The following is a 115,343-nucleotide window of genomic DNA, read 5'->3' on the forward strand; positions in this document are numbered from 1 at the left end:
AAATGAACGAGGCAGAGGAATGGGTCGCTAGGTTTGCGAATGCACTAATCCAATCATTTCGGCGAACAAACCGTCCCAAAGGTAATGGCATTTTCATTACAAGGCTCAGCGGGAAAACATACTTCGACAGCTTCACCAGCGGCGAAGTATGTTTTCTATCAAATCCTAACGGCTTGCCGTTGGCACAAAGGGATTCTTCAAGGGTTATCACAATTTGTGATAACCTGCCATCAATGTGACTATTTAACTCATCCGAATATTTGCACCACTTAGGAATATGATTGCTGATAACACCTAAAGTCGTCTGGGGATAGAAAAGAAAAAGCTGAAAACTATTGTTTTTTTAGACCTGTTAGCGGTAGAGGAACCGCCTGTTCCTAAACGAAAAAGGATCGGGTTCAAACCGGATGACATCCATTCTCGGATTTGATTTATTTCTTAGCAAACGAAGTGAGCACTCAATATTTGGGTAGTAGATAAGAAGATGAATGCACTCAACTACAGCTTTTTCAGAAGTTCATTTTTTTCTCTTTCGCTTGCCAACAATCGTTCATAAAGCTCTACAATCTTTTCAATAGTATTAAATGTTGGTTGGTAATTTAGGGAACTGGCTATTAATGTTGAGTTATCACTACTGTAAGTTTCACTTAATAAGATGTATAAGTGCTGGGTATCGATTTTAATTCTCTCTAATCTACAGAGCAATTGCCAGTTGTTGTGAACGATGATATATGCAGAAACAGTTTTAACCAGAAACAACGGCAGGGTTCAAAAATTGAGGATCATCCCAATGTTGCTCAGTTCATAAAAATCATCAAGAACAATGTATCTGCAGTTGCTGAGCAGTCCAAAAAAATCCAAGAAGCTGTTGAGGAGTCAGATGACAAAGAGGAGCTTGTAGGTAAAGAAAAATTTGTTCACCGTGGAAATGATGTCGATCGTATAAATGAATTTCCCTTTACGCAATTTTATGAAGAATTGTTAACCCAAGTTATTCAGGACGCGGATTCGCAGGATGTAAATGATACAATTCTGGAACATTTGAGTGAAGCGCTTGTGCCGGAAGCCTTTTCTCTTAGTCTTAAGGGTGGACTATATAAGTACCTGCCGAAAGGAAGTAAGAAGTATAATTTGATTTATATGAATCAGATTCCAAAAATCATTGATTTTTTTTTGAAGCAGCCTTAATTTTAGATCCTGACTATGTTCTTATGCACGGGAGGATTGGAACTCTAATGATGATCTTAGGCATGCATTCCGAGGAGGAAGTTAAGCAAAAAACAATCTTGTAAGCTGCTTTTGTTAGGATGAATAAAGTTATATAAACTTATGGTCGATTAGGTTATGATATTAGATCAAAATTGTAGGGTTTACTGGAAGCAACTGAAATTTAATTTTTTTTAAAAAAATTACTATGTATACGTTATGTTTCGATGTTGTATCATTTATAACAAAATTATAAATTGTATGTCCAGTAATATTTGCAAGCTTAAATTTACATTCACGCAATTTATTTGATTAACTTTTAAAAACTGAAAAATGCATTTTAATTATTGTTAACAGCACATATTTGAAAAAATCAAATAACTAAGTTTGCGAACAAACCTTATTTCTTATTTTAATGAATTGCAAAAGAACAGTTTAATTGTATATTTGGTTGTTTAAATCTATATTAACTTTATCTCATTCTTATGAAACAAAAAAAAATGGAACGGCTCCATTTTACAAAAGGCCTGATTTTAAGCACATCAAAGGTATTTCTTTTATTACTTATTTGCATTGTAATATCTCGGTGCGCCAAAGATAGATTGATCAATAATGTTAAGGGGCTCAAAACCCTTTCGGCAAGTTCCCCCGATTTAGCCAATCGGCTTCTAGCTATAAAAAACTCTTATGTTGCACAGGGGCTCCATCAAAAAATACAGCCTAACCTAAGTGAAAAGCTCACATGGACACCAGATTGGAAAAATCCAAGGATTCAGGTTGTGAACGATACTGTTTCATATGTTTTTTTTCGCTTGATTGCACAGGTAAAGCAAGGTGGGAAATCGTTTGTTGCCACGGAAATTGGAGCAGCGTCTTATTTAATGGTTAAGAATGAAAAAGAATTTTATAAAGCTTTTTATTTTCGCCCAACAGCTGGCGAAAATGATACACCTTCAAGAGAAATACTAAATATGCAGAATTTTAGTGGTAATTTATTAGTTACAAACCTAAAAGATGGAAAAAATTTCTTACTTGAGTATTCAAACGGTGAGTTGAGTGTGGGCTATCAAAAGAAAAAAATGCTATCTGCTAACAAGCTAGCTCTAAATGGACCGCCCACTATCTCTTACTGGGAAAGCCAGTGTAGATATGAAATGCGAGAGTGCACTTATGTATCCAGTGGAACGGTTTCTTGCGGAGGCACTTTTGGATTTGAGGTTGTTTATAGTGAATATTGTAATTTTCCTTCCCCAATATGCGGAGTGGCGTTTTGGCTTAGCGATTATGCTGATAGAGAAGTATGTGTAGATGTTTGGTTCCCTGATCCGCCAACAAACCCTGGAGATGGCGGAAGTGGTAATAACGGAAGCACCGGAACGACCGCCGAACAATTCAATCAACGGATCAATTTAAGTAGCCTAAGTCCATGTGCTTCTTCAATAATGTATTCCCTTATGTATCAAACTGAGGGTTCTGTAGTCGCAATGATTCAAAAATTTTCGGGAGAAGTACCGGGATACACTTGGAATTTGAGCACAGGTACTTTAGCCGCGAATACAAATGCCACAACATCAAAAATTACTGGCGGTGCATCTACGAAGGTAGATGTTGACAAATATACAACGGGGCGAGACCTCGCCCTAGCAAGAACCCTACTTCATGAGGCTGTGCATGCCTACCTCGTTTCTTATTTTTCAAATAATCCAATTTTAGCGCAACTATCCTATCCGGACATGGTATTGGAGTGGCAAAAAGTTAAAAAACCTGATTTGAATGCTATACAGCATATTGAGATGACAATTGAATTTAAAAATGATATTGCTGCAGGTCTTAGGGAGTACGGAGATCTCCACAACATTACTTTCTCTACTGCAACGGAAAAGGATCAGTTTTACAGCGATATGGCTTGGGGTGGTCTTGAGGCAACCCCCGCGTATCAACAACTTAACTCTACTGATAAGAACAGAATTCAAGATACCTTAAATGCAGAACAGTATGGGAAAGATAGAAAAGGTGATCCAAAATCTGGAAAAGGAAACCCATCCGGATGTTAAATATAAAAGATATGAAAAAGCAAATATTCAGTTTAGTGATTGTTTTAACAGCTTTGGTTGGCTGTGTGCTTAATCGTAATGGCAGTTTTGAAAAAACCATTTACAAAACTAAAAGCGATAAGATAATTGTTACAGGTACCGTATACGATACACACAAAAACAATAGAACATTACCAGGCGTAGCGATAAAATCTGCAGATACAAACCTTTTAACGACAACAAATCGTGACGGTAAATTTCGCGTTGATCTTAGCGAGGGAAAGCATATTATTCGCGCTAGCTATATTGGGTATTTAATGACCTCAACACGATCAATAGAACTTGTAAAAGGGGATTCATTAGTAATAGATTTTGTATTGAAAGAGTCACGTATGGAAACAATCAATTAACAATTATTAAAAAAAATTAATTGAGCATACAAAATGTCCAGTCACGCATATAGAACTCCAATCGATGATTGTGTAGTTGTTATGGAGAACCTATAAGCGTAATATCATAAAGAGAAGTTATCATGATATCGGATGGGTTATTTATTGTCAATATGAAAGTATATTCATATATTAGCAACAGCAATTGCAGCTAAAACGTATCGAAAAAAATGGCGAGTGATTAGGTGAGTCAAAATCGAAAACCGCATACAATACTAATTAAACCCTGATTTTAGCACTAGGTGCAAATCCCAGCGGGATCACAGAAAGCCTCACAGAAATGTGGGGCTTTTTTGTGTTTTGGAGCTTTTGACAGATATCGGGCAGATGCACTATTTCAAAGTGTTTCGATCAATAACAATAGAAATATAAGCTCAAGATTGCGATAGAATCGCTATTCTCAACCGTCCTCGTTACAACCGAGGACGGTTGGTGTAAGATTAAGCTGCTTAACTACCTTAATGGCTTAATGGTGGCTAATTTTATCCTTAAGCAATTAAGTACATTAAGAAATGTTGAATCGCAGTTCTCAGCAATTCTCGTTACAAGCGAGAACGGTATTTACCTTTAGGTTTGTGGTCACATTCATCAGCTAGTTCCGCCTCGTAAAGACGTTTTAGTATTTCCTCATCCTTACCTCCGTATCGAAGCCCTGAGATACATGAAACCTGCATTGCACTTATTGCCCTATTGAGTTCATTGGGAGTTTGTGGCTGTTTTTTAAAATAGCAATGTCCGTATTCGATTTTCGAATGTTCAATCAGATCTGGCGCTTCGGCTTCAGGTGCTCCACAAGTAATACATACCTGGTTCTCTACATAAAAATCTCCCTGGACGTTTTCCGGGTATCTGCCTGGTAGTTCCTTATCGAAAAATTTTCCAAATATTTTCATTATGCTATTATTGATTGTGGAGGAGTAACCACTTATTTAGCGTTTTACCAGCCAAATTTTCTTTCCTGCGCATTAAGTAATTTATCCACTTTCCTCCACTTAGGATCGAAGTCAATTTTATAAGTGAAAGATACGAATCTGTCTTCTGATTGCGCAGACATTGTTAAAAATTGCGCTACAGGTGCATCCTTTTCAGCATAAAATAACATATCTATTCCTTTATCTGCTGCGAGCCTGGAAACTAAATGGCAAATGCACATTTTCTTTAGCCCATCTAAAAAGAAATCCTCAATTGCTCCCATATCCAAATCAGGATTATCTTCAGCAATTTTATCAGTAAGGTCGATACTTATCCTAATGTGATAAGGACAAAATTCTTTGAACTCATATTTGCTAAAAGCTTTATCAACCCAGCCTGTCCCTGGCTTACCGTTTGGCATGGTCAACTTTAGCAACGTAAATGAATGTGGTGGATATACCTTCTCTGAATAGCTCACTTTCTCCCAATCAATGGATGAGGACTTCTTTGCCAATATTTTTTTAAAAAACTCCACGCTATTGGGAATAAAAATCTAGTTTGTAGAAGATAGAGACATCGGAAGTTTATTTGCAGGAGCTTTGCCGTAGTGGCCAGTGTACCATTCAATGAGTTTATCCGATTTAAACTGACTATTCCCATTCACTCCCCTAATAAACCGTTTAGCGGATTTGGTTCCATCTTCGCCTTTCATGGCCTGGCAAATAACATAATCTACTATAATTTTGTCATCTGGTTTTGGGCCTTTGTAAGCTAATATCGCACCATCTTTTCCAATAATGAATGGTGCAGGATCGCCAAGTTTCAAAATCTCTCTGAATTCAGCCGATGAAGCATTGTTAACTAACCTATTGGTATTTAATGTCGTATCAGAGCCTACAAAAAGCGTAGCAAAAACTACATCCGGATATTTAGCAAAACGTTCCTTCAATAACAGGTATGATTTTTCTTGCTGCTCAGACAGTTTCTTATTTCCCCAAACATATAGATAAACCGTTTTTTGCGGGTACAAATTGCCAAATGTTTCACTCTTTCCATTCTGATTTACAATTTGGATATCAGAAATATGGGTACTGGTGTAATCATTGTAATCTTTAACCAAGAGTTTGGCAAAACCCTTAACCATCATGGTGCAAGAACTGGTAAAAACGCAAAGCGCGAGGATAAGCAGGTAAGTAGATTTTTTCATAGTTTAAAATTTCTTTGGTGCTGTAAGTATAATAGGTTATAATGTATTTAGGGTAGACGACAAGGATTGTTCGGAGGTTGCATCGCCATTTATATTTTTGTTATTAGTAATAAGGAACAAATCCATGAAGTTGCTTAACGATCTTAATGGTGATAGCAAGCGCTTATGATTCAGCCCGTCCGTGGCGCAAGCTAAGCGGGTTGCCAGTTAAAATTGTTCCGGTACTGCAGCGGACTAATATTCATTTTTGAACGAAACGTTTTATGAAAGTTAGAAACATCTTTAAAGCCGCTATCGTAACAGATTTGAGAAATTGATTTGTCGGTGTTTATTAACTCGCGCAGCGCATAATCGACCCTGTAATCATTAACAACCCCAATAAAAGTTTTACGGGTGATCCGTTTGAAATACTTGCAAAAAGCATGTGTAGACATGTTGGCAATATTTGCAGCAGCCTCCAGTGAAACCTCGTGTTGGAAATTGTCAACAATATAAGCGAGTACCTGGTGGATACGCTCCATACCAGAAAATGACAAGAATGCAAACTCATTTTGTTTTTGCAGCATAGAGTACCGGGTAGCTGTAGCAAGCAGTTGCAACAGATCAAGCAGTATGATGAGTTTTTTAAAACTGTTGTTTTCCTGTAAAAGCGCATTCATCATTTGCCGGGCAGCTGTGGTATCACCGGTAAATTGTAAGCCACTACTACTGTCCTTTAGTAGCTTTGTTATCTTGTTCATCTCCGGTATGTTGAAGAAATAATCACCCAGAAAGTCTTCACGGAACTGCACAACTATAGAAACCGATTCCTCGGCCGCATCTTCCGACGTTTTCCAGTAATGTGGGAGGTTGGCACCAAGCATAACCAGATCGCCTGCAAAATAATCCTGCATATGTGTGCCAACATATCGTTTGCCCGAACCCTTTACAATAAGGGTTAGCTCAAACTCAGGATGATAGTGATAAGGGGCAGAGAAATATTTTTCGATAAACTTGCTCGCCGCAAAGGAAATGTTTCCGGAGGTTTTAACTGCTTCAAATGCTGGCTTCATTTATTGATAATATTAACTCTTTAAGTTATCATATATAATTGAAATGACAAAATAATCCATAAATCAGCCAATATTTCCGTTTTTTGCAAGTTGCAGATGCTGTTAGTTTGTGTTAAAAAAACAGCTATATGAATAAACTCATTTTACCTTCGTTAAACGAACCAATCTCTTTAAACGAGGCACAGATCAATGCATTCAGGAAAAACGGGCACACGCTTACAAAGGGAATTTTGAACGCCGGAGAAGTTGCCGTTTACAGAGAGGCGATTAATGAAGCTGCCTATAAATACAATACAGAAACTAGGAAGCTCGAGGAACGTGATACTTATGGTAAGGCATTTTTACAGATCATGAACCTGTGGGAATCGGATCAAGCGGTTAAGAAATTTACACTGGCAAAACGTTTTGCAAAAATTGCAGCTGATCTTCTAGGGGTAGACAATGTTCGCCTTTATCACGATCAGGCCCTGTATAAAGAATCTGGAGGAGGATTTACCCCCTGGCACCAGGATCAATATTACTGGCCACTGAGTACTACCAATACAATAACCATGTGGATGCCCTTAGTTGATATCGGCGAAAACATGGGCATGCTTACTTTTGCATCAGGATCACATAAAGCAGGTTCGGTTAAAGATATTGCTATTTCAGATGAGTCGGAAGTGGAACTTAATGAACATATCAACAGAAAGGGATATTCTGTAACCAGAGCTGATACAATGAATGCCGGTGATGCCACATGGCACTACGGATGGACCTTGCATACTGCTCCTGGCAATGAATCTAACGTTACAAGAGAGGTAATGACGATCATTTATTTTGCCAATGGCGCTACAGTAACTGCGCCCATCAATGAGCATCAGGAAAACGACAGGAACCGCTGGTTACAGGGCTTACAACCAGGTACAAAGGCAGCAAGCGATCTTAATCCATTGCTGTTGTAGGTCGCAGGTCTTCCAGGTAAATTATGCGTTTTAACCATGAAGGAATGATGGTGGCTTATTTTTATCATTAAGTATATTAAGAAAGAGCTGTTTTATAGTCAGATATGATGCGCTAATTATCTGCTGAAATAAAGTGGCTTATTCATCATTAAGTAATTAAGCACATTAAGAAGGATTGTCTCTCATGGTCAGGATGTCATTAACACTTAAATATGATGTGTTAATGATTGATATAGATTAGATCACTCCTCCCTCAACCCTATCAAGTATTGCTGCCTGAAGTACATTTACATCAATATCTTTTAACGCTTTAAACTTAATGCAATAGCCCGTAACGCTTGCCTTACCAATTGTTGCACCATAGGTTTGGGCTAAGTATAGCTTATCTTTAATCCCCATAATGTACACTGAAATACCGGTGGTATTGGCGCTGAGACCGATCTGATAAAAATCCTTGCTGCTGCCATCAGCATAAGTGATGGTGTATTGTCCGTACCCGATGTTTGGATTGGAAACAATTTTACCTTCACTGTTTTTACCATCAAGGAACCAAAGTCGTGCAGTTGGCATGAGTGCTGTAATGATATCATGCAGCGTCTGCATATCGCTGCGTTTGGCTTCTGGTTGGTTGGTAATGTAAGCTTCTATTTGGGCGGATATGTTCATTTATATGCTGAATAATGCTGTTAAGCGTGATGCCAACACTCAAATATACTATATTTTAAGGTCGAATCGAAGCCTCTTCTGGCGCAAGTCTTAGTGCTGCCAGGATCTGGAAATGGCCTGACTTGTGCCTTTTAGAAAATTAATAAAATGACCATATTTTTTTGTATCTTAGGTTAAGAGAATAATTTCAGTTTAATCGATCTGATTAAAATTTTAAAGACCACTACCCCACCTTAATTCCACATTCACCCCACGTTTAGGCCACCTTTTAGCCAGGTTTAGTTGGTACCTGATTCGCCCCATGCTGGGGATTGCTTCTACTCTGCAATGAGAAATAACCAGTACTATTGGCTATAGCTGCTGGCTTTGGTTGGTAAGGCGTTGAATAACTGAGTTAAGAAAAACTAAATAACAGGTACAGTAATGTTAAACTTGGGCCGGCTTTGGGGTAATTAACTGTTAAAGGATGGTGAACTATTCCTGCTGGTTCTAAATCTGTGACTTTCGTGCATCTGCGGCAAAATAAAGCGAATTACCTACCCCTTTTCCCCTACAGCTACCAGCATTTCGCATGGCCCCTCAAAACCATTTGCTGTTTCAAACTCCCCAAGTGCTGTTTCAATTTCGTTCCATACAGCAACCTTCTCTGATTCTGATAAACCGCTCATCATTTGATGTAATGCTCCGAACGATTCTTTTTCGAACTGGAGACATTGTTTAGCCGATTCACAAATTAAAGGGGCATTAACCAGGGTTGATTTTACATTTTTAAAACCAGCAGTTGCAAAAGCATTTTCGATAACTCCTTTCTGGCTTAAACTAAAAGGACCGGGCTGGCCTGGTACTGGAGGTGGCAGTTTCGCATGTTTGCGGATGATAGCTACCGGAGTTGAGAAAAAAGTATTCTTTTCGGGTACAGAGTAAACAATCGCGGCTATTTTTCCGCCGGGTTTAAGTACCCGTAACATTTCTGTCAGGGCCTTTTGTTGATCAGGAAAATAAATCAGTCCAACCCGCGAAATCACAACATCAAATGTTTCGTCCTCAAGCGTGAGGTTTTCGCCATCCATTACAGCTGTTTCAATGTTGTGCATTCCGGCTTGTGCAGCCATCTGTTTGGCATATTCGAGAATATTGGCTGAAATATCGGTAGCCAGCACGCGACCGCCTGGACCAACCATTTTGGCGGCAGTTATGGATTGCTCTCCGGCTCCGGCAGCTATATCAAGCAGGCTTTGTCCGGTAGTTACGCTGGCCATATCGAGCATTTTTTGAGTAGTTTTGCCCAGCCACTGGTGCAACAAAGGACTCCATCGGTACCAGGCTTCCGCTGCTTGCTGCCATTGCTGATGGGTAGTTTGTTTGTATTTCAGCGGATCGAATTGTGGAGGTGTTGAATCCATAGCCTTAAATATTGGTGCCATTTAAATTTAAGCATAGAGATTGGTTTAAATTGTAAAATGGGTTTACAATTTAATCTACTACTCCGGCCGTCACCCTGATCCGATCTTATTCCTGGGAAATGAATAATGAAGGTGTGCGGCCATAGGCGGAAAAAGGCCTGTAATATGGAACAATAACGAAAGCATTAAGATTAGCTTCGCTGAGCACTTCGCAATAACGATAAGCGAATGAAATAACGTAGCTCCTTCTAAAATGCTCAGGACGACAATTTTTAAGCGCAGCACTTCTGCACCCTGATATCCGGCATAGGAGATTTTCGCCGGAAAAAGCACGAAAAACTTTGCACGATCTTACATGTTCATACTGAACAAGGCAGGATCAAGCGCGTGATTTAGGATGAGTGCAAGCAAGCGCATAGAGACTGCCGTTATTAAGGTTTTCGTAGGTTTTTACAAGAATTGCGTAGCAATCTTTTATACCGATAAAAACAACATTATCACATAAAAAACAGATCCAAGCCTTGATTTTTGGTTACCTTTTTATCAAGAAAAAGGTAAGAGCCCCCGCGGCGGCAAGCGGAAGAAAGGTTGTGGATTTGGAATAATAGCGAAAGCATTAAGATTTCCGCATGCGCAGGGATGACGGATCTAGGCAATAGAGATAAGCGAATGAAGGTCCTTCGATTCCGCTAAGGATTGAAAATCTTATAAACAAAAAAGCAGGCAGCTCCTTTTACGGAGTGCCTGCGTTATAAAACGATGCTTTTCACATCAAAATGTAGGGTGCTATTTATCTTTAATCTCTGCCAATAAAGCAGCAAGCGCCTTTACTTTATCTGGATAAGTTGCAGCCAGATTATTTTTCTCTTCCTTATCTTTATTCAAATCATAAAGTTGTGGCGCATCCAGATTTCCGGTTTCAATACCTACAGCCTTAGCAAAAGCAGGTCCTTTTTGAGGTGTAATGTATTTCCAGTTGTCTTTAATGATGGAAAGCGCTCCACCCTGCTCAATATAAACTGAACGACCGGTTTTATTTTTCCCTAAAAAAGCAGCCAATTGGTTTTCGCTGTCCGTTGCTGTTCCGGCGGGTATTTTGGCCTGCAATAAGGCCGCAAAAGATTGAATAAAATCGATTTGCGAAACCAGCGCATCAGACACTGCAGGTTTAATACCTGCAGGCCAGTTGATGATAAATGGAACGCGCGTGCCTCCTTCTAAGGCGCTGTATTTACCACCCCTAAGCGTTCCTGCCGGAGTATGTCCGTTGCGGCGTGTAACGGCCTCATCCTGGTAACCATCATCAAGCACCGGACCATTATCACTGGTAAATACAATCATGGTATTTTGGGCAATACCCTGCTGCTCCAGTTCCTTCATAATTTCTCCTACTGTCCAGTCTAGTTGCAAAATGGCATCACCTCTGGCTCCTAAGCCACTTTTATCCTTAAACATGGTAGCGGGCATACGCGGTACATGCGGTTCAGTTAAAGCGAAATATAGGAAAAAAGGCGACTGCTTTTTCGACGCAATAAATTGTTTTGCCTGCGTAAGGAAGGTAAAAGAAAGCTCTTCATCTACCCAACGGGCCATTTTTCCACCCGTCATAAAACCAATGCGGCCAATGCCGTTTACAATGGTATTATCGTGCCCTTGCCCTGGTGTACTCTTCATCTTTAACAGCTCAGGGTTTTCTTTTCCTGTAGGCTCATTTCCGATTTTCTGCTTGTAATCTACAGCAATGGGATCATTCTTATCCAATGCCACAACCTGATGATCCTGAAGAAAAACAGTAGGAACCCGATCGGCAGTAGCCGGGAAAATAAACGAATAACCAAAACCAACTTCGTTAGGTCCGGGTTTAATTTCTCCGTTCCAGTTCTTTTCTACCTGCTCGCCTAAGCCTAGGTGCCATTTACCCACAATTGCAGTTTGATAACCAGCTTCTTTAAAAACTTTTGGTAAGGTCTTCCTGTCCGTTGGAATAATCAATGCAGCATCGCCGGGAAGAATACCTGTTCCTTTTTTCCGCCATGGATATTCGCCAGTCATTAAGGCGTAACGCGCAGGTGTACAGGTAGCTGAAGTAGAGTGTCCGTTGGTAAAACGGATACCTTTGGCAGCAAGTTTATCCAGATTTGGGGTGTGCAATTTAGTTGCACCGTAGCAGCTCAGGTCGCCATAGCCCAAATCATCGGCACAGATTAAAATTACATTTGGTTTTTTCTGGGCAAAGCTCTGCAGACCAAAAAAAGACATTAAAATCAGTAATGGAATTTTCATTTATTTAAGTTTAATAGGAACTATGTTTTCATCAGCTGTAAAACAGCGCAAAATGGCACTGTAAACAGGCCAATATTAAGCATTACTTTAGAAATAAATTACAGTTAATTTTTGGTTACCATTGCGCAAACGTTTGATCATCTGAAATTTAACTTAGCATTATCAATCAACTTTTTAGCCTATCGTCTTTCTATAGATACCATTATGGGCTAAACTGTCAGGTCGTTATATGTACGATTTTACCTTTGCAGAAAATTTAAGGAATCTGTTTTTAAAGATGGGCCAGAATGGCTCGTCTTTATCGTTAAATGCTTAAGACTATGCAGGGTAAATCAGCATTGTTAAACCCAAATACGCTTGCTACTCTCTTTAATATATAGACTTGCAGCTAACAGTAGGGCCATTTTACGATTACAATCAAACGGTTGCGCAATCTTTTTTCTTTTATCTGGCTGTAAATCTTTATACATTCGGTTGACGTTGTAGAAAGACTTATCACTTATCATCGATTGACTTTCAATGATTTATATGAAGTAAAAAACTACGTTATAACCAAATTTAAATAACCGTGCATTAATACCCCGATTTGTGCTGTCTGAAGGTTATTTAACCCCAACAACTAAACCAATTAAGCCTGTAGCTAATATATAGTTCCGGGATATTTATAACCTAACCTACAAAAAACCTAAACATGAAAAGTAAACTTTTACTCTTTACTGCCCTGGCCATAACGTGCCTCGCTGCCTGTAAAAAAGCAGCTGTATTGCCCGAAGAAGTAGCAACAAATCCACCTCCTAAAAGCGGAGCAGTGGTCGAATCGGCTACACAAACCAATATTTTTAATGTTACCGAAAAGATCAGTGCTTCAATTGAAAAAGACCGCTTAAAAAACGGTTACCAGTTAACAGATTTTACAGCAACCGGTTTGTACATGGCCCCGAATGCAACCCTTGATATTACTGTAGAACAAACAGCGGGCACCCGTTTACCTAAATTATTGATTGGTACCTACTCCAGATATGGCACCTGGAATACCCAGCCAACCGTTGTACAGTTAACCGCCGGAACCAACACCATTACCAATGCAGCGGGTGGTTTGTTGTGGATCAGGTATACCAATGCCACTACCGGATCAACCGCTAAACTAACTTTTAACAGTGGCTACCAGTATGCACCTTACTTTAAACTGGGGGTAAGTACAAATTCCGACTGGATTAATCAATTGCAAACCTACACCACACCTGATGTAGTATTGGAAGGTAGCAATTGCTTTATTGTTGTTTCGCGTGCAAAAGCAATACAGTACCAAACAGAAGATCAGGCGGCGATATTGAATAAAATTACCCAGGTAATTGCTCTCGAAGATGATTTGAATGGTTTAGATAATTCATTGCCGGCACATGCAAAAAATGTACATACCTATTTGCTTACCCAGCACGAAGATCCGGCTTATTATTTCTTCGCTTACGATTACCGTACGGCTTACACCACTTCTGATGTAAATGCCATTTTAACCTTAAGTAGCGTAGGTACCAACGGCTGGGGCATGTGGCATGAGTTAGGCCACCAGCACCAGATGATGTGGCGTTGGGGTACTTTGGGCGAAGTTACCGTTAACCTTTACAGTTTATATGTACAGCGTACCCTTACCCCTTCTATTAACAGGCTCGTAAATGATGGTACCTGGCCAAAAGTTTTCACCTATTTAGGCAAAGCCGATGGCACCAAAGATTACAACGGATCAACAAGTTATGCCAATCCTTTAACCGACGTTTGGATCAGGTTAGCCATGTTCCAGCAATTAACCCTTGCTTATGGCGATAATTTCTACAGAACACTGGCCAAAAACATGCGTGTAGAGAATCCGACATTGGCCAACGATGATGCAAAACTTCGTTACTTCATGCTTAAAGCCTGCAACATATCGGGTAAAGACCTGAGCTATTTCTTCCAGAAATGGGGTTTGAATTTATCAACTGCGGCAGCTACCACGCAAATTTATGCAGATATGGCCGCATTAGGCCTACCTGCACCAACTACCGATCCTTCTACCCTGCAGGATAATGTTGCACCACTAACCGAGTTGAGCAAAACAGGCTGGACCATCAATTCTTTCAGTTCAGAAGAAACCAGTGGCGAAGGTGCTACTAACGGCCGGGCTGCTACTTTAATTGATGGCAGTTACAGCACTTACTGGCACTCAAGATGGACAAGCACTGCTACCAGCTATCCACACCAGATTGTAATTGATTTGGGTTCTTCTAAAACAGCAAAAGGATTAAGTTTAGTTCAGCGAAGCGGATTAAGCAGGGCAATTAAAGATTTTCAGGTGTTAACCAGTACCGATAACGTAACTTTTACTGCGGTAAACAATTACGTGGCACAAAATGCCGGCGGAGCACAATATTTTGCCTTTGGAAGTACCAAAACCTTAAGATATCTTAAAGTAATTGCCAATAATGCACACGATGGTTTGCAATTTGCATCCTTAGCAGAGCTGGGGCTTTATAATTAAAAAAAACGGGCCGGTTTCGGCACGCTCTTCTGTCTCAAATAATCAATAAAAAAGCGGCATCTATCCAGATAGCCGCTTTTCATCATTAACTAATTATTTATTTTCTTAAATACTGGCTTTAACTTCGCCGCAGGTAAGCATGTTTTTAGGGTAATAAGGATTTTGAATGGCCTTATCATCGCTAATCCAGCTGGTACCTGTCATAGGGCAAACTTGCTTATAAAGGCTCATTTTTTCTGGTTTGAACCGCTCAATTACCGACCACATTTTAACCGATAGCTTATCCATATCGCTCCGTTGCTTATTGATTGACTGGGTTGATGCAATAGCCTTTGCCAGGCTGATCATTTCCTGACGGGTGGTGGTAGCTTCGTTCATTTTTTCGAGCGATAGCTTTTTAAACTTGAACTGGTTTAAACCTGTTATCAGTTCGTTTGCAAACTTTATCGCGCTGAGCGAATCTGATTTAACCAGGCTATTTTTAATCCCCAGGTAGCTGGCGATAACGCTTTCTTTCAAGGCTTCGCGTTTCTGTGCCAGTTCTGGCGTACCCACTTCTTGCAAAGAAGTATGTACCTGTGCTTTTGCACCATTGCCAAACCATAAGGTGGCACCGAGCAAAACAATAAGGTAAGGTTTCATATTAGGCATTTGAATTTGATTTTTTAGTTATTTTTTCAATTTCCAGCAACATGTCTTTCAGGTGCAGCTGGTTTATTCCGCTGGTTTGCGGAACAAGCAGTTTAATGGTTTCCTTAATGTCGTTTAAATGCGTTATGGCTTCTAAACGCACATCACTGCGCTGGGCAGTAGTCATGGCCTTACCATCAGCAATATCTTTCGGGTTAATAAGCATATTTAACTTTTCGAGGTAAGAACGTTGCAGGCTCCGGCGAAAAACATCGCTGGCTTCTACTCCACTGAATTTAATCCAGGTGGTGTTTTTCAAATCGTTTAGATATTCTTTTACCGGATACGGATCGGCAGAGTTTAGTGCTTTCTGGCTGATGTTATAAATTAATCCCTGGCTCAAAAACATGTTTAGCATTTGGTTTTGCTGTTCCACAATATCGTCCATACTTTTGGTGGCAATCCTGCTGGTAATCGATGCCGGGTATAGCCAGAGTGGCGCATCAAAAAGCTGACGACCTACATAATCAACTACTCCTTTTACACGCTTTTTAGGTACTTCGGTATACACAACACCTGCCTCATCTGTACTTCTTTTGGTTACATAACTGTTGCCAATATTTTTCATTACATGGTACAGGTAACGGCTAAACTGGCGCACCACGGCTTTGTGCATATCGCTTAAATTGCCGTAAAGATCGCCCGGTTCGTAAGTCCATTTTACCAGGTTGGGCACTACCCTTTTCAGGTTTTTAATGCCGTAATCACTGGCAGCAATAGCATCGTCGCCAAGATCTTCGGTCTGGCTGCGTGGATCTTCTTCTTTACCTTCGCCACCAAACCAAAGTTTTGGGTTGGCTGTAAGCGAATCGAGAATCATTTTTTTGGTAATCTTCTCTTCGACATATTCATCTTTTGCCTGATCGTAATAGCGGTAACCCCAGTTAATGGCCCATTTATCGTAAGCCCCAATACGTGGATAAATACCTGCCGGTGCAATGTGATCTTCAGGCTGGGCCACGTAGTTAAAACGGGCATAATCCATAATCGAAACGGTATGGCCGTTGGCTTCTACCCATTTCTTATCCCTTAATTTTTCTACAGGCGTTTGGCTGCTTGCGCCCATATTGTGCTTTAAACCAATGGTATGGCCTATTTCGTGTGAAGAAACAAATCTGATCAACTGCCCCATCAACTCATCGTCGAAATTCATTTTCCGTGCCCTTTCATCCAATGCACCCGCCTGGATCATATACCAGCTTTGTACCAGTTTCATCACGTTGTGGTACCAGCCTACATGACTTTCGATAATTTCGCCACTACGCGGATCGCTAATTCTGGGGCCATAAGCATTTGGTGTTTCGGATGCGTAATACCTGATTACAGAGAAACGGGCATCTTCCAGGCTCATGGTAGTATCGGCCTCCGGCCATTCTTTACCTACGATGGCATTTTTAAAACCCGCTTTTTCAAAAGCCTTTTGCCAGTCGTTTATCCCTGCAATTAAGTATGGACGCCATTTTTTTGGTGTTGCCGGATCGATGTAATACACAATTTGTTTTTTAGGCTCAACCAGCTGACCGCGTTTATACTTCGCTAAATCAGCATCTTTAGGCTCAAGGCGATAACGCTCAATAAAGTACTTGGCATCTGCATGTTGTCTATCTTCATCAAACAGGATGTATTTATTGTTAAAATAACCTACCCTTTCATCAGCAAAACGTTTGCGCATCGGCACTTTAGGTAACAGTACAAAAGAAGTATTCAACCGTACAGTTACGGCTCCGGTTAAGGCACCCGAAGGAATATTGCCTGCAGAGGTGCTGTAGGTTTTGGTGGTCTTAATTTCGATATTGATAGGATAAGTACTGATCTTTTCAATAAATGAACGGTCATCAGCTACGCTACCCAATTTCTTATCTGATTTTTCTGTCGTACCGATTGAAACGATCGGGTTATCCTTTTTAAAGAAATCAGTAACCTCAATTACGGCATTACCTGTTTTAGGGTTTTTAGCTTTAATTTCGAAAGCAGCAACAATCGGGTTTTCCTGCGATTGCATTACCGCCTTATAAATAGATTCTTCGCTGCTTTTTACATCCTGACGGTACAATACAGATCTGAGCAACAGGTTGTTGTTATTGCCTTTTTCAAAGTAAATGGTTTGCTCGTTGGTTTGCTCACCACCGAAACTCCCCATACCCTGCGGGGTGGTTACATAACGTGTTACCACTAAAATATAACGGTTAAGCATACTGTCGGGCACTTCGAAATACCATTTCTGTTCTACGCGTTTTACATCGAACAATCCGTTTTGGCTTAGGGCACTTTCGGGGATCAGCTTGCTGTAATCGGCCGGGGCTTTCTTTGTTGTACTGTCAGTTTTTACTTGTACTTTTTGTCCGTAGGCAGCTACTGAAAGCATGCAGGCTATCGGAAAAATAATCTGTTTAATCTTCATCTTAAAACGGGAGCTTTTCGTCGGTATTTAGGGTTAAATTGGGGTTTTTCTTAAGTACGTTAAGCGGAAAAGGAATGATGTACAACCTCGAAGTGGGTAACAAAGTATAAGTTTGTTGTGGTACGGTCTTGTTCACAATCGGAAACTTGCGTACCACTGTTTTTGCATATTCAGCCTCTGTATTTAAGCGTTTTAAATCCATAAAGCGGTTGAAGCCCAAAAACAATTCTTTTCTGCGTTCATTGATGATAATATCCATCGTTTCTTTTCGGGTTGCAGGTACCGGAAGGATAATATTGCCCGAAAGGATGCGTTTTTCGCGGAGTTTATTTACCACCGCCATGGCACCGGTTAAATCACCTTCCCTGGCCAGACACTCGGCCTGCATTAAATATACCTCAGTAGTTTTTAAACCCACTGTTGGGTAAAAGAATCTGGTGTAAAAAATGCTGTAATAGGCTGAGTTTGATCCAATATCCAGGAAGCTTGCGCTTGTGGTATTAAAAAACATATTAAATCGGGCATCATTAGTACCAAACAACTCTCTCAATTCCGGGCTGATGATCCAGGTATAACCAAAGTTTGTTTCATTGTACCCTTGTATATACATATAACTCAGCACCTCAGGATTGTTTGGTGCGATGATTGGTGTAACTGACGGACCACCTTGTTTTGTAGTATAATTAACCAGATCAAAAATCTGATTATTGTAAGCAAGTGACTTTTCGCAAGCTTGTTTTGCCTGTGCAATTTCCTTTTTAAATAAATGTACTTTGGCTTTCAAGGCCCATGCAAAGGCTAGCGATGGATGATAAGGATCTGCCGGCTGTGCCTGAAGGTATGGAAGCGCGTCGTCTATATCTTTCTGGATAAAATTATATACTTCAGCTACTGATGATTTAACCGGTTGTGCCTCTAAGTCATATTTATCCATGATACAAATTCCGCCATCGGTTGCTGCAGTGGCAGCGTTATAGGCTTTGGCGTAAACGTTTACCAGCAGAAAGTGATCAAATGCCCTTAAAACTTTGGCTTCGGCTTTGGCCAGTGTTTTTACATTGTCATCGCCCTTGCTTCCATCCACTAAAGAGATAATGGTGTTCCAGCGATTAATGTAAACGTATGAGCGATCGTAAAAATTAGATGAGGTAATCATCGAAACACGATCGATATTCTCGTTAAAGCTAAAATGTACCGTATTAATATTGGGTGTAACACCAATAAAATTCGATTCCTTCATCCACATATCATCTACCAGATACTGAAAATTGCTGATGAGATAAGCACGGTTAGGATAAGATACCAACTCGTAGTAATCTTGAGCATTTTCTACCAGTAATGAACCTGTTGGAGTAAGATCTGTATATTTTTTGCATCCGCCCATTAAAATAACGATCAGGAACGCGATAATAGTTATATTCTTTTTCATCTTGTTAAAAGGTTAGATTTAAGCCAAACACAAATGATTTAGGATTTTCGAGTGTTCTGGTGCCTGTAAGTCCCGAGAAAGATTCCGGATCGATATCATCTCCGGCAGCGCTGGCATACCATAAATTATTTACTTGTGCAGTAAATCTGGCTGATGGAAGTTTGAATTTTCCAATCATGCCTTTAGGTAAATTATAGGATAAAGAAATATTTCTTAGTTTGATATAATCACCTTTAACCACATTTACATCTGCAGCTTGCCACATGGTATTAATGGTACTGGCACTGTTGATTAAATTTTCAGGGTAATCAACCAATAAACGAGGAACATTAGGTGTATTTCCATTTTTGAAACGCTGGGTAATGTTCTCATCGGTTACATCGTAAGCACTGATATTCATTACATCTTTTCTGATTACGTTACCACCAGAAAAGACCAGTAAGGCGCCCAGTTCGAAGTTTTTATAAGAAATACGTTGTGAAAATGAACCCGTGTAAGTTGGGGTTATAGTACCCATATTTACTAAACTCCCAAAGTTGTTCAAACTTTTTATACTGGAAACAATGGGGGTTCCACTCGAATCAAAATCAATACTGGCCTTGCCATTCTCATCTAAAAAGTATGGATAACCATTTACCATACCGCCATATCGATAAGCATATAAAGTGTTATAAGCAGTACCCTCAATGTAATACAATGCTGGTGAAGCAACATAGTTGCCAGCTTGTGAGATCGCACTGTTCACCTTGCCGATCTTGTTTTTGTTAAAACCAAGTATAAAGGTCGAACTTAAAGTCAGGTCACCTGTCCTCAACCAATCGCCTCCTAGTGTGAATTCGATACCACGATTAATTAATGTACCGTTATTAATGGCTCTCGATGCCGCACCTACGGTAGGATCTAACTCCGTATTAACAATTAAATCAGTACTCTTTTTATAGTAAAAATCAATACTTCCCCTTAAACGGTTAGATAAAAATGCATAATCTACACCACCGTTATAGGTTTGGGTTTTTTCCCAACGTAATTTAGGGTTGGGTAATGAAACTATATCAATGTATTGTAACGATGGAAAAAGGTTATCACTTCTTCTTCTGGCGGTTAAGTATTTAGAACTTTCCGAATTCTGATTACCATTAACACCGTAAGTGGCTCTCAGCTTTAAAAGGTTAATCCACTTCTGTTCCTGAATAAAATCTTCGTTGCTGGCGTTCCAGCTTGCACCAACCGACCACAGCGGACGGTTTTTATATTCGGGATCTACTCCAAAAAAATCTGCCTGATCTACTCTTACACTACCTGTAATGTTATATTTATTTAAATACGTATAACCGGCATTGGCATAAGTTGATAGGTTTCTGTGTTTGATTTCCTGTTGTGTTCTACCTAAAACAGATAAGGTTCTGTTGCCACCAAAAATATAACTTGGTAATCCGGTTTGACTAACTGCTTGTGTGTTAATCAAAGTAGAGGTAAGTGTAATCGGATCGTAACCATATCTCAGGTCTTCAATACCACGTGGTAAAAATGTTTGGCGCATCTCAAAACCTGCAATAGCTGAAATAGCGTGTTTTCCCTTATCAAAAGAGCGGTCGAAACTCAATTGGTTCCTGAAAGTGTAACTGTTGCTTCCCTTTTCCATTTGTCCATATCTTCCGCCTGTTGGAAGTCCGAAAGTATAAACATTTGTTGCTGGTGTGTAGCCCACTAGCGAATTATACGCCGAACGCATCTTGAACGAATTTACATCATAATACTGGTCTGACTTAGTGGATGTATTTTCGAACTGCAACTGACTTGAAAGGCTAAGACCTTCCATTAATTTGGCCTGTACATTGGCAAAGCCCCTCAATGCAATATTGGTCGCATTAATTTGTCCTTCGTTTAATGATTCGAGTATATTAAAACGGTACGAACGGTATTGCGTATTATTTTTAAGCGCAGCCACAACCGAACCGTTTACTGCAGATCCGGCAATACCATCAGGTAAATTCACATAATCGGCATATACCAGGCTGCCATCGGGGTTAACGATAGAAGCATAACGGGGCTGAATTCCAGTGTAAGCATCATAAGATCCATCAGTTGAAACCGACTTGGTATAAGCACCGTTAAAACCTAGTGTGGTGGTTAACCATTTATTTACGTTATAGGTATTTTTAAAATAAATATTCAGCTTTTGATCATTGTTGTTGATTACCCTTTGAGCAGAGTTATCAAAATTTACCGAAGCATAGGTATTTGATTTTGAGCTGGCAGAACTAAATGAAAGATTATAACGCTGGCGAAAAGTATTTTGCCATACATTATCACGGTACTGCGCGTAGTAATCGGCATTTCTCCAGTTTGCCAATTGCTGGTTAACCTGATCTTCAGTAAGCTTACCCGCATCTCTGTCGCGGTACAATTGGTAAAGCGGGCTATAATATTTAACTGAACCATTAGCCACCGTGCCGTAAGCATTAAACATCGATTCGGTTGTGGTATAACGGGCGCGTTCTTTATTGTACACGTCTGTTTCCAAATCTAAAATATCGGAAGTGGAAGCGTAATGCATCGAATTAAACCTGGGCTTGGTATCGATAAAGAAATCGGTATTCAGTGAAATTTGAACAGGGCCGTTTCCTTTTTTTGTGGTTAATACAATAACACCATTGGCCGATCTTGAACCGTAAATGGAAGAAGCAGCAGCATCTTTTAAAACCGTTACCGATTCGATATCATAAGGATTAATATCTTCAAGGGCAGTTTCAGAAGGTAGTCCATCAATAACAATTAAAGGATCTGTTCTAACACCAGTTGTGTTGATGGAAAATGTTCCCCTTCCACGTATAACCTGCTTATCGGCACCTATTCCAAATGGATTTTTATCATAAGCTAAACCGGCCACACGGCCTTCTAAAGCCTCCAGAATATTGGAATTGATCTGCTCGTTCAGCTTTTTTTTATCTACAACAGCAAATGCTCCGGCGTTTCTTTCGAGTGGAAGGGATTGAAAACCATTTACCACAACCTCAGCCAGTAAGGAGGCATTGGCATTTAAACGAACGGTTACCACTTTTAACGCAGCAGTACGATCGATGCGCTGTGTTTTAGATAGATAACCGATGTAATCAATATCAAGTGTATTGTATTCGTTGGTTAAGTTCATGCTGAAATGACCGTTACCATCGCTGGTGGTATATTTATTGGTTCCTTTTAACCTTATTGATGCACCTGGTAGCGGCGAACCTAAACTATCGGTTACCATGCCGTGCAGGATATATTCGTCTTCGGTAAATGCCGTTGAGGGTTTTAAAACAATCGTATTGTTATTAATTTCATAATCGAAAGGCTGATCTTTGAAAACCGTTTCGAGTACCGTTTTTAAAGAGCTGGTACTAATTTTAGCCGTAACAGGTTTGGCTTTTTTAAGGTATTCGGCATCAAAAATAAATTGATAATTACTCTTTTTCGCAATTTCTGTAATTACACCATTTATGGGTGCATTATTGAACGTAAAAGTATAAGTTGCAGTTTGTGCCTGCGTGGTTTTAAGGCCCAGTGTAAGCAAAAACAGCATTACAAAAGCCATAACCCTATTAAGTTGAAGGGATGATTTCAATTTAAAATTCTTTAAAGTTTGTTAGTGGTTGTTGATAAGGCGGTAGAAATGTTTTTGCGTAAAGCTTACTTCATTACAGTTACCCTCCTTCCTTCTACTTTAAACTTAAGGCCACTGGTGGTCGATAACATATCCAATACAGTAGCCAGGTTTTCCTGCATATCTATACGGGCATAAATGCGTTTTTCGGGGATTGAGGTATAATCTATATCCAGCTGGTACCAGCGGCTCAGGCGTTTCATAATTACACCCAGTTCTTCGTTTTCGAAAGCGAAGAATCCTTGCTGCCAGGCGGCCATATTGGAAACATCAACAGCCGATTTACTTAACTGGTTGTTTTGGATTAACGCAGCTTCGCCCGGATGTAAAATCAGACTGGCATTGGTTGTAACATCTAAACAGTTTACCTTACCTTCTAATAAAGCAGTGCTTATAAAGTCATCATCCGGATAGGCAGATAGATTAAACTTCGTTCCCAGAACGGTAATTCTTTCCCTTCCCGATGAAACTATAAAAGGATGTCCGGCATCTTTGCTTACTTCAAAATAAGCCTCTCCGCTTAAAGAAACCCTTCTTTCGGCCTGGTTAAACCCAACAGGGAATGTTAAACTCGATCCTGAGTTTAAAACCACCTGGGTGCCGTCAGAGAGCGTAACTTTGTATTTTCCACCCAAAGGAGTAGTAATGGTTTGTAAATAACTGTTGGTATCTGCAACAGCGCTTACGCGTGTATACACAATGCGGTCGCCCGATGATTTGGTGATCTGAACGCCGTAAGCCGTTGTAATGGATTTGTTGGCTAAGGTATCGAGGTTAATTTCCTGGCCATTACTCATTTTAAGTGTAGCCAAACTTCTGCCCGGCAAAACATCGGCCTGTTTCCACAAATAAGTATAAGCCAGGTAGCCGATTGAGAGTACGACTAAAATACTGGCCGCAATTTTAAGCAGCGATTGTGATGTAGGTTGTAACCTTACTGTTTGTGGTTTTTCATCAACGGCATCAATATTCGCAGAAATCAGCTGATGGATATTGTTTAAATGCTTTTGCAGGTTTGTATTGGCCTCGTATTGCTCTTCTGTTTCCAAAAACGCTGCTTCAATAAGTGTGTGTAAATCAGCACGATCGGCCACGTTAAAATAATCCAGCAGCTGATTAAGTTCAGCTTCGGTAATTTCGTTGCTTAAAAAACGGGAATATAAGTTTTCTATTTGCGGAGTTATTTTCATCTTGCTTTGTTAGGTATACGCAGCAAAAGCAAAAACACACTACTCCTGAAATAAAATAAATAAATTATTTATTTAAATGCAGTGCAATTGCGAAAATCATGAACTCTTTCGAATGGAAAAATACATAATCCCTCATGCTTTTGGTAGCTTTTACCAGTTGGTTGCTTACCGTTGAGGGACTGATGTTTAATATAGATGCGGCTTCTTCGTAACTCTTCCCCTCTATGCGGCATAGCATAAAAATCTGTTTTCTTTTTTCCGGTAACCGGTCCAAAGCCAGATTTAAAACTGCCCGCCGCTCTTTATCCAGCAAATATTCTTCGGTTTCGTTGTAAAGTTCCGAATAATGATCAATCAGGTATTGTCGCATTTTGGCATCTTTAGCCAATAAACGGTAATGATCGTAAATGCAGTTTTGGGCAATTTTATAAATCCAGGCCTTAATGGGCTGGTGCTCGTCAATGAGGTCGCGTTTTAGCCAAACTTTTAAAAATACATCCTGCAAAAGTTCATCGGCTACTTCCTGTACTTTTACCATTTTTAAAATGCGTAGGTAAAGGTTACTGCTATAATGGTGGTAAACTTCGTCAAAAGCTGCTCTGTTTCCAGATTTTAATAAGGAAATAGTATCAAGGCCAACCTCCATGCTTTTGTTCATTAAGTATTTTACCTGTTTGGTACACAAAAGTAAGTATAAAATTGCAAAAGCTTTTATTTTACAGCTTTATAGCTATATTTTAACATTTAAAATGGCGTATTAAAACAAAACAGTCAGGCTTTTTAAAACCTGACTGTTAAAATTCAATTAATGCTAAGCAAAAGCAAAATTGTTATTTAGTTTCGATTAGTACATTTCCGCCGTTTTTAAACAGATCGTGAGCAATAAAATAGCCCTCATTCGTTTTACCGTTTACCTTAATCTGGCTAATGCCTCTTCCCTTTCCGGGCTTGGTAATGGTTAAGGTTTTGCCGGTACTGGTTTTCCATTTCACTTCATCAAACAAGGGTGCAGTTACAATATATTTGGGGTCGGTAGCCGAAAATGGATATATACCTAGCGCGCTGAAGACATACCAGGCCGACATTTCGCCGGCATCGTCCATACCCGACAGTGCTAAACCATCGCTACCTATGCCATATAATTCGTTTAAAATTTTATCGATTATCTTCTGCGATTTTTCGGGCTTACCAATAAAAGTATAGGCAAATGGAGCCTCATGGTCGGGCTGGTTACCCTGACAGTATTGGCCAATCATGGTTTCTACATTGCGGGCAATGTATTTCGGGTTCCAGGGCAGGGTAAATAACGAGTCCAGTTTCGATTCAAAACCTGCTGCGCCGCCATAAAGTTCAATCAGCCCCGGCATATCGTGCGGTGCATAAAAAGAAACCTGCCAGGCATTGGCTTCGCGGTACATGTATTCGTAGTAAGGATATTGCGGGTTGAAGGGTTTAATCCAGTCGCCGTTTTCTAATCTGCCACGCATAAAACGAGTTGATGGATCGAACATGTTTTTATAGTTTTTCGATCTGGCCATTAAAATGCGGTAATTGGCAGTATCGCCCAGTTTTTGCGCAATCTGTGCAAGCGAATAATCATCGTAAGCGTACTCCAGCGTTTTAGATACGCCGGCTTTGGCTTTGGTTTCTACATGCGGGTTCTTCACGTCCGGATCAGAAATGTAGCCCTTTTCGATATACTCTTTAATAAACGGTCTTGCACCACCGGCTACATTGGCATTGCGTAATAAAATCTGGTAGGTAGCCTGGATATCGAAATCATCAATTCCCCTTAAATAGGCCCCTGCAATGGACGAAGCACCGTGGTCGCCATGAAAAAAGGTAGGGATAAAACCTGTTTTTTCGCCTACATCCTTCATCGATTTAATTACATCTAAAGTTACTTTTGGTGTAATTAAGCCCAGCAGCACATCTTTATTGCGGTAAGTATCCCAAAGCGAAGGCTCGGTATAATACCTGAAATCGCTTTTTACAACCTGGCGTTTGGCATCTTTATATTCGCCATTTATATCGCTGCGTAAGGCCGGCCATAAAAACGAGCGGTACAAACTAGAGTACAACATTTGCTTTTGTTTGCCAGTGCCTCCCTTTACTTCGATGTTCGATAACAAGTTCTCCCAGGTACTGGTGGCTTCGTCACGGATTTGCGCAAAGGTTTTCTGGCCAATTTCCTGTTTCAGGTTTTCTTTGGCATTGGCAACGCTCACAAACGATAAGCCTATTTTTAAAGTCACCGGCCCCTTGCTTCCATCGGCTAAATGTACAATGGCATAACCCGATCGTTTGCCTGCATCGGTAATATCCAGTTTATCAATCTTTCCGTTTACTTCAGCATAAAAATAAACGTTCTCACCTCCCTGAAAGCCTTGTATGGCCGATTCTCCGTCTTGCGCTATATTCCAGGTAGAAACGCCGCTATTGGCTTTGCCCATGCTAAAAAGGATTTGCCTGTTGCTGTTGTTTTTATAATCATATTCGTGGAAACCGCACCTTAAAGTCGAAGTAAGCCTGACATTTACCTGATAATCATCCAGATAAACCTGATAAAAACCAAGCGCAGCGCTTTCGTTTTTATGCGAGAATTTAGAGCCGAATTTACCGGAAGGATTCGATAGCGGTAAAACAGGGATATTACAAAGGTTCCAGTGCCCTTTATTGGTATGTGCAAATCCGTAAATGGTATCGTCTTCGTACTCATAGCCTGCTCCCGAACCAAATTCGGTTATCGGGCTCAGTTGCACCATAGCATTTGGCAATGAACTGCCTGGAAAAGTTAAACCCGCCCACGATCGCCAGCCCTGTGGCAACTCATAGCCCAGTATTTTAGGATCTGTTAAAGGTGCTGTGCCAATAAAGGTGTTTACATATTTGGTTAACCGGGCTTTGGTTTGTGCCTTTACCTGTACCTGATAAAAGCTCAGGGCACTTAGAAATAAGATAAAGTGTAATGATTTGGTTAGGGATTTCATTTTACATAAAACGTTTTAGTGTGTGCTATCAAATATAGAAAATCTATCAGGTCCGTCAACAAAATATCACAATAGTTACCAATTGATTTTAAATAGTTAGCTATAATCTTATGCTTAAATAATTGAATAATATGCCAAATATCTGGATGCTTTAATCTGAGTGTTTCAGTTCTTGCCATGCTATTTTATATATCTTTGGTTACACACTAATCAAATAACCCTTATGCTTTTAAATTATAGGCAACGTTTCATTTGCATGCTATTTTCGTGCTTGCTATTTCAATTTACAAACCGGGTAATGGCCCAAAGTAAAGAAAATCCTGCTTTCACCATGTGGCATAATAAACCCGCAAAAAAATGGATGACTGAAGCCTATCCCATTGGCAATGGACGTATTGGCGGGATGATTTTTGGAGGTGTTGATCAGGAGCACATTCAGTTTAACGATAACACCTTATGGACCGGAGATGAAAACGACCGGGGCATGTATCAGGCCTTTGGCGATTTGTTTATCGATTTCAACAATAAAGATCAGCAATTTACCGCATACAGCCGTAAACTGGATATCACAAGGGCGCTTCATACCATTAACTATACGCAAAATAGCATACAGTTTAAACGCGAGTATTTTTGCAGTTTTCCGGATAAAGTGATGGTATTGCGCTTTACGGCTAACCAGAAAAAGACTTATTCGGCTGCTATAGGTTTAAAAGACGCACATCAAGGCACTATAACAGCAAATGGAAATATTATTCAGCTAACAGGTAAACTGCCAAACGGCATGACTTATCAGGCTACTGCTTTGGTTAAAGTTGAAAATGGAAAGCTGAGTACTGTAAAAGATGGCGACAACGAAAAACTTAAAATAGAAAATGCAGATGCGGTAACCATTGTTTTTACGGCTGCAACCAATTACATCAACAAGCGCGAACAAAACTGGAAAGGCGAAGAACCTGCACCTAAAATAGAACGCATTTTAAATGCCGTTAAAGCAAAAAGTTACGATAACCTGCTGAAATCCCATATCAGCGATTATATCCAGCTGTATAACCGCCTGAGTTTAACCCTTGGTACCAGTGATGCGGCAAATGAAAATCTGCCAACATACCAAAGGTTAATTAACTATAAAAAGGTAGCCGACCCTGCACTCGAGGCTTTGATTTTTCAATATGGCAGGTATTTATTGATTAGTTCTTCCAGAGCAGGTGGCTTACCGGCCAATCTTCAAGGGTTATGGAACGAAAGCAATACCCCACCCTGGGGAAGCGATTACCACTCTAACATCAATATTCAAATGAATTATTGGCTGGCAGAACCGACAAACCTTTCCGAATGTCAGGTACCTTATCTCGATTACATCAATAGCATGCGCGAGGTGAGTAAAATGCATACCCGAAAGCAATATCCAAATACGCGTGGATGGACAGTAAAAACAGAGAACAATATTTTTGGGGGCATGAGTTTCTTGTGGAATACACCGGGCAGTGCCTGGTATGCGCAAGCCCTTTGGGAGCATTACGCTTTTACGCAGGATAAAGCTTACCTGAAAAACTTCGCCTACCCGATTATTAAAGAAATTGCTGAATTCTGGGACGACCATCTAAAAAGACGTTCTGATGGTACTTTGGTAGCTCCTATGGGTTGGTCGCCAGAGCATGGCCCTACCGAAGATGGCGTAACGCACGATCACCAGATTATTTACGATCTCTTTACCAATTACATCGAATCGGCTGATATTTTAGGCATTGATGCCGATTATAAAAAACACATTGCCGATTTGAAAGCACATTTACTAAAACCAAAAATCGGTAAATGGGGACAATTACAGGAATGGGAAACCGATCGCGATGATCCGAAAGATCAGCACAGGCATATTTCACACCTCTTTGGTCTGCACCCGGGCAGAGAAATCAGCACCATTAAAACACCCGAACTGGCGCAGGCTGCAAAAGTAACCTTAATTGCCCGTGGCGATGAATCGACAGGTTGGTCGATGGCCTGGAAAATGAACTTCTGGGCCAGGTTGCAGGATGGAAACCATGCTTATAAAATTTTACAGAACTTTATTACTCCTGTGGGTGGTTCTGGTACCGATTACAATAAAGGTGGTGGCATTTACTCGAATCTGTTTTGTGCACATCCACCCTTCCAGATTGATGGAAACTTTGGCTATACTGCAGGTATTTCTGAAATGTTATTGCAAAGCCAGGCAGGCGAATTACAGTTTCTGCCCGCTTTACCCGATAAGTGGACAAGTGGCAACATTAAAGGCTTAAAGGCCCGCGGAAATTTCGAAATTACCAATCTGCAATGGAAAGATGGTAAAGTGGTGGCTTTAGCCATCAAATCACTATCAGGAGAAAAATGCATTGTAAGGAGTCCTAATCAGCTTAAGGCTACTGCAAAAGGCATAACTGAAGAAAAAACGGGCAAAGATTTCAGGTATAGTTTTAATACCCAGGCTGGAAAAGTGTATCAATTTAATTAAATATATTACTGTGTGATTGAATGGCTTTTGGTTATTTGTCATTCAATCACCCGGTAATTCAATCATTCATTAACGCTATCATTTCCGTAATTCCTTCCTTCAATAATTCTTTCATTCAACTTCTCTCATTTATCGATTCAAACATTTATTTCTTCCCTGCGTTTTACCTTAAAGCAATTACAAGATGAGCACGACCAATAAATTACTAACCGAGCACAATGCAAAAGTTGTGGTACAGGATTTTTTAAATGCACTGAACACCGAAGATTTTAATCTGGCCAGACAGCAATTACATGATGATTTGTATTTTAAAGGCGTGATGGGCGAAAGGAATGGTGCAGATATCTATATCGCCGATATGGAGAAGATGAAATTCAAATACGATATTAAAAAAATATTTACTGATGGCGAAGAGGTTTGCCTTTGGTACGATATTAATATGGGCGGTAAAACCATCTTTTGTGCTGGCTGGTACCAGCTCGATGATGAAAAAATTAAATCTATTCAGGTCATATTCGACCCTCGACCGATTTTATAATCAACAAACCTGCTTAAGTTTTCTTACATTAATTTCGCCTTCAGCAAGCTGAAAACGGAACATTAAAAACTCATCTGTTTCGGTAATTTCAATGTGCTCAATTGTACCAGACTGATTGTTTTCGGTTGCAATTACATCACCGGTTTTTAGCTCTAACAGCGTTGAAGTGGGCAGTTTATCGTTAACGATGGTCATTATTATTGGCAAAGTTTAAGGTGAAACAGGTTTTATCGGCATTCGACGATACTTTAAGGGTACCGTTGTGTGCATGTGCAATTTCTGACGCGATATACAAGCCTAAGCCAAGTCCTTTTTGGTTGGGTTCTACCTCGCCCCGCGAGAAAGGTTGAAACAAGCGCTCCATAGCTGCTGCAGGTATTTGCTTTCCGGCATTGGTTACACACAGATTAAATTCATTGCTGTTACTGCTGGCGGTTACTTCTACAGCCGAATCAACAGGAGAGTAATTCAGTGCATTAGCCAGTAAATTAGAAAAAAGCTGTGCCAGGCGTTTGCCATCTGCATGAATCGGATGCGCCAGATCGAAAACCATATTTATGCGTCGCTCCGGCCAAATGGCTTGCAATTCTTCCACTACCTCGGTTAATAAACGTTCGTGGTCTTCGTCTCTAGTGCGGTTTACCGAAATACCTGAACCCAAACGGCCGCTGGCAAAATCAAGGATATTATCAATCAAGCCATTCATCCTGAAAGAAGCATCGGTAATAATTTTGGTTAAGCGGCTACCTCTTTCGTCTAAGTTTAAACGTGATAAAAGTTGGGCACTGCTGGATATCGCATTTAAAGGATTTTTTAAGTCATGACCGAGAATAGCAATGAACTGATCGCGTACGATAGCGATTTCCTGTTCCTTTTTAAGCTCTTTTTCCACTTCGGCTACCTGTTCAAGGGCATCTAAATGAGAAGCAATTAATTCACCAAATATGGTAAACATGCCAATAATGGTCGGATTTTTAAGCTTTGCAGGTTTCGGATCGATGGCACAAAGGGTTCCGAAAAAATTGCCGTTTTTTAAGGTAATGGGAACAGAGATATAACTTTGGAAACCATACATTAACGGAGTGTGGTGCCCTGCATATTCTGGGTCTTCATCAACATGATCGATAACGACTGCATTTTTGTGCTGTCTGATTTCGTTGCAAATTGTGGTTTCCAGTTTAAGTTCGCCGCCAACCTTTAAGCCAAAGTTTATTTCATCGTGCACAGCACAGGCGATCCATTTATCGGTAGTTACACGGGCTACGGCAGCAAAACCCATTCCGGTAGTGCGGCACACGATTTCTAAAATATTGGCTACAGAAGAAATATTATTTACTGCATCAATATCAGCTTGAATGTTTGTTTCGGGGTTTTGCAAGGCCGGATTTAATAATTTTCCAGCAATTTAACTATATTTCTTTTCTCAAAAAACAGGGCCTGCACAACTTAGCCTTTATTTTACACAGATTAGGTACTAAAAAATTAAAAAGCGTATAAATACGGTGTGTATTATTGCTAATTGTGAAGTTTGATGTGAATGTTATTTTCGATAAAAGCAAAAACCGCATTTATATGTTGGGCTATTTTTAAAATAAACCTCAGAAACATATAAATGCGGCAGCGTAATATTAAGCTTTTAATAAAGCTGGTTTTTCGTGGTAAGTTTTCCAAAGCAACTCGCCAAACAAGGTGTTCGACCATGCAAACCATGCTCTGGTAAAGTTAGCTGGATTATCTTTATGGAACGACTCGTGCATGAAGCCTTTGCCTGCATGTGTTTTACGTAAACTTTCGATGCACGCTTTAATTTCGGCATCATCTTTTGAAGTTAAGGCACGCATGGTGATACTCATTGGCCAAATCATATCCTGACCGGCGTGCGGTCCACCGATACCTTCGGCTGCTGTGCCTTTAAAGAAATAAGGATTATCTTTTGATAAAGCAAATTTCCTCGTATTCTGATAAATCGGATCTTCGATTTTCATTGCACCCAGATAAGGTAAACCCAATAAACTAGGCACGTTCGAGTCATCCATCAGGTACGAACTACCAAAACCATCTACCTCAAATGCATAAATTTTACCGTATTTCGGGTGGTTTACAATGGCATGTTTTTGAAGTGCAGCATTTACCTCATCGGCCAGGTTTAATAAGCTACTTTCTAATGTTTTATCGCTGTTTAAGGCTTTAATCATTTCTGCTGCCTGTTTTAAGCTCGATACCGCAAAGAAGTTTGAAGGTACCAGGAAAGGAAAAATAGTCGCATCATCACTCGGACGGAAAGCCGAACAAATTAAGCCCACCGGGTTAACCGGAAAACCATAACCTGCCATTGGCAACGAATCTGTCGGCTGCGTGGTTTCCCTTTGGAAATGATAAGGACCTTTTCCTTCTTTACGTTGTTGCTCTTTGAAGGTTTTTAAAGTGGCTTCAATTCCTTTTTTCCAATCGGCATCGAATGGTGTTTTATCGCCTGTTTTTTTCCAGTAGTGGTAAGCCAAACGAATCGGGTAACATAAGGAGTCGATTTCCCATTTACGCTCGTGCACACCTGGTTGCATAGCGGTTTTATCTGTTTTCCATTCCCCTACTTTGGTTGCATCGCCATAAAAAGCATTGGCATAAGGGTCTTTCAAAATACATTTGGTTTGGTGGATAATTACACCGGCAATTAGCTTTTTTAGGGGCTCATCCTCATTTACAAATTGCAGGTAAGGCCACACCTGTGCCGAACTATCACGCAACCACATCGCATCAATATCGCCGGTGATTACATAAGTATCGGGCCTGCCACCATTTTCGCTGTGATAAACCGTAGTATCTAAAGTGTTTGGAAAACAATTTTCGAACAACCAGGCTAACTCAGGGTTTTTAACATTGGCCTGAAAGGTTTTGATGGCGTTATCTACCGCCTTACTTTGAAAATGTCTTTTTGCCGCGGCTACACGTACAACCGGAAATTCGGGAGCTAAATTAGCTGCAAAAGAGAATTTGGAAGCCACTACGCCTGCTCCTAACAAACCTGTGTTTTGTATAAATGTTCTTCTTTTCATTATGATGTGTTATGGTCTTTTTTTAGTTTTGTCTAAACGAGGTTCAGCTATCGTTGATGCATGATCTGTTTTAATGATAGGGATTATTCGGTTAGCGTTTAACAAATATTATTATAATTTTTCGAAGATCAAAATTGAAATTGCCAATTCAGCTACTCCTAAATCGATTTTCCAGTTGAGCATGAATTACGCGGACAATACCGGCAACAGCAAGTTTAGAAAGGCATAATAACCATTTGAATTTGTATCTTTATTAACCAAACTTACCGCTATGGATGCAGCACAAAGCACACTTTCAAAACGTATCTTATCGATTGATATATTGCGTGGATTGGTGATGATCATTATGGCTTTAGACCATACCCGCGATTTTTTTCATATCGGAGCCATGACAGGCGATCCTCTAAATCCTGATACCACTACAGGAATGTTGTTTTTTACCCGCTGGATCACGCATTTTTGTGCACCGACTTTTGTTTTCCTTTCCGGGTTATCAGCCTATTTATCCGCCCAAAGCAGAACAGCTGCACAGGCCAGTGCATTCTTATTTAAGCGTGGCTTATGGCTTATATTGATCGAAATCGTAATCATCACCTTTGGCTTAACCTTTAATCCTGGCTACAATTTTATTATCCTGCAGGTAATTTGGGCTATTGGTACCAGCATGATCTTTTTGGCTATTTTCAGCCGTATTTCTTATAAAACGGTGCTCATAATCGGACTGGTGCTGGTTTTTGGGCATAATCTTTTTAACTTATTCCCGGCACCAAAAGACCCGGCTGCTGGAATGATTTTAAAAGTATTTTTTACTGCATCGGGTACGGTTGCACCGCTGTCTGCCAATCATTTCGTAGGTGTGTTTTATGCAATCCTTCCGTGGACCGGGGTTATGTTCGTGGGCTATGGTGTTGGTGCCTGGTATAGGAAGGGGTACGAAGCAGAACGCCGTCAGCGCAATTTATTGATGGTAGGCTTTTTAACGGTGTTTGTATTCGTAGCTTTGAGATTAATCAATGTATATGGCGATCCGGTTCCGCGTAAAGAATATGATGACCTGTTTAAGAACCTGCTCACTTTTTTCAACGTAAACAAATATCCGCCATCGCTGCAATATATCTCCATGACCTTAGGCCCGGCGATGCTCTTTTTGGCCGTTACCGAAAACGTAAGCAATTGGTTTACCAGAATAACTTCGGTATATGGTGCTGTTCCGTTTTTTTACTATGTGCTGCACTTTTACCTGCTACACACGCTATTGATAATCGTATTTTTTGCAACCGGCCATAGCACTAAAGAAATTGTTCAGATTCCATTTATGTTCAGGCCGGCAGCATTTGGCTTTAGCTTGCCAGTGGTTTATGTAATATGGCTTAGTGTGGTGGCATCGCTCTATTTACCTTGCAGGTGGTTTAAACAGTACAAAGAAACACACCGGCAATGGTGGTTAAGGTACGTTTAGCCTTTTTTCCATTTTATGCTGCAACCCACCGCCTTGGTTGTGGTAACAGCGGGCTTTTTACCTGTGGCTAAATTATTGATTGCATTTTTCACATAATCTTCTTTTGTGGCGTTTTCGCCTTCAGGATCATTATCTATTGCACCAATGTATTCAACTATATTTCCTTTGTCGCTTTTATTTACCAGGAAAACATGCGGCGTTCTGCTTGCACCGAATTGTTTGGTAACTACGTGGTCTGGATCGAGCAGATAAGGGTAAGTGAAATTCTTTCCTTTGGCCAGGGCCTGCATTTTATCGAAACTTTCGGCTGGAACGGCACCCGCATCATTTGGGTTAATGGCAATAACCGGATATCCTTTGGCAGCATAACTGGCATTTAGCTCAGCAACACGATCCTGGTAAGCCTGGGCTACCGGACAGGTATTGCAGGTAAATACCACAATAAAACCTTTGGCATCCTTGTAGTCGGCCATAGATACGGTTTTATTATCTACATTCTTTAAAGCGAAATCTTTAACCACATCGCCAACTTTATACCCTTCGCTTTGTGCACAGGCACCTAACGAAATTAACATCAAGCCAATTAGAAATAAATGTTTCATAACCTCTTATTTTAAGTTTAACAAAGTATTTTTGAGTTGTTTCTCCGTAAATTCCTGTTCGTAGAAGCGTCTGGTTTTTTGTTTCACAAATAATGTTGCGGGTATAGCGCCTGTCCATTTGGGGTCTACCCTTTCGATATATTTTTGCTGGTCGGTTTCGTTTAACAGAAACACTTCAGCTTTGAGCTGGTTCTTTACTACAAAAGGTATTACCTCTTTTTGCAGTTTCGATTTAAAATCTACACTGATCAACAGTACCTTTACGGGCTTTTTTAAATTGGCTACACGCAGTTTTTCAAAGTTTGGTAATTCGGCCACACATGGGCCACACCAGGTTGCCCAAAAATTAACCACATAGGTGGTGTCCTTGCCGGCGGCAATGCGTTTATCCAGTTCATCGAGCGTTAACAGTCTTACCTGTGCGCTTAACGAATAACTAATTAAAGATAAGCAGATTAAAAGAAATATACGCATAAGATGAATAACGAAATTTAGGTGGGTTTGTTTTAACGATAATCGTCATCTCGACTATAGCGCAGCGAAACGGAGAGATCTAATGTAGATTTCTCCGTTTCGCTCCCGATGAAAATCGGTGAGCTTCAGTCGAAATGACGGAAGAGATCTAGTTAACCGAACCTGATTTAACAAATACGCGCTGATACGCCGGCAATGTTAAATCATCAACAATAACCCCTCTGGTAGTACTGGCATGGACAAAAAAGCCATTATTGAGGTACACACCAACATGGTCTACATCGTTGCCGCCAAAAGAAAAGAATACCAGATCGCCTTCTTTTAAATTATCTATAGGTTTTTTCCTTACCACATTGGCCTGATCGCGTGAGATACGTGGCAAGGTTACGCCATAAATCTCTTTCTCTAACAAATAGGCAAATCCCGAGCAATCTATCCCACCTTTATCTAAACCACCAAAACGGTAACGAACGCCCGTCCAGTCGGTAATGAAACGGTAAAGCGGTTTGCTTTTTAAATTACTCATGGCATCGGCTGCTTTCGCTCCTTTAGTATCGGTTTTAACGGTGTATTTACGCGTACCGCACGATGACAGGAATAGCACTAAAGCAACCAAATAGAAAGCGTAAGGTTTAAAGCTAGTATGCATAGGTATAAATTTAGTAAGAAGGGCTTATGGTTAATATTCTTTATCCATAAGCCCTTAATCTGCTTAATTTTTAATTAAACGCTGTATTTCATCCAGTTTCAGTAAAGCTTCAACCGGGGTTAAGGCATTCACATCTAAATTGTTCAGCGTATCTCTGATTTTCACTAAAATCGGATCGTCAATCGCAAACATCTGCAATTGGTAGGCCTGATTTTGTACTTTTTTAATGCTGTCTTTTATACTTTGGCCTTCTGTACGATCTATTTCGAGTTTTTTCAGAATTTCATTGGCCCTGCCAATCAATTTTGGCGGCATACCAGCCATTTTGGCCACATGAATACCAAAGCTGTGCTCACTTCCACCGGGAACAAGCTTCCGTAAGAAGATCACCTTATGGGTCATTTCTTTAACTGAAACATTAAAGTTTTTAATGCGGGGCATGGTATTGGCCAGCTCGTTTAGCTCGTGGTAATGTGTGGCAAAAAGGGTTTTTGGTCGCGAGGTTGGGTGTTGGTGTAAAAACTCGGCAATGGCCCAGGCAATCGAAATACCATCATAAGTGCTGGTTCCACGACCAATTTCATCCAATAAAATTAAGCTATTGTCTGAAATATTATTCAGGATACTGGCCGTTTCATTCATTTCGACCATGAATGTACTTTCGCCCGAGGAGATGTTATCAGAAGCACCTACACGGGTAAAAATCTTATCCACAATGCCCACTTCAGCATCTTTGGCCGGCACAAAGGATCCCATTTGGGCCATCAATACAATCAAAGCAGTTTGACGCAAAATAGCCGACTTACCCGCCATGTTGGGACCAGTAATCATGATAATCTGCTGGCTTTCTGTATCCAGGTACACATCGTTGGTAATGTATTCCTGCCCTACCGGAAGTTGCTTTTCAATTACCGGGTGGCGACCACCTTTAATATCGAGTACCTTATCTGTCGTAACTTTTGGCTTATTGTAATGATTTTTGGCAGCCAGTTGTGCAAAACACAGCAAGCAATCCAACTGGGCAATTAAGAATGAATCGAGTTGGATAGGTTTAATGTAACCTGCTGTTTCATACATCAGTTCGTTGTACAAACGCACTTCGATAGCCTGAATTTTCTCTTCAGCACCTAAAATCTGGTCTTCGTACTCTTTAAGTTCAGGCGTAATGTACCTTTCGGCATTAACAAGGGTCTGCTTACGGATCCAACCTTCGGGTACTTTATCTTTGTGGGTATGGGTTACTTCTAAATAATAACCAAATACATTATTGAAAGCAATTTTTAATGAAGGGATACCCGTGGCTTCGGCTTCGCGTTTCTGTATCTGAACAAGGTAATCCTTGCCACCAAATGCAATTTTACGCAGGCGGTCTAAATCTTCATCAATGCCATCGGCAATAACATTTCCTTTTACCAATAATGCTGGTGGATCGGCTTGTAATTCTCTTTCAATCCGGTCGCGAATGGCCAGACAAGGGTTTAACTGATCGGCAATTTTGATTAAAAACGGATTTTTAGAATCGGCAGCCAGTTTTTTAACTGATTCGATATGATACATGGCGCGTTTGAGCGCTACCAGTTCGCGTGGACCAACACGTTGTAAACCCACTTTAGAAATCAGGCGTTCTAAATCGCCGATTTGTTTAATGTGCGATAAAAATTCTTCCTGTAAAGTCTCGTTAGACACAAAGTATTCTACCATACCCAGGCGTTCCTGAATGGGTTTCAGCTCCTTTAACGGCATGATAATCCATTTTTGCAGCAAGCGCGCACCCATTGGCGTGCAGGTATGATCCAGAATATCGAATAAGGTTACTGCATTGTCGTTAGGAGAGTTAACCAGTTCAAGGTTACGGATGGTAAAGCGATCCAGCCACATGAAGCGGTCTTCTTCAATGCGGCTTATCGAGGTAATGTGCTGCAGGTTACGGTGTTCGGTTTCGCCCAAATAGTGCAAAATAACACCGGCAGCCACTATTCCGCTTTGCAAACGGTCTACACCAAAACCTTTTAAGGAGGTTACCTCGAAATGTTTCATCAGCGTTTCGTTTCCGTAATCGCTGGTAAAAGGCCATTCATCTAAACCGAAAGTATAAAAGCGGTCGCCAAAATTTTCTGTAAAGGCCTGCCGTTTCGATTTCTGGAAAATAACCTCTGTAGGTTTAAAACCTTGTAAAAGTTTATCGATATAATCACTATTGCCTTGCGCAATTAAAAATTCGCCGGTCGAAATATCTAAAAATGAAACACCCAGTTGTGTTTTATCGAAGAAAACGCAGGCCAGGAAATTATTCGATTTCTGGTTTACGATATTATCGCCATAAGCCACACCGGGCGTAACCAATTCTGTTACACCACGTTTAACAATGGTTTTGGTTGTTTTGGGGTCTTCCAGCTGATCGCAAATGGCTACACGCTGGCCCGCACGAACCAGTTTAGATAAATAGTTATCGAGAGAGTGATGCGGAAAACCGGCAAGCTCGAGAGCACCACCATTTGGGCCTGTTCCTCTGCGGGTTAATACAATACCTAATATTTGTGCTGTTTTTACGGCGTCTTCGCCAAAGGTTTCGTAAAAATCGCCTACCCTAAATAATAACAATGCGCCCGGATACTTCGCCTTAATAGCGTTGTATTGCTGCATTAACGGGGTTTCTTTATTCGTGTCTTTAGCCAAAACTGAAATTAATTTGCAAAAGCCATAAAGATAGCACGAATATGCATTGTACGGCTGTTTTGTTGAAAAGTTGAAAGATTGTTAGTGAAATCAGTTTCCAATCTACAGTTGGCAGTTTTAAGCTAGCGAACATGAACCGTTAATCAGTTCAACCAATTAACCGATTAACCAATTTAAACATTTTAAATTAACGAGCATGAACAGTTAACCGGTTTAAACAATTAACTCATATTTGAAAATGAAGGGTTCGTCACCTTTCGGAAAGTTTAGTCCTGCTATCCGCTTTACTTCTCCCGATGAAAAATCGGGATCGTGCCCGCTCCTATCAGGTTTAAGAACAATGGCCGGTCAGACTCCACTTTATAAGATTAACTTATTTGCACAGTTTTATAATTTAAACAATTAATCACAGTTAAGTGTTAATCTTAAAATCAAAATATTTAGAACATGACGATACAACTGAATGCCGACAAGAACTTAACCATACACCAGGAATACGAAGAAAAAATTAAAGGCCTGCTAAATGAAGGACTGAGCAGATACACTGATCTGATAACACGTTTGGAAGTTCATTTATCAGATGAAAATGGTAGTAAAGACGGTTTAGCCGATAAAAGATGTTTATTAGAAGCCCGGATTACAGGAAAAGATCCTGTTGCGGTAACCAACCTGGGTAATACTTACGATTTAGCGCTTAACGGTGCTTTAACGAAATTAAAAAATACACTTGAAAAAGTGTCCGGTAAGTTGAAGGTTCATTAATTAAATCACTTCAAAAGAGATGCTGAAACAAGTTCAGCAAGACGATAAGGAATGATATAAAGGGATTCGTCATTGCGAAGCCGGGTTGTGTGAGCTGAAGCAATCTTATAAAGCAGTAACTACTTGGATTGCTTCAGCCAATAAAAAAATGGCCACGCAAAGGTTTTTTATATTCGACTCTTTTTAAACTTTAACTCTTTCGAGTTCTTCGATATAGCTTAAAAAAAGTCGCATTGCTTTTGTTCTATCTTCAGTTACCTCAAATTGTAATTTGTGGTACAGGTAATCCTCCAGGTCAAAATTGCTTACAGGTGGCAATTCTGCTAAAACTTCTTTACGATGATCTAAGCCAAACTTTAAAGCGGCATTAAACTCATCTTTAAATTGCTGCGAAATTTCTTTATTGGCTACCCATGCAGCATACATAAAAGGCAAACCGGTAAACTTCTTCCATTCTTCGCCCATATCGTAAACGAAAGCAAAATCCTGTGTTTTCCCGAAAGTACGGTCGCCGATTAAAACAAAAGCATCTGTTTCTGCATTTTGATCAGTTGTAAATTCTACCTCCTGCTCCCAGTGAAATTTTAATAAAACTTTAGCCAGGTTGTTCGAGGTGCGGGAATGCGCATCCAATCGTAGCGTTTTAATTTCACTAACCGGTACATTGCTGAAAATAAATACCGAATTTACTGCGCCATCGCTTCCAATACAATAATCGGCAACGATATTAGCATTTGGGACTAATGGAATAGCAGCTACAGGCATCAAACCAATATCTGCCTGACCGTTAATTACTTTAGCAGCGCAATCTGAAGGAATATCTAAACTTAAATCTATCTTATCGATAATAGGCGAATGGGCTAAGCCGTATATAAATGCTTTGGTATTGGTGTAGGCAACAGCCGATATTTTGATCTTATTCAAGGTGTTATGTTATTTTATGTCATTCTGACGATAGGAAGAATCTCCAACCTACTGTCTACATAATTAAGTTCTGTGGAAAGTTCCTGCTATCAACTAACAGGTGCTTCGTTTCTTAGCATGACAGCATAAATTTATTATCCAATCACTAAACCGTCTAGATGAACGGCACTATTAAATTCAAGAACGGTAAATTTTCCATCCTCGAAGCCCATTTTGTATAACACAGTATTCTGGTGTGGAAATTCGGTCATTTCGCTTAATGGTTTTCCCAGTAACAGGCATAAGAAAACCCTCATGGCCCTTCCGTGCATGCAAAGTAATACTTTTTGCTCTTGTGGCCGGGTCATTAAAACTTCCATAGGTTGTTTTAAGCGTTCGTATACATCCTGCACACTTTCACCGCCTTCAAAATGGGCACTGTAATTACCCTCCTGCCAGCATTGCAACATCGACCGAAAAGCTTCACGTGCCTCTTCTGTATTGGGTTTTCCTTCCCAAACTCCCCAGGCCAGCTCGTCTAAGCCCGATAAACGTTCCCATGGCAGGTCCGAATCAATAAATTTCTGTACGGTTTGCCAGGTACGCTTTAAATCGGAAGTGTAGATTTTATCGAAGCCCACATCCTTATAGGTTTGATAAAAAGCCTCTGCCTGCGCCCTGCCTAAATCATTTAAATCAGCATTTATACCCCTGCCTTGTACTATGCCCTGTCTGTTCAATTCTGTTTCGCCGTGGCGGATGATATAAATTTGCTTCATATTTTTTATTTAATGAATGAGTGATTGAGTTTTGAATGAGAGAATTATGGTGTACTCAATAACGTTCAATCAATCTCTCATTCAGTCATTCAATCCTTAATTTACCACTGGTAATTTATAATAAGCAGGTTTCTTTTCCTCTTCGAAAACAACATGCTCAAAATCGGTTACTACATTATATAAGGTGTCGCGCTCGATGGCTTTTCTGCCTACTTGCTTAATCAGGTTTACGAGTTCTTTGGTGCTCATTGCCGGATTCTGTTCTTCGGCACCCGCCATCGAATAGATTTTGGTAGTATCATCCAATGTACCGTCAATATCATCTACACCATAGTTCAACGACAATTGTGCTGTTTCGCGACTAATCATTGCCCAATAGGCTTTAATGTGATCGAAATTATCCATATAGATTCGGGCGATGGCATAATTCCTTAAATCTTCTATTACCGAAACTTCGGGCACATTACTCATCTGGTTATGCTGGTTGCGGAATTTTAGCGGAATAAAGGTTTGGAAACCACCGGTTTTATCCTGTAGCTCGCGAAGTTTCTCCATATGATCTACGCGGTGCCAGAATTGTTCGATATGACCATAAAGCATGGTGGCATTGCTACGCATACCCAGTTTATGCCATTCTTCGTGTATAGCCAGCCATTGTTCGCCCGTACATTTATCTTTGGCAATCTGATCGCGCACCTCAGGGTGGAAAATTTCTGCACCTCCGCCCGGAATAGATTCTAAACCGGCCTCTTTCATCAGGCGCATTCCGGTTGCGTAATCAATTTTAGCTTTCTTAAAAATATAGTGGTATTCTACCGGCGTTAAAGCTTTAACATGCAAATCAGGACGGTGTTGCTTAATAGCTGTAAACAGCGATGAATAGAAAGCCACATCATACTGTGGTAAAACACCGCCAACAATATGCACTTCGGTTACCGGCTCATCGTCGTATTTTTTTACAATATCGAGCATTTGATCCATGGTTAAGGCCCAACCTTCTTCTTTTTGCTTCAAGAGGCGCGAGTACGAGCAGAATTTGCAATCGTAAACACAAAGATTGGTTGGTTCTAAATGGAAATTGCGGTTAAAATAAGTTTTGTCGCCGTGTTTTTGCTCTCTTACAAAGTTGGCCAAAACGCCCAGATAGCCTAATTCTGCGTGCTCATAGAGGTAAACGCCTTCGTCAAAACTAATCCGCTCTCCATGAAGAACTTTGTGTGCAATGTTTTGTAGTTCAGTTGATAAGTTGGTATCAGCTAGTATTTTTTCAACCTGATCAGTTGTATTCATTCCTGAAATATTTTGAACAAAAATACAATAATGAGGCGATTTGAAAATCATTTTCTTGTAACAAACCGGTATTTATTATTTCGCAATACATTATTTGAATGTTAGCAGGATTAATTTTTGAATGAGTAAATATGCATCCTGCCTTAAACATTCAATCATTCAAAATTTAATTATTTAAGTAAGTCTTATATTCTTCAGGCAAGCTTCCGCGCTAATCAGTGCGTCCGTGGCTCAAATAGATTGCAAACAAAAAAAGCACCTCTTTTCAGAAGTGCTTTCGGGTATGTTTTTCAATGTTAAATATTATCGTGCAGCTGGTACAAATGTTAAAATGATGTTTGCAGTTCTGCCACCAAATTCAATTGGCGATTTTAATACCATTTGTGTGCTCGAAAGTTCGGTTAATACTAAACGGTAACCTTCACTTACGTTTTTAGCTTTATCACCTTCGTAGATTTTTTTAAACTGGAAAGTCTGGTCTTTTGGTGCTGCCGACCAGAAAATAGTTTGCATTACCGATCCGCAGGCACTTGATGACGGTAAAGTATACGATCCGTTACCGCTGTTGGTTAATTTCCAGGTACTGCCCTGAAAGCATTTATACGATTTCTCACCGAATAAACCTTGCACAGCGCCATCAGGTAAACCTTCTAAAGCTACGTTGCTTACTACCCAGTCGCGCACTACTGTACCTCTGCTACCGGTAACTCCTGCGGTTACCCTTTTGGCAGTATTGCAGCTTTGTAACATTACTAAAGTAGAACATGCGATTGCGATAGCTATAAATAATCTTTTCATTTTAGTTTAATTTAAATTTCGTCAAAGTTGTTACATAAATCTTGCCAAAACAATTACGAAGTTTAAATTAGCTGCAAAATATTAAATTGCAATCTGATATTATTTCGATCAACCCCTATTATCATGAAACCCGAAACCCTTGCTATTCACGCATCTAATCTCGTTAACAGTGCTACAGGCGATGTTACCCCTCCCATTAATCTGTCTACAACTTTTTTTCGCGATGAGCATGGCGGGTATCCGGGCGGCCACATGTACAGCCGGGTAAGCAATCCAAACCGGTCTGCTTTAGAAAACACTTTAGCCAAATTAGAATACGGTGAAGATGCAGCTGCCTTCTCATCGGGAAATACTTCGGGAATGGCCTTGTTCCAGGCGTTAAAGGTCGGTAGTCATATTATTGCACCAGATGATATGTACTGGGGCTTTAAAAAACAACTGCTTACCATTTTCGCCGATATACTTGAATTTGATTTCGTCGACCAAACAGATCTGGAGCTGGTTAAAGCTTCTGTTAAGCCCAACACTAAACTCATTTGGTCGGAAACACCTTCCAATCCCTTATTAAAAGTTACGGATATCAGTGCAATAGCTAAAATTGCAAAGGCAGCCGATATCACTTTTGCCTGCGATAGTACTTTCGCCTCTCCTATTTTACAAAACCCGATTTTGCTGGGGGCTGATATTGTGATGCACAGCAGTACCAAATACCTGGGTGGCCACAGCGATGTGTTAGGTGGCGTTTTGATTACAGCGAAAAAAGATGAACTATGGGATAAAATTAAGAATGTGCAGCAAACCGGTGGTGCCGTTCCATCGCCTTTTGATTGCTACCTGTTAACGCGCAGCATTAAAACCCTCGCATACCGTATGAAAGGTCACTGCGAGAATGGTGAAAAAGTAGCCGATTATTTAAATCAGCACCCACAGGTAGAAGCTGTTTTTTATCCGGGATTAGAAACGCATCCGCAACATGAAATTGCTAAAAGCCAAATGAAAGATTTTGGTGGTATGATGTCTTTCCTGGTAAAAGGTGGTGTAGAGGCAGCAAGTAAAGTGGTTAATAAAGTGCAGTTATTTGCGCAGGCTACCAGCTTAGGCGGGGTGGAAAGTTTGATTGAACACCGCTACTCGATTGAGGGACCGGATAGTAAAACACCTAAAAACCTATTGCGCATTTCGGTTGGACTGGAGCACGCAGATGATATTATTGCCGATTTAGAACAGGCTTTGAGTTAACTTATTTTTTAATCCTATAAGGTTTTAAAAACCTTATAGGATTATCTATAGGACTTAAAAATTATTTCGGGTTACAAACCGTAGTTAATTTAAGCGAATAATTGGCTTCTAAAGGCTCATTGGTTTGCGCCAAACGTTGCGAACCGGTATTGGCCGGACAAGCAATATCGCCTGCTGCATCATAAACCAATTTATTGCCATTGGCCAATAACTCTTTAGGTACATAAACCTGCACTTTGGTAATGGAATAGCCCGAAGGAAAATAACGCACATAATAACCATCAGGATGTTTGGTCCAGATTCCGCTCGGCACATCGCTTCTTGGAGGTGCCATACCTGCAATAATTGCATATTTTTCCATATCAGCATAGGTATAATTGCCTGATGCCACCAACTGTCTGATGTTATTTTCGGCTTCAAACACAGCTTTTAAGCCCGATGGCAACTGATCTTTAGCTTTTTCCATTACATCAAAAGGCAAAACCCCCAAAGCACCGCCTTCTAACTGGGTAAGTTGTTTAGGCGTAAGTAATTTAATGGCTGTAAGTTTAACCTGTCCGCTGTAATCAGCAAATTTAGTACGGGCAATAATGGTCCACAATAAAACCTGAATATCATGCTGTTCTACTTCAGGGTGTTTTTCGGCACTCTTTAATATCGATACTACAATTTCTTCTTTGGGTCCTAACACCGGAGCAAACATGTAACCATCGCCTTTTGATGGGGCAAAGGTTCCGGCTTTGAGGCAATAGCTTTTATTGGTCATTTCATAAAAACCCTCGCAAAGCACATAACCGCCTTCCGGATTTTTAGGCAATAAATATAAAGGCTGAAATTTCTCATTCGATTTAAAATCGGGCATCATCTCGCCTTCGCGGTTTACATCTTCGAAACTGGTGGTAATGGCAGCAGGTTGTTTCAGAAATTTATCAACGCCTAAGGCTTTAGCGCCTTGTGCCGTACCCACTTTTAACAGTTTATCTTTTAAACCGCCAAACTGGGCATTAACGTTGTTTAAGCAGGCAACAGTAAATAATATTGCCAAACCAAAGAATTTTACATTTTTCATGATGATTAGATTTAGATAGGTAACACAAACTTAAAGTTTTAACCATTAACTTTATATTAAAATATTTGTGGAGCCTTAATTATTTAAAATTAGCACCCTCATTTACAGTAACTTGTTTTAAAATCAAAATTTTATTTTGTGGATTAAAATTAAATTCAGACATTTGGAATATTATTTGGCAGCAAGCTAAGTAAAAGTCAATCTTCAGAGGTTGATTTATAAAGAAGTGGCGAGAGACTGGCTCGATGACCCACTGGCAACCCTCAGAAAGAGAAGGTGCCAATTCCTGACCGGTTAACATGGTGTTATCTGGTGATATAAATTTTAACTGATGAAAACATTAAATCTTCAATCGCTAAGCGAACCCAGTTCAAACCTTAAAAATGTAGGAAATCTTTCTATGTCTTTTATGTGTTGCAATATGCAGGCGATTACTTGTATGTGCTGTTGCATACAGTAATTTAAAAATCTTCCCTTTTTGTGTTTTTCAAACTGGAAGGTCCCGCTAAAACGGGATACGCCCACACAGGTTTAACCTTTAGGTTAGTCTGATCCCTACAGATTATTCAACATTTAAAAATTTAAGCATTAAAGATTATGTCAACTTCATATAAATTCGAAACTTTACAAATACACGCAGGTCAGGAAATCGATCCAACTACAGGCTCAAGGGCTGTTCCTATTTATCAAACCACTTCTTACGGTTTTAAAAATGCTGAGCATGGGGCTAATTTATTTGCCTTGAAAGAGTTTGGTAATATTTATACCAGGATCATGAACCCAACCAGCGATGTTTTCGAAAAACGCATTGCAGCTTTAGAAGGTGGCGTAGCAGCATTGGCAGTAGCATCTGGTCAGGCGGCACAATTTATTGCCTTAAATAATATCCTCGAAGCTGGCGACAGTATTGTTTCTTCTTCTCACGTTTACGGTGGTACTTATAATCAGTTTAAAGTAGCATTTAAGCGTTTGGGTATTCATGTCGATTTTGCTAACCCGGATGTGCCTGAAGAATTTGAAGCTAAAATTACCGATAAAACAAAAGCTATTTATTTAGAAACCATTGGTAACCCGGCTTTTAGTGTGCCCGATTTTGAGAAAATAGCCGCTATTGCCAAAAAATATGATCTTCCGTTAATTGTTGATAATACTTTCGGTGCTGCAGGTTACCTGTTTAAGCCATTAGAACATGGTGCAAACGTAGTGGTACAATCGGCTACGAAATGGATTGGCGGACATGGAACCAGTATTGGCGGTGTAATTGTAGATGGTGGAAATTATAACTGGGGAAATGGTAAGTTTCCACAGTTTAGCGAACCATCAGAAGGTTACCATGGCCTGGTTTTCAGCGATGTTTTCGGTGTTGATGGTCCTTTTGGTAATATTCAGTTCATTATCCGTGCACGTGTAGAAGGTTTGAGGGATTTAGGTCCGGCTATTGCACCATTCAACTCTTTCCTGTTATTGCAAGGGCTCGAAACTTTATCGCTTCGCGTACAACGCCATGTAGATAATGCTTTAGAACTGGCTACCTGGTTAGAAAACCATCCGGCAGTTAAAGAAGTGGCTTATCCAGGTTTGGCCAGCAGTAAATACAATAGTCTGGCAAAGAAATATTTAAGCAATGGCTTTGGAGCAGTTTTATCATTCGAGTTAAACGGCAGCAAAGAAAGTGCGACCCAACTGATCGATAATTTAAAGCTGATTTCGCACCTGGCCAATGTGGGAGATGCCAAAACGCTGATTATCCAGCCATCGGCTACCACACACCAGCAATTAAGCGATAGCGAACAACTGGCCGCAGGTGTTAAACCGAACTCGCTTCGCGTATCGGTTGGTATCGAGCATATCGACGACATTAAGGCCGATTTTGAGCAAGCTTTTGCAGCCATTGGCTTATCAGTAAGTGCAGCCAGTTTACAAGCCTAATCCTTTTTTATTACCATCAGCATTATTTTAGCATGAGCACAGCATCAACATATCAATACAACAAACAATTTAAGCTCGAAAGCGGAAAAAAAATCCGTAATCTGCAAATCGCTTATCAAACATATGGCAAGTTAAACGCAAAGAAAGATAACGTGATATGGGTTTGCCACGCGCTTACTGCCAATGCAGATGTTTTTGAATGGTGGGAAGGCCTATTTGGACAAAACGCTTTATTCAATCCTAACGATCATTATATTGTTTGTGCAAATGTATTGGGCTCTAACTATGGCACAACCAATCCTTTAAGTACCAATCCGGTTAACGGCCTGCCCTATTACCTGTCGTTTCCGCAGTTTACTATCCGCGATTTTGTTTCAGCACACCAGCTTTTAGCAGCGCATTTGCAAATCGATACCATTAAATTATTGATTGGTGGTTCGTTAGGTGGACAACAGGCGGTTGAATGGAGCATTATTGAGCCGAATAAAATTGAGAATCTGATTTTAGTGGCTACGAATGCGGTACACTCACCCTGGGGAATTGCCTTTAACGAAAGTCAGCGACTGGCAATTACTACCGACCGTACTTTTTATGCCAATAAACCTGATGGAGGACTTAAAGGTTTGAAAGCAGCAAGAAGTATTGCGCTTTTAAGCTATCGCACCTACAATGCTTATGGCAGTACGCAAGTAGAAAGTGTAAACGATAAAACCGATAATTTCAGGGCTTCATCTTATCAGAATTATCAGGGCGAGAAATTAACCAAGCGCTTCAATGCCTACAGCTATTATTATTTAACTAAAGCAATGGATAGCCACAATGTTGGGCGCAACCGCAAGAGTATTGCCGATGCTTTAAAATTGGTTAAAGCCAATACACTGGTAATTGGTATCGAAAACGATTTCCTTTTCCCGATTTCGGAACAGAAATACCTTGCCGATCATATTACTGGTGCCGAATTTGCTGCCATCCATTCAGAATACGGTCATGACGGCTTCTTAATCGAAACCAATGCTTTGACCAATATTATCGGAACATTTATTAAAGAGAGTCGCGATAAAAAAATAATCAAGTTGCAGCATACTGCATAGAAAGCGTATTAGCAGAAAGACAAAAGACTGAAGCAGAGAGTGTAAAGCAGAAAGACAGAAGACTTAAGCGTAAAGCTAAATAATAAAGACAAAAACAAATATAAGAACAATAGGATCGGCTAAAATCCGGTTATCTGTATAATCACAAAATAAAAATGAGTAAGAATTTAAAAATCGGTTTATTTGGTTTCGGAGTTGTAGGACAAGGTTTACTGGACATTATCCAGAGCCAGAACCTGAATCTTGAAATCATTAAAATCGCGATAAAAGATCCAAAGAAGAAACGTACGCTCAATAAAGATTTATTTACTACCGATCGTAACGAAATACTGAATAATACCGAAATCAATACAATTGTTGAATTGATTAACGATGCTGATGCTGCATACGAAATTGTAACTACCGCCTTAAAAAATGGTAAGAATGTAGTTTCGGCCAATAAAAAAATGATTGCTACACACTTAAAAGAGCTGGTAGATTTACAGGCAGAGCATGGTACTTCCCTGTTGTACGAAGGTGCAGTATGTGGTAGTATTCCAATTATCCGTAACCTGGAAGAGTATTATGACAACGAATTGTTCCATGCCTTGAGCGGAATTTTTAACGGTTCTTCTAACTACATTCTGTCTAAAATATTTAACGAAAACCAGAGCTACGATTCGGCATTGAAAGAAGCTCAGGATTTAGGTTTTGCCGAAACTGATCCTATTCTGGATGTGGGAGGTTACGATCCGAAATATAAACTGGCGATTGCTACAGCACATGCTTACGGCATATTTGTAGATCCTGATACCATTCTGAATATTGGTATCCAAAACCTTTCGCAATACGATATTAAATACGCACGCGAGAAAAACTTTAAAATCAAACTGGTGCCAACAGCCCGCAAGGTAAATACCAAGGATGTGGTAACTTATGTTTTGCCAAAACTGGTAGCCAAAGATGATTTCTTGTATAATGTAGAAAACGAATATAATGCTGTAGCGGTACAAGCTGCTTTTGCCGATAAACAGTTTTTCTATGGTAAAGGTGCAGGCGGTCACCCGACTGGTGCAGCTGTACTATCGGATATTGCGGCTTTGCGTTACGATTACCGTTATGAGTATAAAAAATACCACTCAGAAAACGGTGTAAAACATACTGAAGAAATTTTACTGGAAGTGTATTTGCGCTATGCAGATGAAGATTTGATTACTTTATTGGAATTCGATAACATCAGCGAGCGTTATGCTGCCGATAGCTATAAATATGTGGTTGGAACACTTAAGCTGGAAAGTTTAATCAAAAACCGCGAATTGCTTTTAGATCCGGCTGTTTTTGTAGCCTACACCGGCAGACAGATTTACAAGCAAGAGCTGCTAAGCGAAAATGTTTTTGCCGAAGAACTGGCAGCCCTTTAAACTCAGAAACTGTTTAAATTTCTGTGAAATTCAAACGGGCGGTGGAGACACCGCCCGTTAGCAACGCTAGAGGTTGGTGTCCACGCCGACCTGATAGACCTGCAAATTGTTTATTCATTTTTAAACAGCCTAGTAATTTTTAAGGTTAATTTTTTTATTTGTTTTGTTGTTAAGCATAAAGGCCGGAGCGATTCCGGCCTTTTGTGTTTTATTTAACTTTTACATATTTTTCTACAATCACCCGATCTACCCCTTCTCCTTCTACCTTTTCTACCCCTTGCTGAATTAAGGTATCCTGCTTAATGCTCAGCTTAAAATTAAAGGTATTGCCTTCCCAGTTCTTATTTTTATAATATTCCAGATGTTCAGTATAGTTATCGTTATCCAGTTTAAAACTTCCGCCGCCGGCATCAAAACCGGCTGTATCTTTAGGGTTGGTACTATGCTTTAAAAATGCAAAATGCGTATCGTTAAACATTTTAATCATTTTTAGTTTGCCCGTATAATCGGTTACCTCGCTTTTACCATTTTGCGTGGTAGTAGCCGAAACCAGCTGCCACGTACCCTGAATGTTTAGCGATTCTTTCTTTTTTTCAGCCGGTCCATTGCACGCTGCCAGCGAGAGCAACGCCAAGCCAATTAAATAATTTAATTTCATATTAAGCAATATATTTGGTTAGTGTTTTTGTTATCCGCGCCCAGCCATTTGCATCAGTTTATGTGCTAAATCTTTACCTAAATAGCTATCAATAATGCGGTGTACCAGATAGAGTATTGGAGTCATTAAAATGGCTACAACAAACTTGTAAGTATAACCCACCAAACCTATGGCAAAAACCATTTTCCAGGTGTAATGGTATTGTGGATTAAGGTAAAAGGCAATAAAAATTACAACAAAACTATCTACAAACTGAGAAACGAGTGTTGAACCCGTAGCCCTCAACCACAGTGCACGTTCGCCGGTTATCTTTTTAATGCGGTGAAAAATCAGTACATCAACCATTTGACCTATAATAAAGGCTGTAATTGAGCCGACAATAATCCACATCCCCTGCCCAAAAATACCTGCAAAGGCGTTGTTCATGTTGAGGTCTTCACCGTTAATTTTTTGGTGAACCCAGAAATCGGCTGCACTTAAATGCATAGATCCCCAAACTACAATAAAGGCAAAGGCGATTAAAATGGAGGTAAGAATGGATAGAAACCTTACCTGTTTCACACCGAAATACTCGTTGATGATATCTGTCATAATGAAGATAATGGGCCAGGTTAATACCCCTGCCGACATCACGAACGACAAATGTGGTACACCTAATAAATTGATGTCGAACTTTTTCATGCCCAGGGTTTCTTCAACACTGAATAATTTAACACCAATAAATTCTGATAATATGGCATTGGCCACAAAAAAACTACCCAGAACAAGTAGTAAACGGCTTTCTTTCGTTTTAAAAGTCATAGGCAATAAATCTAAATATAATCTGTCACATTACAACGCAGATAATGCTTTTTAACAGGAACCTTACGTTCAATTACACGGTAATTTTTCCATGCTGACCGCTAAATACAATTTTTACAATCGCTCGACCCATAAATTTAGGTTAGCAAATTAAATCTCCCAATCTTTGCGCCTCCGAAAAACTAACAGATCATGGCTAAGAAACAACACTTCTATTTAATACTTATTTTAGGTTCACTTGCTGCCCTTGGCCCCTTTTCAATTGATATGTATCTGCCAGGTTTCGTAGATATTGCCAAAGATTTAAAGAGTACAGAATCTGTTGTAGCCCTATCTTTATCGAGCTTTTTTATTGGAATTTCTGCTGGTCAGCTTTTGTACGGGCCTTTACTCGATAAATATGGCCGTAAAAAGCCGCTGTATTTTGGTTTGGGTCTTTATATCGTTTCTTCGTTTTTATGCTTAGCCGTAACTGATGTAAACCAGCTTATTGTTTTGCGTTTTGTACAAGCCATAGGAAGCTGTGCCACTGCTGTAGCTTCGGTTGCCATGGTGCGCGATTTGTTTTCAGTAGAAGAAAGTCCGAAGGTATTTGCTTCATTAATGCTGGTGATTGCAGTTTCCCCTATGCTGGCCCCTACTGCCGGTGGTTATTTAATTTCGGCGCTAGGTTGGAAATACGTATTCGTATTTTTAGGTTTTATGGCGGTTCTAATGCTTTTAGCCTCTATTTTCAAGCTGCCTGAAAGCTATAAACCCGATCCAAAATATTCGTTGAAGCCGAAACCTATATTAACCAACTTTTATACTGTATTGCGTGAACCTCAGTTTTATACTTATGCGCTAATCAGTTCTATTACCTTTTCTGGCTTGTTTGCCTATGTTTCGTCATCGCCAACCGTGTTTATGAAAATTTACGAAGTAAGCAAAACAGGTTATGGCTGGATATTCGCTCTCTTATCGGTTTCCTTTATTGGTTCGAGCCAGGTGAATAGTTTAATCTTAAAATGGTTCAGCAGCAAAAAGATTGTGACCTGGGCACTGGTGGCACAGTGTGTATTTAGTTTAATGTTCTTAATTTTTGCTTTAAATAACTGGCTCAATTTATACAGCACCATTGGTTTTATCGCTTTGTTTCTGGCCTGCCTAGGACTCATTAACCCCAACGCAGCGGCATTATCGCTTGCCCCGTTTTCAAAAAATGCCGGTAGTGCTTCGGCTTTAATGGGCGCATTACAAATGGGTTTGGGTGCACTGGCCTCGGTTATGGTAAGTTTATTTAGTGAACATTCGGTTGTACCTATGCCTTTGGTAATGACAGCAGCAGCGTTTATCGCGTTATTTTGTTTGTTGATTGGTCGCAGGTTTATTGTTAGCGAAGTAGAAGCAAGCGCTGACGCAGCTGTGGTGGCGCATTAAGTTTTTATCTTACCATAAGGAGACTAAGCGCACGAAGTTTTTAAGCTCATTTTATTTCCCGCTGATTTCGCAGAAAAGACACGCAGATTTTAGTAATTAAATCAATATGATCTGCGGGAAAATATTGGTGCAGCATCTTATTTTATCTTACCACAAAGACGCTAAGCGCACAAAGTTTTTAAATGCTTTTTATTTCCCGCTGATTTCGCAGATTAGGAACCACAAGAGCTATTTACAAGCTGTTCGATATGAACGTTCGGCACCCTGATCCGATAACTATCGGATTTATTTCAGGGTCTTTATAGCAGGAAAGATGCTGAAATAAATTCAGCAGGACGATGAGCTTAGATTTAACATCTATAACACAGGCTTTCAAAGGAATACTGATCGAACTCAGGTTAGCAATTAAATCAATATGATCTGCGATAAAATCTTTTAGATCTGCGGGAAAAAGTAGTGTAAGATCTTTTTTTTTCTTACCACTAAGACCCTAAGCGCACAAAGGTTTTAAATACTTTTTATTCCCCGCTGATTTCGCAGAAAAGACACGCAGATTTTCAGCATGACAACTTCTCTAAAAAACCTTTGTGTTCTTCGTGGTAAACAACTATGGCACTAAAAACTTATAAATCAAATAGCAAATAAGCGTTCCTGCAGCAGCGATAATAAAACCGCTCAAACGTTTCTTTTTGATAAAACAAATCAGAATAATCCCTGAAATAGAAACCAGTGTCATCAGTACAGCCGAGATATCGATAATCCACGACCAGGCCTTGCCAGAATCCCTCCCTTTATGCAAATCGTTTATTACCGCAACAACACCCATCCGCGTAACCGAAAGTTCGTATTTGCCTGTTTCGCGATCGATAAAAGCATCTGCTACATAGCCAGGTCCGTTAAAAGTTAAGCTTAACTCCTGTTCTTCGATCCTGAAATCGTTCAAAGCTCCTTTTACCTCATGTTTATTCCGCAGGAATTCTACTAACTGCAGTTTATTAATTTTTGATGTATCGGCAACTTTAATCCATTTGAGGTTAACGATTCCCGAATCTTTAGTAACTACTTCTTTGCCTGTGGTAAACCAATCGGCATGGTTTAAAGTTAAACCCGAAACGGCAAAGAATAAAAGGATGGTAAAACTTACCATCGAAAGGTAAATGTGCAGCCATCGCGATAATCCCGCTAAACGCTTTTTACCTTTTCCTTTGCCACTCTCCTTTTTTACTGCCTTTTTACCTAAGCCTGCTGGTGCGACAATAACACTACTTTTTTGGGGTTCCGATTTTTCTGTATTCAAGTGATGCTGATGCTAATTCCGGATTGGGGGTTAATGCTAATTTTTGTGCTGAGCCTGCAAATTTCATTTCTTTCGAAATAAGCTGGTAGGTTCCATGCTCGCGGGCTACTTCGATATAAACGGTGTAGTTGCCTTCTTTTACCAATTGTCCGTTATCGTTTTTGCCGTCCCAAACTAAGCTATACTTCCCCGGACCACGCGTTGCAGAACTGGTTGAGCTCAACTTTCCTTCGGCACCTTTTTTAAATTCATCTCCGTTTGATCTCGTCCACGATTTTAAGTCGGGTAACCAGCGCGGTTTATTGTACCAGATGGCCAGGTTGCGAACAGGATTCTTCGCTGCATCTTCTACCCAAACCGCTACAAAAGGACGACGCACCCTTCGACCATCAGCCGATTCGATATTCGCAATTTCGAGATTAACCAGCAATTCAAATTTGGTATTCCAAAGTTTATCGGCACGGTTAATCTTTGGGCTGGTAACAGTCTTTTTCTCATCTACAAGCTCATATTTTGTCCAGTTTTTACTCTTAACCTCTTTACCATCTTTAGTAACCAATAAATAAGCGATATCATTATTGCTGGCCGTTAAACGCGCAATTTCATTTACGGTGAGTACGTTAAAGGCTGTCGCTAGCGCACCAGCCTCACTCGCATTGGCTGCAATAACTGTAGCACTGATAATCTCTGATACAGGCTTTCCACTGCGTGGATCAACGATGTGCGAATACCATTTGCCACCTATGCTAAAACCCCTGCGGTAGTTGCCACTGGTTGCCACAGCCATATTCGCAACTTTTACCGTAGTTAAAGCGGCTTCGTTTTCGGCAGATGCCTTAGGGTTGGTAATTTCAATATTTTCGGTTTGGCTACCTTTAATCACCATATCACCACCTATATTAACCAGCACATTTTCAATCCCTGGTGTTTGCATAGCTGCTTCTGCAGCCTTATTGATGATGTAACTTTTGGCAAACGAGTTTAAAGCAAGTGGTGCATCATCCAAACGCGTAACGGTTTTATTTTGCGCATCAAGACTGTAGTGTTTTTGTTTAACCAGGCTCACTGCATCCTGTAATGCTGCTTCGGTGGGTAAACGATTGGCTTCAGCAGCCTTTTTCCATACCCTGCTAATTACTTCTGCCGAAGCATCGATAGCGCCATTGGTTGCCGTTTTATAATGTTCGAACTGCTGTAATACCTCAAATAATTCGGGCGAAATTTTAACGGTTTGCGGGCTGTTATTCATCCATTTGCTAAATTCACTGTCGGCTTTATAAGCACTTAAAATATGATCTAAACGATCAATTTCATTCAGGGCGCGTGCTTCTGCCAGGTCGGCTTCGGCTTGATTAGCTGCTTTAAATTTTAGTTCTAACGATGTTCCCAGTACATTTTCGTAATTGGACACAAAAGTGCGGAAGGGCTTAACCGGCTTAACAAAAGATGAAGCGGTAAGCACCAAAAGGAAGACTGTGGCCAGGTGTTTAAATTTCATATTTACTGATAATTGGAGATTGCTTACAAAGAAAATGGTTTAATTTGGAATAATTTTAAATAAGGTTAAATTATATTGGAAATGATACGTTTTTGATCCACTGTTTTTTGAATTCATATCAAAGCCAACATCATTTGCATTGACACGATATTAAAGTGAGGGTTTAATCGGTTACAAACTTTAATTGATGCCTCTGGCCTGTCGTTTTTAAGGTCTTTGCTATAGGCTTTAAGCTTTTTTTCCTATTTTCGCTTATAAGATGCTGAATATACAATCTAAACTTCCTGGCGTAAGTACCACCATTTTTACGGTGATGAGCAAACTTGCGGCAGAACACAATGCCATTAATTTATCGCAGGGTTTTCCAGATTATGCTTGTGATCCAAACCTGGTCGAACTGGTAACTAAGGCTATGCAGGATGGTTTTAACCAATATGCACCCATGCCTGGTTCTCCTGTTTTGAAAGAAACCATTGCTGCAAAAGTAGAAAACCTATACAAAGTAAAATATAACCCTGATACCGAAATTACAGTAACTGCAGGAGGTACACAAGCTATTTTTACGGCCCTGGCTGCTATCATCAATGCCGGTGATGAGGTAATTATATTTGAACCGGCCTACGATAGTTACGCACCAACCATTAAACTGCTTGGCGGACTGGTTAAGACCTATGAACTTGCCCCTCCCGATTATGCCATAGACTGGGACATGGTGAAGAAGCTTTTTACGTCCAAAACCCGGATGATCATCTTAAATTCACCACAAAACCCAACTGGGAGCATTTTATCAGCTGATGACATGAAAGCCCTGATTAAACTGGTTAGTGGTACAGATATTTTGATTTTGAGTGATGAAGTGTATGAGCATTTAATTTACGATGAGCAAAAGCACCAAAGTGTAATGTTATATCCCGAATTAAAGCAGCGGAGCTTCATTGTAGCCTCTTTTGGCAAGCTTTTACATGCTACAGGCTGGAAGCTCGGCTATTGCCTTGCACCCGAAAAACTAACCAAAGAATTCAGGAAGGTACACCAATTTAATGTTTTCAGCGTTAATAGTCCCATGCAACAAGCTATTGCCACTTATTTGCAAACACCTGCCAATTACACCGGAATTGCTGCCTTTTTTCAGGAGAAACGTGATTATTTCAGGAGTCTGCTGGCCGAAAGCAGATTAGAACTACTACCCTGCAACGGATCGTATTTTCAGTGCGTTAGCTACCGGAAAATCAGCGATGAAAAAGATACCGATTTTAGTATGCGGCTGATTAAGGAATTTGGTGTGGCCACGATACCTGTTTCTGCATTTTACCAGAAAGGTACCGACCACAAAATCATCAGGTTCTGTTTTGCCAAAGAGCACGAAACACTGGCTTTAGCTGCAGAGAAATTAAAGAATATTTAACGGCACCAAACTCATATAGAAATGGAAGCACCTGTTTACACTCAAATAGAAAACCTGAAAGTAACTGTTTTTCAGGCTTATCTTTTTTGGGAAAACATCGATAAGAACCTCTTAAACCTTGCCCTTCGCCTCTCCATGGGTGTACGGGAAAAAACAGATTTAATTATCCTGCCCGAAATGTTTAACACCGGTTTTAGCATGAACTCCGAAGCCCTGGCCGAAGAAATGGGTGGTAAAACCATGCAGTGGATGCACAAAATGGCCGATTTATACAATTGTGTAGTTACCGGCAGTATCATTATAAAAGAAAATAACCAATATTATAACCGCTTAATCTGGATGGAACCAGATGGAAAGTATCAGCATTACGATAAGCGCCATTTGTTTGGCATGGGCGATGAAGACGAGCATTTTAGCCCTGGAAAGCAAAAACTGGTGGTTGAGCTCAAAGGCTGGAAGATTAGACTGGCCATTTGCTACGACCTCCGTTTCCCGGTGTGGTTACGTAATGTAGATCAGGAGTACGATATATTACTGTTAGTGGCTAACTGGCCTGATAAGCGTTCGGCCCACTGGAAAGCCCTGATTCCGGCTCGTGCAATAGAAAACCAAAGTTATGTTATTGCTGTAAACCGTGTGGGCCATGATGGCAATCAGATTTACCACAGTGGCTTATCGATGTGTTTAGATCCTTATGGCAATACCGTTTATTACAAGCCAGAAGACGAAGATTTATATACCTTTAGTATCAATTACGAAGAACTGGTTAAAATCAGACGGCAGTTTCCATTTCTTAAAGATGCAGATAGATTTACCATTAGTTAGAAAATAACCAATTATCAAATTCCAATTTACAAAATACAACTACCGATTAACCAGTTAAACGATTTAAACAATTAACCAAACAGCTACCAATTAACCAGTTAACCAATTTATACAATTAACCAAATAAAACAACAAACCATCCAACATACATGTTTAACCGCCGTAAATTTATAAAAGCCTCTGCCCTTTCTGCCGGGTTACTGGCCATTGATAAAAGCAGTATTGCCAACGTAGTTCCGCAGAACAACCAAAAAGCAGCTAATTTCCCGATTGTAATTTCGACCTGGGATTTTGGGATTGCGGCCAATGCCGATGCCTGGAAAGTGCTTTCTACAGGCGGTCGTGCTTTAGATGCTGTTGAGCAAGGCGTTTGGGTTCCGGAGGCTGATGAAAAAAATCAGTCGGTTGGTTATGGTGGTTTACCTGATCGTGATGGCCGTGTAACGCTCGATGCCTGTATTATGGATGAACAAGGCAATTGCGGGGCGGTTTTAGCGCTTGAGTATATTAAACATCCCATTTCGGTAGCACGTAAAGTAATGGAAAAAACGCCGCACGTAATGCTGGCGGGCGATGGAGCACTTCAGTTTGCATTGGAGCAAGGCTTTAAAAAAGAAAACCTGCTTACCCCTGCTAGCGAAAAAGCATGGAAAGAATGGTTAAAAACAGCCAAGTATGCACCGGTAATGAATATTGAGAATAAGCTTTATCAAAAAGCTGCTCCTCAAAAATTACCCGGAAACCAATATAACCACGATACTATTGGTATGTTAGCCATCGATGCCAAGGGAAACATTTCTGGTGCCTGCACCACTAGCGGCATGGCTTATAAACTTCACGGTCGCATTGGTGATAGCCCTATTATTGGTGCAGGTTTATATGTAGATAATGAAATTGGCGGTGCAACTTCTACAGGGGTTGGCGAAGAAGTAGTGAGAAATGTAGGTTCGTTTTTGGTAGTAGAACTGATGCGGCAAGGTTACAGCCCTGAAGCAGCTTGTAAAGAAGCCGTAATGCGTATCATTAAAAAGAAACCCGAAACCGCTAAAAATATCCAGGTGGGTTTCCTTGCAATCAATAAAAAAGGTGAATATGGCGCTTATGCTATTCAACAAGGCTTTAGTTATGCGGTTTGTAATGCCGAAAAACAAGATCTTTTAATTAAAGGAAAAAGCTACTATTAATCATTTACGATATTCATAGCTCACATCTAAATACAAACTCCAATGGGATTACTAGCAAAGATTTTCGGTAAAAAGAACGTTGCCGAGCGCAAAGGCGAGCCAGATATGGTTGTTGTTCCGGAGGATAATGAAAAAATGGATTGGGCCATTGAAAAGGCTGTGCTCACCTTATGGTATTTTGAAGCCAGCCTGAAAAACCCTTTGCCACACCAGGATTACTTTTCAGTTAAGGTGATGATTATTGACGGAGATAAAGGAGAGCATATCTGGTTAACCGATCCTCATTTCGATGATGAAGGGAATTTATTTGGTACTGTTGGAAATGCTCCGGTTAATGTACATAGCGTAAAACTGAATCAAAAAATCGGGATTAAACGCGAGCTGATATCTGATTGGATGATTATCGAAGACGGTCGATTAATTGGCGGTTACACCATCAGGGCTATCCGCGATAACATCCCCGATAAAGATAAAATGGCCTTTGATCAGCAGATCAATTTGTACATTGATGAGGGCGTTGATCATTTTAAAACAAATCTGGAAACACCCGAAGGTGCCATTCTATCTTTAGAAAAAGCTTATAATTACAAGGATATCAATGCAGCGATGGATTGTAAAGATTTTTTCGAAGAAGCTACCACAATGCTCTCAGGCATGGATATGGACATCAATAAAGCAATAATCGCTGAAACTGCAGAATTGTTAAAATTGTCTTTCATCAAAAATATTGAAGAAAACGGCTTTCCTGATTTTTCAGCTATCCAGAATGCATTCCCCGAACGTAAAAAGATCGATGAAACACACTGGGTAATTACCGAAGTCTGCTGGCATCCGGATGGTGGCAAATCTGTTCAGCAATTAAATACCTACAAATCACCAAAAGGTTGGGTGGTACTTGGCCCAAATGGACCAAAAGCATAATATCAAACCAAGCACAACATGAATAATAAAGGAACAATTGGCGGATTAGAAGTATGTGCCAATTCTTATACTTCTGCCCTGGCTGCACAAAATGGCGGTGCCATCAGGGTAGAATTTTGCGATAACCTGGCCGAAGGCGGTACCACACCCAGCTATGGACAGCTGGCGCTTGCTAAAAAAAATCTTACCATTGCCATTTGGCCGATTATCCGTCCGCGGGGTGGCGATTTCTTATATTCCGATATCGAGTTTGAGTTGATGAAGGAAGATATAATCGCCTGTAAATCTTTAAAATGTGATGGGGTGGTTATTGGTATACTTCATGCCGATGGCAGCATTGATAAAGCCAGATGTGCCGAATTGATTGCACTTGCACAGCCCATGGGGGTAGCTTTTCACCGGGCATTTGATATGAGTAACAACATGGATCAGGCCTTAGAAGACCTTATTGAGCTCAAAGTTCAACGGGTTTTAACTTCAGGTGGTGCACCAAACGCCCCGCTGGGTATCGAAAAACTGGCTCAACTCGTTAAACAAGCTAATGGCCGCATTGCGATTATGCCTGGTGCTGGTATAAATGAAAGCAACATACAGGAACTGATTACCAAAACCGGTGCTAAAGAATTTCATGCTTCGGCAAAGGGATTTGTAGCCAGTAAAATGGAGTATAGAAATACCGAAACCAAAATGGGCAGCATCGAAGATGAATACCGTTACGAATTAACTTCTGAAGCGAAGGTTAAGGCTTTAACCGAAATTATCGGAAACAATTTAAATAAATAGTATTCAGTTAATTAGTATATTTAAGTAACCATTAACTATACTAATTATGATCAAAAAACTAGTCCCCCTCTTTGCGGTGGCTTTACTATTGGCGGCATGCCAGAGTAAAGAAGCAAAAACAACTGAAACGGTAGCTACCGATACTACAAAGTATCCGTACACACCTAAAAAAGTGCACAACTGGCAAATGAACCCTGAACCTCAGAACATGGTTGCGGCCATGAGCGCATTAAAAGGTTTTGCATCATTGGATACGGCTGCTGTTAAGCCTTTTCTTGGCGACAGCATCTGGCTTATGGTAGATAACTATAGCTTTAAAGGCACCAGAAGTCAGTTTTTAGGTGAAGCCCAACACGAAATAGACCGATTTAAGCATATCCAGATTGATATGGAAGATATGGAATCGGTAATCAGCAAAGATAAATCAGAAGAATGGGTGAGTTTGTGGTACAAACAGATCTCGACGATGAAAGATGGTAAAACCGATACCGTAAACTGCTTTAACGATTTTAAAATGAAAGACGGTAAAGTGGTGGGCTGGTCTGAGTATGTGCAACACCCGATGAAGGGTAAGCCTTGATGATGAGATATCGTGTTTTGACATGCTCAAGGTGATGATTTTAATAGATTATCCGTCATTTCGAGCGGAGTCGGGAGATCTCTTTATAATTACGTCCTTCGACAGGTTGCCGTTGACAGAAACTAATAGAATTCTCGTCATTGCGAGGAACGAAGCAATCTTAATGCGCTCGTTGTAAGATTGCTTCGTCGGCTGAAAAAGCCTTCTCGCAATGGCGAATTTTCGCAACTAATTTTTATGAAATAAATTAATCCTACCATTGACAGACCCGGTAGAAGAATCGTCATCTCGACTGAAGCGCAGCGAAATGGAGAGATCTTTAAATAGATTTAGCTTCGCTGAGAACTTCGTGCGTCTTTACTGCGTTGCACTCCGCTCAAAATGATGCCCCTGAATGGGCTGTTATTCACATTAATTTTTATGAATAAATTAACCCTCAGGATGAGAAACTTTAATTTTCTATAATCTGAAAAAGTCAGATGGAAACATCTGACTTCACTTATACTTCACAGCTGATTAATCGCCACTACCTGGTACATAATGCAGGCCTGGTGTTAAATAGTGCAATAAAATAACCCTCGAATAACGGTAATTGATAGGCGATAAAAGCAGCACACCGCTTAAAATCAAGGCAACATAATACCAAAGGTTTTCGTAAACCAAGGGTAAGCCCAAAATGTATGAGGCTACGCCTATGGTAATGATCTCGGCAACATTCATGGCGTAACTCACAAACATGGCTACGTAGAAGAAACCCGGTTCACGCTCGAATTTTAAATTGCAGTGCGGGCAGTTAATATTTGTTTTTTGAAGTCTGAACGAATAAGCATTTCCCGTAAAAATATCGCCTTTGCGGCAACGTGGGCATTTACATTGTAAAAAGGATTGAAATTTTGATAACTCAGCCATAATATTCTGATTTGATACTACAAAGTTAGGCTTTAATATTCCACTAAATTATGATCTGTGTCATGTTTATCAGATCATTTGTTCATTGGTATCATGCTACCCTTTTACTATTTTTCCTTTAACAGTTTTAATCAAACCTTTCTCAGCAAGCATTTTTACACCACGGATTACCGTTTCTACCCGTAAGCCAGTCATATCGGCCAGCTCCTGCCGGGTTACCTTTAAATGTTCGCCTACAGCAATATCGTGCAGCAAATAGTTGATAATGGTGAGTAAACGGTGATCGGCTTTTTCATTGGCCAGTTCTTCGAGCATCATCGATTTATAAAATAACCTGTGACTCAGCGTCTGGATCAGGTTCATGCTAAAATCTGGCTCATGCTTAATCAGGCTGAAAAAGTCATCCTTATTTACGGCAATAAGCTGCGAATCTTTATTGGCAATGGTAAAGGCCAGATAAGGCCTGTTAATGAGCAATGCAGGTTCGCCAAAATGTTGTCCTGTTTTAAAAACACCCTGAATAAATTCCTTGCCTTCATCGCTTACGGTTACCATGCGCACCTCTCCCGATTTAATGAAATACACATACCTGGGCTGCATGCCGGGTTCGTAAATCATCGAATCTTTAGCGTAAGTTTTTACCTTTAAACCGCGATCAATCAGCTTCTGAATATTCATTTTTCAGGGAGCCTTAAACTAGCCTAAGGTTTCTTTCATTAACCGGGTGTAAAACTCCTTCAGTGTAATACCCATAGCTGCTACCTGTTGCGGAATAAAGCTGGTAGCCGTTTGTCCGGGAATGGTATTAATTTCAATAAAATAGAATTTTCCGGTTTCATGCTCAAGGAAATAATCTACCCGTACCACACCCCTGCAGTTTAATTTTTTATATACATCGGTTACCACCTGTTGTACCCTAACCAACTCTTCATCAGTCATGTTGCCTGGGGTAATTTCTTCGGTAGCACCGGGTGTGTATTTAGCTTCAAAATCGAAGAACTCGTTTTGCGGAATAACTTCAGTAGTTGGCAAAACAATAACCTTTCCTTCGGCACCAAAAATACCGATCGAAAACTCACGGCCACTCACAAATTCTTCTATCAGGATCTGGCTATCTTCTTTAAAAGCTTTTTCAATTGCCGCTTCCAGGTCGTCGGCATGTTTAACCTTGGTCATACCAATGCTGCTCCCGCCACTGTTGGGTTTTACAAAATACGGAAGCCTTAAATCCTGTTTAATCTGATTTACATTGTAGTTGCCATCTTTAAAGATCTGCACCGATTTAGCGGTATATAAATGATCAATCCCTTCAACAATGGCTTTGGTATAGCCTTTATTCATGGTGATTGATGAGGTTAACGCATCGCAGGTAGTGTAAGGAATGCCAATCATATCGAAATAGCCCTGCAACTTACCATCTTCTCCCGGCGAGCCGTGTATGGCAATAAATACACCGTCGAACTTTATCTTTCTTCCTTCTAATGTTAAAGAAAAATCGTTTTTATCAATTTCAATTTTTACCGAATCGGCAGGCTCGTAAAACCAGCCCTTTTCGTTCAGCATAATTTTATAAACATCGTATAATTCGGGGTCGATATGTTGCGCAATAGTTGCCGCACTTTTTACTGAAACAACCCATTCGCCTGTGGTACCGCCTGTTAACAATGCTATCGTTTTTTTCATGTCTGAAATCCTTATTATAAATAGAAATTGATTATAAATATATCCTCAAAAATATAAATATCTTTGTGCATTAGTTAATTTTGACTGGTAGAATATTCAATAAATAAAATCTAAATAATTGGACGGATAATTGCTTGTGCAGGTATTCTGTTTTATATTCAATGATTTAAAATAGCTACATTTGAGCTTACACGCATAACCCAAAATTTAAGATTCATGTCTAAATTTATAGATTATTTAAAAACGAAATCCTTTAGAAACAACATTTTAGCAGCCGTTATTACCGTTATTGTTTTGCTGCTAATCGCTTTTTTTAGCTTAAGATATTACACCAAGCATGGTCAGGGCTTAAATGTGCCGTTGGTTAAAGGACTGCCATTTGAACAGGCTGTAAAAAAACTCGGAGATGCAGGCTTAAAATACGAAGTAGATTCGGTTTTTATTCTCGACCAGCCAGCGGGTATTGTTATCGACCAGGATCCAGATCCTAATACTTTTGTAAAAGATAACCGTACCATTTACTTAACAATTAATGCGGGTAAAACACCCAATACAAAATTCCCTGATATCGCGTTTAAAACCCTGAGAGAGGCACAGGCACTTATTGAGAGTTCGCGTTTAAAACTTGGCGATACCACTTACAGACCAGATGTGAGTCGTGATGTGGTATTGGAAGCTTCATTTGGTGGCCAGCCCATTACTGCTGGTCAGATTGTTCCCGTAGGCTCACGAATCAACCTTGTTTTGGGCGATGGACGCGGAAATGAAGAAGTAGAAATCCCGCAGTTAATGGGCTTAACCATGGACGAGGCGAAATTTAGCTTAAAAGGCTCGAACCTGAGTTTAGGTACCATTATTTACGATGGTCCGATAACCGATAGCGCAGCTGCAGTAATCATTAAACAAGACCCTGTGGTGGCCGATTCGGTGACCAAAGTGGCCATTGGCACTAAAATAAACATTACTTTATCTAACAAACAACAATAATTACGCATAATATACCGATGACTGAAGTAGAAAAAAAGAATATGAGTACAGGCAAAAAAGTAGCCCTGATAGTTGCACTGGTTGTGATTTTAATTGGTGGTTATTTTGCACTAAACCTTTACCGACTGTACTTTGCCCCTAACGTTACCGAAAATCAAAAATACCTGTACATTAAAACGGGAAGCAGTTACAATGACCTCGCAGCTGAAATAAAGAAGAAAGACCTGGTAAAAAGCATTTCTTCGTTTACGGCAGCAGCCGGAAAAATGAACCTGGCCAATAGTGTTAAACCTGGCCGTTACCGTTTATTAAAGGGAATGACCAACCGTACTTTGATTAACCTGATTAAAGCCGGTAACCAGGATCCTGTTAAGCTAAAGTTCCATAACATCCGCAAGAAGGAAAACTTTGCAGCCTATTTGGCCAGCAACCTCGAAGCCGATTCTTTAAGTTTCATTAATGCTTTAGATTCTACTGCCCTGATTGCCAAATATGGTTTTAATCAGGATAATGTTTACACCATGTTTATCCCAAACACCTACGAAATGTATTGGAACATTTCGCCGGTTGATTTCTTTGAAAGGATGCACAAGGAATATGATAAATTCTGGAATACAGAACGCAAGCAAAAGGCAGCCAGCTTAAATCTAACGCCAGCTCAGGTTTATACCCTGGCTTCTATTGTAGATGGTGAGGCGCTTTACGATAAAGAAATGCCAATTATTGCCGGCTTGTATTTAAACCGTTTAAACAAGGGTATATTGTTACAAGCCGATCCGACTGTAATTTTCGCCAATAACGATTTTACGGTGAAAAGGGTAACAGGGAAGTTGTTGCAGGTACAATCGCCTTACAACACCTATAAATATGCAGGTTTGCCTCCGGGGCCAATTATGATGCCGAGTATAAATGCAATCGATGCTGTATTAAACCGCGATAAGAACAATTACATTTACATGTGCGCCAAGGAAGATTTCTCGGGTTACCACAACTTTGCCGAAACCAAGGCTGAGCATGAAGTAAATGCCAAAAAATACCGTGAGGCTTTAAATAAAAGGAACATATTTAAGTAATGTATAGCCACAGTACAAAAATACGGGTGCGCTATGGCGAAACCGATCAGATGGGTTATATGTATTATGGTAACTATGCCCAATATTATGAAGTAGGCCGGGTAGAAATGCTGCGCAGTTTAGGTATGAGCTACAGCTCTATGGAAGCGGATGGTATTATGATGCCTGTTTTAGAACTAAAATGCAAATACATTAAACCTGCACTTTACGATCAGGAAATTACGGTAAAAACAATTATTAAAACCCTCCCTGGTATCAGGATCTTTTTTGAATACGAGCTGTATAACGAAAAGGAAGAGCTGATTAACCTTGGGGCCACCACCCTGGTTTTTGTAGACATGAAAAAGAATAAACCTACAAATCCACCCGAAAATTTTATGGAGAAATTATCGGTATTTTTTAATTAGTAATACAATGGAATGGTTACACCGGCAATTATTACATCTTAAGCTCTATTCGAGGTTTATCGAATGGACCAAAGGATGTGTTTTGCCTGGTTTTAGTCCACTCCCATTATATACGGTTGCCACTTTCTTTTTCAGGGAAATTGGGAAGGATACCCTGGTTAATAAAGCCTCATCGCTGGCTTATAGCTTTATGCTGGCCATTTTTCCGGGCATTATCTTCCTTTTTACGCTTATTCCATTTATCCCGATAAAGGGTTTCCAGGATCAGCTGTTAAACCTCATCCAACTCGTATTGCCGCACAATGCTTTCGATGCTTTTGAAACAACTTTAAAGGATATCATCAAAAACCAAAACAGGGGATTGTTATCCTTTGGTTTTTTCTCTGCACTATTTTTTGCAACCAATGGGGTTAAAAACCTGATGAAAGCTTTTAACAAATCATCGTTGATTATCGAAACCCGGGGTTGGTTAAAACAGCGTTTAATTGCATTGATATTAACCGTTATCATCTGTTTTTCGATCATCATATGCATCAGTGCCATGGCTTTAGGCGATATTTTACTGACTAAAATTAATGACGAATTACACTTAAAAGACAGCTTTCTGGTTTATACGGTAAACTTTACCCGTTGGGCCTTATTGGCCGCACTGTATTTTATTACCATTTCTATTTTGTACCGCTACGGCCCATCTCATACCAAAAAGTGGAAGCTTTTTAGCGCAGGCTCATGGCTGGCCACTATTCTGGCTTTTTTAACCATCTGGGGTTTTTCTTACTACATTAACCATTTCGGTTCTTATAATAAAGTGTACGGCTCAATTGGTACTTTAATCGTAGTGATGATCTGGCTTTACCTCAATTCTTTGATTTTGCTGATCGGTTTTGAGCTGAATGCCAGTGTTGATGTAAGCAAAAGAAGCGTAAAAATTATCCGCCCTACCTTTAATCTCTTCAAAAAATCGGAGCCAATTGAAGAAAATATTCAGAAGAAATAATTTTTTCTCGCTCTGTGTTAAGTAATTATCAATTTTATATAAAAAAAACACAATCAGAGTTTGCAGATTTAGCCGGAGTTTGTACTTTTGCATCCGGAAAGCTGGCAGAGTGGTCGAATGCGGCAGTCTTGAAAACTGTTGACTGTAACAGGTCCGGGGGTTCGAATCCCTCGCTTTCCGCCCAGAAATACTAAACCCGACAATAGTCGGGTTTTTTGTTTTACAGGATTTTCGCCAGGCAATAATGCTGAGGATATTCCAGCCAGTTATCGCCTGCTGATCATATAGCATCATGCTCCGTATTTTCTTCTACCCTGGTAAGCGCTAAAACCATAGCAAATTCACAGTAAGTCCGCATTATGGTGATGAAACGCGGATTATATGCGGACTCACTACGGATTTACCCTTAATCTGGTATGAAGTTGATTGCCGTATGATCGCTCATTTGCATATGTTCAGAAGCGGTTGTTTAGGTAGCCTTTCACTAATGTTCACCTAAATACAAATCCTTCAAAGCCTGGAAAACATCCTCCAGATGTTATAAATGAATCCCTCAATTGTTAAGCTAGATTTTATATAATTCTACAATTTGTTTATATAATTTTAAGATATCTAAGTGTTCCACTCCATTAAAAACCCTCACCTGGAAAAGGTAAAATGCAAGGCCATAGATTTACAAAAATAGCTTTAAAGGTTCATAAATGACCTTTGGAAGCACATTATGTATTTTCTTTCCAGCAGAAAAACCACCTTGTTTCGCCGGCTATTCAACCATAAAAACATCATACAACAGCGTCGGCTGTTATGAGTGTAGAATGAACGGGCTTTTATTTTCATCAATCTATTACCTACCTTTGCTTTGCATTGAAAAACTTAAGAATAGATATCGTTGCAGTATTGCTATTGTGTTTGGGCTCTTTTTTATTCCCGGGCCTTAGTTATGCGCATGCATCAACTTCTGCTAATACAATGCACAGTTCATGTTCTAAAAAGGGGGATAAAAAAGCGACGATGAAAGATTGTTGCCACGCTAAATCCAACCAAAAAACAAAAGATAACGGTTGTAACAGCAAATGTAAGCATCGCTCTTGCCGCTGCTGCGCTTCCTGCCCTACTGTAAGCCTGGCTTTAGTATGCGATTTTAAAATTGAAAATCAGCTATTTGCTATTGAGAAAGCGCAAATCGGTTACAAGCAATCTAAATACACTTTCGGATTTATTTCTATCTGGCAACCGCCTAAAATAGCTTAAATTAATTGGCTGCATAGCCAAAAATGCGTTCTTCTTAAAACAAGAATAGCTACCCAATATTTAATTTATAGCATTTTTAAATAATTACAATGAAATTCACATCAAAAATATGGATGGTAATAGTTCTGCTATTATCTGCTACAAGCATTTTTGCCCAAATTAAAAACGCACAAACCGCCAGTTTAAAAGTATTCGGAAACTGCGAAATGTGCAAAAAGACCATCGAAGCTGCCGGAAACCTAAAGGGTATCTCAAAAGTAGAATGGAACAAAACCTCTAAAATAGCCACCGTTACTTACGACGAAAAGAAAACGGATACTGATGAAATACTAAAGCGGATTGCTTTAGCGGGTTACGATAACGAACGATTCTTAGCTCCGGCCGATGCTTATGCAAAATTAGAGGAATGTTGCCGGTATGAACGGGCTATTAAGCTCAAAACCCAAACAAAAGAAAGTCTGGCTATGAAAGAAGATAATCATAAACCACAAGCCACCAGACAGAATGCCTCTCCGCTGAAGCCAGTGTTCGATGCTTATTTTTCGGTAAAAGATGCCATGGTAAAAAGCGATGGCAATACGACAGCTGGTTTGGCTACCCAACTGCTTAATGCGATAAAAAAGGTAGAAATGGATAAGCTGACAACAGCAGAACATACCGTTTGGATGGCTGGGCTTAAGGAGATAACTGCTGATGCCGAAAGTATTTCAAAGCTAAAAGAGATAGCACAACAGAGGCAGTTTTTCTCTTCGTTATCTAAATCTATATATCAACTGGCCAAAATTGTAAAACAAGATAGCCCTGTTTATTACCAACACTGCCCAATGTACAACAGCGGTAAGGGCGCCAATTGGTTGAGCAAGGAAGCAGCAATCAAAAACCCATACTATGGCAGTAAAATGATGACTTGTGGCAGTATTGTGGAGACCTTAAACTAATTGAAAATTACACTTAGAAACGAACGCATGAAAAATATATTTTTCCCTATAGTTTACCTGGCTATCCTTACAATAACTTTTATTTCTTGTAGCGAGTCATCGAAAACAAAGAGTTCAACAGCGCAAAAAGAAAATCCGGCAGTTAAAGGCAGTATTAACCCGGTTACAACGCTCCTATCTGGTTATTTAACACTAAAAAACGCTTTGATTAATGATAATGGCAATGAAGCTGCAGCGGCCGGAAATAAGCTTTTAGCCGAATTAAGTAAAATTGACAGCACTGCTATCCCAGATGCCAAACGTAAAGAATACACAGACATTGCAGATGACATTAGTGAAAATGCTACACACATTGCTGCCAATGCCGAAAAAGTAGCGCATCAAAGGGAGCATTTCGAATCGCTGAGTAACGATGTAAGCGATCTGATTAACTTGTTTGGTGTGCAACAAAAATTGTATCGGGATCGATGCCCAATGTACAACAATGGCAAAGGAGCCATATGGATTAGCGAAACCAGCGAAATTAAAAATCCATATTACGGTAAACAGATGCTCGCCTGTGGTTGGGTAGAAAAGGAATATTAGAATGAAGAAGAAAATAATGACGGTGTTACTGCTGCTCTTATTTCTCTTTCTGCTTTTTCAGCTTTATCAGCCTGTCCCAAATGTAAACAGGAAACAGGCTGGTGTAAGCGATTTCCTGCAGTTTTATCAGGTTCCTGTCCGAATCGGGAATATCCTGGTAAATTCGTGCTACGACTGCCATAGCAATAATACCCGTTACAGTTGGTACAATTATATCCAGCCTGTACGGTTGCTTGTTGAAAAGCACATTGCTTCTGGAAAAAGAGAGTTAAACTTTAACCATTGGAGCAGTTATTCGAACCGGAAGCAAAGCAGGCTTTTACAAGCCATCAAAAAGCAGATCGAAAGCAGAGAAATGCCCCTGTCATCATATACTTTACTGCATAAAAATTCGAAATTAGATGATGCCCAAATAAAAACACTAGTGAACTGGCTTGAAAGCCAAAAGTAGCTTACCTTAAAAAATATCAAATGAGAATATATAAAAGTATGCCCAAAATAGTACTGCAAGTGCTTTTACTCTTGCTTTGCACCAATACGTTATTTGCACAAAAAGTAGTTACCTATCATCTTAATGTTAAAGATACACTGGTAAATTATGCAGGTAAAGAAAAAAGGGCAATTGCGGTAAACGGGCAAATCCCAATGCCTACACTTACCTTTACCGAGGGCGATACCGCAGAGATTGTGGTACACAACCAACTCAAAGAGAATACCTCCTTGCACTGGCATGGCGTATTTTTACCCAACAAAGAAGATGGCGTACCATATCTTACCCAGCAGCCCATTAAGCCCAATACTATCCACACCTACCGTTTTCCAATCATCCAGAACGGAACGCACTGGTATCATTCGCACTCGGGCCTGCAAGAGCAGATTGGCATGTACGGTAACTTTGTAATGAAGAAACGGAACGCCGATAAAACTTTCAGGAAAGGAATAGACGACTTACCAACTCTGCCTGTGGTACTCAGCGAGTGGACTAACCTGAATCCGGATAATGTACACCGGATGCTTCATAACGCCAACGATTGGGCAGCGATAAAAAAAGGCGCTACACAATCCTATTCAGAAGCTGTTAAGCAAGGTCAGTTTAAAACCAAAGTTAAGAATGAGTGGAAACGGATGACCGCAATGGATGTGAGCGATGTTTACTACGATAAGGTAATGATGAATGGCCAGGTTAATGCCGATTTGAAAAGTATAGATGGCAAAGCCTTAAAAGCCGGCGATCGCGTACGGCTCCGCATTTCGAACGGAGGGGCTTCCTCTTATTTCTGGCTGCGTTATGCGGGTGGTAAGATGACTGTTATAGCCAGCGATGGTAACGATGTAGTTCCTGTAGAAGTAGATAGATTAATTATTGCCGTATCCGAAACTTATGATGTGGTGCTTACTATACCCGAAAACGGAATTGCCTACGAATTTATGGCGACTACCGAAGACAGGACCCAATCTACCAGTTACTTTATCGGGAATGGCATCAAACAGTTGATTTCGCCGTTGCCACGCCTCAAATATTTTGATGGTATGAAGATGATGAACGATATGATGAAGATGAATGGCGACCTCGACGATATGGGCATGAAAATGAGCCTTAACCAGATGGATATGAACGTGGTGATGTATCCGGAAATTACCGGCGAAGCATCAGAAAAAGAGGCGCACAATAAAAAAGGAATGAACATGGAGGCAGATCCGAACCGCTATAATGCAAATGCACTGGGCGATATTGTTACCTTGAATTATGCTATGCTTAAATCACCGCATACTACCACCTTGCCTAAAACAGCACCTGTTAAGGAATTGAAGTTTACCCTTACCGGAAACATGAACCGCTACGTTTGGAGTATGGATAATAAAGTGTTGAGCGAGAGTGATAAAATACCCGTAAAAAAAGGCGAAGTATTGCGCATTACACTGTACAACAATTCGATGATGCGCCACCCTATCCACTTGCATGGCTTCGATTTTAGGGTAATTAATGGGCAAGGAGAAAAAGCCCCCCTTAAAAACGTGCTCGATATTATGCCTATGGAAACCGATACCATTGAGTTTCTGGCAAACGAAGAAGGCGACTGGTTTTTTCACTGCCATATTTTATACCACATGATGGCGGGAATGAACAGGGTTTTTGCTGTAGGCGATTACAAGAATCCATTGTTGCCCGATAAGGCAGAAGCCTACAAAGCATTGCAAAAAGAAAGTAATATGCCGCATTTTATGGCACAGAACGATTTTGCCTCAAATGGTAATGATGGTTCGGCAATGGTGCAAGATGCACGCTGGTCGGTGGGTACCGAATGGCGCCTGGGTTATAGCAATATGCATGGTTTTGAGGTAGAAACACATGTTGGCCGCTACATCGGAAAAATGCAATGGCTAATGCCTTTTATTGGTTTCGACTGGCGTTACCGCAAAATGGGTATCGACGAACATGAAAAAAACATCTTTGGTCAGGTTAACAAGAAAGATAGCAGAAGTGCGGTAAGCCTCGGTGTAATGTACACCTTGCCCCTGCTAATCGATTTTCAGGCCGAAGTTTATCATGATGGGATTGTACGTTTGGCACTGATGCGCGAGGATATTCCGGTATCAAAAAGGCTTAGGGCTGGTTTTATGGTCAATACCGACCTCGAATATATGGCCGACCTGAGGTATGTAATTAATAAAAATATGGGTATCCGTACACACTACGATAGCGATATGGGATTTGGTGTAGGCTTATCGCTTAATTATTAAGTAATGGCCGGAAACAAGAGAAGGCCACTCCTTTCGGAGCAACCTTCCCGTTTCTTTAAGCTAATTCTTAAAATATTTGGCTGTCTGGCTAAGAGACTTTCTCTTCTGCGTGTGTTATACTTAAAATTGTTTAAGCATGTCCCTCAACAGGGTACCATTGGCAGCATCATAGAACCGTTATTGCAAGGAACGAAGAAATTTTAATGCGATCGTTTTAAGATTACCTGCCTACTGCAGGCAGGCTTCGTTCCCGCAATAACAACCATGGAAGGACGGCCATTATTTTTTTCCGTTCATATCCATAAAAATAGATTTAATGCCTTCTAAAAGTTCTTTCCTTTCGCTAGCCAGCACCAGCGGAAACCACTCGTCGGTATGTAACTCTACCACATGCTCATGGATGAGGTAATGCCTACCCGACCGAACCCGACGCTTATTGCCGGGAATAATGGTGCCGGATAGCATTTTGATTATAATTTTGGTAATCATCCTGATGTATTTAGGAGAATCTTCATATTTACAATCTATGAAGAGAATCCATAATCCATTCATGTTATTATACTGTATGCTTGCTTTCATGTACCGAGCTTATTAAAAGATGATGACTTTAATATACCAGTAGTTATAGGCTGAAGCCCCATGCCACCCGGAAGCCTACGAAGTTATTGGTGTGATCGCACTTATAGTATTTACCATTACTCTCCCAGCGCAGGCCGGCATCGATATAATTGTTATCATGGAGGTAAAATATCATTCCGAACTGCGGGGCATACAGAAATGCCGCTTTTTTACCTTCCACGCAGTTGGTTTTGTTCAGGAGAAAGGAAACACCAATTTCGGACTGTATATAGAGGTTACTCCTGTAAAAATACTTCAAACCAGCTTTAACCGGAACAAGATGAAGGTCGTCTACCAAACGGGAATAGGTGCCGGAAACAAAGATATTATTGAACCCGGTGTTTACTGAGGCATATAAGAGGTTTTCAATAAATGGAAATTCTGCTTGAACAGAAACACCAAGTGGTGCCTCGTACTTCTTTGCTAAATACCCGGTTGCCAAACCAGTTTCGATACCCAGAGAATACCGGATACCTGTTCCGCCATAAACCTGTGATTGCCCATTGGCACTTTGAAAAAGAAATAGAGATAAGAATAGAGTTAATGCGTTAATTGTTTTCATGATTTCAAAATTTTAGTGAATAGAAATCCATCACCATAAAAAATATTTTTGGTGAATTCGTTTAGAGAGATAATGTATTGAAAGAAGGCTTATCGCTCGACAAGCCTAACGAAGATATCAGAGTGTTGTTTGAAATACCTTAAAATATTAAGAAATAGACTTATTGTTGTTTCTTGGCATAGTATGGTGTGCAATTGTTTCAGAAACAGTCTTTTCTATGCTTGTATGCCTTAATATTTCGTTGTATTTCTCCAATAACTTGATGTATTTATTCATCCAGAAATAGACTGAATTGGCATCGCCGTTGGCAAAATCTTCGGTATGCGCATCAAAAGCTTCGTTAATGCTGGTGTTTGTCTTCGCAAAGGTTTCGGGCAGTTCTATTGAAAAATCATGGCCTATTACACTTCCTACTTTCCAGATGATTTCGGGGTTAAGGCTTTTCTGATCGAACCAATTGTAAATTGTTCTCCTGCTTACATTTAATTTACGGGATAATTCACTTATTCCCATACGGTCCCGGCGCACAACGCGCTCTAGTACCTGACCTACATTTAAACTCATAGCGGTTAATTTAATTTAAAACGAATATTTAAATTTCATCAACATCGGGGACGACTATGTTACTGCAATTTAATAAATTTTTTGTTAACAAATGCAAAATATACTTACTGTTTTAACGTTGCGGTAATTAATTGGCAACCAGTAAATCAAGCTCTTCGTAACGTGAGTTGTTGCTGATATAATCGGGTATAATTTCCTTCATTTTCTTTACCATATTCAGGTCGTTTCCATCGTTATTCAGGACAATCAGGTCTTTAATAATCTGATTTACGTACAGATAATTATAAGCTACTTTTTGCGAAATTTTAATTTTTGGATGGTGCGTAGCCATAATTTCCTCTTCCATCAACAACAGTTCTTCGTATAGCTTCTCGCCTGGTCTTAAACCGGTAAAAACAATATCGATATCGCTGTATGGTGTTAAACCAGCCAGTTTAATCATGTTAATGGCTAAATCAACAATTTTGATTGGTTTGCCCATGTCGAATAAAAAGATCTCGCCACCTTTACCCATAGCACCAGCTTCCATCACCAGTTGTACTGCCTCGGGTATGGTCATAAAGTAGCGGGTTATTTCAGGGTCGGTAACTGTTATTGGTCCCCTGCGCTCAATCTGACTTTTGAACCTTGGGATAACCGAACCGTTAGAACCCAATACATTACCGAAACGGGTAGTTACGAAGCGTGTGCGCGAGGCATGTGTAGTAATTTCGCCATTTGGCAGGATTTCGGGGCTGTTTAACGACTGGATATAAATTTCGGCCAAACGTTTTGAAGCGCCCATTACATTGGTTGGTTTAACAGCTTTATCGGTCGATATCATTACAAATTTTTCTACCCCAAATTCCAGCGATACATCGGCCATGTTTTTAGTACCTAAAACATTGGTTAAAACAGCTTCAGCCGGATTATCTTCCATCATAGGTACATGTTTGTATGCCGCAGCATGAAAAACAATTTCTGGTCTATACAATTCAAACAGCGTACGGATGCGGTTGATGTTTTGCACATTGGCCATAAATATTTTTACATGGGCCAACTGGAAATTATCTTCCAGCTCCAGTTTCAGATCGTGTAAAGGTGTTTCCGCCTGATCGCAAAGAATAACCATTTTAGGGTTATAGTGTAAGGCCTGCCTAACTATTTCTGATCCGATAGATCCTGCAGCACCTGTAACCAAAATACATTTACCGGATAAATCTTTAAGAATATTCTTTTTGTTGAGTTTAATAGGCTCGCGCTCTAGCAGGTCTTCAATTTTTAAATCCCTCAATTGGTGCGAATCGAGCTTACCATACAGCCATTTATCAGATGGTGGGACCATAATTACCTTAATGCCCTGGTTTACGCAGGTATCGATAATTTTCTTTTTGTTAAGGGTATTTACAGCATCCTCGGCAAACAGTATTTTTTTTATTCCATATTTATCCTTTAAAAACTCAACTGAGCACGAGTGGTATACTTTTTTCTGCTCGAGGTATTTATCTACCCGATCGCGATTATCATCGATAAAACCTACTATATTCAAATTCGAATCTTCATTTTGTTCGATGGCATTTTTAATCAGGATGGCTTTTTTATCCGAACCATAAACCAGGATATTTTCCTTGGTTTCGGTTTTAAGTTCTTTAAAAAAGTAAAACACCCCTTTAACCAGTGTACGCATTAAAATGAGTAATGATGAGGAAATAAAGAAATTCAGAATCAGCGCTTTGTCCATATGGCCCCAAAGCAGTTGAAATCTTTGTGAAAGGATTTTATTTACACCAATAAAAAGCAAACTAGTGACAAAAACAGCTAGAAAAACCCTTAAAATATCTTCGGTATTGGAGTAGCGGATAATGCCTGTATGGATACGCAATGCAATAAAAACGCCTGCAGCTATGGCACAATAGAGGCCTACGTACATGAAATTACTGGCGTTAAAAATATCCTGGTAATAGCGTGTGTGGGTTAATAAAATAGATATAAACAAAGTCCAGACAACAATCATCTGGTCTATGAGTAAAATTAACCATCTTGAGTGCGCTTTGTCGGGGAAAAAAAACTTTTTCATAATTGAGAATCATTAAATTTTGTGTACTGATTATTGAGGTATCATTCTGTAAAGTGGAAAAAAATCTGTCTCAGCATATATTTGGTTACCTGATTTTTCTACCAGTTGATTATAAACAGGTTTATTGGCAATGTACCGCCAGCTGTAATTATCTAGAGTCATATCCGAAAAACCCAGTTTCCATTCAAAAAGAGAATCTTCTTTAAAACCAAGTCCGCCGCCTAAATGATAGTACTTCATATCCCATTTCCGCCCCAGTTCACTGATTTCGTCAACAAGGAACTTAGCTGGCGAACTTTTCAGATAATTGGCGTTAGTAGCAATTAAATGGCCCTGAATGATTCCATTTGTACAGGTGATAATACTTCCGCAAACCACGGCTTGCTCTGAGTAAACCAGAATTAATTTACAATTGAATTCGGTTGAGTGAATGAGATTAGTAAAATGATCTTCAGTAAAAAGATAAAAATCAGCTGCCTGAATGCGGTTCATGTTCGATTCATATAGTCTTGTAAAACTGGCAATATCAGCCTGTGATTTCGTTTCAACTGCAACATATCCCAACCTGCGGCATTTCTTAATACAATCTTTTGTAGTTTGCCTGTACCCTTTTCGTTGATCTTCAATATTTTGCTGTAGATCAATGGCTACCGTTTTCCCGTTTGGGAATAAGCCATCGACTTTTTGCAGCAGTTCATTTTGATCAAAAAACGGATGAAGTTTAGAAAAAACTGAAACATAACCGCCTTTGCTTAAAAAGGATACAAAAGCATTTAAAAAACGTTGTATCAAATTGCTTTCAATATCGGTAAACTTTCGGTTAGAAATGGGGCCTGAATAACCATAAACGCAGTGTAGATCATAATATGAGGTATCATGTATTGCTCTTTCCAGTAAGGGGATGGCAATAAAGTTACTCTCTTCGCAATACACAAATAAAAGGGGTTTTCCGTTTGTAGCCAAAGAATGGTATTGCCAGGAATGATAAAAATCGTAATCCTTAGCTAGATTAACATATTTAATCCAATCTTCCTTCTGTTTTAAAGTAAGTTGTAAAGTGGTTCCGCAAGCATTATTTTCAATTACCATATCAATTTATTAAAGAAAACAACCAGTTAATTATGAAGCAATCACGGGACTACGGTATAACGGAAAAAAATCGACATTTGAAACAGGATCAAATGACCTTTCGTTTAGGAGGCTATTATATAACTCGTTGTTGGCAATGTACCGCCAGCTATTAAATTCAAAACATAAGTTAGAAAAACCCATTTTCCAACCAAACAGGCTGTCTTCTTTAAAGTTAACTCCGCCACCAAGATTAAAATACCTGTATCCGAGTTGTCTACCAATTACGGTAATTTCGTCTGTCAATAATTTTGCAGGTGATTCGAATAGATGGGTTGTTCTGGTAGCGAGGAGATGCACCTGCATTATTTCATTTGTACAAACCACAATAGCACCCGAAATGGCAATGTCATCCTTGTACACCAGAAACAGTTTTGCGTCAAATTCATCCGACGAAAGTAGCGCTACAAAATAAGCATCATTAAAAAGATAATAATCTTTGGCCCCTACCCGCATCATGTTTTCGGTGTAAATTTCAGAAAAGACAGATGCGTCTTTTATATCGGTAGAAACCCTAACTTCATAATCGCGCTTTCGCAGACGCCTTATTTTTTCTTTTACACTTTTCCGGTAGCCTGCGCGCTGGCTTTCTATTGTTGTAGTTAAATCTATCGCAACAGTTCTTCCATTAGCATGCACACCAGAAAATTTTTCCATTAACCTTTTTTGATTAAAAAATGGATGTAGCCTAGAAAATACTGTTACATTTTGTCCTGTTTCTAAAAATTCAATAAAGGAGGCTTTAAAACGTTCCATGAAATCGTCATCAAGAAAGTTAAAATCCATGTTCGAAATAGGTCCAGTATATCCGTAAACAGAGGTAAAATCAAAAAATCCGGAACCTGGAATATTTCGTTTCAGGAGCGGAAAAGCGATGTAATTTTCATTTTCTTCATATACGAATAGTATTGGCAATCCGCTCTTATCTAAAGAGTGATAATACCAGGTATGATAAAAATCGTAGTGCATAGCATGCTTTACATAATCAGACCATTCTTGTTTGTCGTCAATTGTAATAATCTTTCTCATTTTGAGGCTATTAATTTGGTGAAAATTAAGTTAATGGATTAATTGAGAGCAAGTATAACAGAAGAGTTAATTACCATTTTTATAAAATCTGATTGCTGTGAAACGGCTTGAAAACCAACTTTTTTATAAATAGAATAAGCGGCCAAGTTATCTGAATGTACTTCTAGAAATATATTTTTGAGATTGAGGTTATAAAAGGCGTAGCGTAGCAGAGTTAATGAAGCCTTGTATCCAATACCTTTTCCCCAGTATTTCTTTTCGCCTATAAACAGGTGAAACTCGGCGGTTTCGTTATCGATATCAAGCAGCTGAATATTGCCTACATACTCGTCTGTGTTTTTTATGCAGATTGCAAACCGTTTTTCGTTGGCTAAATTCAATTTATTTAACAACCATTTTTTTTCAACTTCAACTGTTATGGGATCCTTTATCACAAATTTGGTGTATGACCATACTTCAGGATCATTTCTCCACTTGTAGGATACATCAGCATCTTTCAGTGTTAAGGGTCTTAAGTAAATTTCAGTGTTCATATGAGCGGTTTTAAAGCATTAACAATGATATTCATATCGGCAAGATTATAGCGATGGTCTATAGGCAATGAAACAAGATTTTTAACCAAAAAATATTCATAACTATCAGCATCTGCCCATTCGTAAACATTTGGCCAGTAAGTTGCTACAAATATTTTTTTTTGAATAAGCTGCTGTTTTACAGACGGATTCTTGAGTAATAGAGGATAAACCATTGGAACATCTTCTGCCGAAAAACTGAGTTTTAAAAGGTTATGATCTCTTAGGTATTGATGCAAAAACGAAAAATTTTCTCTTCTGCGATCTGCACATTGCTCATAGTCTATGCCAGCCAATATCGTTTCTGTTAATACCGACATCTTTTTGATCTCGTTATTACGCAAAACATTGTTGTTATTGATGTAATCTGCGTAGCCCTCCTCGATATTCATATCAATACTCTTGATGAGATGCGAAAAACGATCTACTGATTGATCTTGTGTTAAATTCAAACCTAACTTGGTCGATATATTGAGATAAGCACCATCAGGAACTCCAAAAAATTTTCGACACGAATAAAAAGTATCACAGTTATCAATCGGTTTACAAAAAAAAGCCTGAGCGTTATCAATAATTAGGTTCTTGATTTCTTTACACAGTTTTTTAACGGTTTCTGTTTTAACACCAAAGTAATTCGTGTATAACAGGCAACTGCATTCGTCGATTTCGAAATTTATAATTGGATCTAAATTTTCATCGATATGATAAAAATGATAACGTACGTTTAGTTTTTCGAGGGGCTCCAATAAAACCTCGCAAGTATAGTATGGAAGATATATTGTGGTATATTTCCTAACCCTTAATACATATTCCAATGCATTTCGAGCTGTATTTAATGCGATTAAATCTGGATAAAAGACTTCCTGTTGTGATAGTTGAAGCGCTATGTAACCACCAATAGTTTTGGTAAGATGCGTTTGATTTTCCATAGTGTAATCTTCTATCCTTGATCTGACTTGTACATCCTGCTTTCTACGGGCCTGTAGTACTCCTGTAAACTTGCCGGAACTCTGGCGTTGTAGCCTATTATTTGTCTTAAATCGTTATCTATTTTTTCTCCGAACTCGTATCCTAAAAACCTTGGATAATCGAATTGCTGTTTAATATAAGGCTTGGTAAATCCTAAGGTTAATGCTCTGCGCTGTTTGCGGGTAAAATTAATACCACCAGCATGCCAAATATTAGAATCGAACAGTATAATACTCCCCTTTTTAGCTACAGCTTGTTCAGCAAAGGCTTTAAAATGTTTTTCTTCAGGCTTCATATCCAACTTATGGGAACCAGATAAAAAATGGGTAGCGCCATTAAATATGGTAAAATCATCGAGTACGATAATCATTTGAATCATAAATTTAGATTCGCGGGAAAACGAACGTACGTCGCGATGGATATTATGGATATAAGATCTGCTCTTTTTGGTGCTAGTTACCCCATTTATTCCATTAAGAATATAATTTCCACCCAAAAAATCACGAATTTCCCTGTCACAGTACAACTTACTCAAAAGCTCGATAGCGAAATTATCCCGCTCAAGCAAATGATGTAGTGTACCTTCCATATTTTCTTCAATTCCATTTAAAACCTGTAATTCTCTTCTTAAAAGGTACGCGGTTTCGAATCCTGTGGTAATTTCTGAAATGAGTTTGTGATTGATTGCCTTTTCATAGACAACCCATCCGTACTCATCTATAGCACCCCTAAAATCGGATAGAGTGGCTAGTTTATAAATAAATGTATTCTTCACAGTTCATTGTTTTTGAGATGGTTAGTGTTGTTTAGTCGTGTTTGGTTTTAACTGTATAAATTTTGAAAGGATAAAAGTTGATTTGTGCAAAATATTTTAAGAAGCAACAGATACTCCTATCCTGACCCATTCATAATTGAGCCATTCGATAAGCTTTAAAATCAACTATATTTTTTATAAAAAGCAGTAAATTTGACGCGTTGCGATTATTGGAAATTCCACAGCAAATAGGTGTCGGAGTTTTTTAGTACAATGAACTCGGATTCCACCTAAATTTAACTAAGTTTAACCCTTAGTCATACTCACTTTTATACTCAGATTTTTATGGCAAATAAAATCACAAAAATGATTAGCGTATTATGGTACAATAATATTTTTTCAACATTGTGGCATAATCTAATTTTAGGTTATTTTCCGAACATTCGATTAATCGTTTATAAACGGACAAAAGTTTCCCTTCATCAAACTGCCAAATTAGACATCAAAAGGCGAGTCCAGGTAGGTTCTGCCTGGGAGGGTACTAATTATAGTTCTTCTACTTTAATGATTGCAGAAAACGGAAAAATGACCGTTCATGGTGATTTTGATTTTCATACAGGAGCCTATATAGCTGTAAATAAAAATGCTGTATTAGAAATAGGGAGCGGTTATACAAATAATGATGTCGATATCTCATGTTTCATTTCTATCAAAATAGGGAATAATGTTGCCATCTCTAAGGGCGTAATTATTCGAGATTCTGACAACCATGAAATTGGTGAAGATGGTAAGGATATTAGTAAACCAATTGAAATAGGTGACAATGTTTGGATTGGTCTGCGAGCAATTATTCTAAAAGGTGTTAAAATAGGGAACGGTTCTATTATTGCAGCTGGATCTTTAGTAAACAAGGATATTCCCGCAAATTGTTTGGCTGCAGGAGTTCCTGCTAAAATAATTAAAGAAAATATCAGCTGGAAATAAGCTTCAAAATGTTCTATATATTAAAAAAAAGATACGTAAAGGTTTATGATGCAACCTGCATTATTTTTAACATCTGTGCGTTTACCAGATTTACGTCAAACTTTTGTTGGGCAAGGACTCTTCCATTGCGACCATTTAAAATTATATCCATTGTATTGGAAAGGTAATACTTCATTGAATTAGCTAAAGCAGAGATATCTTTAACAGGAATAAGAAAACCGTTTTTTTCACCAGGTAAATCTGTTACGGTTTCTCTGCAACCAGTTGAATTGCAAGTAATGATAGGCCTCCCCATTGCCATGCCTTCTAATAAACACCTTGGCACTCCTTCCCCATAGTATGAAGGTAAAACTACTACAGAGGACTCTTTTATGTAAGTTTTAACATCATTCACTTCTCCCATATATTCAATAATATCACCCAATTTAATTTTCTGATATAACTCCTCTCCAATGGCATCTATATTATCATCATACGACCCAATGAGCTTAAATTTGGCGTCTGGAAAATTTTGTTTAACCAATTTTGCAGCTTCATAAAATTCTTTAATGCCTTTTGCATTGATTAATCTGGAAATCATTAAAAAACTTATATGCGCTGTTTCTGGTTCCGAATAAACATAATCTGTTAAATCTACACCAGACCCATTTACCACATGCACTTTATGCTTTAAATTAATGATTTTCTCAACCAAAAGTTTTTTGCAATCATCTGGGTTTTGAAAAATTATATCAACCCTTTTATTAGCTGCTAGGCTAAACTTCAATAACATCTTGGTAATCTTACTCACCAGGTTCTTCTTTGTTTGCGAATCTGTAAAATTATATCCCAGCCCGGTTAACATGGGTGTTATACGTTTAACTCTACATAATTTAGAAATTAGTGTTCCATATATTATCGGTTTGAAAGTATAAGGAAAAAATATATCCGGTTTAACTGTCTTAATTAGTTTATATAAGCTAGCGATATATTTAAGATCAGATAGAACCGAAACATTACTTCCCTTTAGATCATTCTCATGAACAACTACATTTAACTTTTTTAGCGTATCGGCAACTGATTTCTGAAGAATTTTTGGGGTAAAAACATGAACCTGATTACATTTTACCAATTCCTCTATTAATTTACCTCTAAAACCTAATAAGGTATGGGAAGAATCGCAAGCTATTAAAACTTTTTCCATCGTATTAAATATTATCCAATAATAAAAATGTTAAAGAACAAAGCCACCTATTGCTAGGTGGCTTTACTATTAGGTTAAGAAATCTATTCTTAATTATCTTGGTCCTGCTCCTTTTGTCACAATCGCAGGAACATCTTGTGCTGCATTTAATGCTGCTTTGTATTCGTAATTTGGTGCCCAATTACCAGCTGGAGTAGTGATGTTATTGGCCTCACAATTAACATATACATTGGTATTTGCGCCTGTAATGTAACCCGGAGGATCTCCCGCTAAATCTGTAGAGATAGGCATTTTACAATTTGAGAAATAATCATTGTCTGTACGTACATTTCCGCCTGCACGAGCTCCAACCGAATAACCATTATTATTTAAATGATAGTTATTGAACATGTGTACGCTTCCGTAATTCATTGTTGGTTCGCGCTCTGAAATATTGTACCAAAAATTGTGGTGTAATGTTACATGTAATCTGCCAACATCAGTTCCTTCAGATTTTGAATTTATACCCGAACTAATTAGCACTGATAAAACCTGATCGTGAAATTTGTTCCATGATATCGTTACATAATCAGATCCTCTGGCAACGATAACATCTTTACTGTAATAATCATATCCATGATCACGATCCACTGAAAACTCACAATGATCTATCCATACGTGGTGAGCGCCTTCGGAAATGGTAACTCCACCATAGGTTATATAATTGCTCATTTTAAGATTTTGAATAATAACATTACTTACTCCTGAGCCTAAAAGCTGAAATGATGCACCTTCAACTGACGCTCCTGATAAACCAATAATTGATTTGTTAGACTTTACGTAAATTGGATCAACGCCAGCTCCTTTTATCGCACCAGAAATGTAGACAATTTTTGGATTGTTATCACCCTCAAGTGCACTTTTAAGCGCTGATAATGAACTTACAGTAACCGTAGAACCTCCCTGACCACCTGTTGTTGAGCCGTTTACGGTAGCATAGCCTAAAATTAACTGGCTTGCATCCGAAGATCCAGGATTAGTTGGTGCGGTGTTATCGGGTGTAGTGATTGATGTATTTCCGGTAACAGAATAGGTATATTTTCTACCATTAGTTAATGGATTCGAGTTATCGGATGCTGAAAAATATAAGTACCCCGTCCAATGGCTAAAACGCCCCTTACCTACATTTCTAATATCATCGTGTAGCGAATGGGCTGGTCCGATTTCAACACCATTTTCGTAAACTTTTAAAATTGATGCTGAAGGTTGGTTTCCTGAATCACTTGTTATACTCGGATCAATTGGAACTCTATAAGCAAAGCCTGAATCTTTTTTGCCTGTGCTTACATCAATTCTGGTTAGGCCGGTAATCCCTTTACCTACCGCACTTATTGCATTAGTATCACTAATAGCTTCAGTATTGTCGAGAGGCGTTAACGATTCACTCCCTTCTTTTTTACAATTACTGAAACCAATAATTATTGTTATTAATAAACTGGGTAAAATCACTTTGTTAAATAATCTTTTTTTAGACTGCATATTTGAATTTTGTTTTAATTTACCCCTCTAACGCTAAACGTGTAAGTTGTATATTTTCAAAAAATGCAGTAGGTCAGATATTTATGTATTTTTTTCAAGAAAAAAAAATACGATTATTCTTTGATCATCAGTCAGTTAAGTTTTTTTGATTATTCGTTTTTTTAAAAAAAATATAAAGTTTTACTTTTTTACGATATGACATGAATATGACAATCTGTTTCAATTTTCACACTTTTTAAGTCGGTGTTTACACTTTTTCCATAATAATTGTGAAACCAATTCACAAAATTGTAAACCCCTTTCTTTACAGAAACCACTGGTTCATAACGCAAGTTATTTTTTAATGGATCGATATCTGCGGAGGTTGAGCTTACATCACCATCTTGCATCGGTAGTAAGTTTTTTATTGCCTTAATTCCTGTGTGTGTTTCAATTTCGTTTATAAAATCCAGTAAACTTACTGGTTCACCTCTTCCGATATTATAAACGGCATAAGGTGCGCTTGAACTAGCAGGATCTGGACTTTGATCGTTCCAGTTTGGATTTGCTTTCGCCGGATTATCAATAACACGCACAATACCTTCAACAATATCATCAACATAGGTAAAGTCGCGTTTCATATCTCCATTATTAAAAACTTCAATTGGCTTTCCCTCCAAAATGGCTTTTGTAAACATAAACAATGCCATATCGGGGCGTCCCCATGGTCCGTAAACAGTAAAGAACCTCAAACCAGTTGTAGGTAAATCGAATAAGGAACTATAAGCATGTGCCATTAATTCGTTACTTTTTTTAGATGCGGCATACAGCGACATTGGATGATTTACACTATCATGAGTGCTGAAAGGCATTTTTTTATTCATTCCATATACACTCGATGAGCTTGCATAAAGCAAATGGCCGATTTTAAAATTCCTGCAGCATTCCAATACATTTAAAAAACCTTTAATATTGGTATCAATATATGCTGAAGGATTAGTAATGCTATAGCGAACGCCAGCTTGCGCAGCCAAATTACACACTGCGTCGAATTCAAACGTTTCAAAACACTCGTTTAATTTTTCGTTATCGCATATATCTAGTTTTACAAAAGTGTAATTTGGGAATTTTGCACTTGTTTGAGGCGTACCATATTTTAAAGTACTAACATCAATTCCCGTTTCGATTAATCTGTCATGCTTTAGATTCACGTCATAATAATCGTTGATATTGTCTATACCAACAACGGTGTCTCCTCGTTCTAACAAGCGTTTAGCCAAATGAAAGCCGATGAATCCGGCGGTACCAGTAATTAAAATTTTCATAACAGATTATGATTTAGTTTATTTTTAAAGAAAAATTTTTGACATAGAAAGTGGGACCAGATTGCGTTTGCAACCTGGCATTTATCAAAACCCTAAACTTCAGCTATATGGCTTGAAGAAGAGATTGTGCAAATATTTTGGGACTTCTCTGCTCCAAATAAGCCCTAACGGCTTCACCAGGAGCTAAATTTGAATTGGCTATTGTATTCAACATTGCGTTAGCTAATGCATCGACATTTTCAATTGGTACTTTTGAAATATCTGGAATGGCATCAATTCCACCAGCGCAAAATGTGGTTACGATTGCTTTATTTAAAGCCATCATTTCCAGTAGTGTATTAGGAAAGCCTTCCTTTATAGAGGACACCACACACAATTTTGCTATTCTGTAATATGGCATGGGATTGGCAATATGTCCTTTAAAAATGACTGAATTTGTTAAATTGAGTTCCTTTACCAGCTCCAATAATTTATCGAGTTCCCTTCCCTCACCTAAAATTAAAAGTTTAAGATCCGGGTAATTGCGATGAACTATGCTAAAAGCCTTAATTAGAATGTCAAAGCCTTTTTCAGGTATAAGTCTGCCTGCGGCACATATAAATTGCAGCTCATTTTCCTCAAGTGTTATAGTATTTTTTGCCTGCTCAAATAAAGTTGGCAGATCGACTGGATTAGGCTGAACAAGCGTTTTTCTTTCGTTGATAAAACGATTGTGCTCCAACAGCTGCTCTTTCATTAAATCGGTCTGGCAAATTATTAAATCGGCTCCAGGATACCCTAGCTTGTAGATTAAGCTATATAAATATTTTTTGAATCCGGAAAACCTTGTAAATACTGAGGTACACTCCCTTACAACCAATTTTGATCTTAACCATCCCATCCGCTTAAAAAAGCCTAAATAAGCATTTAAGTAAGGATGTGTACTCATTACTACTTCATCCCGCTTAAATGCTCTTATTAAAACAACGAGTTTTAAAAGGCCAATGAGAATATTGGTATTAGATAAGAACCTCGAAGCTATATTTGAAGGTATAACTAACCGGGATCCCTTGTTTCTTTTCAAGAAAGTCAATTCCCCATTAATTGCAACTGCCATTTTTAATAGCACTTGTTCTGCCCCATTTGGTTCGTCAGTTAAAGAAATGACCTGAAATTGCCTATGATTAGTGCTCATATACTATTTGTAAAATTTATCAAACACTAACTTTTCGTGCCAGTTTTTTAAAAGGGGTAGTAATATTAAACACTCTTCTCTTCCCATCAACTACAATTTTATCCTTCGTAAAACTTATTTGATGTATACCTCTTTTATATGTTTCATCGGGTAAAATTTCAAAAACTGTTTCAGTTTGATACTGGCTTTCGGTTAAACTTATTACCTTGTTCATTTGTATAGAACCTCCATAACAGGTTGATGAATTTTGCGTTGGCCGATACATGATGCCTCCCACACAAAACAAATTACCAGCACCTCTGCAAGCCTTGTTTTCAACAAGTATGGGGTTTAATTCATGTGGAAGGTAATCCCCATCGATATGGTTGGAATAATAAATGAATAACTGATTATTTATTCCTGACACACTAGTAAACAGCCAATATTTACCTGAGTAAAAAATAATTGAAGAATCGACAAACTGTTTACCCTCAACAAGGACTTTTTGTTTTTTTAGCTTTGTGGGATTATTTTTATCAACCTTGTATAGTCCTATTTCCAATGATTCAGAAGTTTCTGGGATACAAAATAAATCTTCGTCATTTTGTAAGAGATATGGATATGACAAATGAATCTGGGAAGGTGTAATTCCGCTAATATTTTTCTTTGTTTTAAAATCAAAATTCTCCATCATCATGATTTTCCCTTTCCCCTGCCAAAAATTTAGTTCTTCATAATAAATTTTGATATTATTTTTATCCTTTATAATAAAAGGATCGGCAGCGTAATCCACATTATCTTCTTTTAGCCAATTTACTGAGGAAAGTTTTTTGTTCGCCACCAGCTCTTCTATGGATTGATCGACAACACCAATATTCCATTTGTCTATAGCGAAACACTTTATAAATAAATTATATATACTAACAAACATGAGCGTACTTCGATTTATAATAATTTAGATAACAAAACCATTAAATAAGGTATGTAATCATTCTCCTTTTTTAACTGTCCTCCAAAACTGCTTTTAAATTGGTTGATATTAGCCAGGGCCTGATCTTGTATATCAGTGGCATAACCCCCTAAATCATATGTTACAAACCCCACTTCCTTAAAATATTGTATATCTGCAAAATGGAGCAATCTATTTGCTCTACCGATTATTGCCCGAATATTGGTGCCATCTTCATTTCTAAATAACGATGATGAATGCAGCAATCGGGCTCTCTTCGAATGCTTATCGATAACATAACTATGCATTACAATATCAACATTATCATAAGTAGCTTTAGTAATCAGCAAGTTGGAGTTGTAGCTCTTTAAATTTTGGTATTTTAATTTGGGAAGCTTTTTAGTTTCGGAAAACTTATTGTAGAAAAGAAGGAATGCCTCGATATCTTCACCAACTGATGTTGTAACGCCATCCTTTAATGCTCTTCTAATTTCGTAATTGGTATTCTTATCAAAAGCATTTTGGATATCAGAGATATTCTCAGTCAGATCGATAATTTTGGTATGAAATAACTCCTTTTTAAATCCAAATAAAGGTTTGTGATAGTGGCTTTGTTTGTAAATTGTAGTTAAACAGTTCCAGGGCGTAGGTTTGTCACTGTACCAGATTACTTTACGGCTTAAAAAGGGTAAGACCTTTAATTTAATACTTAGCATATATTTTCAAGATTAGTATAGTGATCAGGCTAACGCTAACTGATTTTTCACGCTATTTTTTTGACCTTTTAACCATTGTGAAAGCACCAATAATTTCCAGATTTGTGCTGATCGATTCCATTTTCCGGTTAAATGTTCTCTAATTATTTCTTGTGTTTTCGGTACATTAATACCCGGAATATTTTTGAGATCGTTTTCGGAAAGATTGTCCATCAGGTAATCCTTTAATTCGCTTCTAAACCAGGTAGCCAATGGCATGGTGAACCCTGCTTTTGGTCTGTCAAAAAAGTGTTTCGGCACATGCTGATACAATAAGTCTTTCAAAATCCGCTTCTGAATGCCATTATTGTACTTAAAGCTAGTGGGTAATGTGCGTGAAAATTCGATTATGCGATAATCCATTAACGGAGAACGCGACTCCAGTGAAAAAGCCATGGAGGACCGATCGACTTTGGTATTTATATCACCATTTAAATATGTTTTAATATCAAAATCAGAAACTCGCTCTAACAAAGGTTTATTTGGGTTATTTAAAATCCGCATCATGCCTTCGTCTAATTTCAAATTCTTTTCTAATAACCATGAGTTCTCTAAAGTACCCAGCATATTTGTATATAAATTCTCAATTTTATCGATGGAAATACCCATCGCAATCAGTTTGTGTCGATATTTTGGTGATAGATGAACCAGTGATGCAATCGCTTTGCGCATCCCTACCGGAAGGTTAAACAAAAAATTCACATCATTTATCCATCTATAGCGATGATATCCTAAGAAACCTTCATCGCCGGCATCACCGCTTAAAGCTACCGTAACATGATTTTTCGTGTATTTACACAATACCAAAGAGGGAATTGCGCTCGAATCAGCAAAAGGCTCATCATAATACCTTGATATATTTTCTATCAAATCTATCCCTTCGTTGTAGTTACAGGATATAGTGTGATGATCTGTGCCTAAATGTCGGGCTACTTTTTCGGCATAGCGACTTTCGTCAAAGCCTGATTCGTTAAACTTTATAGAAAATGTTTTAACCCTATCTACATGTTTTACAGCTAATGCAGCAATCAACGATGAATCTATACCGCCAGATAAAAACACCCCTAACGGTACATCAGCAAACAATCTTATTTTTACGGCATCATTTAATAAATCAGACAATTGATGTTTCGCATCTTCATAAGTACCGGTAAAACTATTACCTGCCGAATAATCCAGGTCCCAATATCTTGAAATTGCTAAATTTCCGCTATACATATCGAATTTAAAACTGCAACCTGCTTCAAGTTTTTTAACCTCGTTATAAATTGATTTGGGCTCGGGAACATAACTCCACATCAAAAAATCGTGTATCGCTGTTTCGTCTGTTGATAGATCTCGGCCGATATTTATTTGACTTACCTGGCTGGCAAATTCAAAAGACTGACCCGAATGGGAATAGTAAAAAGGCTTTTTCCCAAGACGGTCTCTGGCACCAAATAACTCTTTGGTAATTGAATTGTAGATAACAAAAGCAAACATGCCATTGAAATGCTTAACACAATCAGCTCCATAAGCCAGGTATGCTGCGCAAATTACTTCAGTATCTGAGGTTGTATTAAATTCATAATTCTTTCCAGCAAGTACTTGTTTAATATCTTTGTAGTTAAAAATTTCGCCGTTAAAAACAATTCTCAGATGCTGATAGGTGAAAGGCTGATTTGATCGGGGATCAAGATCTATAATAGATAACCTGTTGTGACCTAAAGTAATACCATCATAATGTCTGAAGGCAGAAAAATCTGGTCCGCGGAAACTTACCCGATCCAGCTTTTGAGCAATTACCTCATCCGGATACCTGAATGTTGACCCATAAATTCCACACATAACTAATGTTTTATAAGTTCTAGTTTATTATAATAGGCAGCAGCATATTTTGTTGCCGAAATGCTGATATGGTATTTTGATTTAAAATCGTTTAGGCTATTTTCTTTGATCGATTCTTTATTTTTAAAAAACATCGATGTTTTCAATGCTTCATAATAAGATTTAACCGTATTGTCTACACTCAAAAATCCGTTAACTCCATGTTCAATCATGTTTTTAATGCCTCCAACCGGAGTACAAACCGAGGTGCAGCCAACAGATAAAGCTTCAATCAATGAGATTGGCATACCTTCGAAATCACTCGATAAGCAAAAGGCATCAGCTACGCTCAAATAATCTCCAATATTATCTTTTGCACCTAAAAAGGCTATGAATTTATCGTTATCAACCTTTTTTTGCAGAATATCATATAGTGCTTCATTTTGTACTTCACCAATGATCAATAGTTTACATTTTTGTTTTTCTGTTTGATTAAAGTATTGAACCGATTCGATTAATAGCTGTTGATTTTTTTCACTTGAAATTCTACCAACATGAACCAAAAGAAAAGCACTTGACTGTGACTTGTATTCGGAGACGAGAGCATTGTAGTTACCTGTAGTTTTTAAGCTGTTGCGTCCGTTCTCTATGATGATGTCGTTATTGAGCTGGTAATAATCTTTAAAAGTTTGACTTCCATTTTTGGAAATGGTAACTGGTACAACCCAGTTATTTTTATATAAAAGCTTTCTAATATTTTTTACTGTGCTATTTGTACACTCTGTATTTGCTGTTGAATGGATGGTATGAAAGAACTTAGTAACATGATTAAGTATTCGATACGGTATCGCATATTCAAACGAATTGGTGTGCGTACTCACTATATCGGGCTTAACTGCATTTAACCACCTCGTAAGTTTCAAAATAACCTGAAAACTAAAGCCTGGTTTTTTGTTAAATGAATAATAATGAACCCGGTCACTTACATCGTTTATAAATGAGTTGGAATCTTCGTTTTCGGCAAGTGATAATAAATGAACCTCATTTTGATCGTTTTTAGCCAGTTCATTACATAAATCAACAACAAAACGCTCGGCGCCACCCTTTCCTAATGAGGCAATAATATGTACAATTTTAATTTTATTCATGATGATAGAGAGAGTCTGAAGGTTAACACCTTATCTTAAGTACTGGCCTTAAACTTTAAGCTTCCTTAATTTTAAGACACATTTTCACAAGACTGGATGGCAACATGTATATGGCTTTTAAGAGCATATATTTCGGATAACTTGCTAATGAATTGGTCTCCCTTATTGCTTTGTTGATATAGGCATAAGGTAATTTTTTATCAGAACTAAGTAAATAGGAAGCGTTACCGAGACTTCTCCAGTAATCTGCCATAAAGTGTGGTTTTGTGGTGGTCTTTGAATTGGTTAAGTATGCTTTAACATGTTCTAATTCTTTATCAACCAGCTCGATACTCATATTTTCAGCATAATTCATTCTTAGTATTTTATTAAACATGAGTTTAGCATTGTTTCGCTTTATAGAACCATTTGGTCCAACCCTGTAATAATACAACAACTCTTTTACTACATGTATCTTAGCATTTTTACTGATCATCCGAAGCCATAATTCTCCATCCTGCACGTAATAAAACCTGATATCGTATAATCCCACCTCCAGCAATTTCTCTTTTTTAACAAAAGCACTTCCGTGAGGAAAGAGTGCCCGATGCTTTAATAAACTTTCTTTATGATCTCTGCACGCCGAAAAACTGACATCCTGATATACAACATTGCCGAGCAAATCAATTACATAGCAATCAGAGCCAATAACATCTACCCAATCATTTTCTTTTGCAAAATTTAATTGTAGCTCTAATCTGTTTGGAGCAGAATAGTCATCAGCATCTTGCCGGGCAATGTATTTACCTTTTGCCAGCAATATGCCTTTGTTTAAAGACTTAGGTAGTCCCAGGTTTTTTCCATTCTCTATAAATCTGATTCTGCTATCAGTCTTTGCAAATCTCTTACAGATCTCTATAGATTGATCTGTTGAGCCATCATCAATAATTATAAATTCAAAATCTTTATACGTTTGCGCCAAAATTGAGTTAATCGCCTGATCGAGGTATTGATCAGAATTATAAACCGACATTAAAACAGTAACTTCCATAATTTGATTGATTTACGATCATTAAATGTTTGCACTTAAAAACCGACTATAAAAATTCACCTCAGTAATGATGTTTTTAGCGATATCGAAATTTGCTTTAGACCATTTTAAGGCATTTTTTCCAAGCATTTCTATCTTCGCATCATCTTGTAATAAGTTGCTGATTTCATGCCCAATCGTATCCAGATTTTCTTGATTTGGCGCCTCGACCATTAAACCATTTATATTATGAGTGATACATTCTCTAATGCCTGGTGCATTCGCCCCAATGCTGGGAATACCACAAGACATTGCTTCTAGCAAAGCTTTTGGATTTCCTTCAAATACCGATAATATGATTGCACATTTTGCCTGATTGTAATACCTGGGCAAATCGATGTTTTCTACTCTTTCTTTCCAGTCGATTGATTTACCACCGTTTGTAGCCTCTTCAACATAATTCCTTAAAGCACCATTGCCTATTATGAGTGTTTTTAGATTAGATTTTTTTACAATCTGCACAATAGCTTCGATGTTTTTTACTTTGTCCAATCGGCCTACAAATATTAAATCGTAAGTTTTGGGCAATGGCATGGGTTTAAAAACGCCCAGGTTTATGTTATTACTCATACACAATATCTTTTTAGGTGTGATATTGTAGTTATTAATAATATAACTGCAAGCTTCGGATGAGGTAGTTAAAATAAGATTGCATAAATGAAAAGCAATCCGTTCCTTAATCTTAGTCAGCCACGGAAGTTCTTTAAAATGAGCTATATAATAACCCATTCTTATAATTAATGGAATATTAAAAAAGAACTTCAACCATAAACCCATCCATGAAGCTGGAAACTGGTTAGTTTTAGATAAGATGACTTTCTTAAAATCACTCCGATAAATAATTAAAGAGATTAGATTGTAAATCAAATTCTGACAGGTAAAAGGAATGTTTTTAGGTATCCAGGATGGCATTTCCAATACCTTAAACCCATCATATTTTGCTACATACTGTTTATCATTACGTCCGTAGCTGTAAATAATCAATTTAAGGTTTAACTTCAAACATAATCTTTCATAATAATCAAGTTCGCGAGATAGTTGTCCCTGATTGTTCCAGATCTCCAAACTTATATTAGGTGTCATTAACAATAACAAACTATTTTTCATAAAACAAATGAGGTGGTTAACTGATATATAGATATTATACTATGTTTTAATTCGAAATCATTCGTCTTAGAGTGAGGAAAATAATTTTGAGGTCAATTGATACATCATGATTGGTAATGTACCTCAGATTATGCTTGATTTTTATTGGGATAATTCGTTGAACATAATAATTCTCAGGATCTTCAGCGTTTGCAAGAAGCTCATTTTCATTAAAAAATTCAACTGATGCCCAGTCTGTTATGCCTGGTTTTACCGACAACACAAAACGTTGGTTATCGGTATACATATCTACATATTTTCTTACTTCCGGACGTGGGCCTACTAAGCTCATCTCACCGCTTAAAACATTAACTAACTGCGGTAGTTCATCTAGTTTATACTTTCTAAGCCAATGCCCTACTTTCGTAATTCTGCTATCATTGTTGCCAATAGTTAAAAGGCTGCCCGTTTTTGTGCTGTAGTACATAGTCCTGAATTTCAACAATTTAAAATCCCGCATATTCCTTCCCACCCTACTTTGCTGAAAAAATATAGGCCCCTTGCTATCCAAAGCCACTAATATCATGATCAAGATAAGCAAGGGCAACAATATGATTAAGCCCAGTCCTGATCCAATTATATCCATAATTCTTTTTGCGTCGATTTTCATACCGCTACAGTGGTTAAAATTTCAGATTGAAGTGCATTATCCCTTGAAATAAATTGAATATTTACAACGCTAATTAGCGAGGTGATGATAAAATTAATTTCTTCTGCAGTTAACTGAGGATAGATTGGAAGGGATATTTCTGTTGCGTAGTTACGATATGCAACAGGATAATTTTTTATATCGTAACCTAAATTTTTAAACACAGTGAGCATTGGCATGGGGATGAAATGCACATTTATCGCTATGCCTAGCAAAGCCATATCATCTATTATTTTATCCCTTTGCTCTTCTGTTAATCCTTTAACACGAACAGGAAACAAGTGATAACAAGATTCCCGGCTTTCGTCAATTAAAGGTGGAGCAATGAACCAGGGTTGACCTTTTAATCCTTGTACATAAAGTTCAGCGATCGTTTTCCTGGCTGGCAAAATGGTTTGCCAGTATTTTCTGATTTGTGCCAGGCCAATAGCAGCGCAAATATCAGGCATGTTTATTTTCATTCCCGGAAAAGCAACATCGTAACGCCATCCTCCGCCTTTTGATTTCGCTAATGCATCTTTGTTTTGCCCGTTTAGCGTAAACATTTTCAGATAACTATACTCTTGTTGAGGTATAAACTGTTTTGGCAGGTTTAAACAAATGCAACCGCCTTCTGCCGTGGTTATATTTTTTACTGCATGAAACGAAAATATAGTAACATCGCTTTTTTTAGCTGCTTGTTGACCATCGTATCTGCTACCAATAGAATGGGCCGCATCAGAAATTAATAAAATTCTGCCTAGCTTGTTTTGATTCTCGCTATTTGGGACAAATTTTTTGGTAACTGAGGGCGATTTAATAATAGCTTTTAAGGAATTGTAATTACAAGGCCAACCGGCAAAATCTACCGCAATTACGGCCTTTGTTTTAGATGTAATTGCTTTCCTAACCTGCTCAGGATCCATGTTAAAATCATCCATAACATCGACCATTACAGGCCTGGCACCACAATGCAACACACTTAAAGCAGTTGCACAATAGGTATAAGCAGGCACAATTACTTCGTCGCCGGGACCTACACCGAACCACTTTAACATCAACATGGCTCCCGATGTCCATGAGTTTACACAAATTGCGGCATCACATCCTGTCAGTGTTAAAATTTCTTGTTCAAAGTCCCTCACTTTGGGGCCAGTCGTGATCCATTTGTTATTAAGTGTATCCAATACTTGATCGATAACTGATTGATCGATATACGGTGGTGAAAATGGAATATTCATAGCGCTTATATAGTTTTTTGGTTTAAAATGTTGATGACAGGAAAAATTAATCAACAATTACTTTGGGACGACAGGGTAATAAAACGGGAAACTGAAAGGGGAATCAGGATACTTTTAGCGTATCTTGTTTCTTTGATTTGAGATTGTATAAGTGCAATACACTAAAGTATAAAAACAAGGTAGGCCCACATCCACTACCTAAAAGCCATTCGTTATGAAATAGAGCATTGATGGAGATAGCCAAAAATGAAAGGCAAAGGCAAACTAAAAGCGCGTAATCTTTATCCTTCAGGTGCGATAGCGCAATCCATGTAATTTTAATAATCTTTCGGTAGATAACGAAGAGTAGTCCTCCTCCTAAAACCAGACCTAAATAGGTTATGAACATTAAATAAGAGTTGTGAGAAGTAACCAAACCGCTTTGGCCTATTCTGAAAACCGGATTACGCCCGGCAACATCCTCCCAGGTTTTATCTGCAAAGATTAAACCGTAAGGGTTAGCGACAAGTATTTTAATGTTTTCGCCCATTAAATCACCTCTATCGCCATCTGATGACCTTTCGTTTTTTGAAAGAATATTTTCTTTTCTTCCGGAGGAAAGATCATCTATGGTAGTTCTAAAACTAAAGGCAACAATTGCAAGAAACCCGAAGATAAAAACAACTTTATGTTTAAAATATAAAAGCCAAAAAAGGATAACTGAGGCACCAACGGCAACTACCGCTGATCGATTCATACCGTATAAAATAATATACGCGCTCAGTCCCAGTGCCAACAATCCTACAGCTATCTTTTGTTTGTAAACAGTTACGGCAACAATTGCAAAACTACATAATGCAGCGATCTGGTATCCAAATGAAAAGATATTTGTTGAAATACCCGATGGCGACTGAACTATAAATTCGCCACCTTTTAACAAACTGCGCAAGCTATCTCCCCGTGAAGGCATGTAATGGTTAAGTACCATCACCAGAGATGAAAAAGCGAGTAAAGCGTAGAAAATTATAATCGATTGTTTAAAGCGATGATAATCTGAAGCAACCACGTAGTTAAAGTACAGCGCGCAAACCATTACAACAACGATTACAACTGAAAAGTACTTAACATCCTGATAGCCTAGAACATATAAAAAAAAGGCAGCTACAAAAAGTACAATTACCTCTGTTTTATAAATGAATACCTCTTCTAAGGGTTTTGCCGTTAAAAAAAGCAGCGGCAAGCCAAACAAAAGTGGGTTTGGCAGTAGTTTTATCATAAATATATTGAATGTTAAAGTATATAAATACAAAAACATCAACAGTAAAATTGCCGCTTTCGGAATCATTGTAGTAAGCTAAAATTTTGAAAAACAATTAAAGTAGTTGACTGATGGTATTGTAAGCGTTCTTAATTTTGAAATCTCTAATCTGAAATAAGAAATACTTCCTTAAGTAGATTTTTAGTAACCCTTTTTTTTGGTATGATGAGTATTTGAAACTATCAATAAGTATATTAAAATCGTTTATCATTTTTCGTTTTCTGATCTTCGGATCGATCATACTCCAGATCCCACCGGGATGGATTCTATAACAACTCATTATTTTGGGCCATACGTAAAGTTTGAGGCCACTGGTGGAGGTGATATAAAGCTTTAAAAAATTGTCTATTGCGATTACTTTATCAACCGACTGACTAGCCCCAAAATTTTTAAATTCATCTGTTGCCCGGAACACTAACGAGGAAGTACGCGTTTCTTCTTTTTTTCCAATCAAAAAATCATCGAATGTATATTCTAATGGAACAATATTCTTTGCCACGTAACAGGTTTCATCCTTATCATCTATTACTCTGGAGTAATGACTGCAGGCAACGAAATCTTGATTATCTTTTAAAAAATCAACCTGTTTTTGAAGTTTATCAGCATCTGTCCAATAGTCATCGCCATCGCAAAAAGCTAAATATTTACCTGTAGCATTTTTCAACACATTGAGCAGGTTTTTTACTCCACCAGCATTTTTTTCGCCCGATAATATTTTGATTAAATCAGGATGCTTGCTTTGATAGTTTTGGATAATTTGTCTGGTATTATCTGTAGAATAATCCTCTCCTATTAAAATTTCAATTTTAAAATCGGTTTTTTGCAGCAAGAATCCCTCAATAGCCTGTGCTATGTATTTTTCCTGGTTATAAGTTATACAACAAACACTTACTGTTATTTCGTTATTTAAACTTTCCATTATAATTAGTTAGGTCTTGTGCCGTTGATTGATTGCTCTAATTGCCTGGTAATTAACATCCCATAATTTTCAACGGTCTGCTCATTTCTTTCAGGCACCAGTTTAGGTACTTTGAAGTAGTTTTGTGTCCTTAACATGGTTCTGCAGATAAAATCTATGTCTGAATTGGTGAGCTTGTGATAGAGTGGTAAGCAGACCACTCTTTTTACCACCGAGTCGCACACGGGCATGGCTACGTTATTTACATAAGGCAGTCCTGACAATGAAGGGTAAAAGTATCTGCGACAATAGATCTTATTCAACTCCAGTTTTTCAAGGCAGGCATGCATTAATTCCTCACTATCGAAAATGATAGGCAAATACGCAAAGTTATAGGTGCTTTCATTATTAATTTTTTGAAAGCTACATTGCAAATTAGTTAAGCGACTTAAGTAATGTAATGATAATGCCTTCCTTCTTTCTAATATTTCGTCTACACATTCCAAATTGCATAAGCCCATAGCAGCATGAACTTCGCTGTTTTTGCCGTTTATTCCTGCACAAGAGTAGGAATCGATGCCGCTAATACCAAAATTTCTGATTGCTGCCATTTTCTTCAAAAGATCAGCGTCTTTGGTAAAGACTGCACCGCCCTCTATGGTATGGAAGAGCTTGGTTGCATGAAAACTGGTTATGCTGATGTCGCCATATTCAAAAACAGATTTGTTTTTATATTTTGTACCAAAACAATGTGCTGCATCATAAATAACTTTTAAAGAATACTTATCTGCAATAGCCTGAATTGCATCTATATCGCATGGATTTCCATACACATGTGTTGCCAGTATGGCTGTAGTTCTCGGCGTTATTGCTGCTTCTATCTGCTTAGGATCAATATTAAAAGTTTCCGAATCAATATCTACGTATACCGGTGTACACCCCTGCCAAATAATGGTATTTGTTGTAGCTACAAAAGAAAATGGTGTTGTAATAATTTCACCCTCTAACTCAAGTGCCTTAATTGCAATTTGCAAAGCTATTGTACCATTAGACAGGTACAATAAATGATCTAAACCGAGGTAATCTTTCAATTTCAACTCTAGATCATTAACTAGCGGACCATTGTTGGTTAGCCATTCTCTATCCCAAATGCTATTCACATAGCTAAGGAAATTCTCTTGTTTAGGGAGAAAAGGTTTAGTTACTGGTATCATCTTTTGAAAATTAAGTTTGTGAAATCTGTTATCGCATTCATTTTTATTAAATAGCTCACTCCCAGATAGACTGTGAAATAAAAACCACTTATGATTAATATTTCGAGTGCGGTTATTAAGATGAAATGTTTTGTTAAAAACACATCAAGAGCATAGCTAAAGGCACCAACGATTATTGAAAGTAAAATGGTTGGTAAAAAATCAAGAACCTGTTCTTTAAAATGGTAATTGATTAGCTTTCCACTGTAAATCGTATTGAGGTAGTAGCTGAAAAAATTGAAAAATAATTGAAAATAAAGCAGGCCATATATACCAAAAGACAGCACACCGAAAATACCGAGAACACTAAGCGATTTTTTGATAAACTCTAAACGTAAAAGAGAATCACTACGTCCTTTTACCTTTAAAATATTTAGATTAAAAGATTGTATAGGATAAATAATACCTGATATGCATAAGATTTGAAAATATGGAACTGCAGGCAACCATTTTTCGGTTAAAACAAGACGAAAAAGAGGTTCAGCAATTATGCATAGCAGAATCAAAATCGGAGCAATCCAAAAAATAAGTTGCTGTATAAGCCTTTTATTTACTGCCTTAAGTTTATGGTCATCATCCGCAATCTTTGAAAACATTGGATAAGTAACGGTATTAACGGTTGATGATATAATGCCAATAGGCAATTGACTCATTGAATCTGCCCGCGAATAAAAACCAAGTTGTGTAGCAGAATAATATTTCCCAATAATTAAGGTGTAAATATTTTGGTAAACTGTATTCAACAAGCCCGAAAGGGTCATCTTGTATCCAAAATGAAAGTGTTTTTTAAAACTACTGTAATCAAACACAAATGTTGGTCGCCAGTCTGAATAAATCCAATGCAATACGGTGGATAAAAGCGAAGTCATTAAATTCATCCATACCAGGCTCCAAACCCCGTAGCCCATTTTTGCTAAAACAATCCCCACTATCCCTCCGCCAATTGATGCAGGAAGTTGTATGTTGGTTTGTGTTTTAAAATCCATGTTTTTAACCAGACATGCACTTTGGATACAAAAAAAACCGTTAATAATTAGCGTCAATCCATACACCCTTACTATTTTGATGAGTATAAGATGATCGTAAAATGAGGCTATTGCCGGAGCTGCAAAAAATAGTATTAGATAAATAACACAGCTGCCTATGAGGTTAAAAAAAAAAACTGTACTGAATTCCTGCTGGCTGGCATCAGCAGTTCTAATTAACGACGAACTTAAGCCGCTATCTGTTAAACTATTGCCTAATGCTACCAGTACAGAAAGCATGGCTATCAAGCCAAATTCTGCTGGCACCAATAACCTTGCAAGTACAATTGTTATTAAAAAACTTATAAGCTTTGTGCCAAATTGCTGACCAACTGACCATATAATACCCGAAAGCGTTTTTTCTTTTAAGCTCATGATCTTTTATAAGCGAGCATTCACAAATTCAATGGGCAAATGCGATTTTATATCATAAACTACCGCATCAGTTTTACATAAACTTTTAAGATCTAAATCATTAAATTCCTGATGGGCTACTGCTAGTAAAACACCATCGTATTGACGATTTATCGATTCCCGGTCTTCACAAACAACACCATAATGAGTTCTGGCTTGTTCAGCATCTGCCCAGGGATCATGAATAGTTACCTTAACTTTATATTCCTGTAGTTTTCTAACAATGTCTATTACTTTGGTATTGCGTATATCAGGGCAGTTTTCTTTAAAGGTGAATCCTAAAATCAACACTTCAGATCCAATGATACACTTGCCATTATAAACCATTTTTTTGATCAACTGTGCCGCTACATAAGCGCCCATACCATCGTTAACGCGACGGCCGGCAAGTATAATTTCGGGGTGATAACCAATTTCCTGAGCCTTTTGAGCCAGGTAATATGGATCTACACCAATACAGTGACCTCCAACTAAACCTGGTTTAAAATTCATGAAATTCCATTTCGTTCCGGCAGCTGCAAGTACCTCGGACGTATCTATGCCTAACTCGTTAAAAATCATGGCCAGTTCGTTTACAAAAGCAATATTAATGTCGCGTTGGGCATTTTCAATTACTTTGGCAGCCTCTGCAACTTTAATGGAAGATGCCTTGTAGGTTCCTGCATTTATAATTGATTTATACAGTTCATCTATTTTTGTGGCCGCTTCGGGAGTAGAACCCGAGGTTACTTTTCTAATGTTGGCAACAGTATGTTGTTTATCTCCCGGATTAATACGTTCAGGAGAATAGCCTACAAAAAAATCTTCATTGAACACTAGTCCTGATTCTTTGGCCAGAACCGGTACACAATCTTCTTCTGTTGCACCCGGGTATACGGTTGATTCGTAAACCACGATATCGCCTTTTTTAAGAACGCTACCTACAAGCAGGCTTGCTTTAATTAGCGGTGTTAAATCAGGACGGTTATTTTTGTCAACCGGCGTTGGCACTGTAATTATGTACACTTTACAAGAGCTCAATTCATCCGTTTTGTTGGTACAAAACAGCCCTTTTGGTGTACTACAACTAAAGCTCAGTACTTTATTAAGCGTTGATTCGTCTATCTCTAAAGTGGAATCATTACCCGCGTTGAGCTCATTAATCCGGCGTTCAAGTATATCAAAGCCAACAACTTTATTTTGTTTCGCAAATTCTACTGCTAGTGGCAGGCCAACATATCCCAGCCCTATCACAGCCATTTTTATAGGTTCTAGTGTCTGTTGCATAATTGTGTAGATTGAATATTGGTTTTTACAATTTGGTTAACTGGGATCTGGGTGATCAATGCGCACTCAAGGTGGTCGAAGCACATGAGCACATTCTGGCCCTGCACTTTTATTATATTACCTTCAAGGTTATGAAACAGACCGCTTTTAATTCTTACTCTATCGCCTGCAGAAAGACCATCCAAGCTAACAACCCGTACATCGTTATAATTTTTTACTACTTCTTTTAGTTGCTCAATCTCTGTGTCTCTAATCACCGCTGGTTTCCCCATGAAATAGACATAATTCATCACCCCCATTGTGTAGCGTACTTTGGTGAGTTCTCTGTCGTCTATCCGAACAAAAACATAACCATTAAATAAAGGTGTAGACACCATTTTTTTTCTGTCAGCCCACTGGTTTTGTACCGTTGTTACAGGGCAAAAACTCTCTATGCCTTGTTCTTGCAACAATTGATCAGTTTTTTTTTCCCAGCGCGGCCTAACATAAATCACAAGCCATTTTTTGTCTAAGGGCCTTCTGCCCGGAATTTGAGGATTCATTTTGTTGATTTAATTAATGAATAGTTAAACTTAGATTGTTCCCCGGCCTGCGTAGCGCCTTTATTAGATGATAAAAGCATTGGTGATATTTATCGTTAAATTATATGGCTTCGCCATATCACTTACAGCAACATTTTTTTTGGGGCGGGAAACTTAATTGGTAATCTGGTATTGATTGGTATTGGTAATCTGGTACTAACTGGTATTCGTAACTTGGTATTATTAATCTGGTAGTTATTCGATTTCGGTGGTTAGTTTTACCTACCCGTAATCACAGTATGGTTTATTCGGTGTTACTATTTTTTTATTCAACTAGATTTATTGGACCTCACAAACAATAAGTTTGATTGGCCTATTAAAATATTGTCTAATTTGTCATGGCATAGCCATAACCACTATAGTTATATTTCTGATTTTTATCCCGTTTGGCATCATTAAAAACCACTAATAGATTTTTAAGTTTATTTTCCTCACTAATATCTTTTAAGATGGATAGCTGATAATTTTTGGTATAATTATACCTCACCAGATAAATACTTACATCAACATAAGAGGCCAAACTAAAAGCATCTGCTACCTGGCCTACGGGTGAGGTGTCGATAATTATATAATCAAACCGATCTTTTAAAGTATCGATAAGTTCACCTACTCTTTCACTCATCATTACCTCAGCCGGCGATTGAGGGATTTCACCGCAACCAATAACACTTACATTTTCGCTTGCTGTAACGGGTTGAATAATGTCCTCAAGACTAATTTTTTCATTTGTTAAGTAATCTGACAATCCTACTGCTGAGGATAGCTTTAGATTATTCAATAGTGCCGGTCTCCTTAAGTCAAATTCAAGGATGACAACTTTTTTATCCAGCATACCTAAAGTAGTTGCCAAATTGATACTAAAAAATGTCTTGCCCTCTCCTTTCATACTAGAGGTTACTAAAATCACCTTATTACTGCCTTCTCTGGTCATGAAACCAAGGTTCATTCTAATGTATCTAAACAGTTCTGATATAGTAGAGCGGTTATCGCGTTGAAAAACGTTTGTTTGTTTATCAAGATTATGAGAAAGTTCACCCAACATTTTTGCTCCGGTTAACTCAATACTTCTTGCATCTTTTACCGTATTATTAAAGAAACCTCTCACATATATGATACTTGCCGGTACAAAGCAACCGAATAAGAAACCACATAAATAAAGTACATTGGTTTTTGGCGATTCTGGTATAGTGTTGTAAGCAGGCTTATCAATAATCTGAAATGTAGGCACTGTAGTAGATAAAGACAAGGCAGTTTCTTCACGTTTTTGAATTAAATACTGATATATACCAGATTTTACACTTTGTTTACGGCTTAATTCCAGTAGTCCACGTTCCAAAAACGGCACAGCTTTACTTTTACCCTTATATTGAGAATAATTGGCAAGTATACCACTGCGTTCAATTTCGTACCCGTTTTTAATGGAATTCAGGTTTTCCAGGATATTTGCTTTTAAGCTTGATAACTGGCCATTTAAGTTAAGTACCAGTGGATTTTCTGCACTTGCTGTACGCAACATCCGGTTTCTTTCTAACTGCAATTCGTTAAACTTTGCAATCATTACGTTTAATACCGGATCTTTGATTCCCATTGCACTGGGTGCTAATGAACTCTCTCCTTGTCTGCTATTAAAATATTTTTCTATTGATCTGATCAGGTTTAACTGAGTTGTTGACGAAGACAACATTTGATCGTATTCGGATGATCTTGAATTATTGAGTTGTGCATCTATACTAACATCAGAGATTTGATTCTGTTGTTTGAAGCTTTCGATGTTCTTTTCTGTGCCAGACAGATCGCTAACTAAAGATTTTAACCTGTCATCTATAAATTTAATGGTATTTTGGGCAATTACTTGTTTGCTGGTATTAATGTGATTATCATATTCCTGTATTAATTCAGTTAATATATCAACACCCCGCTGTGTTAAATTATCATTTATACTTATCACAACTGTATTTGCATCTTTAACTACAGGAAATATTTTAAGATTGGCCAAACTATACGACTCGGTTAATGCGTATAAATCTCTGAATTTAACGGATATATCACCAAAGTCTTGCGTGTAGGCCAAGCCTTTATTAACTCTTATAGAAAAATTCGGAGTCTGTATCACTGAGCCATATGGTACAACTACACTTTTTTGATTATCAACAAATCTAAATAGCGAGTCGCTGATACCTGCAATACTGATGTTTCTTGCATAAGCACTGCTTTTTAGATTAAGTACCTCAACATTTACTGGTAGCGTTTTACCATAAAGCTCTATAGTTTTATAGTTCACTTTCTTATGATAAGTTGTTTCCAGATTCAGTTTGCTTAAAACTTTATAGATTAAGTCTCTTGATTTTAAAATTTCTATTTCATTGTCAACAGTTTTCACCGTTTGAAACATATTTAATTCGCTGAATGCCGTTGTGTTAGACATTGCGGCTCCATTTTTATCATCTTGTATAAGTAATGTACTACTTATCTTATACTGTGGCGAGGTAAGATATATTTTCCCATAAACAAATGCTAATGAAGCAATTATGCAAATTAGAAAATATGGCCAGTTTTTAGCAAACCTTTCGAAGGTTTTAGTAAAATCGTTTAAGCCGTTTAAATTTTGTACCGATCTCATGATGTTAATTTTAATGGTTTATCTATTCAAAACTGATGAGATTAATAACGCTACAGCTGATAAAGAAGCGATTACTATTGGCATCGTACGGGTATTCGAACTAAACTCTACACTTTTTGATTTATCTGGCTCCACATAAACAATATCGTTCTGCTTTAATGTGAAATACGGCGAATTCAGTACATCCCTGCTATTGAGATTAAGCCTCTTCATAATTCGATTTCCGTTTTCTTCTCTTATTATCAAAACATTGTTTCGTTTGCCATAAACAGTCATATCCCCAGCCATTCCAAGAGCCTCTAGTAAATTTATCCCATCTCCCGATATAGTGAAACTAGATGGGTGGTTTACTTCTCCGATTACTGTAACTTTGAAATTCACAATTTGAACATCTACAATTGGCGTTTTTACATACTTCACCAATTTCATTGATAGCATGTCCTGTGCCTCGGCAACTGTTAAGCCCTCAACTTTGACATTTCCTAATACCGGAAAATTAATTTCACCATTTTTGTTTACGGTTTGTCCTGCTCCCTTAGCAAATTCGCTGGCCGAAACATTGACCCCTGTATTGTTGGCGAATAAAACATTAGACTCCTGACTTTGGCTACTTACATTAATTCGAAGTACATCCTTTTGTTGAATCTTTATTGGTTGGTTATCGATTTTTTTCGCGTTAGTTTCATTAGCCAAATCGCTAAAGTAAACCAGATTTCTTGCACCCCCACATCCGCATAAAAGCACGATGCATAAGATGGATAAAAAAGATAAGTGTTTCATAATTTTAGTTTTAGAAGCATTAATCGCTGTTTGTTGAAAACTAAGGTATAGACTTAATTATCATTATTTTCGGGTCTAATTAGTTTGGTAATTAAAATGTATAAGTAATGTAAAGCTTTACAGCTATCGAGCTTTTTTATTAGTGATTGACCTGAATGGGGTTGTTTTAAAACAAAAAGTTTACACTTGCCATTTTACATTCCTATACACACTACCAATTTTAGTTTTGAAAGTTGTCTGAAAAAAGCGCGCAAATCGTCGAACTTTTCTCTAAACGAAAATAATTTTAGGCAGATATGCACCTTGCAATCCTGCTAAATCTGGAAAAAATGTAAAAAATAAAATAGCGAGTTGTGAAAAATAAATTGTCTTTACTCTTGTCATTATTAACCTTGGATAATAATGAAATCCCTGGTCGCTTTTTGTGATCTTCAAATAAAATATCATGTCGATCATACACAGACACAAGTATCATAGAGTCAATTAAAACACTTTGGTTAGATACCTATTACAGATGAATAAAGGTTTAAAATGTGAGCTGAAAACAGTTATTACTTTCCTAAAATATGCATGAATAGCTCATTTGTTGATTTGCCTTTGCTTTCTTCTTATATGTCTGTCTTATTATAAACCAATTAAAGAAAGGCTAAATAGGTTTTCAAATTGATAAAAGGAATCGTTGAGAAGTGATCATTGGTTATGCTGTCATTTTTTTTTAATTACCCTAGATCCTCCCTTTTTTTTCGACCGGTTTAAGGATAATAGAATTCATATTTATAACCAAATCTTTAAAAAACTCTACTTAATTGTAAATTTTATCTTCAAAAAACGTACTGTTGTTTAAGATCATTCCCTGAAACTGGTGTGCATACTTAAAAAGTGTAGTTATATAAGCTCGTGTCAGACCATTTTTGGAGCTTAAATCTATAAGAAAACATGTGTTAGAGGGAACAATGATCTTTCGTATAACCTCACTTCCAACTCTGCATTTCTGTAAGGTAAAAATGAAAAATCGCTATATCTTATAGCCTTTCCTAGACGGTTCAAAATTTTACGGAAAGCTCAATACAGGAAGCCAGAAGCCCAGGGTATTTTGGCAACCAATAGCATAGATGCCTGATGTTGAAACGTAGTTCTTTTAGGATTACAAAAAGATATGTGGGTATATTTCCCTGATCTTTAAAACCGGTCATATCTTTTAAAACGCCTATTTCCAAATATTTATTCAAATTAGATTATAACCAATTGCTTATAGCATCCAGTTATCTTCATGCTGAGATTCTTAATTCGCCTTAAATATAAGTTTACATAAAACGTATAATTGACATCATGAAGATTACAATTCCAACCAATATCTTAAGTTAACGACTATTAAAGGGTATATTGACTTGGATTAAATTTCCCGATTAAAAATGAAAAGAATTCTGATCATTGAAAATAATGCAGACTTGTTGTCAAGTTATACAGAAATCCTAACAAAAACAGGATTTGAAGTACTTATCGCTCTTTATGGTGATACAGGAATAAATGAGGCTATAACGAAAGTACCTGACTTGATTTTATGCAACACTTTAATACCACACATTGATGGATTTGGTGTGTTAGCTGTTCTTTCTAAGAATTCGGCAACCGCGCACATTCCATTTATATTTGTTAGCCACACAGCTAAATCAACAAACTTTAGAAAAGGAATGGATATGGGTGCTGATGATTTCATTACTCGTCCTTTTCGCGACAATCAATTGATTAAGGCTGTAGAAGCAAGACTCATCAAATCAAAATCACGCGTTGATGCCAGTCAGTCGTTACCCGAATCGTCTGATAACAAATTTCTCATTGAAAAAGGCATAGATCAACTCCAGGAAACTATTCTGCAAAGCAATTTTAGGCGAATAAAAAAAAAGCAGGTTTTATACTCCGAAGGTGATTACAACCAGGGTATTTATTTCTTGAAAGAAGGATGTATTAAAACCTTTAAGGTAAATAGTGATGGCCGACAGTTGATCACAAACATATACAACAGCAACAGTTTAATCGGATTGGGTTATTTAATGATAGATGGTCCACTTGGCGAAAGTGCCGAAGCAGTTGAATATTCTTCAGTTTATTTTATAGCAAAAAAAACAATTTTAGATTTACTAAAAGCAGATACCAATCTTAACCATTACATTATCCGGATGTTATCTAGTGATTTGGCACATAAAAATGATCGGTTGGTTGAATTAGCATACGAGTCGGTTAGAAAAAGACTTTCAAAAATAATTATCCAATTAAATAAAAATTCTTTTCCAATTAATGAAGTAGAAATTTCTAGAGACGAACTTGCAGGGCTAGCTGGAACAGCTACTGAAACGGTAAGCAGAATATTGACTGATTTTAAGCAACTGGGCTTGATAAAAAGAAACGGAAATTTCATCAATATTACTAATTATGAAGGATTAAGTAGAAGTTCAAATATATTATTCATGCTGCCTTTTTTTGAAGTATTTTGCGAATTTGTAAATCATATTTTACGCTAATGGTCAACAATTCCTATGATAGATATCATTGTCTGCCCCGAGGAAACTCGGTAGCTTGGATCATTAATTATGGGAAATATACTTTTCGCTACGGATTTATCGACAAGTTCAATCTCTGCAATGAACTTCGCCTATACCCTATCTCAAGTCAATGAGTGTAAGCTGATTGTTGTTCACGTTTACCAGGTTGCGAAACCCAAAACATGGCGTATGCACCGGTTTGAAGATTATGTAAAAAGCAGAAGGGAATTTCTGCTCAATAAGCTTAATAAGTTCTTATCAAAAGGGCTTAAAACTGATCATACACTATTAAATATCGAAATTCATCTTAAAGCAGGAAATAACGTTGTTAATTCAATTCTCAATATTACTTCCAAATTTCAGTGTGATTTTTTATGTATTGGTACGAGAGGAAAATCTAATGCGATTATCGGTACAACGGCGAGCAAACTTATCGTTGCTTCACCAGTACCCGTTGTCAGCATCCCCAGCAGGCAGTCTGTGAAAAAGTTAACCAATATTTGTTACGCCAGCAACATGGTAAACTATCAAAAAGAAATTAAAAAAGTTATTGCATTTGCTGAGCCATTGGATGCTGCAGTAAGTATGTTACACATCGCTGATCCAGAAGAAAATTTTCCAAAATCTAGCGCAGTAGAAACCAGGTTGCTAAAAAAAACCGAAAGAAAAATCAAAGTTAAATATGTTAAGCGAAATCCTGCAAATACATTATGTGAAGATATTAACTTTGCTGTAAAAAAAATAAAACCTGACCTAATGGTTTTTTTTATTCATCGTTCACAATCCTATTGGAATGCGATGTTTCATCCATCCAATATCAAGCCGTTATCCTTTTATGCAAAAATTCCGATCTTAAGTTTTAAAAAATAAATTTTTATACTTGAGGTACTATCTTTGAGAAGATAATATTTGAAAGTGCAGAGGCAAGCCCATTTAACCTTTTTGCATTTTCCAGATGCCAAAATTTATACTTCGTTGTGTAAATACCTGCCAGTAATGGGCCTATAACATAGAGATTGTCGTTCGCTGCTAAGCTTTCATCAACAGCAAGGCCCATGCCATTTTCGTTTATTTTTAATAGCTCTGTGTCTAACAGATTTTTGATCAGTGTGGTTGATGTCTTTGCAATATGTTCTGCTCCTGTACAGTTAATGACGATGGGAAAAGCATCCTCATATTCCTTTTCGATAACAGTATCGGTTGCTTTATAGGTAAAGATTAGTCCTCCGTTATTGTTCTGTTCATCGCATAGCTTAATGAATCTGCCTTTTAAAAAATGAAGTTTCCCAGTTTTTACCAGCTCAGCTTCCGCAATGTAATAATCCTCACTGGTGCGTCGGGTAATCCGCGTGTACGACCAACCATGTGTCCTAAAAAACTTCAATGCTTCTGTATCACTCAGCTTTTTCTGTATTTTAAAAAATCTTTCATTTAAACTGTAAAGTATTTTTCCAGCCGAAAGCTGATTCTCAAGCGCATTTTTAACATCTTTTTCAATGGCATCCATTAATGCATCAGCAAAATAGTTTTCTTTTTCCTCGAGATCTTTTAAATGCTTAAGGATATGATCATGATCTGAATTTACATCCAGTCTGTCAGGCAATCCACTGCTTGATAAGATCACTATCTTATTGAAACTGTCTTGATTTATCTTATTGCGTTTGTTTAAAAGGTATACCATTTCGGATGCGCTGGCGTTAGAACCAGTGATCAAAATATTCCTAATTGGCGGTGGTAATAATTTAAGGGCTGCATCTAATTTATTTAGGGTTGCATCTAATGAAGGCTCATAAATATCCTCAATATTTAAAAAACGATTGGATGAGTTGCCATTCATATGGCTTATATCCAGGCCGCCGGTACTTAAAACCAAGACATTGGTACTTATAAAAAGCCGCTCTCCCACCGATATCATTTCAACAGTGTATTGATTTTTATTTTGCTTTACAGCATTAATAACTTCACCGCAAATCAGGTCGATATTAGCAAGGTTGTCTGCTTTACACTCAGCAATTATATTCTCTAATTTTTGAGCCAAATATATACCGTATAAAAAACGTGGAATATAAACGCCATCTACATCAGCGTGATCCAATTTATCAGAACAGGATAATATCCAATTATTTAAGACCTCTTTTTCTTGCGCTGTTATTGCCCCTTGATCTCCACTTCTGAATTTTTCTAACCATTGAAAAAAAACAGGTTTCTCTTCTTCTAAAAAGAAATCTTTTACAGGATTGATGGTAAGAGAATGAACCGACGCACGGTTTCCATAAGCAATGCCCTTCCAAAACTCATTATTCTTTTCAATTACAGCAATGTTGATTCCATTATTAAAAAAGGAATGCTTCCGGATTTTGGAAAGAATATTATAAAGGGTTACCGACGAGGATAACCCGCTGCCAATAAAAACAATATCATAAATTTCCATAAGGAGTACACCTATATAATTTCTAATACAATATACTCGTTTTCTATCAGTTATTAAAAGTCAAATTAAAAATTGTAAAGTCGGTTTCAGCGGTGTAAAGTGGTTGTTCCTATAGCAAATTGCTATGCCGGGCGGACAAAAAAAAATCGGAAGAAAAATCTTCCGATAATTACTGGCCATGGCCACTGTATATGTTTTAAAATTCCGAGATTTTATGATTTTATTACACTACTATCGGCACTTTTTTGTAGTTGTACATTAATACGCTTCAACACATCATCAATATCAAAAGGTTTGCTAATGTAGTCATCAGCAAAGGCATCAATAGCTTTCTGCTCACTGTTATTTTGTGCCGACATAACAATAATCGGGATGTGTTTTGTAAAAATATCTGTTTTTAAATCTTCGCATATTTCTGCGCCGTTACCATCAGGCAGCATCACATCAAGCAGGAAAAGATCGGGCATTGCATCCTGGATATTCTTTTTTAACTCTGCAAATGATGATGAAAGCTGTAATTCAAATCCTTCATCGCTCAGCAGAATTTCAATAACGTTTCTGATCTCCTGATCATCCTCTAAAATGTGTATTCGTTTTTTTCCCATGTTCAAATTATAATGTTTTGGTTTAACCGTTAGCATGGCTTTCGCTATACGATCGTAACAGTAACACCCAAACCCTCTAAATGTTTTACAATTTGTTCAGAAATTCCTTTATCGGTTATAATGTGATCAATTTCTTCCAAACCGCATATTTTTCCAAAGCCCCTTTTGCCAAATTTGGTCGAATCGGCCAGAACAATTGTTCTTTGCGAAGCGCCAATCATTTTTCTGTTTAAATGGGCTTCCATAGCGTTTGTGGTTGTTAACCCGAAATCCAGATCTATCCCATCTACACCTAAAAACAGTTTATTAAAATAAAAATCCTGCAAAACCTGCTCGGCATAAGCACCCATTACTGATGATGAGCTTTTTCTTAGCAAACCACCCAGCTGAATTACTTCTATGCTGGGCTCGCGCATTAACTCAAGCGCAACATTTAAAGCCGATGTTACCACAGTTAAATTTGTGGCAGGGGCAATATTTTTGGCAAAATAAAGTACGGTGGTACCCGAAGCGATTACAATCGAATCGTTATCGTTTAACATACCCGCTGCAGCAATGCCTATTTTATTTTTTTCAGTTGATTGCAGTTTTTCTTTCTCATTCACAGGCCTGTCAACCGTGTAGGGGTTATTTACAGTTGCCCCACCATGTGTTCTGAAAAGCAGGCTCTTATCTTCAAGTAGTTTTAAGTCCTTTCTTATTGTTACAGACGAGACTTTCAGTTCCTTACACAAATCAACCACGTTGATGTATTGATCACGTTGCAGGCGACTTAAAATAAACTGATGCCTCTCAGCCAAATTCATCATAGCATATCTAATTAAATCGCTGCAAAATAACAATAAAAACAAGCTTTAACATATTTTATATAAATAATTAATAAAATTTTAACCCGCTTATTATATTATTTCGATTATGATTTCTTATAATTGCGTATTGTTTCGTTTTATTATTTTTGAAAACACAACGAAAGCAATTAAACATAAGCGTTCGTAATTAAAGGATGAGACCAATGAAGAGATTACATCAACATATACTTGCCGAAAACATCAATTGGGACCTCATTATTATTGGCGGAGGGGCTACCGGTTTGGGGACGGCCTTAGATGCCGCCAGCCGTGGACTTAAGACCTTACTGGTAGAGCAATCGGATTTCGCTAAAGGAACATCAAGCAGGAGTACCAAACTCGTGCATGGAGGAGTGCGCTACCTGGCGCAGGGTGATATTGCCCTGGTGAGGCATGCTTTGAAAGAACGCGGGTTGTTACAGCAAAATGCCAGACACCTGGTGGATAAAGAAGCATTCCTTATCCCCTGCTACAATTGGTTTTCTACACTCAAATACCTGGCCGGATTAACGCTATACGACTGGCTTTCGGGCAAATACAGTTTTGGAAAATCGAAATACTTTTCAAAAAAAGAAACACTAAGCATGATGCCGGGCATCAAGGAAAAGGGCTTAAAAGGCAGCATCAGATATTACGACGGCAAATTTGATGATGCCCGCTTAGCCATCAATATTGCACAAACCGCTGTAGAAAACGGAGCTGTTTTACTAAACTACACCAAAGTTACCGCTTTATTAAAAAGCGAGGGCGACGCAGTTACAGGTATTGAAACTGAAGATGTACTCACCGGAGAAAAAGCCAGACACCATGGAAAAGTGATAATTAATGCCACAGGCGTTTTTGTTGATGATATCTTACAAATGAATAACCCCAATGCAAAAAAACTGGTACGTCCGAGTCAGGGGGTGCACATTGTGTTGGATAAAAGCTTTTTAAACAGCGAATCTGCGCTGATGATTCCAAAAACATCGGATGGAAGGGTATTATTTGCTGTTCCGTGGCACGAACATTTACTTGTGGGCACCACCGACACCCCTTTGGACGAACATAGTCTTGAACCCAGAGCTTTAAAAGAAGAGGTCGATTTTATTATGGCTACCGCAACCAGTTACTTTAAGCGTAAGCCATTAGAAACAGATATCCTCAGCGTTTTTTCGGGTTTAAGACCGCTTGCTGCGCCTACAAACAACAACGGCAACAGCACCAAAGAAATTAGCCGCGATCACAAACTAATGGTATCGGCAAAAGGCTTAATTACCATTACTGGCGGTAAATGGACCCCCTACCGCCGTATGGCTGAGGAAACGGTTGACCTCGCCATTTCGCACGCCGGTCTCGAAGCGAAAGCATGTGTAACAGAAAATTTAAAAATCCACGGCAGCACCGATATTAAAGGAGATCATTACCTGGATACTTTTGGCTCAGACCGTGATAGAATCGAGGCATTGATACAGGAAAATCCTAATCTGGCTGAGAAACTGCACAAAGATTTCCCATACACCTGTGCCGAAGTAGTATGGTCGGCAAGGAACGAAATGGCCGAAACTGTAGAGGATATTTTAAGCAGGAGATTGCGCATCTTATTTATTGATGCGCAGGCAGCAAAAGATATGGCGCCTAAAGTGGCCTCGCTCCTTGCGCAAGAATTATCAGCTGATCCCGACTGGGAAGCAAATCAGATTGAAACTTTTAATACCTTAGCCAACGGTTATATTTATTATCCAATACATATAAAAAGCGGAAAGGCTTTAGCCCACTAACCAAATTCTTAATTATGAGCAAGTACATCCTGTCTCTCGATCAGGGAACCACAAGTTCGAGAGCAATTATTTTTGATCACAATGGCGACATTATAGCCATAGCGCAGCGCGAATTCACGCAAATTTATCCCCAGGCAGGCTGGGTGGAACACGATCCGATGGAAATATGGTCTACACAACTGGCCGTTGTAACTGAAGTAATTGTCAAAGCCGGCCTAACCGTGAGTGATATCGACTCGATCGGGATTACCAACCAGCGCGAAACAACAGTGGTTTGGGATAGAGAAACCGGTATGCCAGTACACAATGCTATTGTATGGCAAGACCGACGCACTTCTGCTTACTGCGATGAAATTAAAGCCAAAGGTCTATCGGGTAAAATACAGAAAAAAACCGGACTGATTATAGATGCCTATTTTTCGGCCACCAAAGTAAGATGGATCCTCGAAAATGTAGCAGGTGCCAGAGAAAAAGCCGAAGCAGGTAAGCTTGCTTTCGGAACCATTGACAGCTGGCTGATCTGGAAATTAACCGCAGGCGAAAAACACGTTACCGATGTAACCAATGCCTCGCGTACCATGATTTACAACATTCACACTTTAGGCTGGGATGATGAATTACTGGAGCTATTTGGTATTCCGAAACAGATGCTGCCAACAGTTAAATCATCGAGTGAAGTATACGGCGAAACAGCAGGTAGGATTCTGGCTGCAAAAATACCTATTGCAGGGATT

Annotated in this window: 102 protein-coding genes, 1 tRNA gene and 1 riboswitch (2 of these 104 cut by a window edge); of the genes, 38 read left to right on the plus strand and 65 right to left on the minus strand. The window is 38.6% G+C overall.

The genetic code is table 11. The features are described from left to right. The 4 genes from HWV58_RS06680 to HWV58_RS06695 all read left to right on the plus strand — a co-directional run. On the plus strand, nucleotides 1–31 hold the 3' end of the coding sequence (locus HWV58_RS06680) for a nucleotidyl transferase AbiEii/AbiGii toxin family protein (RefSeq protein WP_175633343.1). The gene continues 620 nt to the left of window position 1, outside the view; the window shows 31 of its 651 coding nt (coding positions 621–651); its start codon lies beyond the left edge, outside the window; it ends in the stop codon at nucleotides 29–31. 674 nt (nucleotides 32–705) lie between these two features. After that, the gene (locus HWV58_RS06685) at nucleotides 706–1,188 is read left to right on the plus strand and encodes a hypothetical protein (RefSeq protein ID WP_175633344.1); all 483 of its coding nucleotides are present in this window, start codon (nucleotides 706–708) and stop codon (nucleotides 1,186–1,188) included. 503 nt (nucleotides 1,189–1,691) lie between these two features. After that, nucleotides 1,692–3,260, plus strand: a complete 1,569-nt coding sequence (locus HWV58_RS06690; RefSeq protein WP_175633345.1) for a hypothetical protein — start codon at nucleotides 1,692–1,694, stop codon at nucleotides 3,258–3,260. 11 nt (nucleotides 3,261–3,271) lie between these two features. Continuing rightward, the gene (locus HWV58_RS06695; protein ID WP_175633346.1) at nucleotides 3,272–3,649 is read left to right on the plus strand and encodes a carboxypeptidase-like regulatory domain-containing protein; all 378 of its coding nucleotides are present in this window, start codon (nucleotides 3,272–3,274) and stop codon (nucleotides 3,647–3,649) included. A gap of 581 nt (nucleotides 3,650–4,230) precedes the next feature. Here the strand turns inward: HWV58_RS06695 and HWV58_RS06700 are convergent. The 4 genes from HWV58_RS06700 to HWV58_RS06715 all read right to left on the minus strand — a co-directional run bounded on the left by HWV58_RS06700 (nucleotide 4,231) and on the right by HWV58_RS06715 (nucleotide 6,859). Next, nucleotides 4,231–4,581: a ferredoxin gene (locus HWV58_RS06700; RefSeq protein WP_175633347.1), complete on the minus strand. Its 351-nt coding sequence runs from the start codon at nucleotides 4,579–4,581 to the stop codon at nucleotides 4,231–4,233. A 44-nt stretch (nucleotides 4,582–4,625) separates the two neighbouring features. Beyond that, the gene (locus tag HWV58_RS06705; RefSeq protein ID WP_175633348.1) at nucleotides 4,626–5,135 is read right to left on the minus strand and encodes a hypothetical protein; all 510 of its coding nucleotides are present in this window, start codon (nucleotides 5,133–5,135) and stop codon (nucleotides 4,626–4,628) included. Between the two features lie 18 nt (nucleotides 5,136–5,153). Beyond that, nucleotides 5,154–5,807 (minus strand): hypothetical protein, encoded by a 654-nt coding sequence (locus tag HWV58_RS06710; RefSeq protein ID WP_175633349.1) that lies wholly within the window; start codon nucleotides 5,805–5,807, stop codon nucleotides 5,154–5,156. A 191-nt stretch (nucleotides 5,808–5,998) separates the two neighbouring features. After that, the gene (locus tag HWV58_RS06715; RefSeq protein WP_175633350.1) at nucleotides 5,999–6,859 is read right to left on the minus strand and encodes an AraC family transcriptional regulator; all 861 of its coding nucleotides are present in this window, start codon (nucleotides 6,857–6,859) and stop codon (nucleotides 5,999–6,001) included. 128 nt (nucleotides 6,860–6,987) lie between these two features. Between HWV58_RS06715 and HWV58_RS06720 the strand changes: the two genes are divergently transcribed. After that, nucleotides 6,988–7,803: a phytanoyl-CoA dioxygenase family protein gene (locus tag HWV58_RS06720; protein WP_175633351.1), complete on the plus strand. Its 816-nt coding sequence runs from the start codon at nucleotides 6,988–6,990 to the stop codon at nucleotides 7,801–7,803. A gap of 237 nt (nucleotides 7,804–8,040) precedes the next feature. Here the strand turns inward: HWV58_RS06720 and HWV58_RS06725 are convergent, their stop codons facing one another. From HWV58_RS06725 to HWV58_RS06735, 3 genes are all read right to left on the minus strand, one after another. Continuing rightward, the gene (locus HWV58_RS06725) at nucleotides 8,041–8,469 is read right to left on the minus strand and encodes a DUF1801 domain-containing protein (protein ID WP_175633352.1); all 429 of its coding nucleotides are present in this window, start codon (nucleotides 8,467–8,469) and stop codon (nucleotides 8,041–8,043) included. A 536-nt stretch (nucleotides 8,470–9,005) separates the two neighbouring features. After that, nucleotides 9,006–9,893 (minus strand): class I SAM-dependent methyltransferase, encoded by an 888-nt coding sequence (locus HWV58_RS06730; protein ID WP_217706957.1) that lies wholly within the window; start codon nucleotides 9,891–9,893, stop codon nucleotides 9,006–9,008. A gap of 765 nt (nucleotides 9,894–10,658) precedes the next feature. Then, complete coding sequence (locus HWV58_RS06735; RefSeq protein WP_175633353.1) at nucleotides 10,659–12,155, minus strand: sulfatase family protein; 1,497 nt, start codon at nucleotides 12,153–12,155, stop codon at nucleotides 10,659–10,661. 691 nt (nucleotides 12,156–12,846) lie between these two features. On the opposite strand from HWV58_RS06735, the gene HWV58_RS06740 reads away from it, so the two are divergent. Next, a complete protein-coding gene (locus tag HWV58_RS06740) occupies nucleotides 12,847–14,670 on the plus strand; it encodes a M60 family metallopeptidase (RefSeq protein WP_175633354.1) in 1,824 nt (607 codons plus the stop codon). Nucleotides 14,671–14,775: 105 nt separating this feature from the next. On the opposite strand, the gene HWV58_RS06745 is transcribed toward HWV58_RS06740, so the two are convergent. The 7 genes from HWV58_RS06745 to HWV58_RS06775 all read right to left on the minus strand — a co-directional run bounded on the left by HWV58_RS06745 (nucleotide 14,776) and on the right by HWV58_RS06775 (nucleotide 27,013). Continuing rightward, on the minus strand, nucleotides 14,776–15,312 hold the full coding sequence (locus HWV58_RS06745) for a DUF3347 domain-containing protein (RefSeq protein WP_175633355.1): 537 nt from the start codon (nucleotides 15,310–15,312) through the stop codon (nucleotides 14,776–14,778). A 1-nt stretch (nucleotide 15,313) separates the two neighbouring features. Further along, a complete protein-coding gene (locus HWV58_RS06750; RefSeq protein ID WP_175633356.1) occupies nucleotides 15,314–17,761 on the minus strand; it encodes a zinc-dependent metalloprotease in 2,448 nt (815 codons plus the stop codon). 1 nt (nucleotide 17,762) lies between these two features. Then, complete coding sequence (locus HWV58_RS06755; protein ID WP_175633357.1) at nucleotides 17,763–19,190, minus strand: RagB/SusD family nutrient uptake outer membrane protein; 1,428 nt, start codon at nucleotides 19,188–19,190, stop codon at nucleotides 17,763–17,765. 4 nt (nucleotides 19,191–19,194) lie between these two features. Next, nucleotides 19,195–22,764 (minus strand): SusC/RagA family TonB-linked outer membrane protein, encoded by a 3,570-nt coding sequence (locus HWV58_RS06760; protein WP_235972674.1) that lies wholly within the window; start codon nucleotides 22,762–22,764, stop codon nucleotides 19,195–19,197. A gap of 95 nt (nucleotides 22,765–22,859) precedes the next feature. Beyond that, nucleotides 22,860–24,023, minus strand: coding sequence for a FecR family protein (locus HWV58_RS06765; RefSeq protein ID WP_175633358.1), 1,164 nt, complete (start codon nucleotides 24,021–24,023; stop codon nucleotides 22,860–22,862). A gap of 64 nt (nucleotides 24,024–24,087) precedes the next feature. Next, entirely contained in the window at nucleotides 24,088–24,681 is a 594-nt protein-coding gene (locus HWV58_RS06770; RefSeq protein ID WP_175633359.1) for an RNA polymerase sigma factor, read from the minus strand. Nucleotides 24,682–24,853: 172 nt separating this feature from the next. Beyond that, nucleotides 24,854–27,013 carry a GH92 family glycosyl hydrolase gene (locus HWV58_RS06775; protein ID WP_175633360.1) on the minus strand — a complete coding sequence of 720 codons (2,160 nt, stop codon included), beginning with the start codon at nucleotides 27,011–27,013 and terminating at the stop codon, nucleotides 24,854–24,856. A 298-nt stretch (nucleotides 27,014–27,311) separates the two neighbouring features. On the opposite strand from HWV58_RS06775, the gene HWV58_RS06780 reads away from it, so the two are divergent. Further along, a complete protein-coding gene (locus HWV58_RS06780) occupies nucleotides 27,312–29,501 on the plus strand; it encodes a glycoside hydrolase family 95 protein (RefSeq protein ID WP_175633361.1) in 2,190 nt (729 codons plus the stop codon). A gap of 184 nt (nucleotides 29,502–29,685) precedes the next feature. Further along, nucleotides 29,686–30,039, plus strand: coding sequence for a nuclear transport factor 2 family protein (locus HWV58_RS06785; protein ID WP_175633362.1), 354 nt, complete (start codon nucleotides 29,686–29,688; stop codon nucleotides 30,037–30,039). Here the strand turns inward: HWV58_RS06785 and HWV58_RS06790 are convergent, their stop codons facing one another. The 3 genes from HWV58_RS06790 to HWV58_RS06800 form a co-directional block, all read right to left on the minus strand. After that, nucleotides 30,040–30,234, minus strand: a complete 195-nt coding sequence (locus tag HWV58_RS06790; protein WP_175633363.1) for a hypothetical protein — start codon at nucleotides 30,232–30,234, stop codon at nucleotides 30,040–30,042. It lies immediately after the preceding gene. After that, complete coding sequence (locus HWV58_RS06795) at nucleotides 30,221–31,417, minus strand: GAF domain-containing sensor histidine kinase (RefSeq protein WP_235972675.1); 1,197 nt, start codon at nucleotides 31,415–31,417, stop codon at nucleotides 30,221–30,223. The genes HWV58_RS06790 and HWV58_RS06795 overlap by 14 nt, the downstream gene beginning before the upstream one ends. A 250-nt stretch (nucleotides 31,418–31,667) precedes the next feature. Then, complete coding sequence (locus HWV58_RS06800) at nucleotides 31,668–33,092, minus strand: glycoside hydrolase family 125 protein (protein ID WP_175633364.1); 1,425 nt, start codon at nucleotides 33,090–33,092, stop codon at nucleotides 31,668–31,670. Nucleotides 33,093–33,363: 271 nt separating this feature from the next. Here HWV58_RS06800 and HWV58_RS06805 point away from each other — a divergent pair, with 271 nt between their 5' ends. Continuing rightward, nucleotides 33,364–34,551 carry a DUF1624 domain-containing protein gene (locus HWV58_RS06805; RefSeq protein WP_175633365.1) on the plus strand — a complete coding sequence of 396 codons (1,188 nt, stop codon included), beginning with the start codon at nucleotides 33,364–33,366 and terminating at the stop codon, nucleotides 34,549–34,551. Here HWV58_RS06805 and HWV58_RS06810 read toward each other — a convergent pair. The 4 genes from HWV58_RS06810 to mutS form a co-directional block, all read right to left on the minus strand. After that, a complete protein-coding gene (locus HWV58_RS06810) occupies nucleotides 34,548–35,153 on the minus strand; it encodes a thioredoxin family protein (RefSeq protein ID WP_175633366.1) in 606 nt (201 codons plus the stop codon). The two genes, HWV58_RS06805 and HWV58_RS06810, sit on opposite strands and share 4 nt — an antisense overlap. Before the next feature lie 6 nt (nucleotides 35,154–35,159). Further along, on the minus strand, nucleotides 35,160–35,627 hold the full coding sequence (locus HWV58_RS06815) for a TlpA disulfide reductase family protein (protein ID WP_175633367.1): 468 nt from the start codon (nucleotides 35,625–35,627) through the stop codon (nucleotides 35,160–35,162). A gap of 148 nt (nucleotides 35,628–35,775) precedes the next feature. Continuing rightward, complete coding sequence (locus HWV58_RS06820) at nucleotides 35,776–36,276, minus strand: C40 family peptidase (protein ID WP_175633368.1); 501 nt, start codon at nucleotides 36,274–36,276, stop codon at nucleotides 35,776–35,778. Nucleotides 36,277–36,339: 63 nt separating this feature from the next. Then, nucleotides 36,340–38,952 carry a DNA mismatch repair protein MutS gene (gene mutS, locus HWV58_RS06825; protein WP_217706958.1) on the minus strand — a complete coding sequence of 871 codons (2,613 nt, stop codon included), beginning with the start codon at nucleotides 38,950–38,952 and terminating at the stop codon, nucleotides 36,340–36,342. A gap of 238 nt (nucleotides 38,953–39,190) precedes the next feature. Between mutS and HWV58_RS06830 the strand changes: the two genes are divergently transcribed. Next, entirely contained in the window at nucleotides 39,191–39,358 is a 168-nt protein-coding gene (locus HWV58_RS06830; protein ID WP_175633369.1) for a hypothetical protein, read from the plus strand. A gap of 41 nt (nucleotides 39,359–39,399) precedes the next feature. Continuing rightward, nucleotides 39,400–39,714: an HPF/RaiA family ribosome-associated protein gene (locus tag HWV58_RS06835; RefSeq protein ID WP_175633370.1), complete on the plus strand. Its 315-nt coding sequence runs from the start codon at nucleotides 39,400–39,402 to the stop codon at nucleotides 39,712–39,714. A 183-nt stretch (nucleotides 39,715–39,897) separates the two neighbouring features. On the opposite strand, the gene HWV58_RS06840 is transcribed toward HWV58_RS06835, so the two are convergent. The 4 genes from HWV58_RS06840 to HWV58_RS06855 form a co-directional block, all read right to left on the minus strand. After that, nucleotides 39,898–40,638 carry a menaquinone biosynthetic enzyme MqnA/MqnD family protein gene (locus HWV58_RS06840; protein ID WP_175633371.1) on the minus strand — a complete coding sequence of 247 codons (741 nt, stop codon included), beginning with the start codon at nucleotides 40,636–40,638 and terminating at the stop codon, nucleotides 39,898–39,900. A gap of 134 nt (nucleotides 40,639–40,772) precedes the next feature. Further along, entirely contained in the window at nucleotides 40,773–41,396 is a 624-nt protein-coding gene (locus HWV58_RS06845) for a histidine phosphatase family protein (protein WP_175633372.1), read from the minus strand. Nucleotides 41,397–41,492: 96 nt separating this feature from the next. Further along, entirely contained in the window at nucleotides 41,493–42,686 is a 1,194-nt protein-coding gene (mqnE, locus tag HWV58_RS06850) for an aminofutalosine synthase MqnE (protein WP_175633373.1), read from the minus strand. A 303-nt stretch (nucleotides 42,687–42,989) separates the two neighbouring features. Next, nucleotides 42,990–43,484, minus strand: coding sequence for a hypothetical protein (locus tag HWV58_RS06855; RefSeq protein WP_235972676.1), 495 nt, complete (start codon nucleotides 43,482–43,484; stop codon nucleotides 42,990–42,992). 123 nt (nucleotides 43,485–43,607) lie between these two features. On the opposite strand from HWV58_RS06855, the gene HWV58_RS06860 reads away from it, so the two are divergent. After that, nucleotides 43,608–44,723 (plus strand): trans-sulfuration enzyme family protein, encoded by a 1,116-nt coding sequence (locus HWV58_RS06860; protein WP_175633374.1) that lies wholly within the window; start codon nucleotides 43,608–43,610, stop codon nucleotides 44,721–44,723. A gap of 61 nt (nucleotides 44,724–44,784) precedes the next feature. Here the strand turns inward: HWV58_RS06860 and HWV58_RS06865 are convergent, their stop codons facing one another. After that, on the minus strand, nucleotides 44,785–45,792 hold the full coding sequence (locus tag HWV58_RS06865; protein WP_175633375.1) for a hypothetical protein: 1,008 nt from the start codon (nucleotides 45,790–45,792) through the stop codon (nucleotides 44,785–44,787). A gap of 213 nt (nucleotides 45,793–46,005) precedes the next feature. Continuing rightward, nucleotides 46,006–46,116, plus strand: a riboswitch (SAM riboswitch). Nucleotides 46,117–46,389: 273 nt separating this feature from the next. Between HWV58_RS06865 and HWV58_RS06870 the strand changes: the two genes are divergently transcribed. From HWV58_RS06870 to HWV58_RS06880, 3 genes are all read left to right on the plus strand, one after another. Then, nucleotides 46,390–47,721 carry an O-acetylhomoserine aminocarboxypropyltransferase/cysteine synthase family protein gene (locus tag HWV58_RS06870; RefSeq protein WP_175633376.1) on the plus strand — a complete coding sequence of 444 codons (1,332 nt, stop codon included), beginning with the start codon at nucleotides 46,390–46,392 and terminating at the stop codon, nucleotides 47,719–47,721. A 32-nt stretch (nucleotides 47,722–47,753) separates the two neighbouring features. Further along, entirely contained in the window at nucleotides 47,754–48,812 is a 1,059-nt protein-coding gene (locus tag HWV58_RS06875; RefSeq protein WP_175633377.1) for a homoserine O-acetyltransferase family protein, read from the plus strand. A 155-nt stretch (nucleotides 48,813–48,967) separates the two neighbouring features. Then, a complete protein-coding gene (locus tag HWV58_RS06880; RefSeq protein ID WP_175633378.1) occupies nucleotides 48,968–50,212 on the plus strand; it encodes a homoserine dehydrogenase in 1,245 nt (414 codons plus the stop codon). A 208-nt stretch (nucleotides 50,213–50,420) separates the two neighbouring features. Here the strand turns inward: HWV58_RS06880 and HWV58_RS06885 are convergent, their stop codons facing one another. Continuing rightward, the gene (locus HWV58_RS06885) at nucleotides 50,421–50,870 is read right to left on the minus strand and encodes a hypothetical protein (protein WP_175633379.1); all 450 of its coding nucleotides are present in this window, start codon (nucleotides 50,868–50,870) and stop codon (nucleotides 50,421–50,423) included. Between the two features lie 30 nt (nucleotides 50,871–50,900). Next, nucleotides 50,901–51,671 carry a queuosine precursor transporter gene (locus tag HWV58_RS06890; RefSeq protein WP_175633380.1) on the minus strand — a complete coding sequence of 257 codons (771 nt, stop codon included), beginning with the start codon at nucleotides 51,669–51,671 and terminating at the stop codon, nucleotides 50,901–50,903. Between the two features lie 192 nt (nucleotides 51,672–51,863). Here HWV58_RS06890 and HWV58_RS06895 point away from each other — a divergent pair, with 192 nt between their 5' ends. Next, a complete protein-coding gene (locus tag HWV58_RS06895; protein WP_175633381.1) occupies nucleotides 51,864–53,090 on the plus strand; it encodes a multidrug effflux MFS transporter in 1,227 nt (408 codons plus the stop codon). A gap of 607 nt (nucleotides 53,091–53,697) precedes the next feature. On the opposite strand, the gene HWV58_RS06900 is transcribed toward HWV58_RS06895, so the two are convergent. Together HWV58_RS06900 and HWV58_RS06905 are read right to left on the minus strand one after the other, a co-directional pair. Then, nucleotides 53,698–54,387 (minus strand): PepSY-associated TM helix domain-containing protein, encoded by a 690-nt coding sequence (locus tag HWV58_RS06900; RefSeq protein ID WP_217706959.1) that lies wholly within the window; start codon nucleotides 54,385–54,387, stop codon nucleotides 53,698–53,700. Then, on the minus strand, nucleotides 54,353–55,885 hold the full coding sequence (locus HWV58_RS06905) for a DUF2271 domain-containing protein (protein ID WP_175633382.1): 1,533 nt from the start codon (nucleotides 55,883–55,885) through the stop codon (nucleotides 54,353–54,355). Before HWV58_RS06905 ends, HWV58_RS06900 begins: the two co-directional genes overlap by 35 nt. Nucleotides 55,886–56,144: 259 nt before the next feature. On the opposite strand from HWV58_RS06905, the gene HWV58_RS06910 reads away from it, so the two are divergent. The 6 genes from HWV58_RS06910 (at nucleotide 56,145) to HWV58_RS06935 (ending at nucleotide 61,583) form a co-directional block, all read left to right on the plus strand. After that, entirely contained in the window at nucleotides 56,145–57,290 is a 1,146-nt protein-coding gene (locus HWV58_RS06910; protein WP_175633383.1) for a methionine aminotransferase, read from the plus strand. Nucleotides 57,291–57,311: 21 nt separating this feature from the next. Next, on the plus strand, nucleotides 57,312–58,115 hold the full coding sequence (locus HWV58_RS06915; RefSeq protein ID WP_175633384.1) for a nitrilase family protein: 804 nt from the start codon (nucleotides 57,312–57,314) through the stop codon (nucleotides 58,113–58,115). A 149-nt stretch (nucleotides 58,116–58,264) separates the two neighbouring features. Then, nucleotides 58,265–59,299, plus strand: coding sequence for a N(4)-(beta-N-acetylglucosaminyl)-L-asparaginase (locus tag HWV58_RS06920; RefSeq protein WP_175633385.1), 1,035 nt, complete (start codon nucleotides 58,265–58,267; stop codon nucleotides 59,297–59,299). A gap of 42 nt (nucleotides 59,300–59,341) precedes the next feature. Beyond that, a complete protein-coding gene (locus tag HWV58_RS06925) occupies nucleotides 59,342–60,220 on the plus strand; it encodes a YegJ family protein (RefSeq protein ID WP_175633386.1) in 879 nt (292 codons plus the stop codon). A gap of 18 nt (nucleotides 60,221–60,238) precedes the next feature. Then, nucleotides 60,239–61,003: a copper homeostasis protein CutC gene (locus HWV58_RS06930; RefSeq protein WP_175633387.1), complete on the plus strand. Its 765-nt coding sequence runs from the start codon at nucleotides 60,239–60,241 to the stop codon at nucleotides 61,001–61,003. A gap of 46 nt (nucleotides 61,004–61,049) precedes the next feature. After that, nucleotides 61,050–61,583, plus strand: coding sequence for a hypothetical protein (locus HWV58_RS06935; protein WP_175633388.1), 534 nt, complete (start codon nucleotides 61,050–61,052; stop codon nucleotides 61,581–61,583). A 516-nt stretch (nucleotides 61,584–62,099) separates the two neighbouring features. On the opposite strand, the gene HWV58_RS06940 is transcribed toward HWV58_RS06935, so the two are convergent. The 3 genes from HWV58_RS06940 to HWV58_RS06950 form a co-directional block, all read right to left on the minus strand. Beyond that, nucleotides 62,100–62,492 (minus strand): DUF983 domain-containing protein, encoded by a 393-nt coding sequence (locus tag HWV58_RS06940; RefSeq protein WP_124560256.1) that lies wholly within the window; start codon nucleotides 62,490–62,492, stop codon nucleotides 62,100–62,102. 96 nt (nucleotides 62,493–62,588) lie between these two features. Next, nucleotides 62,589–63,170, minus strand: a complete 582-nt coding sequence (locus HWV58_RS06945; protein ID WP_175633389.1) for a Crp/Fnr family transcriptional regulator — start codon at nucleotides 63,168–63,170, stop codon at nucleotides 62,589–62,591. Nucleotides 63,171–63,188: 18 nt separating this feature from the next. Then, on the minus strand, nucleotides 63,189–64,175 hold the full coding sequence (locus tag HWV58_RS06950; RefSeq protein ID WP_175633390.1) for a D-alanine--D-alanine ligase: 987 nt from the start codon (nucleotides 64,173–64,175) through the stop codon (nucleotides 63,189–63,191). Between the two features lie 216 nt (nucleotides 64,176–64,391). On the opposite strand from HWV58_RS06950, the gene HWV58_RS06955 reads away from it, so the two are divergent. From HWV58_RS06955 to HWV58_RS07000, 10 genes are all read left to right on the plus strand, one after another. After that, nucleotides 64,392–65,162 carry a PASTA domain-containing protein gene (locus HWV58_RS06955; RefSeq protein WP_175633391.1) on the plus strand — a complete coding sequence of 257 codons (771 nt, stop codon included), beginning with the start codon at nucleotides 64,392–64,394 and terminating at the stop codon, nucleotides 65,160–65,162. Between the two features lie 17 nt (nucleotides 65,163–65,179). Further along, entirely contained in the window at nucleotides 65,180–66,235 is a 1,056-nt protein-coding gene (gene mltG, locus HWV58_RS06960) for an endolytic transglycosylase MltG (protein ID WP_175633392.1), read from the plus strand. Next, nucleotides 66,235–66,642: an acyl-CoA thioesterase gene (locus tag HWV58_RS06965; protein WP_039472572.1), complete on the plus strand. Its 408-nt coding sequence runs from the start codon at nucleotides 66,235–66,237 to the stop codon at nucleotides 66,640–66,642. Before mltG ends, HWV58_RS06965 begins: the two co-directional genes overlap by 1 nt. A gap of 7 nt (nucleotides 66,643–66,649) precedes the next feature. Further along, nucleotides 66,650–67,639 (plus strand): YihY/virulence factor BrkB family protein, encoded by a 990-nt coding sequence (locus HWV58_RS06970; RefSeq protein ID WP_175633393.1) that lies wholly within the window; start codon nucleotides 66,650–66,652, stop codon nucleotides 67,637–67,639. A 95-nt stretch (nucleotides 67,640–67,734) separates the two neighbouring features. Beyond that, nucleotides 67,735–67,819: transfer RNA gene (locus tag HWV58_RS06975), tRNA-Ser, on the plus strand. Between the two features lie 684 nt (nucleotides 67,820–68,503). Continuing rightward, a complete protein-coding gene (locus tag HWV58_RS06980) occupies nucleotides 68,504–68,890 on the plus strand; it encodes a hypothetical protein (RefSeq protein WP_175633394.1) in 387 nt (128 codons plus the stop codon). 89 nt (nucleotides 68,891–68,979) lie between these two features. Further along, complete coding sequence (locus HWV58_RS06985; RefSeq protein ID WP_175633395.1) at nucleotides 68,980–69,828, plus strand: DUF3347 domain-containing protein; 849 nt, start codon at nucleotides 68,980–68,982, stop codon at nucleotides 69,826–69,828. Between the two features lie 27 nt (nucleotides 69,829–69,855). Then, complete coding sequence (locus HWV58_RS06990; RefSeq protein WP_175633396.1) at nucleotides 69,856–70,413, plus strand: DUF3347 domain-containing protein; 558 nt, start codon at nucleotides 69,856–69,858, stop codon at nucleotides 70,411–70,413. A 1-nt stretch (nucleotide 70,414) separates the two neighbouring features. Next, nucleotides 70,415–70,864, plus strand: coding sequence for a heme-binding domain-containing protein (locus HWV58_RS06995; RefSeq protein ID WP_175633397.1), 450 nt, complete (start codon nucleotides 70,415–70,417; stop codon nucleotides 70,862–70,864). A gap of 20 nt (nucleotides 70,865–70,884) precedes the next feature. Continuing rightward, nucleotides 70,885–73,155: a multicopper oxidase family protein gene (locus HWV58_RS07000; RefSeq protein ID WP_175633398.1), complete on the plus strand. Its 2,271-nt coding sequence runs from the start codon at nucleotides 70,885–70,887 to the stop codon at nucleotides 73,153–73,155. 279 nt (nucleotides 73,156–73,434) lie between these two features. On the opposite strand, the gene HWV58_RS07005 is transcribed toward HWV58_RS07000, so the two are convergent. From HWV58_RS07005 to HWV58_RS07045, 9 genes are all read right to left on the minus strand, one after another. Next, nucleotides 73,435–73,734 (minus strand): hypothetical protein, encoded by a 300-nt coding sequence (locus HWV58_RS07005; protein ID WP_175633399.1) that lies wholly within the window; start codon nucleotides 73,732–73,734, stop codon nucleotides 73,435–73,437. 43 nt (nucleotides 73,735–73,777) lie between these two features. Further along, nucleotides 73,778–74,335: a hypothetical protein gene (locus HWV58_RS07010; RefSeq protein ID WP_175633400.1), complete on the minus strand. Its 558-nt coding sequence runs from the start codon at nucleotides 74,333–74,335 to the stop codon at nucleotides 73,778–73,780. Nucleotides 74,336–74,482: 147 nt separating this feature from the next. Further along, nucleotides 74,483–74,899, minus strand: a complete 417-nt coding sequence (locus HWV58_RS07015; RefSeq protein WP_175633401.1) for a helix-turn-helix domain-containing protein — start codon at nucleotides 74,897–74,899, stop codon at nucleotides 74,483–74,485. Nucleotides 74,900–75,026: 127 nt separating this feature from the next. Next, entirely contained in the window at nucleotides 75,027–76,955 is a 1,929-nt protein-coding gene (locus HWV58_RS07020; RefSeq protein ID WP_175633402.1) for a polysaccharide biosynthesis protein, read from the minus strand. Nucleotides 76,956–76,985: 30 nt separating this feature from the next. Then, nucleotides 76,986–78,044 carry a GNAT family N-acetyltransferase gene (locus HWV58_RS07025; protein WP_175633403.1) on the minus strand — a complete coding sequence of 353 codons (1,059 nt, stop codon included), beginning with the start codon at nucleotides 78,042–78,044 and terminating at the stop codon, nucleotides 76,986–76,988. 30 nt (nucleotides 78,045–78,074) lie between these two features. After that, nucleotides 78,075–79,112, minus strand: a complete 1,038-nt coding sequence (locus HWV58_RS07030; RefSeq protein ID WP_175633404.1) for a GNAT family N-acetyltransferase — start codon at nucleotides 79,110–79,112, stop codon at nucleotides 78,075–78,077. 38 nt (nucleotides 79,113–79,150) lie between these two features. Then, nucleotides 79,151–79,645 (minus strand): GNAT family N-acetyltransferase, encoded by a 495-nt coding sequence (locus tag HWV58_RS07035; protein ID WP_175633405.1) that lies wholly within the window; start codon nucleotides 79,643–79,645, stop codon nucleotides 79,151–79,153. Continuing rightward, complete coding sequence (locus HWV58_RS07040; RefSeq protein ID WP_175633406.1) at nucleotides 79,642–80,613, minus strand: aspartate aminotransferase family protein; 972 nt, start codon at nucleotides 80,611–80,613, stop codon at nucleotides 79,642–79,644. The genes HWV58_RS07035 and HWV58_RS07040 overlap by 4 nt, the downstream gene beginning before the upstream one ends. A gap of 11 nt (nucleotides 80,614–80,624) precedes the next feature. Continuing rightward, nucleotides 80,625–81,428, minus strand: coding sequence for a phytanoyl-CoA dioxygenase family protein (locus HWV58_RS07045; protein ID WP_175633407.1), 804 nt, complete (start codon nucleotides 81,426–81,428; stop codon nucleotides 80,625–80,627). Nucleotides 81,429–81,752: 324 nt separating this feature from the next. Here HWV58_RS07045 and HWV58_RS07050 point away from each other — a divergent pair, with 324 nt between their 5' ends. Then, the gene (locus HWV58_RS07050) at nucleotides 81,753–82,391 is read left to right on the plus strand and encodes an acyltransferase (protein WP_175633408.1); all 639 of its coding nucleotides are present in this window, start codon (nucleotides 81,753–81,755) and stop codon (nucleotides 82,389–82,391) included. 43 nt (nucleotides 82,392–82,434) lie between these two features. On the opposite strand, the gene HWV58_RS07055 is transcribed toward HWV58_RS07050, so the two are convergent. The 13 genes from HWV58_RS07055 to HWV58_RS07115 form a co-directional block, all read right to left on the minus strand. Next, complete coding sequence (locus tag HWV58_RS07055; RefSeq protein WP_175633409.1) at nucleotides 82,435–83,574, minus strand: glycosyltransferase family 4 protein; 1,140 nt, start codon at nucleotides 83,572–83,574, stop codon at nucleotides 82,435–82,437. A gap of 93 nt (nucleotides 83,575–83,667) precedes the next feature. Then, nucleotides 83,668–85,092 carry a pectate lyase family protein gene (locus tag HWV58_RS07060; RefSeq protein ID WP_175633410.1) on the minus strand — a complete coding sequence of 475 codons (1,425 nt, stop codon included), beginning with the start codon at nucleotides 85,090–85,092 and terminating at the stop codon, nucleotides 83,668–83,670. A gap of 188 nt (nucleotides 85,093–85,280) precedes the next feature. Continuing rightward, nucleotides 85,281–86,396, minus strand: a complete 1,116-nt coding sequence (locus tag HWV58_RS07065; protein ID WP_175633411.1) for an NAD-dependent epimerase — start codon at nucleotides 86,394–86,396, stop codon at nucleotides 85,281–85,283. 103 nt (nucleotides 86,397–86,499) lie between these two features. Further along, on the minus strand, nucleotides 86,500–87,570 hold the full coding sequence (locus HWV58_RS07070; RefSeq protein ID WP_175633412.1) for a glycosyltransferase: 1,071 nt from the start codon (nucleotides 87,568–87,570) through the stop codon (nucleotides 86,500–86,502). Nucleotides 87,571–87,589: 19 nt separating this feature from the next. Beyond that, nucleotides 87,590–88,480, minus strand: a complete 891-nt coding sequence (locus HWV58_RS07075) for a glucosamine inositolphosphorylceramide transferase family protein (RefSeq protein ID WP_175633413.1) — start codon at nucleotides 88,478–88,480, stop codon at nucleotides 87,590–87,592. Nucleotides 88,481–88,494: 14 nt separating this feature from the next. Further along, complete coding sequence (locus HWV58_RS07080; RefSeq protein ID WP_175633414.1) at nucleotides 88,495–89,214, minus strand: hypothetical protein; 720 nt, start codon at nucleotides 89,212–89,214, stop codon at nucleotides 88,495–88,497. A 24-nt stretch (nucleotides 89,215–89,238) separates the two neighbouring features. Continuing rightward, on the minus strand, nucleotides 89,239–91,080 hold the full coding sequence (gene asnB, locus HWV58_RS07085) for an asparagine synthase (glutamine-hydrolyzing) (protein WP_175633415.1): 1,842 nt from the start codon (nucleotides 91,078–91,080) through the stop codon (nucleotides 89,239–89,241). Between the two features lie 2 nt (nucleotides 91,081–91,082). Continuing rightward, nucleotides 91,083–92,207: a glycosyltransferase gene (locus HWV58_RS07090; RefSeq protein ID WP_175633416.1), complete on the minus strand. Its 1,125-nt coding sequence runs from the start codon at nucleotides 92,205–92,207 to the stop codon at nucleotides 91,083–91,085. Between the two features lie 55 nt (nucleotides 92,208–92,262). Beyond that, nucleotides 92,263–93,237, minus strand: a complete 975-nt coding sequence (locus tag HWV58_RS07095) for a glycosyltransferase family 2 protein (protein ID WP_175633417.1) — start codon at nucleotides 93,235–93,237, stop codon at nucleotides 92,263–92,265. A gap of 21 nt (nucleotides 93,238–93,258) precedes the next feature. After that, the gene (locus HWV58_RS07100) at nucleotides 93,259–94,383 is read right to left on the minus strand and encodes a glycosyltransferase (protein ID WP_175633418.1); all 1,125 of its coding nucleotides are present in this window, start codon (nucleotides 94,381–94,383) and stop codon (nucleotides 93,259–93,261) included. A gap of 46 nt (nucleotides 94,384–94,429) precedes the next feature. After that, the gene (locus HWV58_RS07105) at nucleotides 94,430–95,032 is read right to left on the minus strand and encodes a sugar transferase (protein WP_175633419.1); all 603 of its coding nucleotides are present in this window, start codon (nucleotides 95,030–95,032) and stop codon (nucleotides 94,430–94,432) included. Then, nucleotides 95,029–96,291, minus strand: a complete 1,263-nt coding sequence (locus HWV58_RS07110; RefSeq protein ID WP_175633420.1) for a DegT/DnrJ/EryC1/StrS family aminotransferase — start codon at nucleotides 96,289–96,291, stop codon at nucleotides 95,029–95,031. The genes HWV58_RS07105 and HWV58_RS07110 overlap by 4 nt, the downstream gene beginning before the upstream one ends. 103 nt (nucleotides 96,292–96,394) lie before the next feature. Continuing rightward, nucleotides 96,395–97,336, minus strand: a complete 942-nt coding sequence (locus HWV58_RS07115; RefSeq protein ID WP_175633421.1) for an O-antigen ligase family protein — start codon at nucleotides 97,334–97,336, stop codon at nucleotides 96,395–96,397. A gap of 127 nt (nucleotides 97,337–97,463) precedes the next feature. Here HWV58_RS07115 and HWV58_RS07120 point away from each other — a divergent pair, with 127 nt between their 5' ends. Continuing rightward, nucleotides 97,464–97,628 (plus strand): hypothetical protein, encoded by a 165-nt coding sequence (locus HWV58_RS07120; RefSeq protein WP_175633422.1) that lies wholly within the window; start codon nucleotides 97,464–97,466, stop codon nucleotides 97,626–97,628. A gap of 15 nt (nucleotides 97,629–97,643) precedes the next feature. On the opposite strand, the gene HWV58_RS07125 is transcribed toward HWV58_RS07120, so the two are convergent. The 7 genes from HWV58_RS07125 to HWV58_RS07155 all read right to left on the minus strand — a co-directional run bounded on the left by HWV58_RS07125 (nucleotide 97,644) and on the right by HWV58_RS07155 (nucleotide 106,425). Continuing rightward, nucleotides 97,644–98,507 (minus strand): glycosyltransferase family 2 protein, encoded by an 864-nt coding sequence (locus tag HWV58_RS07125; RefSeq protein ID WP_175633423.1) that lies wholly within the window; start codon nucleotides 98,505–98,507, stop codon nucleotides 97,644–97,646. A gap of 5 nt (nucleotides 98,508–98,512) precedes the next feature. Then, nucleotides 98,513–99,700 (minus strand): DegT/DnrJ/EryC1/StrS family aminotransferase, encoded by a 1,188-nt coding sequence (locus HWV58_RS07130; protein WP_175633424.1) that lies wholly within the window; start codon nucleotides 99,698–99,700, stop codon nucleotides 98,513–98,515. After that, nucleotides 99,697–101,139, minus strand: coding sequence for a lipopolysaccharide biosynthesis protein (locus tag HWV58_RS07135; RefSeq protein WP_175633425.1), 1,443 nt, complete (start codon nucleotides 101,137–101,139; stop codon nucleotides 99,697–99,699). The genes HWV58_RS07130 and HWV58_RS07135 overlap by 4 nt, the downstream gene beginning before the upstream one ends. A gap of 6 nt (nucleotides 101,140–101,145) precedes the next feature. Continuing rightward, complete coding sequence (locus tag HWV58_RS07140; RefSeq protein WP_175633426.1) at nucleotides 101,146–102,444, minus strand: nucleotide sugar dehydrogenase; 1,299 nt, start codon at nucleotides 102,442–102,444, stop codon at nucleotides 101,146–101,148. After that, nucleotides 102,429–102,986 carry a UpxY family transcription antiterminator gene (locus HWV58_RS07145; RefSeq protein WP_175633427.1) on the minus strand — a complete coding sequence of 186 codons (558 nt, stop codon included), beginning with the start codon at nucleotides 102,984–102,986 and terminating at the stop codon, nucleotides 102,429–102,431. The genes HWV58_RS07140 and HWV58_RS07145 overlap by 16 nt, the downstream gene beginning before the upstream one ends. A gap of 367 nt (nucleotides 102,987–103,353) precedes the next feature. Beyond that, nucleotides 103,354–105,645: a GumC family protein gene (locus HWV58_RS07150; protein WP_175633428.1), complete on the minus strand. Its 2,292-nt coding sequence runs from the start codon at nucleotides 105,643–105,645 to the stop codon at nucleotides 103,354–103,356. 18 nt (nucleotides 105,646–105,663) lie between these two features. Beyond that, nucleotides 105,664–106,425, minus strand: a complete 762-nt coding sequence (locus tag HWV58_RS07155; protein ID WP_175633429.1) for a polysaccharide biosynthesis/export family protein — start codon at nucleotides 106,423–106,425, stop codon at nucleotides 105,664–105,666. A 1,412-nt stretch (nucleotides 106,426–107,837) separates the two neighbouring features. Between HWV58_RS07155 and HWV58_RS07160 the strand changes: the two genes are divergently transcribed. Further along, nucleotides 107,838–108,944: a response regulator gene (locus HWV58_RS07160; protein ID WP_175633430.1), complete on the plus strand. Its 1,107-nt coding sequence runs from the start codon at nucleotides 107,838–107,840 to the stop codon at nucleotides 108,942–108,944. Between the two features lie 69 nt (nucleotides 108,945–109,013). Beyond that, complete coding sequence (locus tag HWV58_RS07165; RefSeq protein ID WP_175633431.1) at nucleotides 109,014–109,835, plus strand: universal stress protein; 822 nt, start codon at nucleotides 109,014–109,016, stop codon at nucleotides 109,833–109,835. 4 nt (nucleotides 109,836–109,839) lie between these two features. On the opposite strand, the gene HWV58_RS07170 is transcribed toward HWV58_RS07165, so the two are convergent. The 3 genes from HWV58_RS07170 to HWV58_RS07180 form a co-directional block, all read right to left on the minus strand. Further along, on the minus strand, nucleotides 109,840–111,396 hold the full coding sequence (locus HWV58_RS07170) for an FAD/NAD(P)-binding protein (protein WP_175633432.1): 1,557 nt from the start codon (nucleotides 111,394–111,396) through the stop codon (nucleotides 109,840–109,842). Nucleotides 111,397–111,608: 212 nt separating this feature from the next. Then, nucleotides 111,609–112,001, minus strand: a complete 393-nt coding sequence (locus HWV58_RS07175; RefSeq protein WP_175633433.1) for a response regulator transcription factor — start codon at nucleotides 111,999–112,001, stop codon at nucleotides 111,609–111,611. A 44-nt stretch (nucleotides 112,002–112,045) separates the two neighbouring features. Then, a complete protein-coding gene (locus HWV58_RS07180) occupies nucleotides 112,046–112,810 on the minus strand; it encodes a DeoR/GlpR family DNA-binding transcription regulator (RefSeq protein WP_175633434.1) in 765 nt (254 codons plus the stop codon). Nucleotides 112,811–113,004: 194 nt separating this feature from the next. On the opposite strand from HWV58_RS07180, the gene HWV58_RS07185 reads away from it, so the two are divergent. Both HWV58_RS07185 and glpK read left to right on the plus strand, forming a co-directional pair. Beyond that, nucleotides 113,005–114,609 (plus strand): glycerol-3-phosphate dehydrogenase/oxidase, encoded by a 1,605-nt coding sequence (locus HWV58_RS07185; RefSeq protein WP_175633435.1) that lies wholly within the window; start codon nucleotides 113,005–113,007, stop codon nucleotides 114,607–114,609. Between the two features lie 14 nt (nucleotides 114,610–114,623). Next, on the plus strand, nucleotides 114,624–115,343 hold the start of the coding sequence (gene glpK, locus HWV58_RS07190; protein WP_175633436.1) for a glycerol kinase GlpK. It continues 771 nt past the right edge of the window; only the first 720 of its 1,491 coding nucleotides appear in the window; its start codon is at nucleotides 114,624–114,626; its stop codon lies beyond the right edge, outside the window.

Source organism: Pedobacter ghigonis, from assembly GCF_903166585.1.
GTDB classification, from domain to species: domain Bacteria; phylum Bacteroidota; class Bacteroidia; order Sphingobacteriales; family Sphingobacteriaceae; genus Pedobacter; species Pedobacter ghigonis.

Excerpts from the sequence above, each read along its gene's own strand:
- HWV58_RS06690 (WP_175633345.1), top strand. The coding sequence starts at position 1,692 with ATGAAACAAAAAAAAATGGAACGGCTCCATTTTACAAAAGGCCTGATT.
- HWV58_RS06695 (WP_175633346.1), top strand. The coding sequence starts at position 3,272 with ATGAAAAAGCAAATATTCAGTTTAGTGATTGTTTTAACAGCTTTGGTT.
- HWV58_RS06700 (WP_175633347.1), bottom strand. The coding sequence starts at position 4,581 with ATGAAAATATTTGGAAAATTTTTCGATAAGGAACTACCAGGCAGATAC.
- HWV58_RS06710 (WP_175633349.1), bottom strand. The coding sequence starts at position 5,807 with ATGAAAAAATCTACTTACCTGCTTATCCTCGCGCTTTGCGTTTTTACC.
- HWV58_RS06715 (WP_175633350.1), bottom strand. The coding sequence starts at position 6,859 with ATGAAGCCAGCATTTGAAGCAGTTAAAACCTCCGGAAACATTTCCTTT.
- HWV58_RS06720 (WP_175633351.1), top strand. The coding sequence starts at position 6,988 with ATGAATAAACTCATTTTACCTTCGTTAAACGAACCAATCTCTTTAAAC.
- HWV58_RS06725 (WP_175633352.1), bottom strand. The coding sequence starts at position 8,469 with ATGAACATATCCGCCCAAATAGAAGCTTACATTACCAACCAACCAGAA.
- HWV58_RS06730 (WP_217706957.1), bottom strand. The coding sequence starts at position 9,893 with ATGGCACCAATATTTAAGGCTATGGATTCAACACCTCCACAATTCGAT.
- HWV58_RS06735 (WP_175633353.1), bottom strand. The coding sequence starts at position 12,155 with ATGAAAATTCCATTACTGATTTTAATGTCTTTTTTTGGTCTGCAGAGC.
- HWV58_RS06740 (WP_175633354.1), top strand. The coding sequence starts at position 12,847 with ATGAAAAGTAAACTTTTACTCTTTACTGCCCTGGCCATAACGTGCCTC.
- HWV58_RS06745 (WP_175633355.1), bottom strand. The coding sequence starts at position 15,312 with ATGAAACCTTACCTTATTGTTTTGCTCGGTGCCACCTTATGGTTTGGC.
- HWV58_RS06750 (WP_175633356.1), bottom strand. The coding sequence starts at position 17,761 with ATGAAGATTAAACAGATTATTTTTCCGATAGCCTGCATGCTTTCAGTA.
- HWV58_RS06755 (WP_175633357.1), bottom strand. The coding sequence starts at position 19,190 with ATGAAAAAGAATATAACTATTATCGCGTTCCTGATCGTTATTTTAATG.
- HWV58_RS06760 (WP_235972674.1), bottom strand. The coding sequence starts at position 22,764 with ATGGCTTTTGTAATGCTGTTTTTGCTTACACTGGGCCTTAAAACCACG.
- HWV58_RS06765 (WP_175633358.1), bottom strand. The coding sequence starts at position 24,023 with ATGAAAATAACTCCGCAAATAGAAAACTTATATTCCCGTTTTTTAAGC.
- HWV58_RS06770 (WP_175633359.1), bottom strand. The coding sequence starts at position 24,681 with ATGAACAAAAGCATGGAGGTTGGCCTTGATACTATTTCCTTATTAAAA.
- HWV58_RS06775 (WP_175633360.1), bottom strand. The coding sequence starts at position 27,013 with ATGAAATCCCTAACCAAATCATTACACTTTATCTTATTTCTAAGTGCC.
- HWV58_RS06780 (WP_175633361.1), top strand. The coding sequence starts at position 27,312 with ATGGCCCAAAGTAAAGAAAATCCTGCTTTCACCATGTGGCATAATAAA.
- HWV58_RS06785 (WP_175633362.1), top strand. The coding sequence starts at position 29,686 with ATGAGCACGACCAATAAATTACTAACCGAGCACAATGCAAAAGTTGTG.
- HWV58_RS06790 (WP_175633363.1), bottom strand. The coding sequence starts at position 30,234 with ATGACCATCGTTAACGATAAACTGCCCACTTCAACGCTGTTAGAGCTA.
- HWV58_RS06800 (WP_175633364.1), bottom strand. The coding sequence starts at position 33,092 with ATGAAAAGAAGAACATTTATACAAAACACAGGTTTGTTAGGAGCAGGC.
- HWV58_RS06805 (WP_175633365.1), top strand. The coding sequence starts at position 33,364 with ATGGATGCAGCACAAAGCACACTTTCAAAACGTATCTTATCGATTGAT.
- HWV58_RS06810 (WP_175633366.1), bottom strand. The coding sequence starts at position 35,153 with ATGAAACATTTATTTCTAATTGGCTTGATGTTAATTTCGTTAGGTGCC.
- HWV58_RS06815 (WP_175633367.1), bottom strand. The coding sequence starts at position 35,627 with ATGCGTATATTTCTTTTAATCTGCTTATCTTTAATTAGTTATTCGTTA.
- HWV58_RS06820 (WP_175633368.1), bottom strand. The coding sequence starts at position 36,276 with ATGCATACTAGCTTTAAACCTTACGCTTTCTATTTGGTTGCTTTAGTG.
- HWV58_RS06830 (WP_175633369.1), top strand. The coding sequence starts at position 39,191 with ATGAAGGGTTCGTCACCTTTCGGAAAGTTTAGTCCTGCTATCCGCTTT.
- HWV58_RS06835 (WP_175633370.1), top strand. The coding sequence starts at position 39,400 with ATGACGATACAACTGAATGCCGACAAGAACTTAACCATACACCAGGAA.
- HWV58_RS06845 (WP_175633372.1), bottom strand. The coding sequence starts at position 41,396 with ATGAAGCAAATTTATATCATCCGCCACGGCGAAACAGAATTGAACAGA.
- mqnE (WP_175633373.1), bottom strand. The coding sequence starts at position 42,686 with ATGAATACAACTGATCAGGTTGAAAAAATACTAGCTGATACCAACTTA.
- HWV58_RS06855 (WP_235972676.1), bottom strand. The coding sequence starts at position 43,484 with ATGAAAAGATTATTTATAGCTATCGCAATCGCATGTTCTACTTTAGTA.
- HWV58_RS06860 (WP_175633374.1), top strand. The coding sequence starts at position 43,608 with ATGAAACCCGAAACCCTTGCTATTCACGCATCTAATCTCGTTAACAGT.
- HWV58_RS06865 (WP_175633375.1), bottom strand. The coding sequence starts at position 45,792 with ATGAAAAATGTAAAATTCTTTGGTTTGGCAATATTATTTACTGTTGCC.
- HWV58_RS06870 (WP_175633376.1), top strand. The coding sequence starts at position 46,390 with ATGTCAACTTCATATAAATTCGAAACTTTACAAATACACGCAGGTCAG.
- HWV58_RS06875 (WP_175633377.1), top strand. The coding sequence starts at position 47,754 with ATGAGCACAGCATCAACATATCAATACAACAAACAATTTAAGCTCGAA.
- HWV58_RS06880 (WP_175633378.1), top strand. The coding sequence starts at position 48,968 with ATGAGTAAGAATTTAAAAATCGGTTTATTTGGTTTCGGAGTTGTAGGA.
- HWV58_RS06885 (WP_175633379.1), bottom strand. The coding sequence starts at position 50,870 with ATGAAATTAAATTATTTAATTGGCTTGGCGTTGCTCTCGCTGGCAGCG.
- HWV58_RS06890 (WP_175633380.1), bottom strand. The coding sequence starts at position 51,671 with ATGACTTTTAAAACGAAAGAAAGCCGTTTACTACTTGTTCTGGGTAGT.
- HWV58_RS06895 (WP_175633381.1), top strand. The coding sequence starts at position 51,864 with ATGGCTAAGAAACAACACTTCTATTTAATACTTATTTTAGGTTCACTT.
- HWV58_RS06905 (WP_175633382.1), bottom strand. The coding sequence starts at position 55,885 with ATGAAATTTAAACACCTGGCCACAGTCTTCCTTTTGGTGCTTACCGCT.
- HWV58_RS06910 (WP_175633383.1), top strand. The coding sequence starts at position 56,145 with ATGCTGAATATACAATCTAAACTTCCTGGCGTAAGTACCACCATTTTT.
- HWV58_RS06915 (WP_175633384.1), top strand. The coding sequence starts at position 57,312 with ATGGAAGCACCTGTTTACACTCAAATAGAAAACCTGAAAGTAACTGTT.
- HWV58_RS06920 (WP_175633385.1), top strand. The coding sequence starts at position 58,265 with ATGTTTAACCGCCGTAAATTTATAAAAGCCTCTGCCCTTTCTGCCGGG.
- HWV58_RS06925 (WP_175633386.1), top strand. The coding sequence starts at position 59,342 with ATGGGATTACTAGCAAAGATTTTCGGTAAAAAGAACGTTGCCGAGCGC.
- HWV58_RS06930 (WP_175633387.1), top strand. The coding sequence starts at position 60,239 with ATGAATAATAAAGGAACAATTGGCGGATTAGAAGTATGTGCCAATTCT.
- HWV58_RS06935 (WP_175633388.1), top strand. The coding sequence starts at position 61,050 with ATGATCAAAAAACTAGTCCCCCTCTTTGCGGTGGCTTTACTATTGGCG.
- HWV58_RS06940 (WP_124560256.1), bottom strand. The coding sequence starts at position 62,492 with ATGGCTGAGTTATCAAAATTTCAATCCTTTTTACAATGTAAATGCCCA.
- HWV58_RS06945 (WP_175633389.1), bottom strand. The coding sequence starts at position 63,170 with ATGAATATTCAGAAGCTGATTGATCGCGGTTTAAAGGTAAAAACTTAC.
- HWV58_RS06950 (WP_175633390.1), bottom strand. The coding sequence starts at position 64,175 with ATGAAAAAAACGATAGCATTGTTAACAGGCGGTACCACAGGCGAATGG.
- HWV58_RS06955 (WP_175633391.1), top strand. The coding sequence starts at position 64,392 with ATGTCTAAATTTATAGATTATTTAAAAACGAAATCCTTTAGAAACAAC.
- mltG (WP_175633392.1), top strand. The coding sequence starts at position 65,180 with ATGACTGAAGTAGAAAAAAAGAATATGAGTACAGGCAAAAAAGTAGCC.
- HWV58_RS06965 (WP_039472572.1), top strand. The coding sequence starts at position 66,235 with ATGTATAGCCACAGTACAAAAATACGGGTGCGCTATGGCGAAACCGAT.
- HWV58_RS06970 (WP_175633393.1), top strand. The coding sequence starts at position 66,650 with ATGGAATGGTTACACCGGCAATTATTACATCTTAAGCTCTATTCGAGG.
- HWV58_RS06985 (WP_175633395.1), top strand. The coding sequence starts at position 68,980 with ATGAAATTCACATCAAAAATATGGATGGTAATAGTTCTGCTATTATCT.
- HWV58_RS06990 (WP_175633396.1), top strand. The coding sequence starts at position 69,856 with ATGAAAAATATATTTTTCCCTATAGTTTACCTGGCTATCCTTACAATA.
- HWV58_RS06995 (WP_175633397.1), top strand. The coding sequence starts at position 70,415 with ATGAAGAAGAAAATAATGACGGTGTTACTGCTGCTCTTATTTCTCTTT.
- HWV58_RS07000 (WP_175633398.1), top strand. The coding sequence starts at position 70,885 with ATGAGAATATATAAAAGTATGCCCAAAATAGTACTGCAAGTGCTTTTA.
- HWV58_RS07005 (WP_175633399.1), bottom strand. The coding sequence starts at position 73,734 with ATGAAAGCAAGCATACAGTATAATAACATGAATGGATTATGGATTCTC.
- HWV58_RS07010 (WP_175633400.1), bottom strand. The coding sequence starts at position 74,335 with ATGAAAACAATTAACGCATTAACTCTATTCTTATCTCTATTTCTTTTT.
- HWV58_RS07015 (WP_175633401.1), bottom strand. The coding sequence starts at position 74,899 with ATGAGTTTAAATGTAGGTCAGGTACTAGAGCGCGTTGTGCGCCGGGAC.
- HWV58_RS07020 (WP_175633402.1), bottom strand. The coding sequence starts at position 76,955 with ATGAAAAAGTTTTTTTTCCCCGACAAAGCGCACTCAAGATGGTTAATT.
- HWV58_RS07025 (WP_175633403.1), bottom strand. The coding sequence starts at position 78,044 with ATGGTAATTGAAAATAATGCTTGCGGAACCACTTTACAACTTACTTTA.
- HWV58_RS07030 (WP_175633404.1), bottom strand. The coding sequence starts at position 79,112 with ATGAGAAAGATTATTACAATTGACGACAAACAAGAATGGTCTGATTAT.
- HWV58_RS07035 (WP_175633405.1), bottom strand. The coding sequence starts at position 79,645 with ATGAACACTGAAATTTACTTAAGACCCTTAACACTGAAAGATGCTGAT.
- HWV58_RS07040 (WP_175633406.1), bottom strand. The coding sequence starts at position 80,613 with ATGGAAAATCAAACGCATCTTACCAAAACTATTGGTGGTTACATAGCG.
- HWV58_RS07050 (WP_175633408.1), top strand. The coding sequence starts at position 81,753 with ATGGCAAATAAAATCACAAAAATGATTAGCGTATTATGGTACAATAAT.
- HWV58_RS07055 (WP_175633409.1), bottom strand. The coding sequence starts at position 83,574 with ATGGAAAAAGTTTTAATAGCTTGCGATTCTTCCCATACCTTATTAGGT.
- HWV58_RS07060 (WP_175633410.1), bottom strand. The coding sequence starts at position 85,092 with ATGCAGTCTAAAAAAAGATTATTTAACAAAGTGATTTTACCCAGTTTA.
- HWV58_RS07065 (WP_175633411.1), bottom strand. The coding sequence starts at position 86,396 with ATGAAAATTTTAATTACTGGTACCGCCGGATTCATCGGCTTTCATTTG.
- HWV58_RS07070 (WP_175633412.1), bottom strand. The coding sequence starts at position 87,570 with ATGAGCACTAATCATAGGCAATTTCAGGTCATTTCTTTAACTGACGAA.
- HWV58_RS07075 (WP_175633413.1), bottom strand. The coding sequence starts at position 88,480 with ATGTTTGTTAGTATATATAATTTATTTATAAAGTGTTTCGCTATAGAC.
- HWV58_RS07080 (WP_175633414.1), bottom strand. The coding sequence starts at position 89,214 with ATGCTAAGTATTAAATTAAAGGTCTTACCCTTTTTAAGCCGTAAAGTA.
- asnB (WP_175633415.1), bottom strand. The coding sequence starts at position 91,080 with ATGTGTGGAATTTATGGGTCAACATTCAGGTATCCGGATGAGGTAATT.
- HWV58_RS07090 (WP_175633416.1), bottom strand. The coding sequence starts at position 92,207 with ATGAATAAAATTAAAATTGTACATATTATTGCCTCATTAGGAAAGGGT.
- HWV58_RS07095 (WP_175633417.1), bottom strand. The coding sequence starts at position 93,237 with ATGGAAGTTACTGTTTTAATGTCGGTTTATAATTCTGATCAATACCTC.
- HWV58_RS07100 (WP_175633418.1), bottom strand. The coding sequence starts at position 94,383 with ATGAAAAATAGTTTGTTATTGTTAATGACACCTAATATAAGTTTGGAG.
- HWV58_RS07105 (WP_175633419.1), bottom strand. The coding sequence starts at position 95,032 with ATGAAAATCGACGCAAAAAGAATTATGGATATAATTGGATCAGGACTG.
- HWV58_RS07110 (WP_175633420.1), bottom strand. The coding sequence starts at position 96,291 with ATGAATATTCCATTTTCACCACCGTATATCGATCAATCAGTTATCGAT.
- HWV58_RS07120 (WP_175633422.1), top strand. The coding sequence starts at position 97,464 with ATGAATACCTCTTCTAAGGGTTTTGCCGTTAAAAAAAGCAGCGGCAAG.
- HWV58_RS07125 (WP_175633423.1), bottom strand. The coding sequence starts at position 98,507 with ATGGAAAGTTTAAATAACGAAATAACAGTAAGTGTTTGTTGTATAACT.
- HWV58_RS07130 (WP_175633424.1), bottom strand. The coding sequence starts at position 99,700 with ATGATACCAGTAACTAAACCTTTTCTCCCTAAACAAGAGAATTTCCTT.
- HWV58_RS07135 (WP_175633425.1), bottom strand. The coding sequence starts at position 101,139 with ATGAGCTTAAAAGAAAAAACGCTTTCGGGTATTATATGGTCAGTTGGT.
- HWV58_RS07140 (WP_175633426.1), bottom strand. The coding sequence starts at position 102,444 with ATGCAACAGACACTAGAACCTATAAAAATGGCTGTGATAGGGCTGGGA.
- HWV58_RS07145 (WP_175633427.1), bottom strand. The coding sequence starts at position 102,986 with ATGAATCCTCAAATTCCGGGCAGAAGGCCCTTAGACAAAAAATGGCTT.
- HWV58_RS07150 (WP_175633428.1), bottom strand. The coding sequence starts at position 105,645 with ATGAGATCGGTACAAAATTTAAACGGCTTAAACGATTTTACTAAAACC.
- HWV58_RS07155 (WP_175633429.1), bottom strand. The coding sequence starts at position 106,425 with ATGAAACACTTATCTTTTTTATCCATCTTATGCATCGTGCTTTTATGC.
- HWV58_RS07160 (WP_175633430.1), top strand. The coding sequence starts at position 107,838 with ATGAAAAGAATTCTGATCATTGAAAATAATGCAGACTTGTTGTCAAGT.
- HWV58_RS07165 (WP_175633431.1), top strand. The coding sequence starts at position 109,014 with ATGGGAAATATACTTTTCGCTACGGATTTATCGACAAGTTCAATCTCT.
- HWV58_RS07170 (WP_175633432.1), bottom strand. The coding sequence starts at position 111,396 with ATGGAAATTTATGATATTGTTTTTATTGGCAGCGGGTTATCCTCGTCG.
- HWV58_RS07175 (WP_175633433.1), bottom strand. The coding sequence starts at position 112,001 with ATGGGAAAAAAACGAATACACATTTTAGAGGATGATCAGGAGATCAGA.
- HWV58_RS07180 (WP_175633434.1), bottom strand. The coding sequence starts at position 112,810 with ATGATGAATTTGGCTGAGAGGCATCAGTTTATTTTAAGTCGCCTGCAA.
- HWV58_RS07185 (WP_175633435.1), top strand. The coding sequence starts at position 113,005 with ATGAGACCAATGAAGAGATTACATCAACATATACTTGCCGAAAACATC.